General features: G+C 63.9%; 109 protein-coding genes, 1 tRNA gene and 1 pseudogene (2 of these 111 running past the window's edge). 52 read left to right on the top strand and 59 right to left on the bottom strand.

Translation table 11 applies throughout. The features are described 5' to 3' along the window. Together RBH77_RS04285 and RBH77_RS04280 are read right to left on the bottom strand one after the other, a co-directional pair. Positions 1 to 87: pseudogene (locus RBH77_RS04285) on the bottom strand (hypothetical protein); its annotated part reaches 308 nt to the left of the window's first position; the annotation flags it as partial. 159 nt (positions 88 to 246) lie between these two features. Further along, on the bottom strand, positions 247 to 2,634 hold the full coding sequence (locus RBH77_RS04280) for a thiamine pyrophosphate-binding protein (RefSeq protein ID WP_311030911.1): 2,388 nt from the start codon (positions 2,632 to 2,634) through the stop codon (positions 247 to 249). A 135-nt stretch (positions 2,635 to 2,769) separates the two neighbouring features. Between RBH77_RS04280 and RBH77_RS04275 the strand changes: the two genes are divergently transcribed. Next, positions 2,770 to 3,225 carry an Lrp/AsnC family transcriptional regulator gene (locus RBH77_RS04275; RefSeq protein WP_311030910.1) on the top strand — a complete coding sequence of 152 codons (456 nt, stop codon included), beginning with the start codon at positions 2,770 to 2,772 and terminating at the stop codon, positions 3,223 to 3,225. Positions 3,226 to 3,778: 553 nt separating this feature from the next. On the opposite strand, the gene RBH77_RS04270 is transcribed toward RBH77_RS04275, so the two are convergent. From RBH77_RS04270 to RBH77_RS04260, 3 genes are all read right to left on the bottom strand, one after another. After that, entirely contained in the window at positions 3,779 to 4,099 is a 321-nt protein-coding gene (locus RBH77_RS04270) for a helix-turn-helix domain-containing protein (RefSeq protein WP_371832866.1), read from the bottom strand. After that, positions 4,089 to 4,379, bottom strand: a complete 291-nt coding sequence (locus RBH77_RS04265; protein WP_311030908.1) for a type II toxin-antitoxin system RelE/ParE family toxin — start codon at positions 4,377 to 4,379, stop codon at positions 4,089 to 4,091. Before RBH77_RS04265 ends, RBH77_RS04270 begins: the two co-directional genes overlap by 11 nt. Before the next feature lie 145 nt (positions 4,380 to 4,524). Next, positions 4,525 to 5,814 (bottom strand): tyrosine-type recombinase/integrase, encoded by a 1,290-nt coding sequence (locus RBH77_RS04260; RefSeq protein WP_311030907.1) that lies wholly within the window; start codon positions 5,812 to 5,814, stop codon positions 4,525 to 4,527. Positions 5,815 to 6,409: 595 nt separating this feature from the next. Here RBH77_RS04260 and RBH77_RS04255 point away from each other — a divergent pair. Continuing rightward, positions 6,410 to 7,078 (top strand): response regulator, encoded by a 669-nt coding sequence (locus tag RBH77_RS04255; RefSeq protein WP_311030906.1) that lies wholly within the window; start codon positions 6,410 to 6,412, stop codon positions 7,076 to 7,078. A 7-nt stretch (positions 7,079 to 7,085) separates the two neighbouring features. Next, positions 7,086 to 8,477, top strand: a complete 1,392-nt coding sequence (locus tag RBH77_RS04250) for a sensor histidine kinase (protein ID WP_311032425.1) — start codon at positions 7,086 to 7,088, stop codon at positions 8,475 to 8,477. Here RBH77_RS04250 and RBH77_RS04245 read toward each other — a convergent pair whose 3' ends face one another. The 5 genes from RBH77_RS04245 to RBH77_RS04225 form a co-directional block, all read right to left on the bottom strand. Further along, positions 8,478 to 9,356, bottom strand: coding sequence for an ABC transporter permease (locus tag RBH77_RS04245; RefSeq protein ID WP_311030905.1), 879 nt, complete (start codon positions 9,354 to 9,356; stop codon positions 8,478 to 8,480). Between the two features lie 11 nt (positions 9,357 to 9,367). Continuing rightward, the gene (locus RBH77_RS04240) at positions 9,368 to 10,222 is read right to left on the bottom strand and encodes an ABC transporter ATP-binding protein (protein ID WP_311030904.1); all 855 of its coding nucleotides are present in this window, start codon (positions 10,220 to 10,222) and stop codon (positions 9,368 to 9,370) included. Positions 10,223 to 10,358: 136 nt separating this feature from the next. Further along, the gene (locus tag RBH77_RS04235) at positions 10,359 to 11,339 is read right to left on the bottom strand and encodes an ABC transporter substrate-binding protein (protein WP_311032424.1); all 981 of its coding nucleotides are present in this window, start codon (positions 11,337 to 11,339) and stop codon (positions 10,359 to 10,361) included. Positions 11,340 to 11,708: 369 nt separating this feature from the next. After that, positions 11,709 to 12,356 (bottom strand): LysE family translocator, encoded by a 648-nt coding sequence (locus tag RBH77_RS04230; RefSeq protein WP_311030903.1) that lies wholly within the window; start codon positions 12,354 to 12,356, stop codon positions 11,709 to 11,711. A gap of 77 nt (positions 12,357 to 12,433) precedes the next feature. After that, positions 12,434 to 13,702, bottom strand: a complete 1,269-nt coding sequence (locus RBH77_RS04225; protein WP_311030902.1) for a Glu/Leu/Phe/Val family dehydrogenase — start codon at positions 13,700 to 13,702, stop codon at positions 12,434 to 12,436. A 269-nt stretch (positions 13,703 to 13,971) separates the two neighbouring features. On the opposite strand from RBH77_RS04225, the gene RBH77_RS04220 reads away from it, so the two are divergent. The 4 genes from RBH77_RS04220 to RBH77_RS04205 are packed head-to-tail and all read left to right on the top strand — an operon-like array spanning position 13,972 to position 17,684. Beyond that, the gene (locus RBH77_RS04220) at positions 13,972 to 15,201 is read left to right on the top strand and encodes an argininosuccinate synthase (RefSeq protein WP_311030901.1); all 1,230 of its coding nucleotides are present in this window, start codon (positions 13,972 to 13,974) and stop codon (positions 15,199 to 15,201) included. Positions 15,202 to 15,210: 9 nt separating this feature from the next. Beyond that, positions 15,211 to 16,371 (top strand): hypothetical protein, encoded by a 1,161-nt coding sequence (locus RBH77_RS04215; RefSeq protein WP_311030900.1) that lies wholly within the window; start codon positions 15,211 to 15,213, stop codon positions 16,369 to 16,371. Next, positions 16,368 to 16,955 carry a protein-S-isoprenylcysteine O-methyltransferase gene (locus RBH77_RS04210; protein ID WP_311030899.1) on the top strand — a complete coding sequence of 196 codons (588 nt, stop codon included), beginning with the start codon at positions 16,368 to 16,370 and terminating at the stop codon, positions 16,953 to 16,955. The genes RBH77_RS04215 and RBH77_RS04210 overlap by 4 nt, the downstream gene beginning before the upstream one ends. Before the next feature lie 54 nt (positions 16,956 to 17,009). Then, entirely contained in the window at positions 17,010 to 17,684 is a 675-nt protein-coding gene (locus RBH77_RS04205) for a hypothetical protein (RefSeq protein ID WP_311030898.1), read from the top strand. Positions 17,685 to 18,441: 757 nt separating this feature from the next. Here the strand turns inward: RBH77_RS04205 and purH are convergent. The 4 genes from purH to htpX all read right to left on the bottom strand — a co-directional run bounded on the left by purH (position 18,442) and on the right by htpX (position 24,528). Beyond that, complete coding sequence (gene purH / locus RBH77_RS04200; protein ID WP_311030897.1) at positions 18,442 to 20,058, bottom strand: bifunctional phosphoribosylaminoimidazolecarboxamide formyltransferase/IMP cyclohydrolase; 1,617 nt, start codon at positions 20,056 to 20,058, stop codon at positions 18,442 to 18,444. A gap of 89 nt (positions 20,059 to 20,147) precedes the next feature. After that, the gene (locus tag RBH77_RS04195; protein ID WP_311030896.1) at positions 20,148 to 21,863 is read right to left on the bottom strand and encodes a heparinase II/III family protein; all 1,716 of its coding nucleotides are present in this window, start codon (positions 21,861 to 21,863) and stop codon (positions 20,148 to 20,150) included. A gap of 111 nt (positions 21,864 to 21,974) precedes the next feature. After that, complete coding sequence (locus tag RBH77_RS04190) at positions 21,975 to 23,360, bottom strand: RsmB/NOP family class I SAM-dependent RNA methyltransferase (protein WP_311030895.1); 1,386 nt, start codon at positions 23,358 to 23,360, stop codon at positions 21,975 to 21,977. A gap of 178 nt (positions 23,361 to 23,538) precedes the next feature. Then, entirely contained in the window at positions 23,539 to 24,528 is a 990-nt protein-coding gene (gene htpX / locus RBH77_RS04185; RefSeq protein WP_311030894.1) for a zinc metalloprotease HtpX, read from the bottom strand. 95 nt (positions 24,529 to 24,623) lie between these two features. Here htpX and RBH77_RS04180 point away from each other — a divergent pair, with 95 nt between their 5' ends. The 3 genes from RBH77_RS04180 to RBH77_RS04170 all read left to right on the top strand — a co-directional run bounded on the left by RBH77_RS04180 (position 24,624) and on the right by RBH77_RS04170 (position 27,133). Continuing rightward, the gene (locus RBH77_RS04180; RefSeq protein ID WP_311030893.1) at positions 24,624 to 24,866 is read left to right on the top strand and encodes a DUF1674 domain-containing protein; all 243 of its coding nucleotides are present in this window, start codon (positions 24,624 to 24,626) and stop codon (positions 24,864 to 24,866) included. A gap of 112 nt (positions 24,867 to 24,978) precedes the next feature. Further along, positions 24,979 to 25,377: a thermonuclease family protein gene (locus RBH77_RS04175; protein WP_311030892.1), complete on the top strand. Its 399-nt coding sequence runs from the start codon at positions 24,979 to 24,981 to the stop codon at positions 25,375 to 25,377. 277 nt (positions 25,378 to 25,654) lie between these two features. Beyond that, a complete protein-coding gene (locus tag RBH77_RS04170) occupies positions 25,655 to 27,133 on the top strand; it encodes a TadE/TadG family type IV pilus assembly protein (RefSeq protein ID WP_311030891.1) in 1,479 nt (492 codons plus the stop codon). Positions 27,134 to 27,448: 315 nt separating this feature from the next. Here the strand turns inward: RBH77_RS04170 and RBH77_RS04165 are convergent, their stop codons facing one another. From RBH77_RS04165 to RBH77_RS04155, 3 genes are all read right to left on the bottom strand, one after another. After that, positions 27,449 to 27,616 carry a hypothetical protein gene (locus RBH77_RS04165; protein ID WP_311030890.1) on the bottom strand — a complete coding sequence of 56 codons (168 nt, stop codon included), beginning with the start codon at positions 27,614 to 27,616 and terminating at the stop codon, positions 27,449 to 27,451. 120 nt (positions 27,617 to 27,736) lie between these two features. After that, positions 27,737 to 28,201, bottom strand: a complete 465-nt coding sequence (locus tag RBH77_RS04160; RefSeq protein ID WP_311030889.1) for a hypothetical protein — start codon at positions 28,199 to 28,201, stop codon at positions 27,737 to 27,739. A gap of 6 nt (positions 28,202 to 28,207) precedes the next feature. Then, a complete protein-coding gene (locus RBH77_RS04155; protein ID WP_311030888.1) occupies positions 28,208 to 28,543 on the bottom strand; it encodes an ElaB/YgaM/YqjD family protein in 336 nt (111 codons plus the stop codon). 137 nt (positions 28,544 to 28,680) lie between these two features. On the opposite strand from RBH77_RS04155, the gene RBH77_RS04150 reads away from it, so the two are divergent. After that, positions 28,681 to 29,775, top strand: coding sequence for an AI-2E family transporter (locus RBH77_RS04150; RefSeq protein WP_311030887.1), 1,095 nt, complete (start codon positions 28,681 to 28,683; stop codon positions 29,773 to 29,775). Between the two features lie 16 nt (positions 29,776 to 29,791). Here RBH77_RS04150 and RBH77_RS04145 read toward each other — a convergent pair whose 3' ends face one another. Beyond that, the gene (locus RBH77_RS04145) at positions 29,792 to 30,547 is read right to left on the bottom strand and encodes a Crp/Fnr family transcriptional regulator (RefSeq protein WP_311030886.1); all 756 of its coding nucleotides are present in this window, start codon (positions 30,545 to 30,547) and stop codon (positions 29,792 to 29,794) included. Positions 30,548 to 30,696: 149 nt separating this feature from the next. Between RBH77_RS04145 and RBH77_RS04140 the strand changes: the two genes are divergently transcribed. Next, positions 30,697 to 31,101, top strand: a complete 405-nt coding sequence (locus RBH77_RS04140; RefSeq protein WP_311030885.1) for a response regulator — start codon at positions 30,697 to 30,699, stop codon at positions 31,099 to 31,101. Here the strand turns inward: RBH77_RS04140 and RBH77_RS04135 are convergent. Continuing rightward, positions 31,074 to 31,622 (bottom strand): RNA polymerase sigma factor, encoded by a 549-nt coding sequence (locus RBH77_RS04135; protein WP_311030884.1) that lies wholly within the window; start codon positions 31,620 to 31,622, stop codon positions 31,074 to 31,076. The genes RBH77_RS04140 and RBH77_RS04135 overlap by 28 nt on opposite strands. Positions 31,623 to 31,625: 3 nt before the next feature. After that, the gene (locus RBH77_RS04130; RefSeq protein ID WP_311030883.1) at positions 31,626 to 31,802 is read right to left on the bottom strand and encodes a NepR family anti-sigma factor; all 177 of its coding nucleotides are present in this window, start codon (positions 31,800 to 31,802) and stop codon (positions 31,626 to 31,628) included. A 231-nt stretch (positions 31,803 to 32,033) separates the two neighbouring features. On the opposite strand from RBH77_RS04130, the gene RBH77_RS04125 reads away from it, so the two are divergent. The 5 genes from RBH77_RS04125 to RBH77_RS04105 all read left to right on the top strand — a co-directional run bounded on the left by RBH77_RS04125 (position 32,034) and on the right by RBH77_RS04105 (position 35,131). Beyond that, positions 32,034 to 32,828, top strand: coding sequence for a response regulator (locus tag RBH77_RS04125; protein ID WP_311030882.1), 795 nt, complete (start codon positions 32,034 to 32,036; stop codon positions 32,826 to 32,828). A gap of 180 nt (positions 32,829 to 33,008) precedes the next feature. Then, positions 33,009 to 33,176 carry a DUF1328 domain-containing protein gene (locus RBH77_RS04120; RefSeq protein WP_311030881.1) on the top strand — a complete coding sequence of 56 codons (168 nt, stop codon included), beginning with the start codon at positions 33,009 to 33,011 and terminating at the stop codon, positions 33,174 to 33,176. Between the two features lie 172 nt (positions 33,177 to 33,348). Continuing rightward, on the top strand, positions 33,349 to 34,362 hold the full coding sequence (locus RBH77_RS04115) for a sensor histidine kinase (RefSeq protein WP_311030880.1): 1,014 nt from the start codon (positions 33,349 to 33,351) through the stop codon (positions 34,360 to 34,362). 215 nt (positions 34,363 to 34,577) lie between these two features. Continuing rightward, the gene (locus tag RBH77_RS04110; RefSeq protein ID WP_311030879.1) at positions 34,578 to 34,847 is read left to right on the top strand and encodes a YMGG-like glycine zipper-containing protein; all 270 of its coding nucleotides are present in this window, start codon (positions 34,578 to 34,580) and stop codon (positions 34,845 to 34,847) included. A 119-nt stretch (positions 34,848 to 34,966) separates the two neighbouring features. After that, on the top strand, positions 34,967 to 35,131 hold the full coding sequence (locus RBH77_RS04105) for a DUF1328 family protein (RefSeq protein ID WP_311030878.1): 165 nt from the start codon (positions 34,967 to 34,969) through the stop codon (positions 35,129 to 35,131). A 13-nt stretch (positions 35,132 to 35,144) separates the two neighbouring features. Here RBH77_RS04105 and RBH77_RS04100 read toward each other — a convergent pair whose 3' ends face one another. The 3 genes from RBH77_RS04100 to xylF form a co-directional block, all read right to left on the bottom strand. Then, entirely contained in the window at positions 35,145 to 35,936 is a 792-nt protein-coding gene (locus RBH77_RS04100) for an ATP-binding cassette domain-containing protein (RefSeq protein ID WP_311030877.1), read from the bottom strand. A gap of 7 nt (positions 35,937 to 35,943) precedes the next feature. Beyond that, a complete protein-coding gene (locus tag RBH77_RS04095; RefSeq protein ID WP_311030876.1) occupies positions 35,944 to 37,251 on the bottom strand; it encodes a sugar ABC transporter permease in 1,308 nt (435 codons plus the stop codon). A gap of 109 nt (positions 37,252 to 37,360) precedes the next feature. Further along, positions 37,361 to 38,404 carry a D-xylose ABC transporter substrate-binding protein gene (xylF, locus tag RBH77_RS04090; RefSeq protein ID WP_311030875.1) on the bottom strand — a complete coding sequence of 348 codons (1,044 nt, stop codon included), beginning with the start codon at positions 38,402 to 38,404 and terminating at the stop codon, positions 37,361 to 37,363. 188 nt (positions 38,405 to 38,592) lie between these two features. On the opposite strand from xylF, the gene RBH77_RS04085 reads away from it, so the two are divergent. Further along, the gene (locus RBH77_RS04085) at positions 38,593 to 39,837 is read left to right on the top strand and encodes an ROK family protein (protein ID WP_311030874.1); all 1,245 of its coding nucleotides are present in this window, start codon (positions 38,593 to 38,595) and stop codon (positions 39,835 to 39,837) included. A gap of 16 nt (positions 39,838 to 39,853) precedes the next feature. Here RBH77_RS04085 and phoB read toward each other — a convergent pair whose 3' ends face one another. The 7 genes from phoB to RBH77_RS04050 form a co-directional block, all read right to left on the bottom strand. Then, positions 39,854 to 40,543: a phosphate regulon transcriptional regulator PhoB gene (phoB, locus tag RBH77_RS04080; RefSeq protein WP_371832865.1), complete on the bottom strand. Its 690-nt coding sequence runs from the start codon at positions 40,541 to 40,543 to the stop codon at positions 39,854 to 39,856. Between the two features lie 17 nt (positions 40,544 to 40,560). Next, complete coding sequence (gene phoU / locus RBH77_RS04075) at positions 40,561 to 41,265, bottom strand: phosphate signaling complex protein PhoU (protein WP_311030873.1); 705 nt, start codon at positions 41,263 to 41,265, stop codon at positions 40,561 to 40,563. Between the two features lie 24 nt (positions 41,266 to 41,289). Beyond that, on the bottom strand, positions 41,290 to 42,096 hold the full coding sequence (gene pstB / locus RBH77_RS04070) for a phosphate ABC transporter ATP-binding protein PstB (RefSeq protein ID WP_311030872.1): 807 nt from the start codon (positions 42,094 to 42,096) through the stop codon (positions 41,290 to 41,292). Further along, a complete protein-coding gene (gene pstA, locus RBH77_RS04065; RefSeq protein ID WP_311030871.1) occupies positions 42,093 to 42,944 on the bottom strand; it encodes a phosphate ABC transporter permease PstA in 852 nt (283 codons plus the stop codon). The genes pstB and pstA overlap by 4 nt, the downstream gene beginning before the upstream one ends. A gap of 17 nt (positions 42,945 to 42,961) precedes the next feature. Then, complete coding sequence (gene pstC, locus RBH77_RS04060; RefSeq protein ID WP_311030870.1) at positions 42,962 to 43,954, bottom strand: phosphate ABC transporter permease subunit PstC; 993 nt, start codon at positions 43,952 to 43,954, stop codon at positions 42,962 to 42,964. 73 nt (positions 43,955 to 44,027) lie between these two features. After that, positions 44,028 to 45,080, bottom strand: a complete 1,053-nt coding sequence (gene pstS / locus RBH77_RS04055; protein ID WP_311030869.1) for a phosphate ABC transporter substrate-binding protein PstS — start codon at positions 45,078 to 45,080, stop codon at positions 44,028 to 44,030. 251 nt (positions 45,081 to 45,331) lie between these two features. Further along, positions 45,332 to 49,954 (bottom strand): PAS-domain containing protein, encoded by a 4,623-nt coding sequence (locus RBH77_RS04050; protein ID WP_311030868.1) that lies wholly within the window; start codon positions 49,952 to 49,954, stop codon positions 45,332 to 45,334. 279 nt (positions 49,955 to 50,233) lie between these two features. On the opposite strand from RBH77_RS04050, the gene RBH77_RS04045 reads away from it, so the two are divergent. From RBH77_RS04045 to RBH77_RS03990, 12 genes are all read left to right on the top strand, one after another. Beyond that, positions 50,234 to 51,292: a YeiH family protein gene (locus RBH77_RS04045; RefSeq protein ID WP_371832834.1), complete on the top strand. Its 1,059-nt coding sequence runs from the start codon at positions 50,234 to 50,236 to the stop codon at positions 51,290 to 51,292. Positions 51,293 to 51,353: 61 nt separating this feature from the next. Continuing rightward, on the top strand, positions 51,354 to 52,247 hold the full coding sequence (locus tag RBH77_RS04040; protein WP_311030867.1) for a LysR family transcriptional regulator: 894 nt from the start codon (positions 51,354 to 51,356) through the stop codon (positions 52,245 to 52,247). Between the two features lie 183 nt (positions 52,248 to 52,430). Next, entirely contained in the window at positions 52,431 to 53,453 is a 1,023-nt protein-coding gene (locus RBH77_RS04035) for an NAD-dependent epimerase/dehydratase family protein (RefSeq protein WP_311030866.1), read from the top strand. Between the two features lie 30 nt (positions 53,454 to 53,483). Beyond that, the gene (locus RBH77_RS04030; protein ID WP_311030865.1) at positions 53,484 to 54,536 is read left to right on the top strand and encodes a dihydrodipicolinate synthase family protein; all 1,053 of its coding nucleotides are present in this window, start codon (positions 53,484 to 53,486) and stop codon (positions 54,534 to 54,536) included. A gap of 41 nt (positions 54,537 to 54,577) precedes the next feature. Continuing rightward, a complete protein-coding gene (locus RBH77_RS04025) occupies positions 54,578 to 55,588 on the top strand; it encodes a Bug family tripartite tricarboxylate transporter substrate binding protein (RefSeq protein WP_311030864.1) in 1,011 nt (336 codons plus the stop codon). A gap of 7 nt (positions 55,589 to 55,595) precedes the next feature. Further along, positions 55,596 to 56,171 (top strand): tripartite tricarboxylate transporter TctB family protein, encoded by a 576-nt coding sequence (locus RBH77_RS04020; protein WP_311030863.1) that lies wholly within the window; start codon positions 55,596 to 55,598, stop codon positions 56,169 to 56,171. Between the two features lie 33 nt (positions 56,172 to 56,204). Next, positions 56,205 to 57,743: a tripartite tricarboxylate transporter permease gene (locus tag RBH77_RS04015; RefSeq protein ID WP_311030862.1), complete on the top strand. Its 1,539-nt coding sequence runs from the start codon at positions 56,205 to 56,207 to the stop codon at positions 57,741 to 57,743. A 16-nt stretch (positions 57,744 to 57,759) separates the two neighbouring features. After that, positions 57,760 to 58,611 carry a sugar phosphate isomerase/epimerase family protein gene (locus tag RBH77_RS04010; protein ID WP_311030861.1) on the top strand — a complete coding sequence of 284 codons (852 nt, stop codon included), beginning with the start codon at positions 57,760 to 57,762 and terminating at the stop codon, positions 58,609 to 58,611. Continuing rightward, the gene (locus RBH77_RS04005; protein ID WP_311030860.1) at positions 58,601 to 60,031 is read left to right on the top strand and encodes an enolase-like domain-containing protein; all 1,431 of its coding nucleotides are present in this window, start codon (positions 58,601 to 58,603) and stop codon (positions 60,029 to 60,031) included. The genes RBH77_RS04010 and RBH77_RS04005 overlap by 11 nt, the downstream gene beginning before the upstream one ends. Before the next feature lie 74 nt (positions 60,032 to 60,105). Beyond that, entirely contained in the window at positions 60,106 to 61,269 is a 1,164-nt protein-coding gene (locus RBH77_RS04000) for a Gfo/Idh/MocA family protein (RefSeq protein WP_311030859.1), read from the top strand. Positions 61,270 to 61,279: 10 nt separating this feature from the next. Then, entirely contained in the window at positions 61,280 to 62,470 is a 1,191-nt protein-coding gene (locus RBH77_RS03995) for a dihydrodipicolinate synthase family protein (protein WP_311030858.1), read from the top strand. Between the two features lie 48 nt (positions 62,471 to 62,518). Continuing rightward, positions 62,519 to 63,397, top strand: a complete 879-nt coding sequence (locus tag RBH77_RS03990; RefSeq protein WP_311030857.1) for a sugar phosphate isomerase/epimerase family protein — start codon at positions 62,519 to 62,521, stop codon at positions 63,395 to 63,397. 99 nt (positions 63,398 to 63,496) lie between these two features. On the opposite strand, the gene RBH77_RS03985 is transcribed toward RBH77_RS03990, so the two are convergent. Continuing rightward, a tRNA-Glu gene (locus RBH77_RS03985) sits at positions 63,497 to 63,571 on the bottom strand. Positions 63,572 to 63,683: 112 nt separating this feature from the next. Next, positions 63,684 to 64,067, bottom strand: a complete 384-nt coding sequence (locus RBH77_RS03980) for a fimbrial protein (protein ID WP_311030856.1) — start codon at positions 64,065 to 64,067, stop codon at positions 63,684 to 63,686. A 24-nt stretch (positions 64,068 to 64,091) separates the two neighbouring features. Here RBH77_RS03980 and RBH77_RS03975 point away from each other — a divergent pair, with 24 nt between their 5' ends. Then, positions 64,092 to 65,126: an RluA family pseudouridine synthase gene (locus RBH77_RS03975; protein WP_311030855.1), complete on the top strand. Its 1,035-nt coding sequence runs from the start codon at positions 64,092 to 64,094 to the stop codon at positions 65,124 to 65,126. A 167-nt stretch (positions 65,127 to 65,293) separates the two neighbouring features. Then, entirely contained in the window at positions 65,294 to 66,205 is a 912-nt protein-coding gene (gene rpoH / locus RBH77_RS03965) for an RNA polymerase sigma factor RpoH (RefSeq protein WP_371832833.1), read from the top strand. Between the two features lie 95 nt (positions 66,206 to 66,300). On the opposite strand, the gene RBH77_RS03960 is transcribed toward rpoH, so the two are convergent. Continuing rightward, a complete protein-coding gene (locus tag RBH77_RS03960; RefSeq protein WP_311030854.1) occupies positions 66,301 to 67,971 on the bottom strand; it encodes a hypothetical protein in 1,671 nt (556 codons plus the stop codon). A 62-nt stretch (positions 67,972 to 68,033) separates the two neighbouring features. After that, positions 68,034 to 69,332 (bottom strand): adenylosuccinate synthase, encoded by a 1,299-nt coding sequence (locus RBH77_RS03955; RefSeq protein WP_311030853.1) that lies wholly within the window; start codon positions 69,330 to 69,332, stop codon positions 68,034 to 68,036. Between the two features lie 229 nt (positions 69,333 to 69,561). Here RBH77_RS03955 and RBH77_RS03950 point away from each other — a divergent pair, with 229 nt between their 5' ends. Further along, positions 69,562 to 70,464, top strand: a complete 903-nt coding sequence (locus tag RBH77_RS03950; protein ID WP_311030852.1) for a DMT family transporter — start codon at positions 69,562 to 69,564, stop codon at positions 70,462 to 70,464. A gap of 20 nt (positions 70,465 to 70,484) precedes the next feature. Here the strand turns inward: RBH77_RS03950 and RBH77_RS03945 are convergent, their stop codons facing one another. The 7 genes from RBH77_RS03945 to glmM form a co-directional block, all read right to left on the bottom strand. Further along, positions 70,485 to 70,679 carry a type II toxin-antitoxin system HicA family toxin gene (locus tag RBH77_RS03945; RefSeq protein WP_311030851.1) on the bottom strand — a complete coding sequence of 65 codons (195 nt, stop codon included), beginning with the start codon at positions 70,677 to 70,679 and terminating at the stop codon, positions 70,485 to 70,487. Between the two features lie 9 nt (positions 70,680 to 70,688). Beyond that, positions 70,689 to 70,901 (bottom strand): DUF1902 domain-containing protein, encoded by a 213-nt coding sequence (locus RBH77_RS03940; protein ID WP_311030850.1) that lies wholly within the window; start codon positions 70,899 to 70,901, stop codon positions 70,689 to 70,691. A gap of 81 nt (positions 70,902 to 70,982) precedes the next feature. Then, positions 70,983 to 72,581, bottom strand: a complete 1,599-nt coding sequence (gene serA / locus RBH77_RS03935) for a phosphoglycerate dehydrogenase (RefSeq protein ID WP_311030849.1) — start codon at positions 72,579 to 72,581, stop codon at positions 70,983 to 70,985. Between the two features lie 160 nt (positions 72,582 to 72,741). Continuing rightward, positions 72,742 to 73,917: a phosphoserine transaminase gene (locus RBH77_RS03930; RefSeq protein ID WP_311030848.1), complete on the bottom strand. Its 1,176-nt coding sequence runs from the start codon at positions 73,915 to 73,917 to the stop codon at positions 72,742 to 72,744. Between the two features lie 186 nt (positions 73,918 to 74,103). Further along, the gene (locus RBH77_RS03925; RefSeq protein ID WP_311030847.1) at positions 74,104 to 74,841 is read right to left on the bottom strand and encodes an outer membrane protein; all 738 of its coding nucleotides are present in this window, start codon (positions 74,839 to 74,841) and stop codon (positions 74,104 to 74,106) included. A gap of 157 nt (positions 74,842 to 74,998) precedes the next feature. Further along, complete coding sequence (locus RBH77_RS03920; protein WP_311030846.1) at positions 74,999 to 75,859, bottom strand: outer membrane protein; 861 nt, start codon at positions 75,857 to 75,859, stop codon at positions 74,999 to 75,001. Positions 75,860 to 76,048: 189 nt separating this feature from the next. Continuing rightward, the gene (gene glmM / locus RBH77_RS03915; protein ID WP_311030845.1) at positions 76,049 to 77,401 is read right to left on the bottom strand and encodes a phosphoglucosamine mutase; all 1,353 of its coding nucleotides are present in this window, start codon (positions 77,399 to 77,401) and stop codon (positions 76,049 to 76,051) included. Between the two features lie 287 nt (positions 77,402 to 77,688). Between glmM and RBH77_RS03910 the strand changes: the two genes are divergently transcribed. The 4 genes from RBH77_RS03910 (at position 77,689) to RBH77_RS03895 (ending at position 84,279) form a co-directional block, all read left to right on the top strand. Next, the gene (locus RBH77_RS03910) at positions 77,689 to 78,699 is read left to right on the top strand and encodes an ImuA family protein (protein ID WP_311030844.1); all 1,011 of its coding nucleotides are present in this window, start codon (positions 77,689 to 77,691) and stop codon (positions 78,697 to 78,699) included. Then, positions 78,635 to 80,326, top strand: a complete 1,692-nt coding sequence (locus RBH77_RS03905; RefSeq protein ID WP_311030843.1) for a Y-family DNA polymerase — start codon at positions 78,635 to 78,637, stop codon at positions 80,324 to 80,326. Before RBH77_RS03910 ends, RBH77_RS03905 begins: the two co-directional genes overlap by 65 nt. Beyond that, positions 80,323 to 83,724: an error-prone DNA polymerase gene (locus RBH77_RS03900; protein WP_311030842.1), complete on the top strand. Its 3,402-nt coding sequence runs from the start codon at positions 80,323 to 80,325 to the stop codon at positions 83,722 to 83,724. The genes RBH77_RS03905 and RBH77_RS03900 overlap by 4 nt, the downstream gene beginning before the upstream one ends. 120 nt (positions 83,725 to 83,844) lie before the next feature. Further along, positions 83,845 to 84,279, top strand: coding sequence for a metallopeptidase family protein (locus RBH77_RS03895; protein WP_311032418.1), 435 nt, complete (start codon positions 83,845 to 83,847; stop codon positions 84,277 to 84,279). A gap of 18 nt (positions 84,280 to 84,297) precedes the next feature. Here the strand turns inward: RBH77_RS03895 and RBH77_RS03890 are convergent, their stop codons facing one another. Together RBH77_RS03890 and RBH77_RS03885 are read right to left on the bottom strand one after the other, a co-directional pair. Next, positions 84,298 to 84,504 (bottom strand): DUF1737 domain-containing protein, encoded by a 207-nt coding sequence (locus RBH77_RS03890; RefSeq protein ID WP_311030841.1) that lies wholly within the window; start codon positions 84,502 to 84,504, stop codon positions 84,298 to 84,300. After that, entirely contained in the window at positions 84,501 to 85,388 is an 888-nt protein-coding gene (locus RBH77_RS03885) for an HpcH/HpaI aldolase/citrate lyase family protein (RefSeq protein WP_311030840.1), read from the bottom strand. Before RBH77_RS03885 ends, RBH77_RS03890 begins: the two co-directional genes overlap by 4 nt. A gap of 98 nt (positions 85,389 to 85,486) precedes the next feature. On the opposite strand from RBH77_RS03885, the gene RBH77_RS03880 reads away from it, so the two are divergent. Further along, positions 85,487 to 86,656 (top strand): NAD(P)/FAD-dependent oxidoreductase, encoded by a 1,170-nt coding sequence (locus RBH77_RS03880; RefSeq protein WP_311032417.1) that lies wholly within the window; start codon positions 85,487 to 85,489, stop codon positions 86,654 to 86,656. Positions 86,657 to 86,683: 27 nt separating this feature from the next. On the opposite strand, the gene RBH77_RS03875 is transcribed toward RBH77_RS03880, so the two are convergent. After that, positions 86,684 to 86,926, bottom strand: coding sequence for a TFIIB-type zinc ribbon-containing protein (locus RBH77_RS03875; RefSeq protein WP_311030839.1), 243 nt, complete (start codon positions 86,924 to 86,926; stop codon positions 86,684 to 86,686). 1,276 nt (positions 86,927 to 88,202) lie between these two features. On the opposite strand from RBH77_RS03875, the gene RBH77_RS03870 reads away from it, so the two are divergent. The 3 genes from RBH77_RS03870 to RBH77_RS03860 all read left to right on the top strand — a co-directional run bounded on the left by RBH77_RS03870 (position 88,203) and on the right by RBH77_RS03860 (position 90,559). Continuing rightward, positions 88,203 to 89,459 carry a low temperature requirement protein A gene (locus tag RBH77_RS03870; RefSeq protein ID WP_311030838.1) on the top strand — a complete coding sequence of 419 codons (1,257 nt, stop codon included), beginning with the start codon at positions 88,203 to 88,205 and terminating at the stop codon, positions 89,457 to 89,459. Between the two features lie 84 nt (positions 89,460 to 89,543). Continuing rightward, a complete protein-coding gene (gene leuD / locus RBH77_RS03865) occupies positions 89,544 to 90,149 on the top strand; it encodes a 3-isopropylmalate dehydratase small subunit (RefSeq protein WP_311030837.1) in 606 nt (201 codons plus the stop codon). Between the two features lie 20 nt (positions 90,150 to 90,169). Beyond that, positions 90,170 to 90,559 carry a RidA family protein gene (locus RBH77_RS03860; protein ID WP_311030836.1) on the top strand — a complete coding sequence of 130 codons (390 nt, stop codon included), beginning with the start codon at positions 90,170 to 90,172 and terminating at the stop codon, positions 90,557 to 90,559. A gap of 28 nt (positions 90,560 to 90,587) precedes the next feature. Here RBH77_RS03860 and vapC read toward each other — a convergent pair whose 3' ends face one another. Together vapC and RBH77_RS03850 are read right to left on the bottom strand one after the other, a co-directional pair. After that, the gene (vapC, locus tag RBH77_RS03855; RefSeq protein WP_311030835.1) at positions 90,588 to 90,977 is read right to left on the bottom strand and encodes a type II toxin-antitoxin system VapC family toxin; all 390 of its coding nucleotides are present in this window, start codon (positions 90,975 to 90,977) and stop codon (positions 90,588 to 90,590) included. Then, positions 90,974 to 91,342: a type II toxin-antitoxin system VapB family antitoxin gene (locus tag RBH77_RS03850; protein WP_311030834.1), complete on the bottom strand. Its 369-nt coding sequence runs from the start codon at positions 91,340 to 91,342 to the stop codon at positions 90,974 to 90,976. The genes vapC and RBH77_RS03850 overlap by 4 nt, the downstream gene beginning before the upstream one ends. Positions 91,343 to 91,357: 15 nt before the next feature. Between RBH77_RS03850 and leuB the strand changes: the two genes are divergently transcribed. Then, positions 91,358 to 92,470 carry a 3-isopropylmalate dehydrogenase gene (gene leuB, locus RBH77_RS03845; RefSeq protein WP_311030833.1) on the top strand — a complete coding sequence of 371 codons (1,113 nt, stop codon included), beginning with the start codon at positions 91,358 to 91,360 and terminating at the stop codon, positions 92,468 to 92,470. Between the two features lie 35 nt (positions 92,471 to 92,505). Here leuB and RBH77_RS03840 read toward each other — a convergent pair whose 3' ends face one another. From RBH77_RS03840 to RBH77_RS03820, 5 genes are all read right to left on the bottom strand, one after another. Further along, complete coding sequence (locus RBH77_RS03840; protein ID WP_311030832.1) at positions 92,506 to 93,141, bottom strand: DUF805 domain-containing protein; 636 nt, start codon at positions 93,139 to 93,141, stop codon at positions 92,506 to 92,508. A gap of 230 nt (positions 93,142 to 93,371) precedes the next feature. Then, entirely contained in the window at positions 93,372 to 93,566 is a 195-nt protein-coding gene (locus tag RBH77_RS03835; RefSeq protein WP_311030831.1) for a hypothetical protein, read from the bottom strand. A gap of 94 nt (positions 93,567 to 93,660) precedes the next feature. Further along, entirely contained in the window at positions 93,661 to 94,812 is a 1,152-nt protein-coding gene (locus RBH77_RS03830; protein ID WP_311030830.1) for an acyltransferase family protein, read from the bottom strand. A gap of 68 nt (positions 94,813 to 94,880) precedes the next feature. Further along, positions 94,881 to 95,171 carry a DUF982 domain-containing protein gene (locus RBH77_RS03825; RefSeq protein ID WP_311030829.1) on the bottom strand — a complete coding sequence of 97 codons (291 nt, stop codon included), beginning with the start codon at positions 95,169 to 95,171 and terminating at the stop codon, positions 94,881 to 94,883. Positions 95,172 to 95,367: 196 nt separating this feature from the next. Next, positions 95,368 to 95,511, bottom strand: a complete 144-nt coding sequence (locus tag RBH77_RS03820; RefSeq protein WP_311030828.1) for a hypothetical protein — start codon at positions 95,509 to 95,511, stop codon at positions 95,368 to 95,370. A gap of 75 nt (positions 95,512 to 95,586) precedes the next feature. Here RBH77_RS03820 and RBH77_RS03815 point away from each other — a divergent pair, with 75 nt between their 5' ends. The 4 genes from RBH77_RS03815 to RBH77_RS03800 all read left to right on the top strand — a co-directional run bounded on the left by RBH77_RS03815 (position 95,587) and on the right by RBH77_RS03800 (position 99,315). Continuing rightward, complete coding sequence (locus RBH77_RS03815; RefSeq protein ID WP_311030827.1) at positions 95,587 to 96,405, top strand: chromate resistance protein ChrB domain-containing protein; 819 nt, start codon at positions 95,587 to 95,589, stop codon at positions 96,403 to 96,405. 2 nt (positions 96,406 to 96,407) lie between these two features. Further along, on the top strand, positions 96,408 to 97,820 hold the full coding sequence (gene chrA / locus RBH77_RS03810; protein WP_311030826.1) for a chromate efflux transporter: 1,413 nt from the start codon (positions 96,408 to 96,410) through the stop codon (positions 97,818 to 97,820). A gap of 216 nt (positions 97,821 to 98,036) precedes the next feature. Further along, positions 98,037 to 98,168, top strand: coding sequence for a hypothetical protein (locus RBH77_RS03805; protein ID WP_311030825.1), 132 nt, complete (start codon positions 98,037 to 98,039; stop codon positions 98,166 to 98,168). Between the two features lie 112 nt (positions 98,169 to 98,280). Continuing rightward, a complete protein-coding gene (locus RBH77_RS03800; RefSeq protein WP_311030824.1) occupies positions 98,281 to 99,315 on the top strand; it encodes an aspartate-semialdehyde dehydrogenase in 1,035 nt (344 codons plus the stop codon). Between the two features lie 254 nt (positions 99,316 to 99,569). Here RBH77_RS03800 and RBH77_RS03795 read toward each other — a convergent pair whose 3' ends face one another. The 5 genes from RBH77_RS03795 to tsaD are packed head-to-tail and all read right to left on the bottom strand — an operon-like array spanning position 99,570 to position 103,095. Continuing rightward, complete coding sequence (locus RBH77_RS03795) at positions 99,570 to 100,223, bottom strand: class I SAM-dependent methyltransferase (RefSeq protein WP_311030823.1); 654 nt, start codon at positions 100,221 to 100,223, stop codon at positions 99,570 to 99,572. Positions 100,224 to 100,229: 6 nt separating this feature from the next. Next, on the bottom strand, positions 100,230 to 100,655 hold the full coding sequence (locus RBH77_RS03790) for an EVE domain-containing protein (RefSeq protein ID WP_311030822.1): 426 nt from the start codon (positions 100,653 to 100,655) through the stop codon (positions 100,230 to 100,232). Between the two features lie 11 nt (positions 100,656 to 100,666). Continuing rightward, positions 100,667 to 100,963, bottom strand: a complete 297-nt coding sequence (locus RBH77_RS03785) for a YciI-like protein (protein ID WP_311030821.1) — start codon at positions 100,961 to 100,963, stop codon at positions 100,667 to 100,669. Between the two features lie 46 nt (positions 100,964 to 101,009). Then, positions 101,010 to 101,996, bottom strand: a complete 987-nt coding sequence (locus tag RBH77_RS03780; protein ID WP_311030820.1) for an NAD(P)H-dependent glycerol-3-phosphate dehydrogenase — start codon at positions 101,994 to 101,996, stop codon at positions 101,010 to 101,012. A gap of 13 nt (positions 101,997 to 102,009) precedes the next feature. Further along, positions 102,010 to 103,095, bottom strand: coding sequence for a tRNA (adenosine(37)-N6)-threonylcarbamoyltransferase complex transferase subunit TsaD (gene tsaD / locus RBH77_RS03775; protein ID WP_311032415.1), 1,086 nt, complete (start codon positions 103,093 to 103,095; stop codon positions 102,010 to 102,012). Between the two features lie 87 nt (positions 103,096 to 103,182). Between tsaD and hemC the strand changes: the two genes are divergently transcribed. From hemC to RBH77_RS03750, 5 genes are all read left to right on the top strand, one after another. Next, the gene (gene hemC / locus RBH77_RS03770; RefSeq protein WP_311030819.1) at positions 103,183 to 104,112 is read left to right on the top strand and encodes a hydroxymethylbilane synthase; all 930 of its coding nucleotides are present in this window, start codon (positions 103,183 to 103,185) and stop codon (positions 104,110 to 104,112) included. A gap of 18 nt (positions 104,113 to 104,130) precedes the next feature. Beyond that, the gene (locus RBH77_RS03765) at positions 104,131 to 104,829 is read left to right on the top strand and encodes a uroporphyrinogen-III synthase (RefSeq protein WP_311030818.1); all 699 of its coding nucleotides are present in this window, start codon (positions 104,131 to 104,133) and stop codon (positions 104,827 to 104,829) included. Positions 104,830 to 104,963: 134 nt separating this feature from the next. After that, complete coding sequence (locus RBH77_RS03760; protein WP_311030817.1) at positions 104,964 to 106,340, top strand: COG4223 family protein; 1,377 nt, start codon at positions 104,964 to 104,966, stop codon at positions 106,338 to 106,340. A gap of 7 nt (positions 106,341 to 106,347) precedes the next feature. Beyond that, on the top strand, positions 106,348 to 108,030 hold the full coding sequence (locus RBH77_RS03755) for a heme biosynthesis protein HemY (RefSeq protein ID WP_311030816.1): 1,683 nt from the start codon (positions 106,348 to 106,350) through the stop codon (positions 108,028 to 108,030). Positions 108,031 to 108,151: 121 nt separating this feature from the next. Next, on the top strand, positions 108,152 to 108,637 hold the full coding sequence (locus RBH77_RS03750) for a tellurite resistance TerB family protein (RefSeq protein ID WP_311030815.1): 486 nt from the start codon (positions 108,152 to 108,154) through the stop codon (positions 108,635 to 108,637). 18 nt (positions 108,638 to 108,655) lie between these two features. Here RBH77_RS03750 and RBH77_RS03745 read toward each other — a convergent pair whose 3' ends face one another. After that, positions 108,656 to 109,897 carry an MFS transporter gene (locus tag RBH77_RS03745; RefSeq protein ID WP_311030814.1) on the bottom strand — a complete coding sequence of 414 codons (1,242 nt, stop codon included), beginning with the start codon at positions 109,895 to 109,897 and terminating at the stop codon, positions 108,656 to 108,658. Positions 109,898 to 110,235: 338 nt separating this feature from the next. Here RBH77_RS03745 and RBH77_RS03740 point away from each other — a divergent pair, with 338 nt between their 5' ends. Beyond that, the gene (locus RBH77_RS03740) at positions 110,236 to 110,484 is read left to right on the top strand and encodes a hypothetical protein (RefSeq protein ID WP_371832864.1); all 249 of its coding nucleotides are present in this window, start codon (positions 110,236 to 110,238) and stop codon (positions 110,482 to 110,484) included. A 27-nt stretch (positions 110,485 to 110,511) separates the two neighbouring features. Here the strand turns inward: RBH77_RS03740 and RBH77_RS03735 are convergent, their stop codons facing one another. Both RBH77_RS03735 and RBH77_RS03730 read right to left on the bottom strand, forming a co-directional pair. Then, positions 110,512 to 110,898, bottom strand: a complete 387-nt coding sequence (locus tag RBH77_RS03735; protein WP_311032414.1) for a DUF2794 domain-containing protein — start codon at positions 110,896 to 110,898, stop codon at positions 110,512 to 110,514. 365 nt (positions 110,899 to 111,263) lie between these two features. Then, positions 111,264 to 112,051, bottom strand: the 3' portion of a protein-coding gene (locus tag RBH77_RS03730) for an amidohydrolase family protein (RefSeq protein ID WP_311030812.1). Its footprint extends 409 nt past the window's final position; the window shows 788 of its 1,197 coding nt (coding positions 410–1,197); the start codon falls outside the window, past its right edge — the gene reads right to left on this strand; its stop codon occupies positions 111,264 to 111,266.

Raw genomic sequence — 112,051 nt, 5'->3', positions numbered from 1 at the left:
GTGGGCGGAGCCGACCTAGGCACCGATGATGCGCTGCAGGTGAATCTGCATCGCCCGCTCGCCGAGGCCTTCATCGAGCGCGTCTGCCAGTCTGCTTCTGGCCCCCGGTTACCTCGGCGGTTGGATGCGCCAAGAACGGCGGCTTCTGGAGAGCCATCAGTGATCTAGGAACGATCGAGATGGGGTCGAAAGTGGTCTTACTGAGCGCTTTGCGACTACGTCTTCAATCTGTTCGACCTGGATACGCTACATCGCCCGGAGGTGGCGGATGGGTCGGCCGGGCGTGAGCGTCTGTGCCGCTTTGGCGATCCCCTGCGCGTCGATGCCGAAATGGCGGTAGAGGTTGGCGAGCGTGCCGGTCTGGCCGAAATGCTCGATACCCAGCGACCGCATGCGATGGCCGTGGACGGATCCCAGCCAGGCGAGCGTCGCCGGATGGCCGTCGATGACGCTGACGATGCCGCAATTGGAAGGCATGTCCGACATCAGCCGTTCGATATGGCTGCTGGCGTGGGACAGGCCGGCCTCGCGGGCGCGCTGAGCCGCCGTCCAACCGGCATTCAGCCGGTCGGCAGAGGTGATGGCCAGCAGACCGACGTCGCGTCGATCCTCGCCCATCAGCCCGACCGCCTCGATCGCTTCCGGTGCCATCACCCCGGTGTAGGCGACGACGATCTGCGCGTTCGGCCCCGGTTTACGCATCCAGTAGGCGCCGTTGATGATGTCCTGCCTGAGCGTGGTCGTCATCTCCCGACGCGGCTGCTCGATCGAGCGCGTTGACAGCCGCAGATAGACCGAGCCGCCCGTGGCGTCGCGCAACCAAGTCGTCTCGTCCGGTTCCTGCTCGCCTGAGCGCTGCATGTATTCGAAGGCCCAGCGCATCATGACCGCGAGTTCGTCTACGAATGCTGGCTCGAAGCTCGCCAGCCCGTCTTGTGCGATGCCGATCAGGGGCGTCGCGATCGACTGGTGGGCTCCGCCCTCCGACGCCAGCGAGATGCCCGACGGCGTGGCGGCCAGCATGAAGCGCGCATCCTGATAGCAGGCGTAGTTGAGCGCATCGAGGCCGCGCTCGATGAAGGGATCGTAGAGCGTGCCGACCGGCAGCAGGCGCTCGCCAAAGATCGAGTGCGACAGGCCGAGCGCCGACAGCATTATGAACAGGTTCATCTCGGCGATGCCGAGCTCCATATGCTGGCCGTCGGGCGAGAAGGTCCAGTTGTAAGTCGAGGGGATCTTTTCAGCCCGGAAAAGGTCGGCCATCTGCTCCTTGGCGAACAGGCCCCGGCGGTTGACCCATGCGCCCAGATTGGTGGAGACGGTGACGTCGGGAGAAGTCGTCACGATGCGGGACGCGAGCTCATTGTCCGATTTGCCGATCTCATGCATCAGCAGCCCGAAGCCCTGCTGCGTGGACATTGATGGCTGCGCGCCAAAGGCGAGTTCTCCAGGAACCTCGATCGTCGGTGCCGCGTAGCGTCGGGTGCCCTTCTGCACGAATGGCACTGCCGAGAGAAAGCCGCGCAATTCGGATTCCGGGATGCCCAACCCCTCGAAGGGCTCCCATTCCCGGCCCTCGCGGACCTGCATCGTCTCGCGCACCGCAGCCACCTGCGACGGCGTCATCAGGCCGGCGTGATTGTCCTTATGACCGGCAAGCGGCAAGCCAAAGCCCTTGATCGTATAAGCGATGAAGCAGACTGGGCGGTCATGTTCGCGCGCCTGCCGGAATGCGTCGAGGATGGATGGCAGATCGTGTCCGCCGAGATTTCCCATGAGCTGGGCGAGTTCTGCGTCGCTGCGCATCTCGATCAGGCGTGAAACCGGTCCCTGGTCGCCGAGATCATCCATCAGGCGCTTGCGCCATGCGGCCCCGCCCTGAAAGGTGAGCGCGGAATAGAGCTGGTTGGGGCAGCTGTCGATCCAGTCGCGCAGCCGCTCGCCGCCCGGTTCCGCGAAGGCGGCCTTCTGCAGGCTGCCGTACTTCAGCACCACGACGTCCCAGCCGAAATTACGGAAGATCGTCTCGAAGCGCTCCCACAGTCCCTCGCGGATCACCGCGTCCAGGCTTTGCCGGTTGTAGTCAACCACCCACCAGGTGTTGCGCAGACCATGCTTCCAGCCTTCCATCAAGGCTTCAAAGATGTTGCCTTCGTCCATTTCTGCGTCACCGATCAGTGCCACCATCTTGCCCTCCGGCAGATCGGCGGCCCAGCCCTTGGCATGGACGTAGTCCTGCACGAGCGACGAGAACAGCGTCTGAGCTACGCCCAGGCCCACTGAGCCAGTGGAGAAATCGACGTCGTCGATGTCCTTGGTGCGTGACGGATAGGACTGGACGCCTTTGTATCCGCGAAAGTTCTTCATCTTCTCCAGCGACTGGTTGCCCAGAAGATACTGGATCGAATGGAAGATCGGGCTGGCGTGAGGCTTCACCGCGACGCGGTCCTCGGGTCGCAGAACGGAGAAATAAAGCGCCGTCATAATGGTCGCGAGCGATGCCGACGATGCCTGATGGCCGCCGACCTTCAGACCATCCTCGCTGTCGCGCAGATGGTTGGCGTTGTGAATCATCCAGGTCGCCAGCCAGAGAACCTTCTTCTCCAGCGCGCCCAGAATCTTGTCGTTGCCCATCGGACCCTCCTTGCTCGTCCGAGGCTATGATTTTTCCCGAGATGAAACCGATCAAAGTTCGATTGCTTCTCATGAAAATTTGGCTGAAATTGCCAAAATCTTATTGCTCCGATGCAGAACGAGCCAAGTCTTGACATGGATCCTATCGACAAGAAGATTCTCCAGGCGCTTCAGATTGACGGGAAGATGACGGTCGCCGACTTGGCTGATCGAGTTGGCCTGTCGCAATCGCCTTGCGCGCGGCGCACGCGCAATCTGGAGCGCGACGGTATCATCAAGGGCTACACGGCCGTCGTGGACCAGACCAAGGTTGGCCTGCCGATCAGCGCCTTCGCCTCCATCAAGCTGGAACGCCAGCGCGAGGAGGATCTCGACCGCTTCGCCGAGGCTGTGGCGCGATGGCCGGAAGTCGTCGACTGCTACCTCATGACGGGTCAGCGCGACTATCTGATGCGTATCGTCGCGCGTGATCTCGAAGCCTATGAGCACTTCCTCAAGCAGAAGCTCTCCCGTCTCGACGGTGTCGCTTCTATCGAGACCAGCTTCTCCCTTGGCCAAGTCAAACGGTCGGAAGTGCTGCCGCTGGAGTGACCGATCGAGGTCGCACGGGCAGCCTCCATCGTTCGGTACGGTCCGGGCAGCGCCTTCCCCCGTCAATACTCACGGCGGTGGCGAGGTGATATTCGTTCTTGATGGAATCTTCCAGGCGAGGCCGGCAGCTACTTCCGCAATCCGCGCGGCACGTTCCCGCTTCGCGATGGATGCACCCTCTTCGTTCGCCTCTGGCAGTTCCGCGAGGGCGACGTCAAGCGGGCGGGGGACGTAAGGCTATCCTGCGGGCAGGTGCCGCTTCGGCAACCATTCTATTCAAAGATGCCCGTGAGGAGGTCCGCTTCCAGGAATGGACAGCCGGCGAGCGCGTGACGGTTGAGAACGATCGCGGCCTCGAGTTTTTTGGTCCTCGCGGGGAGCTTCGTGTCGGTGACGAAGCGCGACGCCGACCAGGATCGTCCGCCAGCCCGGCGAAGTCGCGGTGGGCTCCTGTGCAAAGGCGCGATCGCCGCGCTCACTCTGTTCGATGACGGAGCCAAGCGGTTGACTGGCGGACAGACGCCACCTTCACCGCCAGCAACGGAAGATGCGGTCACGCAATTGATTGAAGGCCCTTGGCCTTGACCAAATTCAGCAGTTTGAGTGAGGGGCCGTCCGGGCGCTTCTCGCCGCGTTCCCATTTGCTAATGGCATCCTTCCGTACATTCAGATAGTGCGCGAAAACGGGCTGCGAGACCTGCTCGCGCTCGCGCAGCGTACGGATCTCGTCCGGACTGAGTGGCTGGACCGGCGTAAGGCATATGGCATCGAACTCGCGCATCGTCGCCTTGTCGACCAAGCCGGCCTTATGTAGGCCGGCAGCTGTCTTGTGAACGGAGGCAAGGATGCCGCTGTCAGCCTTCTTATTCTTCATCATCTGTCACTACCTCGACCAGTTCACCAGTTCCTTGCGCCCTGCAAAGCTCCTCGTCTGAAAACCCGAGTAGCACACCAGCTAGTTGCTTAAGCGCCTTCAATTCTTTCGCCCACACATTCGCCTTGTCACTCTTGGCAAAGCCGTGAACGAAGAAGCCATGGTCACCGATCCTGAACACGACAATCGTGCGAAAGCCACCCGATTTGCCACCGCCTTCGCGTGCGACTCGCTGCTTGAACACACCTCCGCCGAGATCAGCATCGTATCGACCATCCATCACCTCCGCCGTCGCTTGAAGCAGCCTATCGGCGGAGAGACGGGGACCTGCGCGCGAACCGGGCAAACTCCTTCGTGACGAACACGGTCATGCCGAACGGTGCTCGCGTCCGTTTACATCTCTATAGTCCTTGGAACTATACTTTTCAAGTGGCGGAGGCATGAGTAGCGTCCTGACGAGCCGAGCGACGGGACCGCCGTCCGCGCCCCGACTGGTCCAGAATGGAAGTGATCTCGTCCGCCACCTTGTCGGCCGCAAGCTGCAGCGCTTCGTCTATGTGGATGTAGCGCTGCGTCACGCCACGCGCGGCATGGCCGAGAAGTGCGGCGATCGTCAATTCCGAGAAGCCGAGATCGGCGGCGACACTGGCGAAAGTATGCCGAAGCGTATGCAGGGTCACGTCTTCGAGGCCCACGCGCGCGCAGACGCGATCGAACACGCGGACCAGGCCGATGAAGTGCCCGTCTCCCCAATCCGCAGGAAAGAAAAAGGGAGATTTCGTCTTGGGCTGCGCCAGGAGCAAGTCGACCGCAGACTGGCCGATAACACGGATTTGTGCGCCGCTCTTGGTGTCGGGAAAGCGGATCGCACCCTCTTCCTCGTCGAGCCAGGCGCGCTCCAATCCGAGCCCTTCCATGCGGCGGAAGCCGGTCAGCAGTAGGAAGCGGATGGCGGCAAGGCCGGTGGGGTGCTCGCCGTCCTTCTCGGCCGCAAGCATCGCCCTGCCGAGATATTCGATCTCGGCGCGGTTGAGCCGCCGGTCGCGCGGTGTGCTGGCGATCTTGCGAACGCCTCTGGCTGGATTGCCCTCGATCTTTCCGAGCCGGACTGCGTGCTCGAGGATGGCATGGAGCGTCGACATAGTTCGACTAGCGACGCCTTCTCCACCGGTGGTGACGCCGCCGCGAGAACCCGTTCGTGGTTTCGACGTCTTTCCTGCCACTATATCGGCCTGTGCGCCTTCGATGTCGCCGAGGTTGAGGGTGCTGACGATGCGCCTGCCGAGCAACGGCTTGATGTGGGCCTCGATGCGACTCTTGTCCATCCTCAGCGAGGATGCCTTGATCGGGCGTCTGCGCCGGCCAAGGAGGCGGCCCGCCTCCGCTTCGCTGAGATACCAGTCGCACAGGGCGGCGACTGTCAAGGGCTCGGTATCGCCCTCATCGTCAATCTCGGCCGGGTCCTCCCCGGCCGCGATGGCGCCGAGTTTGATCTTGGCTTCGCCGCGCGCGAGTTCGAGCGTCATGATGCCGTGGCGCCCGATATTGATGCGACGGCTTTTGCCGGATGCGTTCCGGTACTGGAGGATGAAGGTCTTGGCTCCGGCCTTGGTGACCCGGACGCCGAAGCCCTTCAATTCGCCGTCCCACAGGAATGCCTGTCCCGATGCCGGGGGCCGGAGAGCGTCCACTGCCTTGATTGTGAGCTTGCCCATTTCGCTGTCCTGCTTACATATTGCTTACACGGGCTGATTCTAGCACGCGTGTAAGCACTGTGTAAGCACATTTCGGGAAAATCTCGGCCATTCCAGAGAGGGAAAGCGAAGGTCGATCCTGGATCATCGTTGTATCGCAGTAAGTTAGAGAAACACCGGTTATTGTGGCGAAGACGCTCGGGGAAGTTGCCAAGGTTGGGGTCGAGCGTTCGAATCGCTTCACCCGCTCCAGATTTCCCAACGTCGAAAAGCCGCGGAATTCCGCGGCTTTCGTGTTTTCCGGGCGGTTGAAATCGCAGGGCACGGAAGCGGCTCAAGAGGTCGCGGTTACACGCGGGTTACCACTTTGGAAAATCCACGGAGCGTGAAATCGCGGGGTCGCGAGAGTGCGCCGAAGTATATTAAAATCCACGAAATCGATCCGAAAAAGACGCTGTCTCGAGGCCGAGGCCGACGAACACGATGGCGCTCCGGACGGCCTGATCTCAGCCTCAGACCAGAGGAGGGGCCGGTCCCGAGCGGCAAAAGCTTGGCGAAAGGCGCAAAATCGTTCATTGAAAAGCAGCCGGCCTTTCCGGTCGCAAAGGAAGGATCCATGCGGCTGCTATTGGTGGAGGACAATCGCGAGCTTGCCGCCTGGCTGGGCAAAACATTACGGCAGGCCAACTACGCCGTGGACATTGCCCATGACGGGGAAGAAGCCGAGCATGCGCTGGCGGTAGGCGAATATGCGCTTGTCATCCTCGACCTTTCATTGCCGAGACGGGGCGGGCTGGAGGTGCTGCGTGACCTGCGCGCCGCGGGCAATCGCGTGCCCATCATCGTCCTGACCGCCAATGCCAGCCTGGACGGTCGTGTCAGGGGGTTGAACGAAGGCGCCGACGACTATCTGGCCAAGCCTTTCCAGATTGAAGAACTGGAGGCGCGCATTCGCGTGCAGTTGCGTCGCGCGAGCGATCGTTCCGCTCCCGTGGTGACCTGCGGGACGCTGGCATTCGACACCAATACGCGGCTGTTTACCCTGGCCGGCGAACCGCTGGCGCTCACGCCGCGCGAGCATGCCGTGCTGGAACAGCTCATGCTCAAGGCGGGCCGCACCATCAGCAAGGCCGCGCTTTCGGCCGCAGTCTATGATTTCGACGCCGACGCCGACCCCAGTGCGATCGAGATCTATGTCCATCGCGTGCGCAAGAAGCTGGAGGGCGCGCAGGTCAACATCGTCACGCTGCGCGGGCTCGGCTACCTTCTGCGCCATGAAGCGTAAGTCGGGCATGCCCGGGGCGCGGCAACCCGGAAGCCTTCGCTTGCTGCTACTGGCGTGGGTGGTATTGCCGATGGCCGGGCTTGCCACCGTCAATCTTTGGACCAGCCACAGCAATGCGGTGGCCACGGCCGATCTGGTGACCGACCGCATGCTGGTCGGCTCCGCACGCGCGATCGCCGAGCAGGTGGCGGTGATCGACGGCGTGCTGGACGCCACTGTCCCGCCTGCCGCCATCGAGATGTTCGATACCGGCGACCACGACAGCGTCTACTATCAAGTGGTGACGGCGCAAGGACGGCTGCTGACGGGATATCCCGACATGCCGACGGCGCCAAGGAACGTGCGTACCGGCATCGGGGCCGATTATCGGAATGAGAGGCTGCGGCTGCTGTCGCTCACCCATCCCATTGTCGGAGCAGGCGCGGATTCGCCGATTACGGTGACACTCGGCGTAACGCTGGCCGGCCATGCCTCGATGGTGCGGCGGCTATGGGCAACGGCTTTCGCCCAGCAATTTGCCCTCGTCGCGCTCGCCGCCATTTTCGTATTGATCGGCCTTCATCGCGGCCTGCGGCCGCTGCTTGCGCTGCGCAATGCGGTGCGGTTTCGCGACAAGGCCGATCTCGAGCCGATCTCGGTGGCCGGCGCACAGAGTGAAATTCGGCCGCTGATCGAGGCGCTTAACGCCTACATGGAACGCGTGCGGGCGCAAATGGCCGCGCAACGCCGCTTCATCGCCAACGCGGCCCACCAGTTGCGCACGCCGCTGGCGCTGCTTTCGACACAAGCCGCGTTTGCGCTGCGCGAGACCGGAACGCAGGCGCGCGAGGAAGCACTCATCGCGTTGCAGGCGAGTGCCGGACGCCTTGCAAGGCTGGCCGGACAGTTGCTCACCCTGTCGCGAGCCGAACCGGGCAGCCGGCGGCCGCGCGCCGATCGTGTCGATCTCGCGGACGACGCGCGCCGCGTGCTGGAAGAATGCGCGCCGATGGCGCTCGATCGGCGCATCGACCTCGGGCTGGAGGCTCCCGGTGCCGCGCCGGTGATCGGCGACGGAACGATGCTGCGCGAGATGATCGTCAACCTCGTCGATAATGCGCTGCGCTACACGCCGGCCGGCGGCAACGTCACCGTGGAAGTGCGCGCCGTCGGCGACGCCGCGGTGCTGGCGGTCTCCGACGACGGGCCGGGCATTCCGGCTGAAAAGCGCGAACAGGTGTTCGAACGCTTCTATCGCATCGATGGAACGCAGGGTGACGGCAGCGGGCTGGGATTGGCGATCGTGCGCGAGGTGGCCGAAAACACCGGCGGCCGCGTTGCCCTTTCGGACAGCGTGGCCGGCGGATTGCTGGTCGAAGTCCACCTGCCGCTCGCGCAGGACAGGCAAAGATCAGACTGATCAGGTTCCCTGTTCGTTGAAGGATGGCGGCCGCCATTTCGCCAGGCGGTTTTCGATCTGCGTGATCACGAACTCGACGACCAGCGCCATCACCGCCAGGATGATCATGGCGGAGAAGACGCCGTTGGCGTTGAAGGCGCCCTGCGCCGTCGAGATCAGCAGCCCCATGCCCTTCTTGGCGCCGAGGAACTCGCCGACGACGGCGCCGACTAGAGCGAAGCCGAAGGAGACATGCAGGCTCGCCAGAATCCAGCTCATCGCCGAGGGGATGATGACGGTGCGCGTGATCTGGTAGGGCGAAGCGCCGAGGATCTGCGCATTGGCGATCATGGCGCGGTCGGCCTCGCGTACGCCCTGGAAGGCATTGGCGAAGACGACGAAGAACACCATCACGAAGGCCAGCGCCACTTTCGAGGCCATGCCGAGGCCGAGCGCGATGATGAAGACGGAACCGAGAACGACGCGGGGCACCGAATTGGCGATCTTGATGTAGATCGAGAAGACGTCGGCGAGCAGCCGGTTACGGCCGAGAATGATGCCGGCGATCACACCGCAGACGGCACCGATGAAGAAGCCGATGAACGTCTCTTCCAGCGTCACGTAGATCTGCTCCCAGAGCGGACCCTGCGACGTTCCCTCCGTGATCCAGGACCATATCTGCTTCCCGATCCCGGAAGGACTGGAGAAGAAGAAGGGATCGATGACGCCGCTATCGGCGCCCAGTTCCCAGAGGCCCAGGAAAACGATCAGCAGCGCCAGCCGAAGCGTGATGACGAGCGCATAGCGCCGGCGGGCACGCGCCCTGACGCTCAGCTCCGCTGACGCGATCGCCGCGTCGCGTGCCGAACCGGCGGTTTCGGTAGGAGAAACTAAAGCCATGAGATGCCTCCTCAATGACCCGACGCGAGCGTGCGGCTCTGGCCGATCTGGACTTCTTCGCGCAGATCGTTCCAGATGATCCGGGCGATTTCGACGAACTGGGCATCGTAACGGATATCGGCCATGACACGCGGGCGCGGCAGGTCGATCTGATAGACGCTCTTGACGGTTCCCGGGCCGGCGGTCAGCACGTAGACCTTGTCGGCAAGCGCGATCGCTTCTTCGAGATCGTGCGTCACGAAGACGACCGACGATTTGAGATCCGTCCACAATTTCAGCAATTCGTCCTGCATCAGCGCGCGCGTCTGCACGTCGAGCGCACTGAAGGGCTCGTCCATCAAGAGGATCTTCGGTTGGTTTATGAACGTTTGCGCCAGGGCAACGCGCTTCCTCATGCCGCCCGAAAGCTGGTGCGGATAATGCGTTTCGAAGCGGGCAAGGCCGACGCGCGCGATCCAGTCGCGCGCTCGCCGATAGGCCTCGCTCCTGGGCACGCCACGATAGATCGGTCCCACCGCGACATTGTCGATGACGTTTCGCCAGGGGAAGAGCGCGTCCGCCTGGAAAACGAAGCCGATATCGGGGCTGATACCCTCGACGGGCTCACCCATGACACGGACTGTGCCCGTGGTGGGCTTCAGAAGGCTGGTGACGAGGTTAAGCGTCGTCGACTTGCCGCATCCCGTCGGGCCCACGACACAGGCGAACTCCCCCCGGGCCACCGTCATGGTGAAATCGCGGAGCGCCGTCATCATGTGGCCATCCGGCGTGGTGAAGCGCAAGGTCACGTCGTCGATCGCGATCGCCGCATCCTTGGCCGAAGCATCCGGCGTCACTTTCCGTGTAGCAACGGTCTGTACGTTCATGATTCTCTCCGGTGATTTGGCGTGGAAATAACCTCCGCCGGGGCGCAGGCCATTTGCCTGCCCACATTCAACGGGCTCCACCTATATCCATGCTCCGGGGACCCCGGCGACGTTGCCGGGCTCCCCGGGAAGCTCTTTAGTTCGAGCTCAGCTTCTTGTTCGCGGCGTCCACGAACGCGGTCGTATAGGTCTTGGAGAGATCGATCTGCTTGCCCTTTACGGTCTTGTTGAAGGTGGCCTGCACCTTCAGCACCGTTTCGGGGCCGTTGGCCGGCATGCGGCCGTCCGGTGTGAACATGGCCTTGCCTCCGGCGAGGCCCTTCACGTAAAGCGCCTTGTCGCCGGCGTAATAGTCCTTCGGCATTTTGTCGGCGATCTCCTCGGCCGAATGCGTGGCGATGTAGTGCATCGTCTTGACCATGGCGTCAGCGAGTTTCTGGAGCTCCTCCTTGTGGCTGGTCGCCCAGTTCGACTGAACGTAGAAGGAAGCGGCCGGATAAGGTCCGCCGAGCGCGGCCGTCGTCTTTTCGGGCGTGCGCATATCGACGAGAACCTCGGCCTCGCCGGTTTTCAGGAGGCGACTGATCGTCGGTTCGGTCGTCATGCCCGCCTGGATCTGGTTTTGGGTGATCGCGGCAATGAAGGTATTGCCTGCGCCGACCGGCAGGAGCGAGTAGTCCCCGGGCTTGAGGTTCGCGCGCACCGCCAGATACTGGGTGAGGAAATCGGTCGAGGAGCCGAGCCCGGTGACGCCGAGCGTCTTCCCTTTGAAGTCGGCCGGCGACTTGACCTCCGGATGTTTCGAGGAGACGAGTTCGACCTCGCCCGGAGCCTGGCTGAACTGAACGATCGATTCGATGTACTTGCCCTTCGACTGCAGGTCGATCGTATGGTCGTAGAAGCCGACGACCCCCTGGACCGCGCCTGCGAGAAGCTCGTTCTCGGCCTCGACGCCGGCTCGCGTGTTGAGCAGTTCGACATCCAGCCCCTCGTCCTTGAAATAGCCGAGCTGCTGGGTGAGGACGACCGGCAGGTAGATCTGCTTTTCGATGCCGCCGACGATAATGGTGATCTTGTCTGCGGCGGAAGCCGTTGTTGCGCCTATGGCGGCGCCCATGGCGAGCGCAATGGTGGTTGCGCGCAAAATATTTTTCGAAATGAAACGGGTCACTTGGTTTCCTCCTTTAGGGCGGCGTGCCTGAGTATCGCCGCATCTCCTCCTGCCGGTATCGCCGGCGTACGGCTTGCAGCCGTGAAGACATTGATACGCCGGCAAGCTTTCAACTCGCTTTCAGCGGCGGCGGCCTGAACAGGAGCGGTCCAAAATCGTCCGACTTGCGTCGGCACCAGAATTCCCATGGTCACTGCGATATGGCGATCGCGACTGCCTGCGACGAGCCGAGTGTGCCAGTCCGATCTGGACCGAGACCGATGAACTCGATCCGATGACCGGGCCTTTTTGTCTGCCGCCATGGCGGCGTTGCGTTCACGACCGGGCGTGGGCGGAAAGTATTTTCAGCGCGAAAGCCGAGAAGACACCGGCGAAGAGATAATCGGTCATGCGCGTGACGCGCGGACTTTTCTTGAGGAGCGAGGCGAAGCCGTCCGCCGCCAGCACCATCGGGATAGTGATCGGCACCGACAGCACGATGAACAGCAACCCCAGGAAGAACAGCTTGCCGGGCGCGTGCGGATCGTGGGCCGACACGAATTGCGGCAGGAAGGTCATGAAGAACAGGATGATCTTCGGGTTGAGCAGGTTGATCCCGACGCCTTTCGCCCAGTTGCGGAAGAGCGAATGGGACGAGCCGCCGGCCTCTTTCTCGGGCTTGAACGCCGAACCGTGCCGGATCGCATTGAAGGCAAGCCAGATCAGATAGCCGGCGCCGCAGACCTTCAGCACCAGGAAAGCTTCCGGCGAAGCCACGATCAGTGCCGAGAGACCGACTGCCACCATCGTCGTGTGGATGACGCAGCCACTCAGCGCCCCGGCCATGCACGCCAACCCCGCGGCACGGCCCTCCGAAAGCGCGCGGCCGACGAAGAGCGTCATGTCCGGCCCCGGCGTGATCGCCAGGATGAACGTCGCCACGGCGAACTGGATCAGCACCGAAAGATCGGGAACGAAGGACATGAAAACGATCCGGCCTTTCTTTCACGAAGGCGCCGCCGGCGCGGCGCCTCCACGCGGAAATCTTCTAGCAGGCCGCTTCAGCTATCGAAATAGCTTTGCGTTCCATGCGCCTCGATGGCTTCGGCAAGCCGGCTGAGCGCGTGGACATAGGCGGCGGTGCGCATGGTGATCCCGCGCTTGGCGGCAAGTTCCCATATCCCGCGACCCTCGCGCTCCATGATGGTGCGCAGCCTGTCGTGGATTTCCTGCAATTCCCAGTAATAGCCCTGCTTGTTCTGGACCCACTCGAAATAGGAGACGGTGACGCCGCCCGCATTGGCCAGGATGTCCGGCAGCACGACGATATCGCGCTTGGCGAGAATATCGTCGGCGTCATGGGTGACGGGCCCGTTGGCGAGCTCGAGCACGACGCGGGCCTTGACCGTGTCGGCATTGTCCGCGTCGATCATGTTCTCGAGCGCCGCGGGAACCAGGATGTCGCATTCGACCCCCACCAGCCGGTCGGCGCTCAGCGCCTCGTGCCCGTTCTTGCCGATGGTGGCGATGACGGAATTGTTAGCCTGCTTGGCCGCCAGCAAGGCGTCGAGCGAAAGGCCGTTCGCCGACTGTACCGCGCCACCCGAATCCGATACCGCGACGATGCTGTGGCCATCCGCCTCGAACAGGGACGCGATATACTGGCCGGCATTGCCGAAGCCCTGAATGGCGACGCGCAGCTTTCCCCGCAGGCCGAGTTCCTCGGCCAGATGGCGCACCAGGTAATAACCGCCGCGCGCGGTGGCGTCGCCGCGGCCGACCGAACCGCCGAGCGCCAGCGGCTTGCCGGTGATGACCGCCGGCGAGGCGCTGCCCACGATCTGGCTGTATTCATCCGCCATCCAGCCCATGATCATGGCGTTGGTATAGACGTCGGGGGCCGGGATATCCCGGTCGGGCCCGATAATGCGGGAAAAGGCCTGGATGTAAGCGCGCGACAGGCGTTCCAATTCCGCCTTGGAAAGCTTGCGCGGGTCGACCTGTACGGCGCCCTTGCCGCCCCCATAGGGAAGATTCATCACGGCGCATTTGAACGTCATCCAGAACGCCAGCATCTCCACCTCGTCGGCCGTCGTGCTGGGGTGGAAACGGATGCCGCCCTTGGTCGGCCCGCGCGTATCGTCATAACGGCACCGCCAGGCGAGGAACGATTTCCGCGAGCCGTCGTCCATGCGGATCATCAGCCGCGCCTTGGTCGTTTCGCGCGGATATTTCAGCTTCTCGATCACATCGGCATCGACATTGATGTGGCGCGCGGCTTCGTCGAGACGAACGAGCGCGCTGTCGAGAAGGCTGCTGTCTTCGGTCATGATATGTCCCTGTAATGATGTTCCTGTACGGCTTTGCATGGCTTGCACGGCCGGATGGCCGCGGTCTCCATTGCACAGAATGAGGCGAGTGCCCATTGAAACTTTGGTTGCCCGGCCATGCAATTTCCGCTTCATGCGACCAATCGTCCGGGCCATGAGGATGACGGGCGATTCATCGGGCGATCCGCCCCGCTTGTCCGGCTGCGCTTTCCTGCTATGAGTGCGCCCATAGTCCGCCCTGTCGCGCCAACCGAAATACCGGAAACACCATGTCTACGCTGAAAGACGTCAAGAAGGTCGTGCTCGCCTATTCTGGGGGGCTCGATACATCGATCATCCTGAAATGGCTGCAGACGGAGCTTGGCGCCGAAGTCGTCACCTTCACCGCCGACCTCGGCCAGGGCGGCGAACTGGAGCCGGCGCGCCGGAAAGCGGAGATGCTCGGCATCAAGGACATCCGCGTCATGGATCTGCGCGAGGAATTCGTGAAGGACTTCGTCTTTCCGATGTTCCGCGCCAACGCGCTTTACGAGGGCGTCTACCTGCTCGGCACGTCGATCGCGCGGCCGCTGATCTCCAAGCATCTGGTCGAGATCGCGAAGGAGACGGGCGCCGACGCGATTGCCCATGGAGCAACCGGCAAGGGCAACGACCAGGTCCGCTTCGAACTGTCGGCCTACGCGCTCAATCCCGACATCAAGGTGATCGCTCCATGGCGCGACTGGTCCTTCAAGTCGCGCACCGATCTCCTGAATTTCGCCGAGGCGCACCAGATTCCGGTGCCGAAGGACAAGAAGGGCGAGGCGCCGTTCTCGGTGGACGCCAACCTGCTGCACTCTTCTTCCGAAGGCAAAGTGCTCGAGGATCCGTGGAGTGAACCACCTGAATTCGTCCATCAGCGTACCGTCTCGCCGATGGATGCGCCCGACAAGGTCACCGAGATCACCGTCGAGTTCAAGCGCGGCGACGCGGTGGCGCTGAACGGCAAGGCCATGTCGCCGGCTACCCTTCTCGCTGCGCTTAACGATCTCGGCCGCGACAACGGCATCGGCCGCCTTGACCTCGTCGAAAACCGCTTCGTCGGCATGAAGTCGCGCGGCGTCTACGAGACGCCGGGCGGCACCATCCTGATCGCCGCCCATCGCGCCATCGAATCGATCACCCTCGACCGCGGCGCGGCGCACCTCAAGGACGAGCTGATGCCGCGCTACGCGGAGATGATCTACAATGGTTTCTGGTTCTCGCCCGAGCGCGAGATGCTGCAGGCCCTGATCGACAAGAGCCAGGAAGAGGTCGAAGGAACGGTGCGTCTCAAGCTCTACAAGGGCAACGTCATAGTCACCGGCCGCAAGTCGCCGAAATCGCTCTATTCCGACGCGCTCGTCACCTTCGAGGACGATCGCGGCGCCTATGACCAGAAGGACGCGGCAGGCTTCATCCGCCTGAACGCGCTGAGGTTGAGGACGCTCGCCGCGCGCAATCGCCGGGGTGATCGCTAAAAGGCAGACATGACCGTCGCCCGCCGCCTCGCCCTGGTCTTTCCCGGCTTCGAGCCGATCCCGGTCGAGGCGCATTGTGCCCGCTTCGTTCGCGAGGCGAAGAAGAACGCGCCGGTGTTCGACATGAAAGTCGAGACGAGCGAACCCGCCTTCGCAAGAGAGGGCGTCAGCACCGCCGGATTCACCGTCCATGCCTCCGGTGAAGACTGGCGGACCGACACTGAAATCGTTCTCTATGGCCTCGACGACCTGAATGACGCCTATGCCGAGCGCGGCGGCGTGCTGCGTACGCTCGCCGGGCTTGCCGCGCTCGCCGATTTCGTGGTTACCGGCACCTTCTTCCGTTTCGTTCGGACGAGCTGGCGCTACGGACTGTTCTTCCTCTATCCGGTGGCGCTTCTCCTCGCCGCTTTGCTGATCGGCGTCCTGGTCGCTCGTTTCCTGCCGGGAGATCGGGAATTCCGCTGGGTCGCCGGACTGATCGCCTTCGTTCTGGCGCTGTGGCTGGCCTCGTTGAAAATGCATTTCCTCCTGATGATGGACGACTGGGCCTGCGCCCGCGACATCGCGCGCGGCGGAAGCTCCGACATCGGCGAACGTATCGGTCTCATAGCCGCGGATATAAGGCAGCGAATCGAGGCGACCGACGCGGACGAGATCCTGCTCGCCGCGCACAGTTTCGGCGCGATCACCGCCATACTGGCCCTGGAATCGGCCCTCAGGCACAGCCGGCCCCAGGCGGAGATCGGCCTTCTGACGACCGGGTCGAGCCTGCTCAAGGTGGCGCTGCATCCGGCCGCCACGAAGCTCCGGGAAGCGGTGGCGGCCATCGTCGCCAGCCCCGTCACCTGGATCGACGTGCAGTCGCTGACCGACCCGATCAACTTCTACGGCAGCGACCCGAAGAAGGCGCTCGGCATCGTCGCCGGAAACGGCCCCCGCATCCTTCACGTGCGCTTCCGAAGCCAACTCGGCGAAAGCACATATCGCGCGATCAAGTACAATTTCTTCCGGGTGCACCGCCAGTTCGTCTATGCGTCGGAGAAGCGCACGGGTTATTCCTTCCATGCGATCCTCTGTGGGCCCCAGCCCCTTTCCGAGATCGCGGCTCACGGCGGACTGGCGGCTCATTGGCCCGCACACGGAGCGCCCGAAAGGCTGGGATTGTGAGCCTCGTCGTCGCCGGCAAGGCACTCTGGGCGGTGCTCGTGGTGACGTGGTATGTGCTGCGCGTCCCCTTCGCACGGCGCTCGAAGCGCACCAGGATCAGCCGTAATGCCAAGGGCATGGCGGAGCGGCTGAGGCTTGCCATATCGACGATCGGGCTCGGCATCGTGCCCTTCATCTATGTCGCGACGGGATGGCCGCGTTTCGCCTCCTATCGGCTCGAGCCGATCCCGTTTCTCCTCGGTGTACTGGCAGCGGTGGGCGCGGTCGTCCTTTTCCGCCTCACCCACAAGGCGCTCGGCAGGATGTGGTCGGTTTCGCTGCAATTGCGGGAAGGCCACAGGCTTGTCACAAGCGGGGTCTATCGGACGCTGCGCCACCCGATGTATTCGGCGTTCTGGCTGATGGCATTGGCACAGGCGCTGCTCCTGCCGAACTGGGTGGCGGGGCCGGCGGGGCTTGTCGGTTTCGGCCTGCTCTTCGCGTCGCGCATCGGGCCGGAGGAACGAATGATGGAAGAAGCGTTCGGTGACGAGTACCGTGCCTATCGCGACCGTAGCTGGCGGATCATTCCTTACATCTATTGACGATTGCCACGATCTTAGGTTGATAGGCGCGGCTAATTTTCCTCGAGGGCTATCGTGCGTTCCGTTTTCAGATTCCTGCTTGCGGCGTTGACCGCCGCATCTCTTGCCGGCTGCCAGTCGGTGGCGTCGGTCGACAGCGCCACGGCTCCCGTCGATGCGTCCGTGAAGACGGCGGGCACGACGCCGGTCGAATTCCCGCAGCTCACCTGCGCAAAATACGGCAAGCCGCTCGGCCTCGACGCCAAGCTGACCGCAAGCCGCGTGCGCAAGGGCGACCCCTATTACATCGAGTTCCGCTACCGCAAATCCTACGCCATCATCTCCGGGCATATGTACGACGTCTTCGGGCGGCTGGATAAGGACGGCAACGTCCTTACGCGGCAATATATCGGCCTGTTCCCGTCGGGCAGCGTGCTTGGCCTTTACGGCGGCGCCATCGTGCCGGTGCCGGGCGAACTCCTGCCGAGCAGCCGCGATTGCGATTACACGCCAGGCGCCGCCTACCGCGTCTCGCTGACGGCGGACCAGTATCAGAAGCTTCTGGTCAAGGTGCGGCAGGCGCTCGCCCATCCGCCGCTCTGGCACATGGAGTTCTATAACTGCAACCATTTCGCCGCGGGGCTCGGCTCCGTGGCCGGACTGAGGCCGGCGGATGCGCACCTGCTGCCCTCCTTCGCTTACATCCACGCCTTCATCAAGGCGAACGGCGACAAGGAGGTTTCGGGGTAAGAGCGTTTCTCCTTTCGCTCACGCCCGCACCGCCGCTTTCGCGGCTAGGCTCCGCGGGGGCGCGGCCCATGCCGCGACGCCCGGTCGGGCTTTGGGGTATGCCTCTCGTTTGAAGTTTATCGTTTGTAAAAATACTCCCCATCCTCCACCCGGGCAGGAGACTATCGCGTCTGTGATCGCACACGCTCCATCCTCGCCACGCCCGGTTTCTCCACCGTCTGGCCATTGATCATTCGGGAAAGACGGGCGGCCGAAAGCCCGCTCATCTAGTAAATTATGTGCGACCTTGCGGCCGCCCGTCCGGCGATTTCTGTTCCCGCCTGTTCCGCTGCTCCCGAAGCGCTCTTCTGTCTCGGGTCTGTGTGCCTCTTTCCGACACGCAGGGGTCATAGTGCCCCCAGGGGAACCTCCCGGCAGGACCTCCCCGGCCATGATGCCACGTCAGCATCACAGCGGAGGCGCCGGCTCCTCCCCACGCAATCACCGTCATGATCGGTGTTCCCGATGGGAGGAACTGACGGGGAGTATGGAGGAAGGGAAAAGGGCGTGGATAAAGGGAGAGAAGAAAAATGCGGGAAGCGCGGAGATCAGCGGTTTCCGGAGGCCGGCAGGCGCGATCCTATCCACGTTCTGGCGGGAGGCCACCCACACTTCGTCATTCCTGGCCCTTCCGACAATCGTCGAGGATGGGGAGCCCGGCGAGGCAACGCCGAACCGTTGGGCGAAACTTGGCGATAGGTGATCGCTCGACCCGCCATCAATGCCGGAAATGGCGCATGCCGGTCAGCACCATGGCCAGCCCATGTTCGTCGGCGGCGGCGATGACATCCTCGTCACGCATCGAGCCGCCGGGCTGGATGACGGCCGTGGCACCGGCTTCCGCTGCCGCGAGCAACCCGTCCGCGAAAGGGAAGAAAGCGTCGGAGGCGACGACGCTTCCCTTCGTCCCGGGCTCGCTCCGGCCGGCTTCACGCGCCGCGTCGAGCGCCTTGGTAGCGGCGATCCTGGAGGAATCCACCCGGCTCATCTGCCCGGCGCCGATGCCGACCGTCGCCAGATCCTTCGCATAGACGATCGCGTTCGACTTGACGTGCTTGGCGACGCGGAAGGCGAATTTGAGATCGGCCATCTCCCGGTCGCTCGGGGCGCGCTTCGTTACGACCTTGAGATCCAGATCATCGACATTGCCATTGTCGCGCGACTGGACGAGCAACCCGCCGGCGACCGTCTTCGCGGTGATGCCGGGCGCGCGCGGGTCGGGCAGGTCGCCGGCAAGGAGCAGGCGCAGATTCTTCTTGGCCGCGACGATCGCCCGCGCTTCCTCGGTGGCGTCGGGCGCGATGATGACTTCGGTGAAGAGCTTGACGATCTCGGCGGCGGCTTCCGCGTCGAGCATCCGGTTCAACGCCACGATGCCGCCGAAGGCGGATACCGGATCGCAGGAAAGCGCGTTGCGGTAGGCTTCGACCACGCTTCCCGCCTCGGCGACGCCGCACGGATTGGCATGCTTGATGATGGCGACGGCGGCGCTGCGCTTCGGATCGAACTCGGCGACCAGTTCGAAGGCGGCATCGGTGTCGTTGATGTTGTTGTAGGAAAGCTGCTTGCCCTGCACCTGCCGCGCTGTCGCCACGCCCGGGCGCTTTTCTCCGGTGACATAGAAGCCGGCCTGCTGGTGCGGGTTCTCGCCATAGCGCATGACGTTCTCCAGCCGCCCGCCGAAGGCGCGCCAGGCGGGATGCTCGATATCGAGCGCGTCGGCGAACCAGTTGGAGATCGCCGCGTCATAGGCGGCCGTCCGCGCGAAAGCCTTTGCCGCCAGCCTCTGCCGGAACTCGTAGGAAAGGCTGCCGGAATTCAGTTCCAGCGCGTTCAGCACCGCGTCGTAGTCGGTAGCGTCCGTCACCACCGCCACATAGGCATGGTTCTTCGCCGCCGCGCGGACCATCGCCGGTCCGCCGATATCGATGTTCTCGACCGTCGCGGCATAGCCGGCGCCCGACCAGCGCACTTCCTCGAAGGGGTAGAGGTTGATGACGACGAGGTCGATCGGCTTGATGCCGTGCGTCTCCATCGCCGATGCATGTTCGGGGTCATCGCGAACGCCGAGCAGCCCGCCATGGACCATGGGATGCAGCGTCTTGACGCGGCCGTCCATGATCTCGGGGAAGCGGGTGAGATCGGACACGTCCCGGACCGCCACGCCGGCCTCGGCGATGGCCTTCGCCGTGCCGCCCGTCGAAACCAGCTCGACACCGGCATGGGCGAGCTTGCGGGCGAAATCGGCAAGGCCTGTCTTGTCGGAGACGGAAAGAAGGGCGCGGCGCACCGGCACCAGGTCGGGCGCCGGGATGTTCTTCGAGGCAACGGCCATGATCGCGAAATCTCCGGGAAAGGATGCGCGCGAACTAGCACGATGCCGGGCGGAATCAAACCGTCAGGGTATGTCCGCCTCGTCCACCCTTAGCCGGGCAGGACCGCCCGCGTTCGCGTCAGCCGCCACGCGATTTCCGGGATTTCCGATGCGCGGAAGCTGAGCAGGATCTGGCGGCTCCGCTGCGGCCCGGCGAGACCGGCGAAGAAGATCGAGTCCTCCACCTCCGGCTCGACGCCGCTGCAGGAAAACGCCCACTCGCCGCCGCGTGCCGCTGCGATGAGCATGCGCCCCTCCTCGTCGCGGTGAAGCCGCGTATCCGGATGCAGGTGGAAGCGAAGGGCGATGAAGTCGGCCGCGCGGCCGGATGCCGGCCGACCGTCGGCGGTGAAAAAGCGGTCGGCGCCGTTTAGCGTACCGCCGTCGTCTGAGAGCATGAGTTGGCGTTCGTGGATCAGCCCGAACCGGGAGAGATAGCCGTCATGGCGGGCGACGAAGCCCTGGTGACCGCCATGCTCGATGCGCTCGCATTCGACGCGGCGCGGCCCGTCCACCATCGCCGTGCCCACGACCTGTTCGAGACGCGGCGAGAGGTTGAAACGGCAGGACGAAGCGTCGTTGATCGTCGCGGTCGAATGCGCGGCGGTGGCGCGCGACAGCGGGCGGAAATCGCGCGCACCGAAGGAATCGACGCCCGCATTGACGATGAACAACTGACGGCCGGAGGAAAGTTCGAAGGAGAGGCACCCGGCCTGCGCGTTGCGCGACACTTCCGGCGGCGGCGGCGGGCCGGTATCGGCGATGATTGTGGTGCCGCCCGCGACCATTCGTTCGTAGCCGGAATGCGGGGCATGCATGAGCGGCGCGCCGATCGTATCGTCGTGGCGCAGCACAGCCGCGATACGGTTGTGGATGGTGACGCCGACGCCGTTGAAATGCGCCAGCGTACCGTCCTGGTGGCGAAAGAAGCGAAGCGCCGGCAGCATGCGGTCGACGGCGCCCATGAGGGCGGGCGGCAGCGCCTCCGCCTGGTTGGCGAAGGTCTGGCGCAGCGGCAGGAGATCGGCGAGCAGTTCGAGGATGGCGGCTGGGTTGCGCGAGATGTGTCCGCCATCGGGCAATATCTGCCGTTCCAGTTCATCGGAAAGATGACGAACGGCACTGCGGAGCACCGACGCCGATGCCGGCAGCGACAGCGCGGCAAAGGCAAGCGCGATGCGGGCGCGCAACCGCTCCTCGCCATCGGGTATTTCCGGCGCCATGACGCGCAGATAGCGTATCTGCACGGCCAGAAGTCTCAGGAAGGAGCGGTAGAACGGGTATTCGGCGCCGTGGAGGACGATGGCCGAATGCTGCAGCCAGGCGATAACGCGCCGAGAGGTGACGGCCGGATCCCAGGCCAGGCCGGAGATGCGGCCGCCATGGGCGGCGATCCATTCCGCGACGAGCGCACGCGCATTCGCCGCCGCAAGGTCGGTGCCGGCCTCGCGCATATGGCGCAGCCAGCGGAAGCTGTTCAAATTCTCAAGCCAGGCGGGATTGTTCACCTCGAGTTGGAAGGGCGACTGTCCGCTCGCCTCGACGACATGGCCGGCGAAGGGAAAACGGCCGTGATAGATATCGGCGGCGGTCTGCGGGTCGGCGAGCCTGAGATCGGGAGGCGCGACCAGGATGCGCTCTGGCGTGCGCCCGGCGTAGCGCCAGCGATAGGCGGGGCCGGCGCGCAAACGCCGGCGGGCGCGCCGGTACAGCGCGTGTCCCACGAGCGCCCACAGGCGCGGGGCATACCCCCTCGCTTCCCTCAATGCCGCGCCTTCCTCGTCCAGCCTCGCCCTAAGCCAGTGGGGATTCTAAAGGAGTCGCTCCGATATGCGAAGGCGCAAATTGCTTTTGCGCGGTAACCCCCTATGCCAGCCCTATGGCAGGCGAAAGAGGCGCGCGGCGAAGAAGCCGTCCATGCCGGAAAGGGCAGGCGTTCCGAGGTCGAGTTCGGCGGGCGTGGTCCTGAGCGTCCCGCGTGCCGTGATGAAGGGATCGATGCCTGCGGCCTCGCCGAGCCGGATCGGGTCCAGCCTGACACCTTCCGTTCCGGCAAGGAACCGTTCGAGAAGCACCTCGCCCTCCGCCGGATCGAGCGAGCAATTGGAGAAGACCACCCGTCCGCCGGGGCGGACCAACTCCACCGCGCGGCCAAGCAGGCGGAACTGCACCTCGGCAAGCTTCTCGATATCAGCCGGCGTCTTCGTCCAGGGCACGTCCGGATGGCGGCGTACTGTGCCAGTCGAGGAGCAAGGCGCATCGAGCAGCACCGCGTCGAAGGGCCGTGCCGGCTCGTACTTCATGAGATCGGCCGTGACGATTTGGGCTTCCAGCCCAAGCCTGCCGAGATTGACGGCAAGGCGCTTCAACCGGCTCGATGATATGTCCACCGCCGTCACCCGCGCGCCGGCCGATACAAGCTGCGCCGTCTTGCCGCCGGGGGCAGCGCATAGATCGGCAACACGCGCTCCAGAGACATCGCCGAGAAGACGCGCCGGCAGGCTGGCCGCCGCATCCTGCACCCACCAGGCGCCATCGCCATAACCGGGTAATTCGGGAACGGGAGCGGCAAGCCGTTCCACGCGCACCGTGCCGGTGGGCAGCACGATGCCGCCGATCCGCCTCGCCCATTTTTCCGGATCGGCGCGAACCGTGAAATCGGTCGGCGCCTCGACCCTATGCGCGGCCAGTATGGCCGCGGCATTTTCCTCGCCATAAGCCGCGACGAGCCGCTCGCGGAACCAGTCCGGAGCGTCCTCCGTCGCCGCCAGCATCTCGGGCAGCGCCTTGTCCTTCGACCGCGCCAGCGCGCGCAGCACCCCGTTCACGAGACCGCCGAAGCGCGCCGTGCGCGGATCGCCCTTGGCATGGCTGACGGCGAGGTCCACCGCCGCGCTGTCGGGAATGTCGAGGAAGAGTATCTGGGCGGCGGCGACATGGAGGATATGCGAGAGCGCGTGCGCGTTCCCCGGCAGGGGCCGGTCAAGTTCGCGCTCGATCAGCTTCTCGATCGTGACGCGGAAGCGCAGTGCGGTCGTGAGGACCGCCCTGACCAGCGCCCGGTCGCGAACGTCCAGCGCGCGATATTGCGGATGGCCGCCCGCCGCATCGGTCAGCCCGTCGAGCGATGTATGCGCATCGATGATCGCCGAGAGGAGCCGCGCCGCCGTCTTGCGCACGGCAAGGCCGGGGCGTTGCTCCCCGCTCTCTTTAGGCTTTCCCGATTGTGGCTTGCGGGAATGAAGATGTAGGTCGGGTCTCATGACCCAGGACTACTACCGCATACGGCGAAGTATCCCCCACTCCGTCCGCTTCGCGGCCACCTCTCCCCCACCTTCGTGGGGGCGAGGAAAAGTGCCAAGCCTTGCGGCCGGCGCTTCCTCTCCCCCGTCGAGCGGGGGAGAGGTGGTTTGCGAAGCAAATCGGAGTGGGGGTCGAACTTCATATGCGATCGCCTCGCCGCGCACGCGGTCCGGTCGGGCTGCGGCGCCATGGATTGTCCAGCGTTTCGCTTTCTGTCGCGCGGCCCCACGGACCGGACGGGATGTCGGGATCGCTCGGACGCGCCGCCGGTGCGCTACCTTCCATCCCGCCGCCCGCCATGGCTTCGAGCGCCGCGATACGATTCTCGGTGTCCGGGTGGGTCGAGAAGAGGTTGTCCATGCGCGTCCCGGAAAGCGGATTGATGATGAACAGATGCGCGGTGGCCGGATTGCGCTCCGCCGTGGGATTGACGACATGGTGGGCGGCGGTAGCGATCTTGCGCAAGGCCGAGGCGAGCCAGAGCGGGTTGCCGCAGATCTCGGCGCCACGCCGGTCGGCGGAATATTCGCGCGTGCGGCTGATCGCCATCTGCACCAGCATCGCGGCGAGCGGCGCGACGATCATCGCCACCAGCACGCCGACGAAGCCGAACGGGTTGTTGTTCTCGCGCGAGCCGCCGAAGAAGAAGGCGAAATTGCCGAGCATCGAAATCGCGCCGGCAAGCGTCGCGGTGATCGTCATGGTCAGCGTGTCGCGATGCTCGACATGCGAAAGCTCATGCGCCATCACGCCCGAGAGTTCCTCCGGCGTAAGCTGGCTGAGCAGGCCCGTTGTGGCCGCGACCGCCGCGTTCTGAGGGTTGCGGCCGGTGGCGAAGGCGTTCGGCTGGTCGTTTTCGATGAGATAGACCTTCGGCATCGGCAGGTTGGCGCGGTGCGCGAGGTCGCGGACGATGCGGTAATATTCGGGCGCCGTGCGCTCGTCGATCTCGACTGCGTGGTGCATGGAGAGCACCATCCTGTCGGCGTTCCAGTAGCTGAAGAGGTTCATGCCGGCGGCGATCACGAAAGCGATAACCGTGCCGGCAGGGCCGCCGATCAGGTAGCCCACCCCCATAAAAAGAGCCGTCATTACGGCCAGCAGCATGCCGGTGCGAATGGCGTTCATTTTCTTCTCCGCAAGGCGGTGCGCCGATCGCCCGAACGGGCTCGATCGCACCGGATCAACCGCCTATATGATGGGAAACCAACGAACCCGTTTCAATGTCGAAAGAATACGAAATGACGGATGACGAACGGCACGGAAAGACAACCGAAAACGTTGCCGAACCGCCCGCGGCAAAGCGGTCGCCCGCGGCACGGCGCGCGTTGGCCGAGGCCGAAGCGCGACGCGCCGAATATCTGGCGAAAGAAGCCGGGGCACCTGCCGAGCATGGCGGGCGCGGCGGCAAAGACCCGGCACGTTACGGCGACTGGGAGGTGAAAGGCAAGGCGGTCGATTTCTGAACCGCGCGACATTGCCATAGGCCCATACTAGGAATATATTCCCTATATGGGTCGATTTCCCTTCTCCCGGCGGGCTGGACCGGTTCCGGTTGTTTTCGCGTGCGCGGCGACGTTGCTCGCCGCCATCCCCGCCGTCGATGCGCGCGACGAGATCAGCGGTCCCGTCACCGCCACCGTCGTGCGGGTGATCGACGGGGATACGTTCGTCGCCGAGGCGCATGTCTGGCCGGGCGAGACGGTGCGGGTCAGTGTGCGCATCCGTGGCATCGACGCGCCGGAATTGCATAGCCGCTGCCCACGCGAACGGTTCGCGGCAGCCGAAGCGCGCAATGCGCTCGCCGCGCTGCTCGGCAGTCAGAAGGTGAAGATCACCAATATAGGCGGCGGCAAATATTACGGCCGCGTGCTCGCCGACGTAGAGACGGAAGACGGCGAGGTGGCGCCTGTCCTGCTCTCCCGAGCACTGGTCCGATACTATTCCGGCGGCCGGCGCCAGCCCTATTGCGGCTGACCCGAAGCGGGACAAGCGTCGAAGGCGGCGTACCGATCCGGGACACCTCTTTCCCACAGGCGATGCCTTGCGGGCCTGCTACGGTTGACGACCGGTAAAGGATTTGCGCGCTGGCGCTTTTCCTTTACCAACGATTAACCGTTGCAAAGACGATACGTAATTAGAATCAACAGCTTATCCGGGTACTCGCGGCCATCCGCCGATGCTCCGGGAGATCGGCAAGCTTCCTGCACTTGTCCGTTCAGCGGCTGGATGCCGCCAAATGGAGGCAGGAAAGATGCGGCGTGGTTTTGGGGGTGCGGGCAGGCAGCTTGCCCGGTTCATCGAGGACAGGAGCGGCAATTTCGCCGTCATTACGGCGGCGATCCTGACGACGATCCTGCTTTCGGTCGGGTTTGGCATCAATACGGCACAGATGGTGCTGACGCGGTCCAATCTGCTCAACGCGCTCGATTCGGCCGTCACCTCGACGGCCCGCGACCTGACGACCGGCGCCATTCCGGAAGACGACGCCGAAAAGACGGTCAAGGCTTTCCTATTCACTAATGGCGGTACCGGTTTCGCGTCGGCCGACAAGATCAGCCTCGATTCGCTCATCGTCGACCACACCGCGAAGACCGTCACCGCGACGGCGAGCGTCAACATTAGCCTGCTCTTCCCGCTTTTCGGTGCGGCCGACAGCCAGAAGATCTCGGTGACATCGGCGGCGCTCTATTCCGACAAGCAGGTCGAGGTCGCCATGATGCTCGACCTCACCGGCTCCATGGCCAAGACCAAGTACACCGACAAGATCGGGGATCTCCGGCTTGCCGCCACGAACGCGGTCAAGACGATGCTCGGTAACCAGAACACCAACAATCCGAGAGTACGCGTCGCGCTGGTGCCCTATGCGTCAGGCGTCAATGTCGGCGCGCTCGTCAATAACGTCTATGCCGAGACTTCGTCTTCGTCCGACCTGCCGCCGGTGGCAGGCAGTAAGCTTCTCGTATCGAAGACGGGCAGCAAGGCGCTGCCTCTCTTCGCCACCTACAAATCCATCGTCGCTTCCGCCTATCCGCATTCGGACAATTGTGCGACGGAGCGGAAGGATCGCTACGGAAACGCCGATTTCAGTGCCGACGGCCCCGACACCATCCGCACCGACAAGAACGGCCAGCCTTATTACGCGCTGGTCAACCGCGATAACCATCTTTCCGGATCCTCGATGAACAAGTGCCCCGATGCGAAGGTCATCCCGCTTACGACCGACGAGGATGCGCTGCTCGATTCGATCGATGACTTCGAGGCCAATGGCTACACGGCGGGCGCCATCGCGGTCCAATGGACCTATTACATGCTCTCCTCGCAATGGCGCTCGGCCATCAAGGACGCCGGTCTGGGCGACGGGCCGGCGAACACGAACCCGAACAAATTATCGAAGGTTGCGATCCTGATGACGGACGGGCAGTTCAACACAGCCTATGCCGGCGTGAGCAATGACTACAACGACCAGGGCGACGTCGCGCGCGGCAATGCCGAAAGCATTTGCTCCAACATGAAGGCCGACGGGATCGAGGTCTACACGATCGGCTTCGACCTCGACGACAAAAGCATGAGCGCCACGGAAAGGGCGGAGGCGAAAAGCGTGCTCAAGAACTGCTCCTCGCCCGACAAGCCCGGCAGGCAGCACTTTTTCGACGCGTCGACGGGGACGGAACTCGATGGAGCCTTCCAGAAGATCATCGCGGACATCGAAGGACTGGTGCTGACGCAATAACCGCATCCGGAACGGAAACGAAAAGGGCCGCCCTCGTCGAGGACGGCCCTTCCGTGTTTTGGTGCGTGGCGCGGCCCTTGCCATTTGTGGCCTGCAGGTTGTGGGCCTGGAGGCCACCGGCCGCCGATCGCGCCTAGCGGGAAGACTGCTCCCCGCAAAGGCGATCCGTCGGGACCACGCTCAGGCACAAATCACTCGACATCGGATCACCTCCTTTCGATTGGTTGGACACGGCCCCAATGTGGAGTCCGATCTCCATCGATGCAAGAGCCCATTCGGCCGATACCGAAAGACACCACTAGATCCGAATGCTCGCTAGCCGTTGAGGTGCACGGCAGCCGGTTCGTTTGCGAGATGTTCGCCGTAGATCTCAAGACCGAACCAGACGATCCCCGCCAGGATCAGCGCGCAGATGAGGACGATGAGGATTTGCATGCCCCATCGGCCCTGCCGGGCTTTTTCCGCGGGAATTTTCTTTTCCACGCCATCGCTCCTTTGGTCGGCAATACCGCCCGCCCTCGCCAAGTTCCCGCTTTCGGGAAGCAATGGGTGGGTGGGGAGATGGTTCCGTCTTTGGTCGGAATGCCTGCAATTGGAAGCGGATCAGGCGTCGTCGTCTTCGCGATCGGTGCGCTCCGGCCTGCGCGACCGGTTCTCCTTGTAGACCTCGTAGGCCGCGATGGCGGCAAAGGGCGCCAGCACCTCCAGAACACCCAACCGCGAACGAAGCAGCGAGGGCAGCGCGGCGAGCGCCGCGGCGCCCAGCACACCGGAAAGCTCGGCTTTTCGTGCCTTCTTCCGGCGCCGCGCCCGTGTCCGAGCTTCCACCACGGCATAGATGGCCACGAGGAGGATGGCGATCACGATGAAGCCGATCCCGAAGTAGATCGCAGCCGGGATGGCACCGAACCGGTGAACGGCCGCCACGAAGCCCGCCGCCACTAGGAAGCCGATACCGCATATGGCCGCGACCGCCGCCAGCGCATAGACGATTGCGGCGCGCCGGAAACGGCCAAAAATATCGGAGACTTCACCGCTCGCCAGCGAGCGAATGATCGAGGCCAGCATGCGCGGCTACCGTCTCGCCATCACGGCCAGAAGGAAGCCGACCGCAGCCGCGATCGCAAGCGAGGTGGCCGGTTTTTCGCGCACGGCCGCATAGACCTGACCCTCGATATCGCGGGCGTTCGCGCGCAACCCGTCATAAGCCGCTTCACCTTGCGATTTAAGCTGGTCCACGCCCGCAGCGGCCGCTTTTTTCATCGCCCGGACCGAAATCTCGCCGGAGCTTTCAAGCTGCTCGGAAAGCTTCGCCACCTCGGCGCGCAGGATTTCGATCTGGGCCTCCAACTCCGCGGCGCTGCGCCTCGAGCCGTTGGGCGATTTTCCGGTACCGGCTTGTGTTGCCATTTGAGAAGCTCCCTCTTTCGTCAAACCACCCAACGTTCGGCGCCGCGGTAAGTTCCTTGTCCCGAAGCGGAACGGGCGAGGACTTCCGGAACGGAACAGGGCGACGGCGCGTTAAAGCGGCCAATCCGGAATTCCATATGAACGTCAACGTCCGCAAAAAGCCGCCGATCGTCCGGCTGCCGCCAAAATCCAATCTTGAATTGCTGCTCTCGAACGGGGCGCGGGCCTCGATGCTTCTTGTCGGGATCATCGCGTTCGTCTTCGCGCTTCATGCCGGCCGACTTATCCTCGAGCCCGTCGCGCTCGGTATCGTCATTGGCCTGATGCTCGGCCCGGTCGCCTCGAAGATCGAGGAAAGGGGCGTATCGCCGGCCCTTTCGTCCCTCCTGGTCGTCCTGGTTTTCCTGCTGTGCCTGTGCGCCCTTGCCGCTGCGCTCGCCACGCCGCTGGCATTCTGGTTCAGCCGGCTGCCGGAAATCTGGCGCGAGTTGCAGATTCACCTGTCGCAGTTCAGGGAACCGCTCGATTCGATCGCACATATGCGCGAGCAATTACGCAACATCACCGGGGGATCGAAGGTCACCGTATCGGTGGACAGCGGTTCGCCGGTCGAGAGTGTCGCCGTGCTGGCGCCGGCGGTGATCGCGCAGATCATCCTGTTTTTCGCCGGCATGTATTTCTTCCTCGCAACCCGGCACCGGACCCGCATCGCCATATTGCGACTGTGCCTCGACCGCCGCCTGCGCTGGCGTGTCGCCCACATCTTCCGCGACGTGGAGTATCTGGTTTCGCGCTATCTTCTTTCGATCACGGTCATCAATATCGGACAGGGCATAGCCGTGACACTCGCCCTGTGGGCCATCGGCGTGCCTTCCCCGGCGATCTGGGGCGCGCTCGCAGCGCTTCTCAATTTCGTCATCTATATCGGCCCCGCCGTGATGGCGGCCGTGCTGCTCGGCGTCGGCGTCATCAGCTTCGACACGCTCGGCGCGACGCTTCTCCCCACGATCGTCTTCCTTGCCCTCCATCTGGCCGAATCGCAGTTCGTGACACCGACCGTGCTCGGGCGGACGCTGACGCTCAATCCATTCGTGATTTTCCTGGCGCTCGCCTTCTGGATATGGATATGGGGGCCGATCGGCGGGTTCATCGCCGTGCCGGCGCTGCTTATCGTCTACGCGATCGGCGGGAACATACTGCCCGGCATGGAATGGTCCACTGAAAGCGATTGAGGATCGCCTGGACGGATCACAAAAGCGGCCGCACCGTCTCGCTCATCCCTTCCCAACCCGCGACATCCAGCAGACCGTCGATGTCGCGAACCACGCACCCCCTTTCCTGCCAGGAGATGAGGCGGCGCTGGACCAGCTTGCGCAGCGTCTTGTTGGTGTGCACGAGCGAGAGGCCGAGCGTGTCGGCGACGTGCTGTTGCGTGATCGGGATCTCCAGTGGATGCGAACTGTCGAGGCCGACAGCCGACGCACGCCCGGCGATGAAGGCGATCAGATAGGCGGCCCGTTCGAGCGCCGTGCGCCGGCCGACGCTCAGAAGATTCTCGTCCAGCATCTGTTCCTCGCGAGAGGCGAGCCAGGTGATATCGTAGGCGAGCCCCGGATGCTTGCGGTAAAGCTCGTATAGCTGATCGCGTTCGAATACGCACAGAAGCATGGGCGAGAGCGCCTCTACGGAATGGCTCATCTCCTCCATCAGGCTGCCCTGAAGTCCGATCAGGTCGCCGGGCATCGCATAGTTCAGGATTTGCCGGCGGCCGTCCGGCAGGAGCTTGTAGCGGAACCCCCAGCCGGAAAGCACCGTATAGAGATGGGCGCTGTTGGCGCCTTCCACGAGGACGGTAGCACCGCGATCCACCGAGAGTTCGCCGGTCTTGAACCGGCTGATGAAAGCAAGTTCCTCCGGCTCGAACGGCCGGAAGACCGGGCGTTTTCGCAATGGACATTTTTCGCAGGGAACGCGTTTTCCGGAATTTTCCGCAGGAAGGGTCAAGCGCGGGCTCCAATGCGACGGGCCGGTTTCCAGCCATATCGTAGTATCGCCGAGGGTTTTGCGAAATGAATTTCGATCATGTCTTTTTTAAATGACAGCCCGGTTGTCCTACTGCATGAAGGCCTGCCGTGAAGCATGGAGAAAACCGCGTGGCCGCGCTGCCTCTCGCCGGATTCCGCATCCTGATACTCGAGGATGAATACCTCATCGCGATGGATGTCGAGCAGCTATGCCGCGACCATGGCGCCGAGGATGCCATCCTCATCGGCAGTCTCGACGCGATCGAGACCGAACTGGCCGGCCAACGCTTCGACGTTGCCGTGATCGACGCCATGCTGGGCGGCCGGTCCACGCTGGATTTCGCCCGCAGGCTCGCAGAGCAGGGCATCCCGTTCGTTTTCGCGACGGGCTATGACGGCACGGCGGGAAGGTTCGCGGATTTCCCCGGCGTCCCCGTGGTCGGCAAGCCGTATGGCGGGCAGGAGCTGATCGAGGCGATCGCATCGGTCGTCGGGCGCGGCACGGCTCAGGCGACGTTGGAGCCCAATACCTGAGCGGCGATCGAATCGGGACCGTAATCGGCTTCGCCGGATATCTGCAGCAATTCCTGAAGTCGTGTCCTGCCGCGGCTGACCCGGCTCTTTATCGTGCCGACGGCGCAGCCGCAGATTTCCGCGGCTTCCTCATATGAAAAACCGGAGGCGCCGATGAGGATGATCGCCTCGCGCTGGTCTTCCGGTAGCTGCTTGAGCGCCCGACGGAAATCCTGCAGGTCGAGCGCACCGTCCTGGCTCGGATGGACGGCCAGCCTTCCGGTCATGGTGCCGTCGCTGTCCTGCACCTCGCGGCCCCGCTTGCGCATCTGCGAATAGAACTCGTTGCGCAGGATGGTGAAGAGCCAGGCCTTGAGGTTCGTGCCGGGCTGGAAGCTTTTCTGCTTGTCCCACGCCTTCACCAGCGTCTCCTGCACGAGATCGTCGGCCTTGTCGGCGTTCTGTGCGAGAGAGACGGCAAATGCGCGAAGGCTGGGAATGGCCGCCAGCAAATCGCTGTGGAAGCCCGTGGCGGACGCCATGCGTTATTCCTTGCCCGTGGATGTTTCAGCCTGCTCCAGCCGGCTCAGGAGCTGGGTGAAGCGGTCCGGCACTTCGTCGGAAGCGATCTCGTCATAATACTGGCGGAGTTTTCGACCGATCTCTGAATTCGGTCCCAGAATTTCCGGTCCACTCGCCCTGCGGCCCGCATTGCTTTTCATTCGCCCGGTCTTTGTTCCTGAAGTCATACCCAACCTTGTTTCCCCCAAGCGTCCCGTATCTCGTAAGGCCCCGTGTCTCTCGCAAGGCTACGCAACGCGCCCTTGTCGCCGCCCCGATCTGCGCATAAACGCTTTATCTTAAAATGGGTTCCCTGATATGGAACTTTTTCGGCGCGGCATCGTTTTTGTACCGTTTTGTGCGTCGAAATATTTTGAGGGAGCCGGAAACGAATGAGCCTATCTGCGTCGATTGCACCGCAATTGCCCTATCTGCGGCGGTTTTCCAGAGCAGTTTCCGGGTCGCAGACGAGCGGCGACGCCCTGGTCGCGGCCGTGCTCGAAGCCATCATCGCCGATGTAACCATCTTTCCCGACGCCTCCAGCACCCGCGTCGCGCTCTATAAGGCCTTCGCGAAGCTCTACGGCACGATCGCCGTCCGCGTCCCGCAGGTGAGCCCGGCGTCGGGGTGGGAAAAACGCGCCGCCGCGAACCTTTCCGCTCTCGCGCCGCGCGCCAGGCAGGCCTTCCTGCTGGTCGCGGTCGAAGGCTTCACCGACGATGAGGCGGCGGAGATCCTCGATGTCGACGAGGACGAGTTCTCCTCGCTCCTGCAGGAAGCGAGCGTGGAGATATCCAGGCAGGTCGCGACCGACATCCTCGTCATCGAGGACGAGCCGCTGATCGCGATGGACATCGAGGAAATGGTCGAAAGCCTCGGTCACCGGGTCGTTGGAACCGCCCGCACGCGCAGCGAGGCGGGGGAGATCTTCAAGCGGACAAATCCGAAGATGGTGCTTGCCGACATCCAGCTCGCTGACGGAAGCTCGGGTATCGACGCCGTCAACGATATCCTGGCCACCTCGCCCATTCCGGTCATCTTCATCACGGCCTTCCCCGAGCGCCTGCTTACCGGCGAAAGACCTGAACCGGCCTTTCTGGTAACGAAACCTTTCAATCCTGAAATGGTTAAAGCGCTTATCAGCCAGGCTCTTTTCTTCGATAACCAAGCCAAGGCCGCCGCCTGAATTTATTTCGGCATCGAGGGACGGCCTGTCTATTTGCCGTCATTTCGCCGTTATTTGATTCCTATTGGCGCGCGCTGCTGCTGCCGTAAGGGCAGCTGCCTCCCGACATGGAACCAATCGCGACGGGGTTCGTTGACCCTGTCGACGGCTGGCGGCGCTCGGGATTTCAGGAGATCGGACATGCTTTATTGGGGACTGGTATTCTTTATCGTCGCTGTCATGGCGGCCGCATTCGGCCTCGGCGGCCTTGCGGCATCGTCGGCGGGCGTGGCCCAGCTGCTCGCCTTCATGCTGACGGCGTTCTTCGCCATGTCGCTTCTTGCAGCCTTCTATCGCCGCGTGCGCTAGATCGAGAGCACGACAACAGGTTCCCCAGGCTGGGAGCCGCCCCCTCAAACGGCTTCCATGCGCCGCCGGGTGAATGCGTTCCGCACAGACGCACACCCGGCGGAACATCGTTTGGGTGGAACTTCTTGAAGGCCTTGCCCGTTTTGCGTTGACACGCGGATACGTGGCGTAAATGAGCACAGAAAAAGGCACCAGTGACGGGCGTAGGCCAGCAAGTGCGGGGGTCGGTGCGAATCTCGCCCGGGCGCTCGAAAACTGCGATATCTCCGTCATTTATCAGGATCCGGGCGGCAGCGTCGTGTGGACGCGGGGCGTCTCGCCGGCATGGAACAGCGGCGGCGTTGCCGCCGGTTCCCGCGATGGGGATTTTCTCCCGGAAGACGAGGCCGAACGCCTTTGGAAATTGAAAGAGACCGTCCTTGCCGACGGCGTGTCGCGGACGGCCCAGATTTCGGTGCCTGACGCGAGCGGAGCCAGATGGTTCAACATATGGGTGGACGCGGACTGCACGGATAGCGGCGCGATCCGCGGACTGCTCACCACCGCTGTCGAAACGACCGAACAACGGCGAAGGGAACAGACCCTGCGCACGCTCCTGCGCGAAGTCAGTCACCGCTCCAAGAACCTGCTCTCCATCATTCAGAGCATCGCCACCCAGACAGGCCGGTATTCGGGCGGCATCGATTCCTTTCTCGTGCGCTTTCGCGGACGCATCCAGTCGCTCGCGTCCTCGCAGGATCTGGTGACGTCTTCCAACTGGCGCGGCGCCAGGCTGCAGGAACTCGTTGCCGGACAGGTGGCCCGTTACTGCGCCGACCCGCAGCGCAATATCCGCCTGGAGGGCGAGAACCCGTATTTCAATCCCAACGCGGCGCTCCATATAGGGCTCGCGCTGCATGAGCTTGCCGTCAACTCCGTCAGCTACGGTGTACTTGCCGCCGGCGACGGCTCGGTGACGATATCGACCGAACGGGATAGCGGCGGACAAGGAATGTCCGACCTGGTACTGATCTGGTCCGAAGCGAGCGCCAGCGATCCGGACGTGCTGAAGGAAAAGCGGTTCGGCAGCGTCGCCCTGGAACGCGTGGTCCCGGCCTCGCTCGGCGGCAGCGCCAGCCTCGCCTTCGGCCCGGTGGAGTTGGGATACCGGCTGACCATTCCCGCCCACAATTTCGAGAGCGATTAGGCCACCGCCCCGCGCTCGTTCTTTTTATGGAACGATATGCCTCGATTTCCGTTTTCCTGCGGAATTGGAGGAAAGTCGATCCCGGTAAAGACTGGTTAGCCACAAATAGAAATCGTGACGGGTGGCCGTAAAGAAGCCGCGAACGCCGTTATCGAATGGAATGTAGCCGGCCCCAAAAGGTTTGGCACGAAGGGGCATATTCAAGGAGAAGGTTGATGAAAAAGCTTATCTTGGTGATGGTGGCCGCCGCTCCACTTGCATTGGTGGGGTGTACGACTGCCGAACAGACCGGCGTCGGCGGTGCTGCGGTAGGCGCGGCCGTGGGCGGCCTGGCGACCGGCACGACGGGTGGCGCGCTTGGCGGCGCGCTGATCGGCGGCACCGCCGGTTATCTGCTCGGCAGGTCCGCCGATCGCCAGGGCTATTGCCGCTATCGTGGCCACGACCGCTACGGCCGTCGCGTGATCTACGAACGCCGCTGCTGATACCGATCTTCGCGGGAGGCTGTCGCGAGGCGGCCTCCCCACCTCTTTTCCAACGACTTAAACTTCCGCGCAACGACGTGCCGCCAAGCCGATTCCATCGGGCTTGAAGGAGGATTTTTATGCTTCGCTGGATCATCATCCTTGTCATCATCGCCGGCGTGGCAAGCCTGCTCGGCTTTCCCGGCATCGCCGGCGTGGCCGGCGGCCTCGCCCGCATCCTGATCATCATCGTGCTGATCGTGCTGGTACTGCTTCTTATCTTCGGCGGCGCGATACTCGGCTGAGCCGGCTGACGGCTTATGCCGCCGCGGCCTGCATGGCCCCGGGTCCCGGCACCGCGCCCGGCGGGCACTTGCCGAGGATGATCATTCCCAGCACCTCGTCCTTGGTGACGTCTCCCGTGCGCGCGGTTCCCACGACCTGACCGTTCTTCATGACGCAGACGCGGTCCGCGAGATCGAATACGTCGTGGATGTCGTGGCTGATGAGGAAGATGCCGATGCCGTCGGCCTTGAGCTGCTTGATCAGTTCGCCCACCTGCGCGGTTTCCTGCGGGCCGAGCGCCGCCGTCGGCTCGTCCATGATAAGGATGCGCGCATTGAAGAGGATGGCGCGAGCGATCGCCACCGACTGGCGCTGGCCGCCCGACAGCGACTTGACCGGCTCTTTGAATCGCTGGAAGCGCGGGTTGAGCCGCCCCATGACCTTGCGCGCCTGGTTCTCCATCGCAACATCGTCGAGCGTGCCCCATGCCGTACGAAGTTCCCGGCCGAGGAACAGGTTCGCCGCCGCATCGACATTGTCGGCCAGAGCGAGCGTCTGGTAGATCGTCTCGATGCCGTATTTCTTGGCGTCGCGCGGGTTGTTGATGGTCGCTTCCTCGCCGCGGATGAAGATCTCGCCCGTATCCCGCTTGTAGGCGCCGGAGAGGATCTTGATCAGCGTCGACTTGCCGGCGCCGTTATGGCCGAGAAGCGCCATCACCTCGCCTTCATGCAGATCGACCGAGGCCTCGTCGACGGCATGCACGCCGCCGAAGGAGATCGAGATGTTCCTCAGATCGACGAGTGGGGGTCTCTGGGCGTCCATGTCGGCCTCACTGGATCCTGCGGCGGTAGAGCGTGTCGAGCCAGACGGCGACGACCAGCACCGCTCCGACGACGATGTTCTGCAAGGGGGTGTCCAGTCCGAGCAGCACCATGCCCGATTGCAGCGATTGCATCAGCACCGCGCCGAGCATGGCACCCGCGACCGTGCCGACGCCGCCGGCGAGCGACGTGCCGCCGATGACGGACGCCGCGATCACCAGAAGCTCGTCCAGCGTGCCCTGCGCGTTGGTCGCCGCGTTCAGCCGCGCGATCGAGATGGCGCCGCTCACCGCCGTCAGCATGCCCATCAGCATGAAGACCTTCACCGTCACCCAGCGCGTGTTGATGCCGGCAAGTTCGGCCGCCTCCGGATTGCCGCCGATGGCGAACACGTAGCGGCCGAAACGCGTGCGCGTCGCGAGGAAGGTCATGACCGCGCCGGCCGCAATCGCGATCAGCACCGGTATGGCGATACCGTGCGCGATGAACAGCCCGCCGTCGGGGATGGTGATGTTATGCGCTTGGGCATAGCGGCGCACGATGCCGATCGGCCACGGATAGGAATTGGCGACACCGACCGCCGCCAGGATGGCGATGCAGGTCACGCCGCCCAGGAAGAATTCCGCCCAGACGGGGCGTTGCGGAAAGCGGAAGCGGCTGCGCTGCACTCGCCCGTTGATGAGGGCGAGGACGACGAGGAGGCAGGCCACGATCCCCACCACCCAGCTCCATGTGGCGCCGATCGACCCCTGCGGCCCGCCTCCCATGAGCTTGAACGTCTCGTCCATGGGCGCCACGGTACGGCCGCTCGTCACCCACCACGCGGCGCCGCGCCAGACCAGAAGGCCGCCAAGCGTCACGATGAAGGACGGGATTTCCAGATAGGCGATAAGAAAGCCCTGGAAGGCGCCGAGGACCAGACCGAGGACCAGACCGACCGCGAGCGCGATGATCCAGATCGTCGGATGCTCGTAGCCGAGCAGTTTGGGAAGGAACTCGGTCTGCGTCACCCCCATGATCATGCCGATGAAGCCGAGCATGGAGCCGACGGACAGGTCGATGTTGCGCGTCACGATGACCAGCACCATGCCCGTCGCCATGACGGCGATCGAGGCAGACTGGACCGAAAGGTTCCAGAGGTTGCGCGGCGTCAAGAACAGCCCGCCCGTCAGGATATGGAAAACGATCCAGATAAGGGCCAGCGCCCCCACCATCCCGAGCATGCGGGTGTCGATTTCGGTCGCCCTGAGGAACGATTTCAGGGGACTGAGTTCCGCCGCCCGGGCGCGGTCGAGCGGCGCGGTCGAATCGGACATGGCTTCCTCCCCGCGCGGCAAAGCGAGCCACCGCGTCTGCCGCGCTAACTGCCATATTACGTGGCCGCCGCGGTTCTGGTCAAACCGCGGCGGCGCGATCTGTCGAAGCTCAGCCGCAGACCTTGACGGTTCCGGCCTTCACGCCCTGGCAGACTTCGTCCTTCTTGATCCAGCCGGCATCGATCACCACGTCGAGATTGTCCTTGGTGATCGGGAGCGGCTTCAGGAAGATCGAGTTCATCTCGACATGCTTCGGCCCGCCGTCGAATTTCTGGACGCCCGGTATCTCGGTCATCTTCTTGCCGTCGGCGAGCATGGAAGCGATTTCGGCCGCTTTCTTGCCGAGTTCGCGCGCATCCTTCCACACCGACACGGTCTGGGTACCGAGAGCGATACGGTTCAGCGCCGCATGGTCGCCGTCCTGTCCCGAAACCGGCACGGAGCCGGCAAGGCCCTGCGCGGCAAGTGCCGCGATCGCACCGCCGGCCGTGCCGTCATTGGAAGCGACCACCGCGTCGACCTTGTTGTTGTTGGTCGTCAGGAACTGCTCCATGTTCTTCTGGGCGTTCGCCGGCAGCCAGCCGTCTGTATAGGCCTCGCCGACATTCTTGATCTTGCCGGCATCCATGGCAGCCTTCAGCACTTCCATCTGGCCGGAAAACAGGAAATCCGCGTTCGGGTCGGCCGACGAGCCCTTGATGAAGACGTAATTGCCTTCCGGCTTCACGGCGAAGACCGCCTGCGCCTGCATGCGGCCGACTTCCTTGTTGTCGAAGGTGAGATAGAACGCTTCCGGATTCTCGATCAGCCGGTCATACCCGACTACCGGAATGCCTTCGTCCGTCGCTTTCTGGATGGCCGGGCCGATCGCCGAGGAGTCCTGGGCCAGCACGATGAGCGCGTTGGCGCCCTGCGAGATCAGGCTCTCGATGTCGCTCAACTGCTTTTCCGCAGAGGATTGGGCGTCAGCGGAAATATATTTATCGCCATCGGCCTCGAGCTGCTTCTTGATCGCGGCCTCGTCCGTCTTCCAGCGCTCTTCCTGGAAGTTCGACCAGGACACGCCGATGATCTTGTCCTTCGCCTGAGCAAACGTCGAGAACGAAAGCGTGATCGCGGCACCCGCCAGCAAGGCGGCCGTAAACTTTCCCATGATTTCCTCCCTGCGCCGAACCGGCGCGATGAATAGACCGTCGGTCTCTGGGAAGCTCTTTATTTCGAGCTTCGAAAAAAAGAATGACTCACTCTTTTATCCATGTCAATATACTTCACGCGCTGTCATGCGGCTCCGATCGGCCCCGGCTGGATCCGACGCCCGACGGCACGGGAGGAATTGTGTAAATGACGGTCGGAATCCGCCACGACGATCTCAGGCGGCGCAATCGTGCCATGATCATCTCCGCCGTCCGCCGCGCCCGGCAACCCTCGCGTACGGAGATCGCCGGAATTACGGGGCTCAGCCATTCCACCATTTCGGCGATTTCGGCCGACCTGATCGAGGAAGGCATTCTCACCGAGGTGAAGGGCGGGACGGCGGTGTCGAAACGCGGCCGGCCGCAGGTGGCTCTCGGCCTCAATCCCGAAACGAGTTCGGTCGTCACGATGCTGCTGGCGCTGAACACGCTTTCCGCGACGCTCCTCGACTATGCCGGGAATATCGTGGCGGCCGAGCAGTGCAGGCTGTCGACGATGACGCTTGCGCGGGACGAGCTGATCGCGGAGGCGGTCGGGATTGTCGGCCGCCTCGTCTCCAGAAGCGCCGCCGCCGGATCGAGGGTGATGCGCATTTCCTTTGCCGTGCAGGGCGTCGCCGATTCAGGCGGAGCGGCGATGCTCTGGTCGCCGATCACGCCGCACCGGAATATCCGCTTCGGGGATGCGCTGGAGAAGGCGTTCGGCCTTCCGGTCACGGTGGAGAACGATTGCAACATGACGGCGGTGGCGCTGCGCTGGCGCGACCCGGAGCGCTATCGCGACAATTTCGTCTCCGTGCTCCTGTCGAACGGTATCGGCATGGGCCTCTTCCTGAACGGCGAACTCTTCACAGGCACGCGCTCTTCCGGCGGCGAGTTCGGCCACATGATCCATATCCCGGACGGCGATCTCTGCCGCTGCGGACGGCGCGGCTGCATCGAGGCCTATGCCGGCAATTATGCGATCTGGCGCAACGCCCACGCCCTGCCCGACCGCGACCATTTCATCGCCGATATCGAGGACCGGGATATGCTGGCGCTCGCCGAGGCGGCGCGTACGCATGACGGACCGGAGCGGAGAGCCTACGCGCAAGCCGGGGAGGCGATCGGCCTTGGCCTCGGCAGCCTGTTCGCGCTGATCGATCCGGCGCCCGTCGCGATGGTCGGTATCGGCGCGCGCGCCTTCGACCTGATCGAGGGACCGATGCGCGCCGCGATCGCGAGGACCGTCGGCGGCCAGCACGAGGAAGCGATATCGTTCGCCACCGAGCCGGACCAGCTTTCACTTATCCGCGAAGGCTGCGCCATGCGCGCGCTGACCTTCCTCGACCAGGAGGTTTTCGCCGCCGGAAACCCGCCCTCCGTGGCCGCACGCGGGAGGGCGGTTGCCTGAAGCCGCAGGACGCTGGTCAGCTCTCCTGAATGGAATAGCCGGCGCCGCGGATCGTGCGGATGACGTCCGGCAAGCGGCCGTCATTGACCGCCTTGCGCAGGCGCCCGACATGGACGTCGACCGTGCGCTCGTCGATATAGATGGTTTCGCCCCACACATTGTCGAGCAACTGGCCGCGCGAGAAGACGCGGCCGGGGCTGCGCATAAGGAATTCGAGCAGGCGGAATTCGGTCGGGCCGAGCCTGATCTCGGCCTCCCCGCGATAGACGCGATGCGTCTCGCGATCGAGTACGATGTCGCCGACCTTGAGCACGTTTGAAAGTGTCTCGGGTTTCGCCCGCCGCAGGAGCGCCCGCACGCGTGCCACGAATTCGGGCATGGAGAACGGCTTGACGAGATAGTCGTCGGCGCCGGTCGAGAGCCCGCGCACCCGGTCGCTTTCCTCGCCGCGCGCCGTCAGCATGATCACCGGCAGGCGTTCGGTCTCGGGTCTTATGCGGAGCCGGCGGCAAAGCTCGATGCCGGAGATGCTTGGCAGCATCCAGTCGAGCACGAGAAGGTCCGGCACGTTCTCCCTCAGCCTGATCTCGGCTTCGTCGCCGCGCATGACCGTTTCGACCTGGTAGCCTTCGGACTCCAGATTGTAGCGCAGGAGCACGGAGAGCGGCTCTTCGTCCTCCACCACCAGGATTTTCGGTGCGATCATCGGCATCGGCCTGTCTGCTATTCCGCCAGTACGTTCGCCGTTTCGTCCTGCTTCGGCCGGTCGGGCGAAAGTTGCCGGCCCGTGACGATATAATAGCCGTTTTCCGCGATATTGGTCACATGGTCCCCGATCCGCTCGAGGTTCTTGGCGCAGAACAGGAGATGCGTGCAGGCAGTGATGTTGCGCGGGTCCTCCATCATATAGGTCAGAAGTTCGCGGAAGACCGCCGTATACTGGATGTCGATCTTCTCGTCGTCGCTGCGCAATCCGCTCAACCCCTCCGCATCGCGCTCCTCGTATTTGCGCACGACCCCCTCGACCTGCCCGAGGACGAGATCGGTCATGGCGTCGATGCCATGGGCGAACCGGCGCGGCGGCACCGCCTCGCCCACCGCGCCGACGCGCTTGGCGATGTTCTTGGCCAGATCGCCGATCCGCTCCAGGTCGGCTGCCATGCGGATGGCGCCCACCACCGAACGCAGATCGCCCGCCACCGGCTGGCGGCGTGCGATCAGCGTGATCGCCCGCTCGTCGAGATCGCGCTGCATGGCGTCCATCACCGCGTCCTGCGACACGACGTGGTGGGCGAGCGGGTTGTCGAGGTCGAGCAGCGCGCGGGTCGCCGATCCGACCATCGCGGCGGCGAGGTCGCCCATCTCGTGGATCAGCCGGTCGACGGCCTTCAGATCCTCGTCGAAAGCGGTGACGGTATGCTCTCTCATGATCCGGTCCCTGTGAAGGCGGGGCTAGCCGAAGCGGCCCGTGATGTAGTCCTGGGTGCGCTTGTCATGCGGCGAGGTGAAGATCTGCTCGGTGTCGCCGAATTCGATGAGTTCACCGAGATACATGAAGGCCGTGCGGGCCGACACGCGGGCGGCCTGCTGCATGTTGTGGGTGACGATGACGATCGTGTAGTCGGCCTGCAATTCGTCGATCAACTCCTCGATCTTCGCGGTCGAGAGCGGGTCGAGCGCGGAGGCCGGTTCATCGAGCAGGATCACCTCCGGCTTCACCGCGACCGTGCGCGCGATGCAGAGCCGCTGCTGCTGGCCGCCGGAGAGGCTGAGTCCGCTGGCGTTGAGCTTGTCCTTCACCTCGGTCCAGAGCGCGGCGCGCTTCAGCGCTTCCTCGACCCTACCGTCGATTTCGGACCTCGGCAGTTTCTCGTAGAGCCGGATGCCGAAGGCGATGTTTTCGTAGATGGTCATCGGAAAGGGCGTCGGCTTCTGGAAGACCATGCCGACCTGGGCGCGAAGCAGGTTCAGGTCCTGCCCTTTGTCGAGGATGTTGCGGCCGTCGAGGAGCACCTCGCCTTCGGCCCGCTGCTTCGGATAGAGTTCGTAGATGCGGTTGAAGACGCGCAGAAGCGTCGATTTCCCGCAGCCGGAAGGCCCGATGAAGGCGGTCACGCTCTTCGCCGGCAGCGACAGCGATATATCCTTCAGCGCCCGCGTCCGGTCGTAGAAGAAATTGAGGTTGCTCACCTCGAGCTTCACCTCTTCGGCGGCCGGCCGGCTGGCGGCGATGGATGTCGGCGACAGCATTTGTGTCATCTGTCCTCTCTCCGGACGGTAAGGGCGCGTGCGACGATGCTCAACATCAGCACGGCGAAGGTGATGATCAGCGCGCCGGTCCATGCCAATTGCTGCCATTCCTCATAGGGGCTGAGCGCAAACTGGAAGATGGTCACCGGCAGGCTGGCCATCGGCGCGTTGACGTTGCTCGACCAGAACTGGTTGTTGAGCGCGGTGAACAGGAGCGGCGCCGTCTCGCCCGAAATGCGCGCGATCGCCAGCAACACGCCGGTGACGATGCCCGACAGCGCGGCACGGTAGGCAACAGATCGGATGACGATCCAGCGCGGCGCGCCGATGGCCGTGCCCGCTTCGCGCAGCGCGTTCGGCACGAGGTTCAGCATGTCTTCCGTCGTGCGCACCACCACCGGCATCACCAGTATGGCGAGCGCGAAGGCGCCGGCGAGCGCCGAGAAATGCCCCAACGGCCGCACCATGATCTCGTAGATGAACAGGCCGACGACGATGGAAGGGGCGGAAAGCAGGATATCGTTGATGAAGCGCACCACGACGGTGAGCTTCGAGAAACGGCCGTATTCGGCCATGTAGGTGCCGGCGAGGATGCCGACCGGCGTGCCGACCGCGATGGCGATCGCGGTCATGACGACGCTGCCGGCGATGGCGTTGAGGAGCCCTCCCGCTTCGCCCGGCGGCGGCGTCATCTCGGTGAACACGGCAAACGACAGGCCGGCAGTCCCCTTCCAGACCAGCGCACCCAGAATGAGCGCCAGCCAGGCGAGCCCTATTGCCGCCGCGACCATGCTCAGCCCCATCATCAGGGCGTTGCGGGCCTTGCGGCGATTGTGGCGCGAAGATGCGGCTGCCATCGTTCGAACGCTCCCTCTCAGCTTCCGGCGCGACGCTCGATCCGCATCAGCATGAAGCGGGACGCGGCGAGGATCAGGAAGGTGATGACAAACAGGATGAGACCGAGCGCGATCAACGAGGATGTGTAGAGCTCGCCGTCGGCCTCGGTGAATTCATTGGCGATCGAGGCCGAGATGGTGGTGCCCGGCGCGAACAGCGAAGCCGAGATGCGGTGCGCGTTGCCGATGACGAAGGTGACCGCCATGGTCTCTCCGAGTGCGCGGCCGAGCCCCAGCATCACGCCGCCCATGATGCCGACGCGTGTGTATGGAATGACGACCCGGCGCGTCACCTCCCAGGTCGTGCAGCCGATCCCGTAGGCGGATTCCTTCAACACCGCCGGCACGGTGTCGAACACGTCCTTGGTGATGGACGTGATGAAGGGCAGCACCATGATCGCCAGGATCAGCCCCGATGTCATCAGCCCGATGCCATAGGGCGGACCGGAAAACAGGCTGGAGAGCCCCGGGACGCCATGGAACAGCTTGATGACGAAAGGCTGCAGATGGACCTGCAGGAACGGCGCGAAGACGAACAGACCCCATATGCCGTAGATGATCGAGGGAATGCCTGCCAGAAGTTCGACCGCGATACCGATCGGCCGCCGCAACGAACGTGGGCAGAGTTCCGTGAGGAACATCGCAATGCCGATACCGATCGGCACGGCGATCACGATGGCGATAAGCGAGGTGACGAGTGTGCCGTAGATCGGTGCAAGCGCGCCGAATTTCTCTGTCACCGGATTCCAGGATTCGGTGACCAGGAAGGACCAGCCGAAAGTTGAAAGCGCCGGCCATGCCCCGGCGACCAGCGAGACCGCGACGCCGCCGAGGATCACCAGGACAAGGGCGGCGGACAGGCGCGTCAGTATGTGGAACAGGGAATCGGTGAAGGCGAAGCGCCGCACAGCAGCCGCGCGGATGTTCGCGGCCGAACTCGAGGAATACGCGGTTTCTGCGGTGATGCTCATGCGGCCCTCGTGCTGAAGAAGACGGGAAGGCAACGATGTGCTTTCCCGTCCTCGACCTTTTACAATTCCGTCGTCACTCGGCGTAGAGTGGCTTGCCTGCGGAGCCGACGATATCCTTGGACCACATCTCCTCGACGCTCTTGACCACATTGTCCGGCATCGGCACGTAGTCCAGTGCTCCGGCCATGTCGTCGCCCTTGGCGTAGGACCACGCGAAGAATTTCAGCGCGTCGGCAGTGGCGTCCGGATTGTCCGGCTTCTTGTAGACGAGGATCCAGGTCGCGGCCGTCATCGGCCAGGATTCCGCGCCCGGCTGGTTGGCGAGGATGACGCCGTAGCCCGGCTGGGAAGACCAGTCGGCATTGGCTGCGGCGGCCGAGAAGGCGGCGGCAGTCGGCTCGACCTTGTTGCCGTCCTTGTTGATCATGTCGGCATAGGTCAGCTTGTTCTGCTTGGCGTAGGCATATTCGACATAGCCGATGGCACCGCTGGTCTGGGCGACGTTGTTGGCGACACCCTCATTGCCCTTGGCGCCGAGGCCGACCGGCCATTCCAGCGCCGTGGCGACACCGACCTTTTCCTTCCAGTCAGCATTCACGTCAGCCAGATAATAGGAGAAGTTGAAGGTCGTGCCCGAACCGTCGGAGCGGTGGATGACGGCGATGGCCTGATCCGGCAGCTTGGCGTCGGGATTGAGCTTCTGGATGGCCTCGTCGTTCCAGTTGGCGATCTTGCCGAGGAAGATGTCGGCAAGGGTCGGGCCGTCCAGCACCAGGTCGCCGGGCTTGATACCTTCGAGATTGACGACCGGCACGATGCCGCCCATCACCATCGGGAATTGCGCAAGGCCGGTCGAATCGAGGTCCTCGCCCTTGAGCGGCGCGTCGGAGGCGCCGAAGATCACGGTCTTCGCCTTGATCTGCTTGATGCCGCCGCCCGAGCCGATCGACTGGTAGTTGAGACCGATTCCGGTCTCCTGCTTGTAGGCATCGGCCCACTTCGCATAGATCGGATAGGGGAAGGTGGCGCCTGCGCCGGTGATGTCGGCGGCATCGGCGGGAACCGTTGTGATCGACAGGGCGACGGCCATAGCCGCCAGCGCGGTCGAACGGATGAGAGTGATCATGGAGCCTGCTCCTGTTGGGACATTCGCGTGGCGTCTTTGCGCCGCGAGTGCCCATAGCGGCCGCATGTAACAGTTGGATGACAGTTTCATGTCGCCTGCATGACCCATTCGCAGGCGCCTTGCAGGCCGATGTGATGCACGCGATTGCAGCAGGCCGGATGGGCCGAAAATCGTCTAAGGAAACAGACATTTGGAGAATCCCGCGCGCAAACGGCCTCTTTCGAGGCCGCGCGCGGAATTTTTTGCTGATCTCAGCTAGCGCTGAGCAGTACGGCGGGTTTCTCGCCGGACCAGCGCGCCACCTTTTCGAGCAGGGCCTTGGGGCTGATCGGTTTGGATAGATAGTCGTCCATGCCGGCGTCGATGCAGCGCTCGCGGTCACCTTTGAGCGCATGTGCCGTGACGCCGATGATCGGCACATGGGTTCCGCTTTCGGCTTCCAGATTGCGGATCGCCGCTGTCGCCTCCAGACCGCTCATCTTCGGCATGGAGACATCCATGAGGATCATGCGCGGCTGCATTTCGCGGTAGGCCGCGAGCGCAAGTTCGCCGTTGCCGACGATCTCGAAGCTCATGGCGGTCTCCGCCAGAATCTGGGTGAAGACCAGTTGGTTTACCTCATTGTCCTCGGCGACCAGGATGTCGAGCCGATGCTCTACCGACGCCGCGATCGCCGGTGTTCCGGTCTGTCTTGCCGATGGCGCGGGCGCCGTCCCTCCGGCTGCGCGGGAAACCGGCGAGGACGCGCCGCCGGATGAGAGAGCCGCACCCGCATGATCGGCGTCCGCCATGATGGTCGACAGGTCGGGCGCGCGATGCTTCTGCACCGCCGAGACGATCGTCTCCAGAAGGTGCGAGGAGCGGGCCGGCTTGATGAGTTGGGCGTCGATGCCAAGATCGCGATGCTGCGCGCTGGAGAGCGACTGATCGACCGAGGTCAAGAGGATGATCGGCGTATTGGCGATCCCCTTGGTCGAGCGGATGATGCGGCTGACCTCCGCCCCGGTCATTCCCGGCATCTGGTAGTCGAGCACAACGCAGTCGACGCTGATGCCGTGCTGCGCGGCCGCGTGCAGCACTTTCAGCCCTTCCTCGCCCGATTCAGCCGCGCAGGCATCGAACGACCATGAGGCCATCTGCTCGGAGAGGATGGCGCGGTTGACTGCGTTGTCGTCAACGATGAGGATGCGGGAGCCGGTGACGTCGATCGGCATAGGCTTGCGCCTGGCCGTCACCTCGCCGGTCGGCAATTCCAGGGTGAACCAGAAGGTCGAGCCCTTGCCGAACTCGCTCTCCACGCCGATCTCGCCGCCCATCATCGCGACCAGTTTGGAAGTGATGGCAAGGCCGAGGCCCGTACCTTCGTGCCGCCTGGTCGAGGATGCGTCGACCTGGCTGAACTTGTCGAACACGAGGTCGACCTTGTCCTTCGGGATGCCGATGCCGGTGTCGGTGACGTTGATGCGCAGTTTCCCGGCGCCGTTTTCTATCACGCCGTTGACGTCGACCAGCACATGGCCGGTGTCGGTGAACTTGACCGCGTTGCCCATCAGATTAGTGATGATCTGGCGGATGCGGCCGACATCGCCGACGAACATTTCGGGCAGGTCTGGATCGACCCGCACGATCAGTTCCAGATCCTTCTCCTTGGCGCGCGTGGAGACGAGCGTCGCCACATCCTCGATCGCCTCGACGAGATTGAAGGGTGCCGGATCGAGCACGAGTTGGCCGGCATCGATCTTGGAGAAGTCGAGGATGTCGTTGATGATCGTCAAAAGCGCGTTACCCGACTTCACGATGATGTCGGTGAATGTCTTCTGCTTCGGATCGAGGTCCGATTTCGCTAGAAGCTCGGCCATGCCGAGCACGCCGTTCATCGGCGTACGGATCTCGTGGCTCATATTGGCGAGGAATTCCGACTTGGCGCGGTCTGCGAGCACGGCGTTCTGCTGTGCCTCGCGCAACTCGCGCTCGCGTTCCTTCATTTCGCTGACGTCGGTGGTGGAGCCGATCAGGTAGAGCGAGCCGTCGGAAGCGGCCATGACGCTCTTGCGCGCTTCCTGATAGCGGGTCGTCCCGTCCGCGCGCGTCGCCGTCTCCTCGAAGATCTGCGGCTTGCGCGAGCGCAATACGGCGCGGTCGTCGCGCATGAAGGCTTCGCCGTCCGGGCCGAATATATCGGCATCGGTCTTGCCGACTGCCTCGCCGCACTCGACGCCGGTCAGTTTGCACCAGCCCTTGTTGACATAAGTGAGCTTGAGGTCCGTCTGCTTGGCGTAGATGGCGACCGGTACGTTGTCGATGATGGAACGGAAAAGCTCGTTCTCGCGCGAGCTTTCGCGCAGCGCTTCCTCGCGCTCCTTCAGTTCGGTGATGTCGACACGCACGCCCACGAACGATCCCTCTGGCGTGCGCGTATCGTAGACCTGATACCAGCGCCCGTCGGGATTGCGGCGCTGATAGACCGCGTGAGGCAGGTGGTATTTGTCGATCTTGCCCCTCACCCACGCCTCGAGATCGGTGTCGTAGAGCGCGTCGAGCTCGGGATCGTCGCTATGGCGGAAATAACCCGCTTCATGCGCGATCCGCATGGCATGTTCGAGCGACTGGCCCTCGACCCAGGTCGCTTCCATCCCGTGCAGCATGTCCTGCACGTTGCGGTTGGCCAGGACGAATTTGTCGTCGCGGTCGTAGATGATGACACCGGCCGGAAGCAGTTCGAGCACATTCACCAGATGCTGGCGCGCTTCCTGCGCCTCTATTTCGCGGCGGCGCATGTCGGTGATGTCGAAGATGGTGCAGGCGACGTAATCCTTGCCGCTTTCCGTGCGCACGCGGTTCTTGCGCACGACCCGCGAGCGCGGTGCGCCGTCCAGCTCGAAATCCTCCTCGCTCTCGTGGAGTTCGCCGGTTGCGAAGACCTGCCGTTCGTTTTCCTCGAATTCCCGGGCCTCGGCCGCAGGCACAACGTCGATTGCCTTCCCGCCGACGATATCGCGCGGCTTCTTGCCGAATATCGAGGCAAAGGCGTTGTTGGCGAGAACGAAATTGAGGTCCCTGTCCTTGACGAAGATCGGATTGGGCACGCTGTCGATGACCGCTTCGGCGAGCTTCGCCTTTTCGAGCGCTTCGGCGAGCGCCGCTTCGCGGTCCTTCATCTCGGTGATGTCGAAATAGGAGACCAGCCGCTTGCCGCCCGACAGTGCCGTGACGGAATAGATGAGGGTACGCCCGTCGGCGCGCTTGAACTCGCGCGGCGACACGTCGCCGGCGCGGATCTCACCCACGCGCGAGGCGACATAGTCTTCCCACCGTTCGTCCGGCAGATCGTAGATGCCGTTGTGGCGATTGATATCCATGAGCGCGCGGAAATGACTGCCGATCCCGGCCTGCTCCGGGGTCATCTTCCACTGCTCGTAGAAGGCCGGGTTGATGATCTCGGCGCACATGTCGGCATCGACCACGACGACGCCCATGTCCATCGCCTCGACGGTCCGCGTCAGGTCGAACAGGAGTTCCTCGGCCTGCCGGCTTGCCTCGGCGAGTTCCTCCTCGCGTTTCTTCATCTCCGTCACGTCGGTGCGGATGCCCATGATCCCGCCTTCCGGCGTGCGCACCTCGCGCCGCATCACCCAGCGCCCGTCGGAGAAATGCAGCATCATCTCGGCGCTCGGGCCTTCCTTGCGCCGCTTCATGGCCTCTGCGACATAGGCGTCGATATCGGTCGTGCCGATCTCCACCATGCCGAACTGGATGGCCGCACGCAGCACCGCCTCGAAGGTCATGCCCGGCCGGATATGCTCTTCCATGCCCACATGCATCTTCACATAGGCGGGATTGAACAGCACGAGCCGGTCGTCGGCGTCGTAGAGCGCGAAGCCGTCTTCCATGAGATCGAGCGCGGAGCGCAGGACTTCGGTATGCCTGGCCTGGTCGAGCGCATCCTCCAATGCCTGCTCGCGCTCCTTGATGGCGGTGATGTCGGTCCTGAGCCCGATGAACATGCCGTTGTCGAGGCGGCGATTGCGCAGATGCACCCATCTTCCGTCGTCGAGCTTCTGCTCGCGCTCGGTATAGGGCTCCCAATATTCCCCGAGGCGCTCCTTCAGCCAGCCGCCCCGCTCGTTCGTCCGCGCGGCGCTCTCGGCGCCGGGGGCATCGATGAACTGGCCGGAATCGTAGGCGCTCGCGAGCAGATCGCGAAGCGCCATGCCGGGCTCGGCGATATTGCCGATATGGGGGTAGAGTTCCGCCATGCGGGTATTGGAGAGCAGGAGGCGGTCGTCCTGGTCGTAGACCACGATGCCGGCATCGAGCGCTTCGAAGACCGCCGTCAGCAGATCCTGCGACTGTTTGAGCCGGCCGCGCATCTCATCCAGCGCATCCTGAGTGGCAAAGAGGTTCGTGACGTTCCGGCCCGTACCCTCGTAGCCGGCGAACATCCCCTTCGCGTCGAAGACCGGATAGCCGGAGACCGACAGCCAACGGCAATGGACCGGCGCGTTTGCGACCTCGTAGACGAACTCGCGAAAGGGGCGATGCGCTTTCAAATCGTCGAGATGGGCCTGATATTCCTTGTTCAGGCGGGCGGTCATCGGAAGGAAATCGAACCAGGTCCTGCCGAGCGCCTTCTTCGGCTTCATCCCGGTGGCTGCTTCAACCCCGTCGGAAAGATGGACGAAAATATGCGCCGCATCCGTCCGCCATGTCCAATCGGCACTGATCTCCAGAAGCCGATGGAAATCGGTTCCCGCCGCATCGCTTCCCGCTCGACCGGCGCCAATCCGCGTCCCCGGTTTCGATGAATCGTCTTTCCTGCCCGTACCGGCATTCGAAAGACCGTGTTCTTCTTCTTTTTCGTCCTCGAATTCCACCGGACGCGCCCCCGCGACAAACCCCGTTGTCACGGCAATGTGGACGACAAGGCTTAATGTTTGACTAACCTTAACGGACCGTGATTTCCCGCCGATCCCGGGCACTTCATCCTGTTGTTGACCCCCTATCCGGTATGGCCGGCACCGCGATCGGGCATGAGCGCAACGCGATGACAGAAACGCGCAATCGATTAAAAAACACGATCGAAGTAACCAGACCAATCTGTTGGATCGATGGAAGCGTTGCCGCCAGAAGGGTGGCGAACGATGGAGTCTCCAATGTCCGACGCAACGATCGCCGCCCTTCCCCCGAAAGAACGCACCAGCCGCGCAGCTGTCGCGGATATGGCCTACGGGCTCGCCCCCGGCCTGCTGCTCACCGTGGCGATCGCGTCACTGGCTTACGGCCTGCGGGAAATCCCCGGTGCCGACACGTTCAGCCCGATGATCCTCGCCATCCTGCTCGGCATCCTCTTTCACAACATCGTCGGCACGCCGGCGCGCGCCAGAGGCGGGGTCGCCTTCAGCCTGCGCCGCATACTTAGGCTCGCGATCATCCTGCTCGGCCTGCAACTGACGGCAAGCCAGGTCGTCGCGGTAGGCGGCACCGGCATCGGAATCATCATGGTGACGCTTGTCGCAACCTTCACGCTCACCAAGGCGATGGGCCGTGTCCTCGGCGTCGAGCGCAAGCTTGCCGAACTGATCGCTGCCGGTACGTCGGTCTGCGGCGCCTCGGCGGTGATCGCCACCAGTACCGTCACCGAAGGCTCCGACGAAGACGTCGCCTATGCGGTCGCCTGCGTCACTGTGTTCGGCACGCTTTCCATGTTCCTCTACCCGGTGCTCGGCACGCTGCTTCACCTCGACATGCACCATTACGGACTGTGGGCCGGAAGCTCGATCCATGAGATCGCACAGGTCGTCGCCGCCGCTTTCCAGCACGGCAAGGAGGCCGGCGATTTCGGCACCATCGCCAAGTTGAGCCGCGTGATGCTTCTGGCGCCGCTGGTCATCACGCTCGGCGTCATCGCTGTCCGGCGCGGCACCCACGGCGGCTTGGGCGCGAAGACTGATAGGAAGGCGCCGATGCCGTGGTTCGTGCTCGGCTTCATCGCCATGATCGGCATCAACAGTATGGACATCATTCCCGGTGCGGCGACGCATGCGGTGACGCCGGTGACGACTTTCCTTCTCACCATGGCGCTCGCCGCCATGGGTCTGGAGACCGACATCCGCAAGCTCAAGGCGAAGGGCGTGCGCCCGCTGGCGCTCGGCGCGCTGTCCTGGGTCTTCATCTCCACCTTCAGCCTTGCCCTCATCCTCGCGATCGGCTGATATCGCTTGCTCGATACCTGGGAAGCAGGAAGAGGCAGGGCGTGATCGCGAGTCGGCGGAAATGACCTTCGAGCAGCTTCGCGTCTTCATCGCCGTGGCGGAGCGGCTGCATGTCACGCAGGCCGCGAGCGCGCTTCACATGACGCAGTCGGCGGCGAGCGCCGCCGTGCAGGCCCTCGAAAACGGGCTCGGCACGAAGCTCTTCAACCGCGTCGGCCGTCGTATCGAACTCACCGAGGCGGGCCGCGTCTTCCTGCCCGAGGCGCGCGCCGTGCTGAAGCGGCTGGCGCAGGCCGAGCAGACGCTTGCCGAACTCGACGGGCTGGAGCGCGGCAGGCTGGCGCTGTGGGCGAGCCAGACGATTTCCGGTTATTTCCTGCCCCGGTTCATCGCCCGCTTCCACGAGGCGCGCCCGAAGATCGAGTTGTCGCTGGTCATCGACAATACGGCGGGCGTGGCGCGCGCGGTCGCGGCGGGCGACGCCGATATCGGTTTCGTCGAAGGGGACGTCGAGGATCCGCTTCTGGTCCGCATCGATGTCGGGGCGGACCAACTCGTGCTCGTCGTCGGCGCCGACCATCCCTTCGCCGCGAAGAGGACAGTGAAGCCTGAAGATCTGACGACCCTCAAATGGACGCTGCGTGAGCGCGGCTCCGGCACGAGGCAGATATTCGAGGACGCCGTCCGCGCCTACGGCATCGACCCCGATGCGCTCGACGTGACCCTTGAACTCCCGTCCAACGAGGCGGTCAGGAGCGCGGTGGAAGCCGGCGCCGGCGCGACGGTCATCTCGCGTCTGGTCGCCGAGGCGAAGCTGTCGACCGGCCACCTGGCCATGCTTCCGCTTGCCTTCCCCGAGCGTCGTTTCACCGCTCTTCGCCACGGCGATCGCTCGCGCTCACGCGTGGAAGCGGCGTTTCTCGATTTCGTGCGCGCCGACCTAGTCTCGATATGAGCAGCCGCGCTGCCAGCAGTCCGTTCGCCGCGGGTCCGATAGAGATGTGGACATCTTGCTGAGAAGCCGAACGGTTTGAGCTGTTAGGGTTTTGACGAGCGGCGTTGGTAGGGTAAGGGATTTCCCGGTTGTCGTCATTCACCAGACGGCCAAACCAGCAAGAAACCATTCGCGGACCAAGCCATGCCCTTACCCGATCATTTTCGCGATGTTGAACAGCTTGAGGACGTGCTGTCCCAACCATCCGAGGCGCTGATCAAGGATATCAAGAAGGCGCCCGGCACCATTATGGTGCTGGGTGTGGGGGGCAAGATGGGCCCTACCCTGGCGCGGATGGCCAAGCGGGCCGACCCGGATCGGCGCGTGATCGGGGTGGCGCGCTTTTCCGAGCCCGGCCTGCGCGAGCAATTGGAGGCACATGGCATCGGGTGCATAGCGGCCGATCTGCTTGACCAGAAGGCGCTGGCCGGCTTGCCCGACGCGCCCAACATCGTATTCATGGCCGGGCGCAAATTCGGCTCTACCGGCAATGAAGCGCTCACCTGGGCCATGAACGGTCATGTGCCGGCGCTGGTCGCACAGCGCTTCGCGCGTTCGCGCATAGTGGTTTTTTCCACGGCCTGCGTCTATCCGTTCGTCGAGACCAGCGGACCCGGCGCGCCTGAATCGTTCTCGCCGCTGTCGCCCATCGGCGAATATGCCAATTCCTGCGTGGCACGCGAGCGGATGTTCGAGTATTTTTCGCAAGCGCAACAGACGCCGGGCCGCCTGCTGCGGCTCTCCTATGCGATCGACATGCGCTACGGCGTATTGCACGACGTGGCTGAAAAAGTGCAGCGGCGCGAACCGATAGACATCAGCATGGGCTACGCGAACGTGATCTGGCAAGGCGAGGCCAATGAGCGGGCGTTGCGCGCGCTGGCACATTGCGAGACGCCGATGTCGCCGCTCAACCTGAGCAGCCCCAAAGTGTCCATCCGGGAGATCGCCGTCGGCCTCGGCCGTCGCCTGGGGGCGGAGCCCGAGTTCACCGGCTCCGAAGCGCCGAGCGCACTGCTTGTGGACTGCAGCGAGGCCGATCGGATCTTCGGCGCGCCTGAAGTCGGTCTGGAGACCATGCTGGACTGGACGGCCGACTGGATCAAGCGCGGCGGCGCCAGCCTGGACAAGCCGACCCACTACGAGGCGCGCGATGGCAAGTATTGAGGCGAGCCCCTGATGGCACACTGGAGCGACATGCCGGCCGATACGCTTGCGCTGCTGCGGCGCGGCACCGTGATCCCGGCGCATCTTCTGGCATTGGATGCCGCGCGCCAACTCGACACACGGCGTCAGCGCGCCCTGACGCGCTACTATCTTGATGCGGGCGTTGGCGGCGTGGCAGTCGGCGTGCACTCCACGCAATTCGCGATCCGCGAGACCGGGCTTTACAAGCCGGTGCTCGAACTGGCCATGCGTACCGCGGAGGAATGGACGCCGCTCGGCGGGCGCCGGCCCCTATGCATGGTCGCCGGCCTGGCGGGGCCGACCGCACAGGCGGTTGAAGAAGCCAGGATTGCCGGCGGTCTCGGATATCACTCCGCGCTGCTCAGTCTTGCGGCGCTCAAGGGCGCCAGCGAGGATGAGTTGGTGGCACATTGCCGGTCGGTGGCTGAAATGATGCCGCTGATCGGCTTTTACCTGCAGCCGGCGGTGGGCGGGCTGCTGTTGTCCGAATCCTTCTGGCGGCGTTTCGCGGCCATCGACAATGTGGTGGCGATCAAGATGGCGCCGTTCAACCGCTATCGCACGCTGGACGTGATCCGCGGCGTCGTTGCCGCACGCGCCGAGGATCGCGTCACGCTCTACACCGGCAATGATGATCACATCGTGCTCGACCTCCTGGCCCCCTTCACGTTCATGCGCAACGGCAAGCCCGTCACCGTGCGCGTGCGTGGCGGGTTGCTCGGTCACTGGAGCGTGTGGACGCAAGCCGCCGTCCAATTGTTCGAACGTATCCACAAGGCCGTCGCAGCCGGTTCCGTCGAGCCGTCCCTGCTGGCGCTGGATGCCCAGATAACCGATTGCAACGCGGCGCTTTTCGACGTCGCCAACGATTTCCACGGCTGCATCGCCGGCTGCCATGAAATCCTGCGTCGCCAGGGGCTCCTGGAAGGCATCTGGTGCCTGGATCCGGACGAAGGCCTGAGCCCGGGGCAGGCCGAGGCGCTGACGCGCATACAGAAGGATTACCCGCACTTGATGGATGATGGCTTCGTTGCTAAGAACCGCGAACGTTGGCTGTCATAAACATAATTCGCAAGCTGGTTTGCGAAGGGGGAGGAGAACCAATGCATAGACGTACATTTCTTCAGGCCACGGTAGGTGCCGCGGCGATGGCGGTGGCCCGTCCCGCAGCGGCGGAAGATGACTGGAAGCCGGAACGGCCCATCAATCTCATCGTGCCGTGGGCGGCCGGGGGATCGACGGACCAGGTGACGCGCGTCACCGCCGCCGAACTTGAAAAAATCCTCGGCCAGACCATCGTCATCGTCAACCAGCCGGGCGCCTCAGGCTCCATCGGTACGCGTAGTGCGTGGACCGCGGCCAAGGACGGCTACACCTGGACGGCCGGAGCGGCGCAGGACCTGGGCACGTACCAGACGCTGGGCTCGCTGGACGCCGGCATCAAGGACTGGAACCTGTTCCTGAACGTGGCCAACGTTTCACTGCTGGGCGTCAATGCCGATCGGCCGTGGAAGACGGCCAAGGAACTGATCGACGACATGAAGGCGCGCCCCGGCGAGATCAGCGTGGCGACCGCCGGCGTCACCTCGGCCGGGCACGCCGCCATGGACCGCATCATCAACGCCACCGGCATCAAGTACAAGGAAGTCGCCTATGACGGCGGAGCTCCCGCCGTCCTTTCTACGGTGGCAGGCGAAACCGATCTCACCACGCAGCTGGCCGTCGAGCAGGCCGACATGATCCGCGGCAAGCGCATCCGGCCGCTCGCGACCGTCGGCGCCAAGCCTCTTACCCTGGAAGGCTTCGGAGACATCCCGGCACTTTCCGACACCATTCCCAATCTGGAGGCGCCGCTCAATTATTTCGGCATCTTCGTTCCCAAGGGGGTTCCGGACAACGTGATCAAGACGTTGGAGAAGATCTGGAAGGAGAAGATACCAAGCAACGAGGCGCTGAAGAAATATGCGGCCTCGCGCGGGGCCGTCTTCGATCCGCTCTTCGGCGAGGAAGCGCAAAAGGCGGTGTTCCCGGCCATCCAGTTGAACGCATGGAGCATCTTCAACCGGGGCATGGCCAAGGTTTCTCCGGATACCGTCGGCATTCCCAAGCCTTGAGACCATCATGAACAGTGCGGAACCGACGCACGCAACCGAAATGGCCGAGCCGCAGCACGACGGGGATTCCGAAGCTGCGGCTTCGCCACGCGCCGATCTCTACGACGCCATAGGCTGGGTTATCCTCGGCGTAGTGGTCGTCGTCCTCTCGCTGCAGATGGATCGGCTTCAGGACCGGCACATCAACCCGCTGACCGTTCCCGGCCTGGTTCCGGGGCTCCTGGGCGTCGGCATGGTCATTGTCGGAGCCATACTCGGTCTGCGCAGTTGGGCGCGGGGCGCGCTGCATCAGGCACTCCCGGCCGTAGCGGAAAACGAGCGCAAACGGCGCCTGCGCGTACTGCTGGCGGTGATCCTGTGCTGCGGCTATAGTGTGGTGCTGCTCGGTCACGGATTGCCGTTCTGGGTGGCGTCCTCGATTTACGTGACCTGTTCCATCCTTGCGTTCGACCGCATGAGCTCCGATCCGGTAAAGCGCCGGATCGGCTTGCTTGCCGTCGCCAAGGCACTGCTTATCGGGGTGCTTTCTTCCGTAGCGGTCTGGCTGGTGTTCGAACGACTGTTTCTGGTGCGCCTGCCGTAGCAATTTCGCGGCGCGTTGTTTTGGGACTCCCTCATGCTGCAAGGATTGCAAGACCTGGGCTCCGCCTATCTCAGCTTCATGACACCCATGACGCTGCTTTACGGGCTGGGCGGCGCGTTCGTGGGGCTGGTCATGGGCATCCTGCCCGGCCTCTCCGCGACGCTTGCCATCGCCTTGCTGACCACCATGACGATGAGCCTGGACGGCAACGTCGCCATTCTGGTGCTGATATGTTCCTATGTCGGCGCGCTTTACGGCGGGTCGCGCACGGCCATCCTGCTCAACATCCCGGGCACCGCGGCGAATGCCGCTTCATGCGCCGATGGCTACGCGCTGGCGCAGCAGGGTCAGGCCGGCCGCGCCATCGGCATCGCGACTTCCGGCGCCGTCACCAGTACCTTGCTCGGCGTCGTTTTTCTGGCGACGCTTACGCCCCTTCTGGCAAATGTGGCGCTGAAGTTCGGCGCATTCGAATTTTTCTGGCTGGCGCTGTTCGGCGTCACCTTGTCCGGCAGCATCGTCGGCGGCGATCCTCTGAAGGGTTGGATGATGGGGCTGGTCGGGCTGCTTCTGGCCCAGGTCGGCGAGGAAAGCCTTTATGCCTATCAACGCTTCACCTTCGGGTCAGAGGCGCTGGCGGGCGGCATCGGCCTCATCCCGGCGCTGGTGGGGGCATTCGGCCTGGCCGAAGTGCTGATGGCGCTGTCCGACCCGATCGAGCGCAAGATCCACGACCTCACCGATTCCGTGCTGCCGCGCTGGCGTGACCTGATCCAGTACCGCTGGACCGTGCTGCGCTCGGGCCTGATCGGCGTGTTCACAGGCCTGCTGCCCGGAGTGGGCGAAGACGCGGGCGCCTGGGTGTCCTATGCCGCGGCCAAGGCCGTGAGCAAGGAAAGAGAGAAATTCGGCAAGGGTTCGATTGACGGGCTGATGGCCGCCGAGACCGGCGATATGTCGTCCGTGCCGGGGCACCTCGTCCCCGTGCTGTCGCTCGGCGTGCCCGGGTCGGCGCCGTCGGCGGTGTTGATGGCCGCCATGATCATTCATGGCGTGCAGCCGGGACCGATGTTGATCGTGGAGCACCCGCAATTCATCTATCACGTGGTCGCCATGACGACGCTGGCGTCGTTCGCCATCCTGCTTTTCGGCCTGTTCGGCGTGCGCCCCATGCTGCAGGTGCTGAAGGTCCCGCGCAACATCCTGATGCCGATCGTCTTCCTGCTGTGCGCGGTGGGCGCGTTTGCCGTCGCGTCGCGCCTGTTCGATATCTACGTGATGGTCGCCATCGGCATCGGCGCCTATTTTCTGCGCCGGCGCGGTTACGAGATGGCGCCGCTGGTGCTCGGGCTGGTGTTGGGTCCGTTGCTGGACAAGAGCCTTCGCCGCGGTCTGGTACTTTCCGACGGAAGCCTGGTGCCGTTTTTCACGCGGCCGATCTCGCTCGTCCTCGCGACCATCACGATTTTCATGTTCCTGCTTTACGTGCCGCAGTTCCGCAGCGCTGTCGGCCGGATAGGGAAAACCATCGCTCGCGGGGCGCGAAGCGCTTTGGGCAGGTCCAGCATTTGAGGCGCAGTTCGTTTGAATGAAGATTGCGCTTTGCAATGAGGTCCTGCGGCCAATGTCCTTCGAAGAGCAGTGCAGCCTGGCTGCGCGGCTCGGCTATGACGCGCTCGAGGTCGCGCCCTTCACCCTCAAGGACGATCCGCTGCAGATCAGCGATGCCGAAGCGAAAGAGTATGCGCGCGTCGCGCACGACCATGGCCTGACCGTTTCCGGTCTGCACTGGCTGCTGGTCGCGCCGGAGGGGCTTTCCATCGTCAGCACCGACAGGGCACAGCGCGAACGTACGGTTCGTGTCATGGAACGCATGGTGGAACTGTGCGCCGTGCTCGGCGGCCGTTACCTGGTGCATGGCTCGCCGAAGCAGCGGTCGGTGCCGGAAGGTTCGAGCGCGGCCGAGGCCTGGGAGCGCGCACGCGACTGTCTGGCGCAGGCGGCGAAGCGGGCCGAGGCCTGCCGGCTGGTCTATTGCCTCGAGCCCCTGTCGCCGCGCGAGACCGATTTCGTCAATACCGTCGAGGACGCGGTTCGCATGGTGACAGAGATCGGTTCGCCCGGCCTCAAAACAATGATCGATTGCAGCGCCGCCGGACAGGCCGAGCATGTTTCCGCGCCCGACCTGATCGAGCGCTGGGTTCCCACCGGCCATATCGCGCATGTCCAGGTGAACGATCCGAACCGGCGTGGACCCGGACAAGGAGAGATGCGGTTCGGCCCGATCCTGCGCAGCCTGCTCACGATGCAGCGTGAGGGCCGTTACAAAGGCATTATAGCTGTCGAGCCTTTCGATTACGCGCCGGACGGGCCGGGCTGCGCGGCGTATTCCATCGGCCACCTGCGCGGTATCCTGCAGGAGATCGAAAGTGACGAATGATGCGCCGCGCTTGATCGTCGAAGCCATCGAACTTTATGAGCAGCCGGTGCGATTGCGCCTGCCGTTTCGTTTTGGCGTAGTGACGCTGACGGAGTGCCCGCAGGCATTCGCGCGTGTCCGGGTGGCGCGAACGGACGGCCGCACGGCCTGGGGCGCAGCTGCCGAGCTGATGGCGCCCAAATGGTTCGACAAGAATCTCGACCTGTCCAACGAAGACAATTTCCGGCAATTGCGCACCGTGCTCCGGATGGCGCGAGCCGCCTATCTGTCCGACGCCACGCCGGCGACGGCCTTTGACCATTTCGCGCGCCATCACGATGCGCATGAAGCGGCATCCGCCGCACGAGGGTTCAATCCGCTGCTCGCCAATTACGGTCCGGCGCTGATCGATCGCGCGGTGCTCGACGCGCTCTGCCGGCTGGATGGCGTCTCGTTCTATGCGGCGATGCAAGCCAATCTGGCCGGCATTAGCGACGTGCAAAGGGAATTTTCCGGCCTCGATATCCCCGCATTCCTGCAAGGCCTGAAGCCTGTGGAAACGATTGAGGCGCGCCATACCATCGGTCTGCTCGACGCCATCACCGCGGCCGATTTGCAGCAGCGGGTCGGCGACGGCCTGCCTGAAACACTGGAGGAAGTGATCGCGGCCTATAACCACCGCTGGTTCAAGCTCAAGGTCAGCGGGAAGCAGAACGCCGACATAGAGCGACTTGGCACCATCGCGTCCGTACTCGATCGTCTCGACCACCCCTATTTCGTTTCTCTTGACGGCAACGAGCAATATGAATCCGCCGAGGCGCTGGCCGAACTGGTGGCTGCGATCCAGGCAACCCCGCAGCTGGCGCGCCTGTGGTCGTCGGTGGCCTTCATCGAGCAGCCCATCACGCGGCGGCATGCGCTCGAGGTCGACCTGCGCGGGACCGATCTCGGCAAGCCCGTGATCATCGATGAATCCGACGGCGTGCTCGATGCTTTCGTGGAGGCGCGTGCGCGCGGCTATGCCGGCGTGTCGTCCAAGACCTGCAAAGGCATTTATCGGTCGTTGCTCAACGCCATGCGCTGTTCTGTCTGGAATAGAGAGCAGGACGGCACGCACTATTTCATGTCGGGCGAGGACCTGACGACACAGGCCGGGCTTGCCGTGCAGCAGGATCTGGCGCTCGTCAACCTGCTCGGCATCACGCATGTCGAACGCAACGGGCATCATTACGTCAACGGCATGGCAGCGCAATCCGAGGCAGAACAAAACGCCTTTCTGGAGGCGCATCCCGATCTCTATGAGCGCAGCCACGGCGCCGTGCGTCTGGCGATCCATGCGGGCCGCATCCACTGCGCGTCGCTTGCCTCTCCCGGTTACGCGAGCGGTGCCGAGCCGGATTTTGCGGCCATGCGGGCGCTCGGCGAGGGGGCAGGCGCGTGACATCCATCGGCAATCCGGTTCTCGGCCACATCCCCTGCGGATGAGGCCCTAATCCTATCAGAGGGAATTTCACCATGGCCACGCAAAATCTCGGGATCATCATGCACGGCGTCACCGGCCGCATGGGGATGAACCAGCACCTGATCCGCTCCATCGTCGCCATTCGCAATGAAGGTGGGGTGTTGCTCTCGGACGGCACGCGCATCATGCCCGAGCCTATCCTGGTCGGCCGCAACGCCGAGAAGATCGAGGCGCTGGCGCGCCAATACGGGATCGCGCGCTGGAGCACCGATCTGGATGCCGCGCTTGCCAATCCCGACGACACCGTCTTCTTCGATGCCGGCAGCACGCAGATGCGGCCGGCGCTGCTGGACAAGGCGCTGAAGGCGGGCAAGCACATCTATTGCGAGAAGCCGATCGCCACGACCCTTGAGGAAGCGCTGAAGATCGCGCAGACGGCTCAAGCATCCGGCCGCAAGCACGGCGTGGTCCAGGACAAGCTGTTCCTGCCCGGCCTGCGCAAGCTGGACCTCTTGCGCCGCTCCGGCTTCTTCGGTCGCATGCTCAGCGTGCGGCTGGAATTCGGCTACTGGGTATTCGAGGGCGATCTGCAGCCCATCCAGCGGCCGAGCTGGAACTACCGGGCCGAGGATGGCGGCGGCATGATCCTCGACATGATGTGCCACTGGCGCTACGTGCTCGACAATCTGTTCGGCGAGGTGCAGTCCATCTCCTGCATGGGCGCCACCCATATCCCCGAGCGCTGGGACGAAAACGGCAAGCCCTACAAGGCGACGGCCGACGACGCAGCCTATGCGACGGCCACGCTGACGGGACATGGCGGCGAGCCCGTTATCGCGCAGTTGAACATGTCCTGGGTGACGCGGGTGCGCCGCGATGATCTGGTGACGTTCCATGTCGATGGCACGCACGGCTCGGCGGTTGCCGGCCTGCAGGACTGCTACATACAGGATCGGATGGCGACGCCCAGGCCCGTCTGGAATCCCGACGTCAAGCAGAACATGAATTTCTTCGACCAGTGGCAGAAGGTTCCGGATACCGAAAGCTTCGACAACGGCTTCAAGATCCAGTGGGAGCATTTCATCCGCCACGTGGCCGAAGACGCTCCGTATCGCTGGACCCTCGGTGAAGGCGCCAAGGGACTGCAACTCGTCGATCTGGCGATCCAGTCGTGGCGTGAGCGGCGCTGGATCGACGTGCCGGCGCTGCCGCTTTGAGGGACCGGCCATGACATCGACACTCGACCTCCCCAGGCTGGACGGTACGCTTGCACCCTATACCCTGCGCGGCAACGCGCCAGTGGACGCGGCGAAGGCGTTGGGCCGGAATTTCAACCGCATCGCCTATTCGGCCGCCCATGTCGTGGCCGATCCGCTCGCGGCGGTCGATCCCTGGCTGGAGGCCGCCATCGACTGGGACGCCACCATCGGCTACCGGCGGCACCTCTGGTCGCTCGGTCTCGGCGTGGCCGAGGCCATGGATACGGCACAACGCGGCATGGGCCTCGACTGGCCGACCTCGCTGGAGCTTATCCGGCGCTCACTGGAAGCGGCGAAGGACATGCCGGGGGCGCTGATCGCATCCGGCTGCGGCACCGATCACCTGGCGCCGGAGGCGGCGCGCTCGATCGACGACGTGATCCGCGCCTACGAAGAGCAGATGGAAGCTATAGAAGCGCTCGGCGGCGGCCTGATCATAATGGCCAGCCGGGCATTGGCGCGCATGGCCAAGGGACCGGAGGATTATCGGAAGGTCTACGGTCGCATCCTCGAACAGGCCAGGCAGCCGGTCATTCTTCATTGGCTGGGCGAGATGTTCGACCCGGCTCTTGCCGGCTATTGGGGCACATCGGATATCGACGCCGCGATGGACACGGCGCTGGCAGTGATCGAGGCGCATGCCTCGAAGGTCGACGGCATCAAGATCTCGCTGCTCGACAAGGACAAGGAAATCGCCATGCGCCGGCGCCTACCCGAAGGCGTGCGCATGTATACCGGCGACGATTTCAACTATGCCGAACTCATCGCCGGCGACGGCGTGGGACAATTGCCGACTCACGGACACAGCGACGCCCTGCTCGGCATTTTCGATCCGATCGCCGCGGCGGCGAGCGCCGCGCTGGCCGAACTGGCCGCGGGCAATGTCGAGCGGTTCCATGCCATTCTGGGGCCGACCGTGCCGCTGTCGCGCCACATCTTCCAGGCGCCCACACGCTTCTACAAGACCGGCGTGGTGTTCATGGCCTGGCTGAACGGCCAGCAGTCGCATTTCACCATGGTCGGCGGCCAGCAAAGTGCCAGAAGCCTGGTCCATTTCGCCGAACTGTTCCGGCTTGCCGACGCCGCCGACCTGCTTCAGCGGCCGGAATTGGCGATGCATCGCATGCGCACGCTGCTTGCGCTCCACGGCGTCGAGTAAGCGCTTCGACAATAGAGGCTCGCTGCAATCAAACCGGGGTAGATGAAAATGCGTGACTTCAGCGGCGACCATCGATGGCTGTCCATTAACACCGCCACGGTGCGTTTCAGCCAAGGGCGGGCGGTATCTTTAGACGCCATCCTGGATGCGTACGCCAAGCGGGGTATTCGCGCCATATCGCCATGGCGCGATCAGGTCGCAGCCGCCGGCCTGACGGCAATCTCGCGTCAGGTGCGCGCCCTTGGCTTCGAACTCTCGGGCTACTGCCGGGGCGGCATGTTTCCGGCGGCGGACGAAGCGGGGCGGCAGGCGGCGGATGACGACAACAGGCGCGCGGTCGACGAAGCATGCGAATTGGGCGCGGCCTGCCTGGTTCTGGTGGTCGGCGGCCTGCCCGGCGCATTGGAGGGCCATGCGGCGCACAAGGACATCGGCCTGTCGCGGCGGCAGGTGGAAGACGGCATAGGCCGCTTGCTGGAGTATGCACGTTCGGCCGGCATGCCTCTCGCCATAGAGCCGCTGCACCCCATGTACGCGGCCGACCGGGCCTGCATCAACACGATGGAACAGGCATTGGACGTGTGCGATGCGCTCGACCCCGAAAGCACAGGCGCGCTCGGGGTCGCCTGCGACGTCTACCATGTCTGGTGGGACCCCAAGCTGGAGGCCCAGATCGCGCGGGCTGGGCAGCAGCGATTGCTCGCCTTCCACGTCTGCGACTGGCTGACGCCGACACGCGATCTCCTGAACGATCGCGGCATGATGGGCGACGGCGTGATCGACATTCCGCGCATTCGCGGCTGGGTCGAGGGGCAGGGATTCGCCGGCTACAGCGAGGTCGAGATTTTCTCGACCGGGAACTGGTGGAAGCGTGATATCGCCGAGACGCTCGATACCTGCATCGCGCGGCATAAGAGTGCCGTATAGGGATCACGTCATCGGGATTGCCGGCGATAAGACCCGGCCCGAACAGGCCGCCACGGCAATGGTTCTGCCGTGCTTGATGTTCGCAGTTTTGCAGGAAGTTGGTACGCCCAAGGGGAATCGAACCCCTGTTTGCGCCGTGAGAGGGCGCCGTCCTGACCGCTAGACGATGGGCGCAGCCGAAACCGCCATATACGTTGGAAGCGCAGCGAATGCAACCGTTGCCGTCAGCTTGCTGGAGTGCATTTTGCCCGCCCATGGAAGCAGGCGCGGGCAATCCGCGCCGGCATCATTCAGCCTTCACGGCATAGGTGCCGAGCGTGCGTCCCGCGCCCAGATCGTAGAACAGGAACGAACGGCTTCCATCGGCCAGTTCGAGGCCGAGCAGGACCTCCTTGCCGGACAGCGTCTGGGAAACGATGCGCGCGCCGGCCGGTATGGCGATCGTGCCGCTGACCGCATCCGCGCCTGAAGGCGGCCTGATCTGCGCTTCTTGCCCCGCCGCCCTTTTGGAGGCATGGCTACTCTTGTAGATGAACCCGCCGATCACCGCCGCGAAGGCGACGAACAGGATGGCGAGATTGACGATCATGAAGCGCAGCAACTTCCGCCGCACGCGCTCGACTTCGGGATCGAGAGGTTTTTCGTCGTCGTTCGATTGCGGTACGGCCATGTCTAGCTATCCGGGCGCTGGCGTATGAACGATCCTGATAGCCAAGCCGGCGGCGCAAGGAAAGTGCTTGAGGTCGAAGAGGACGCCGCCGGCACGCGGCTCGACCAATGGCTGGCGAAGCAGCTGGCGCCCGAATTATCGCGCAGCCGTATCCAGACGCTCATCCGGGAAGGAGCGGTGTCGATCGGCGGCTCGCCTGTTCTGGAAGCCAGGGCGAAGGTCGCGGCCGGCTTCGTTGTCGAGGTCAACGTGCCGCCGCCGGAACCGGCGGAGCCGGAAGGCGAGGCGATCCCGCTCGACATCCTCTTCGAGGACGACGAGCTGGTCGTCGTCAACAAGCCGGCCGGCCTGGTTGTCCATCCCGGCGCCGGCAACTGGAGCGGCACGCTGGTCAACGCGCTGATCGCCCATTGCGGGCCGAGCCTTTCGGGCATCGGCGGGGTCAGGCGGCCCGGCATCGTGCACCGGCTGGACAAGGACACGAGTGGTGTGCTTGTCGTCGCCAAGACCGACCATGCCCATCGCGAGCTTACGGCTGCCTTCGCCGACCATGGCCGTTCGGGCGATCTGGAGCGTGCCTATCAGGCGCTCGTCTGGGGAACGCCGCCGCGCCCGACAGGGACGATCGACACATTGCTCGGACGCTCCGGCCGCGACCGCACCCGCCAGGCCGTGGTGTCCGAAAGCCAGCCGGATGCGCGCCATGCGGTGACGCATTACACGATACGGGAGCGCTTCGGCGAGGAGCCGGACGCCACGGCGCTCGCCTCGCTGGTCGAATGCCGGCTCGAGACCGGCCGCACGCACCAGATCAGGGTGCACATGGCCCATATCGGCCATCCGCTGGTCGGCGACCGCGACTACGGCGCGGCTTTTCTCAGCAAGGCGAACCGGCTTTCCGAGCCGCTGAAAGGCCTGGTTTCCGGCTTCGGGCGGCAGGCGCTGCATGCCTGGCTCCTTGCATTCCGCCACCCGACCACCCATATGTTGCTTCGATTTGAGGCACCCATGCCCGAAGATATGGCGCGACTTCTGGCCGCTTTCCGTGCGATGGAATGAGCGCCAGCCATGCACTCCGGTACGATCCGATATGTCGTTCGGGGGATGGTGTAATTTCGCCTGATTCCTACTTATATATGGAGTAGTCGGCTGCGCCGCGAAGGCGGGCAGCCTGCATGAAGCCTGCCCGTTCGGGAGGCGTACAGCTAATGAAGGGAGGGTGCTTTATGGCCCAGAATTTACCCAGTATCGTTTCCGGCGAAGGCGGTCTGTCGCGGTATCTCGAGGAGATACGCCGCTTTCCCATGCTGCAGCCGCAGGAAGAGTACATGCTCGCCAAGCGCTACAGCGAACATGCCGACACCAATGCCGCGCACAAGCTCGTGACCAGCCATCTGCGCCTCGTGGCGAAGATCGCGATGGGCTATCGCGGTTATGGCCTGCCGATCGGCGAGGTCATTTCCGAAGGAAATGTCGGTCTCATGCAGGCCGTGAAGAAGTTCGAGCCGGAGCGCGGCTTCCGGCTGGCGACTTACGCCATGTGGTGGATCAAGGCCTCGATCCAGGAATATATCCTGCGTTCCTGGAGCCTCGTGAAGATGGGAACCACGGCCAACCAGAAGCGGCTGTTCTTCAACCTGCGCAAGGTGAAAGGCAAGATCCAGGCGCTCGACGACGGCGACCTGAAGCCGGACCAGATCAGCGAGATCGCGACGAGGCTGAACGTCAGCGAGGACGAGGTGGTTTCCATGAACCGCCGCCTCTCGGGCGACGCCTCCCTCAACGCGCCGATCCGCGCGAGCGAGGGCGAATCCGGCGAATGGCAGGACTGGCTGGTCGACGACCGCGAAAGCCAGGAGGACATGCTGGTCGAGCAGGACGAGCTTGAAAACCGGCGCGGCATGCTCGGCGAGGCCCTGACCGTGCTGAACGACCGCGAGCGCCGCATCTTCGAGGCCCGCCGTCTTTCCGACGAGCCGATGACGCTGGAGGAGCTTTCCGGTGAGTTCGGCATCAGCCGCGAGCGCGTCCGCCAGATCGAGGTCCGTGCGTTCGAGAAGGTGCAGGATGCGGTGAAGGCGGCCGCCAAGCGGCAGGCGCAATCGCTTCGCACCATCGAGGCCGAAGCACGCCCGTAACGGAAAAGGGCCGTCGACACGGCCCTCTTGCTCTTACGGTCTTCCTTCCAGATAGCGCGCCTACAGGCGCGCTATTTTTTGTACCGTAACCGGCCTCAGCCGCTGGAGCCGTTGGCGGGGGCCGGCTTGTTCGCGTCCCCTGCGCCATTGTCATCTGCCGGCGCCGGCGTCTCTTCCTGGCCGATCGGCGTCTGCTCCCAGGCGTTCAGCACGTCGTCGAAGACCTTGTCGCCGGGAATGCCTTTTTCGAGCGTCATCAGCGCCCGGCGGCCGGATTTGTAGACGACCGGTATGTCGATCCAGCTTTCGCGGCGGAGCAGCGTCGTGTTCGTCTCGATTTCCGCCTTGCCGTCGTTCAACGCCAGCAGGAAATAACCGTCCGCGATCTTGGCGGGGATACCGATGACCGGGCTTCCGGGCGCCTGCTCGGTATCCTTCATGGCCATCCTCAGCACGCTGTCGATGCCGCCGCCCTCGAAATTGTCAGGCGTCAGGAAGATCAGTTCCACGATATGGCTGGCCGGCAGCGTCTTGTCGCCGTTGCGGCGGATGGTGATGCGCAATTGCAGGTTCTTGGCGGGGATGGTCGCTTCGCCGCGGATGGCCGGTTCGGCCGGCAGGTCGCCGCCCGGCGATTCCTTCACCAGCGACCAGACGATGGTTCCCGTATTCGCCGATCCCTCCTCGGTATTCGTCCGTTCCTCGTAGAAGATCGCGCGTTGGGCTACCGGAACCGGTGCCTTGTCGGCACCGGGCGCCGGAGCGGCCGGTGCATTCTGCCCGGCCGGCGGGTTGGCTTCGCCAGGTGTCGCGGCCGCGACCGATGTACCCTCGCCGATCTTTGTTTCGCCGGTTGCCGGTCCCGGATTGGATTCCGTGCCGTCGGCTGCCAGCCTCTGAGTGAATTTGGTGACGGCAGCCGGCGGGGCGCCCGCATCGGCCTGCTTGTCGTCCTTCGCACCGCCTTCGGCGGGAGGTGTCGTCGTCGGCTTCTGGTCGGCCTTCTTCGCGGCGGCCGTTTCTTTCGCCGGGGCGGGTTCAGTGGTGGCGACCTTTTTCGGCGCCTGCTGGACCGTACGCGCGAATTCCGGAAGCTGCACGCCCAGCGCAGAGGCGATGTCCGCACGCTTGAACCAGGCGCCATAGGCGGCGCCGGCGATGACGATCAGCGCCAGGAGCGTGATAAGCAGGCCAGCGCCCCTGCGCCGCCTCGGGGCGGGAGGGGCGATCTCACCGGAGAAAGTGTCCTCGTCCGGCTCCAGGAAGAAAGAATTGGGATCGGCTGGTTGCTTCTGAGGCGTTTCGACGGATGCCGCAATCGCTGCGGGCGCGGGTTTAGACAATGGCGACGCCGGCTTCTGCGCCCCCGACAAGGCCGAGGGCATGGTGACGGCGGGATGTTCCGGCGGCCGGTTTGCAAGGGCGGCCGGCTCCGGCATCGCCGGTTTTGGCGCCACCGGTTCGGGCGGCTTCGGCGCAGTCCTGGGCTTCGGATCGCTGAGGCTGGCAAAGATCGCCTCGAGATCGTCCGAGGGCTCCTCGCCCTTGGCTTCGGCGGCGCTGTATTCCGCCTCGACCGTCCGGATCGCGTCTTCCAATGCCTTCTTCTGCCGCTCCGCGACGGCAACCGGCGGAGGCGGATTTATCTGGCTGAGCTTGGCCGCGATGGTCGTCCGGGCCTTGTCATAGACCTTGCGGCGAACGTCCGGATTCGCTTCGTCGAGACCGTCGATGGTCTTTTTCAGAACCGCGACAAAATCTGCCATTCGTTCAGATACTTTCCATTTGCGTCGGCTCCCGCGCGAAGCAACGGGGGCGATATTCGAAACTAATCGTGAAACGGATCGGTCACAAGGATTGTGTCATCCCGCTCCGGGCTTGTCGAAAGAAGCGCAACCGGCGCGCCGATAAGCTCTTCTATATAGCGAACATACTTTACCGCCTGAGCGGGAAGTTCGCTCCAGCTCCGCGCGCCGCGGGTCGTCTCCTGCCAGCCCTCCAGCGTTTCGTAGATCGGCTCGACCCTCGCTTGTGCGCCCTGGCTCGCCGGCAGATAGTCTATTGTTTCGCCGTCCAGCCGGTATCCGGTGCAGACCTTTATCTCGGCAAGGCCGTCGAGCACGTCGAGTTTGGTCAGCGCGATCCCGTTGATGCCGTTGACCGAGACGGCCTGCCGCACGAGCACGGCGTCGAACCAGCCGCAGCGGCGCTTGCGGCCCGTGACGACGCCGAACTCATGACCGCGCGTGCCGAGGAACTCGCCGATCTCGCCCGTATCCTCGGTCGGGAACGGCCCTTCGCCGACGCGGGTCGTGTAGGCCTTGGTGATGCCGAGCACGTAGCCGATGGCGCCGGGGCCGAGGCCGGAGCCGGAAGCCGCCTGCCCCGCGACCGTATTGGAGGAGGTCACGAACGGATAGGTGCCGTGATCGATGTCGAGCAGCGTGCCCTGCGCGCCCTCGAAAAGGATGCGCTCGCCGGCACGGCGGCGCTCGTCGAGGATCTTCCAGGTCCTGTCGGCGAAGGGCAGGATACGGTCGGCCACCGAACTCAACTCGTTGAGGATCGCATCCCCGCCGACTTCCGGATGGCCGAGGCCGCGGCGCAGCGCGTTATGATGCGTGAGCAGGCGGTCGATCTTGGCCGGAAGCGTATCCAAATTCGCCAAATCCATTACCCGGATCGCACGGCGGCCGACCTTGTCTTCGTAGGCGGGACCGATGCCCCGGCGCGTCGTGCCGATCTTCGTGCCGGAATTCGAGGCGGCGTCCTCGCGGTAACCGTCCAGTTCCCTGTGAAGAGAAAGGATTAGCGCGGTGTTTTCGGCAATTTTCAGGCAGTCCGGCGTAACGCGCACGCCGAGTTCCTCCAGCCGCGCGAGTTCGGCCACAAACGCATGCGGGTCGAAGACGACGCCGTTTCCGATCACGGAAAGCTTGCCCGGGCGCACCACGCCGGAAGGAAGGAGCGACAGCTTGTAGCTGACACCGTCGATGACCAGCGTATGGCCGGCATTGTGGCCGCCCTGGAAGCGCACCACCACGTCGGCGCGTTCCGACAGCCAGTCGACAATCTTGCCCTTGCCCTCGTCGCCCCATTGCGAGCCGACGACAACCACATTTGCCATGATCGATCCTTGCGCGTGCCGGCCTTCCGGCTTCCGTTGAAAAAATACACGCCTCTATAACCGCAACGGCCGGCATGCGCGACTTTTCTTTCAGGCGAAGCGAAGTGCCGGTTTCACACCGCATGTTCCAGTGAAGGCCAAGAATTCTGGACGCTGGTACATTTACGCCCGGGGATATTGCCCCTATTGCGGACCGTCCGATTCGCCGTCTCGCCCCAAAGGCCGTCCGATGCAGAACCGCGCCTATCTCTACCTGTTGCTGACGATGTTCCTCTGGGCCGGCAACTCGGTAGCCGGGAAGCTCGCTGTCGGCCACATATCGCCGATGATCCTGGTGACGCTGCGCTGGGTGCTGGCGTTCGGCGTGCTCGGTGCTATCGGCTGGAAACAGTTCCTTGCCGACTGGCCAAGGGTGCGCCGCCACCTGCTTCTGCTTTTTCTCCTCGGCACTTGCGGCTTCACCTTCTTCAACGCGCTATTCTATACGGCGCTCATCCACACCACCGCGATCAACGTATCGATCGAACAGGCGGGCATGCCTATGCTCGTTATCCTCATCAATTTCCTTCTTTTCCGCCTGCGTGCGACCTGGCTGCAGCTTGTCGGCGCGGTCGTGACGATCGCGGGCGTCGCCATCACCGCCTGCCATGGCGATCCGCGTCAACTGCTGGCGCTCGGCCTCAATGTCGGCGACGGCATGATGCTGATCGCGGTAGTGCTCTACAGCGGCTACACGGTGTTCCTGCGCTTCAAGCCGGACATACACTGGAAGAGCCTGATGCTGGCGCTCTCCTTCTTCTCCTTCGTCACCGCGCTGCCCTTCGCCTGGTGGGAGATCGGCACAGGACGGGCGATATACCCCGACCTCACCGGATGGACCATCGCCTTCTACGTCGCGCTGTTCCCGTCAGCGATCGCGCAGATATTGTACATTCGCGGCAATGAGCTGATAGGGTCGAACCGCGCGTCGCTATTCATCAACCTCGTGCCGATCTTCGGCACGCTGCTTGCGGTCGTGCTCGTCGGTGAAAAGTTCCAGTCCTATCATGCACTGGCGATGGTGCTCGTGCTGGGCGGCATCTGGCTGGCCGAGAATTCCGGACGCAAGCACGCGGCAAGAACCTCGGCCTGAACAAGCGAAGAAGACACGGATCAGAAAGCTTTCGGCAACCCGGCGAATTTCAAGATCGCATTCGCGGTGTGCCGGGACTTAATCGAACTATCGACCGTGACTTTCCGACCTGTCGTGGGATCGTGCCAAATCTCGTGATCCCCCTTGCCTTGCCGGAGAAGTTGCCATCCCGCCTTCGCAAGAAGCTTCCTCGTTAACGGTGCGAAATTATTCACTTCGCGGTTCTATGCGGCAATGGTCTGAAGGCTTCGAGCAACAAGCTCGATTTCAAATGGACCGTCATGGTCTTCAGCCAAAAGTTCGGGCACCATGGCAGCCAGCTTGCGCTGAAGATTTTCGATCGTCTCAGCCTCGGTAAAAAGACCGATATTACCGGCGGCGGAAGCGGTCCAGACGCCCGCTTCTTCATCCCAGAGCGCTTCGACGAGAATTTTCATTTACAGGCTCCTTACGCGCTGTTTTACCTCATATGCCCGCAAAGGAGAAGGCGGGAAGCGATTAGCGCTTCCCTTCGATCTTCACATCATCGACACGTCGAACCTCAGCGGCTTGGCCGAATCGATCGTCTCGTGCGCGCGCACCTTGGCGAGCACCTGTTCGGGGAACGGCGCATCGAGATAGAGGAGCGCGATTGCATCGCCGCCGGGCCGATTGCGGCCGAGCGCAAAATTGGCGATGTTGACGCCGTTTTGGCCGCAGACGGTGCCGAGCAGCCCGATGATGCCCGGCGCATCGGCGTTGGTCGTGTAGAGCATGTGCTCGCCGACCTCGGCGTCGAGATTGATCCCCTTGATCTGGATGAAACGCGGCTTGCCGTCGGAGAAGCAGGTGCCGGCGATGGCGCGGGTCTGATTGGCCGTCTTCACCGTCAGGCGGATATAGCCGTCGAAGACGCCGGACTTGTCGCGCTTCACTTCCGCGACGATGATGCCACGCTCCTTCACCATGATCGGCGCGGAGACCATGTTGACATCGGCGACCTGCGGCCGGATCAGGCCGGCGAGCGCCGCGCTGATCAGCGCGCGCGTGTTCATCGCCGCCGTCGAGCCGTCGAACAGGATCTCGACTTCGCGGATGGGCTCCTCGGTGACCTGACCGACGAAGGAGCCAAGCACTTCTGCGAGCTTGATGAAGGGTTTGAGGAGCGGCGCCTCCTCGGCCGTGATCGAGGGCATGTTGATGGCGTTGGAGACCGCGCCCTTGATGAGGTAGTCCGACATCTGCTCGGCAATCTGCAGCGCGACATTCTCCTGCGCCTCCGTCGTCGCGGCACCCAGATGCGGCGTGCACACGACATTGGGCAGCGAGAACAGCGCGTTGTCGGTGGCCGGCTCGGTCTCGAACACGTCGATGCCGGCGCCGGCGACCTTGCCCGACTTCAACGCTTCGACCAGATCGGCCTCCACGATCAGCCCGCCGCGCGCGCAGTTGATGATGCGCACGCCGTTCTTCATCTTCGCGATCGCCGCCTTGTCGATGATGTGCCGGGTCTTGTCGGTGAGCGGCGTGTGCAGCGTGATGAAATCCGCGCGGGCGAAGAGATCATCCAGCTCCAGCTTCTCGACACCGAGCTGCGAGGCCCGCTCTTCCGACAGGAAGGGATCGTACGCGACGACGTGCATCTTGAGCCCGATGCCGCGCATGGCGACGATCGAGCCGATATTGCCACAGCCGACCACGCCGAGCGTCTTGCCGGTGATCTCCACGCCCATGAAGCGGTTCTTCTCCCACTTGCCGGCGCGGGTGGAAGTGTCGGCCTCGGGAAGCTGGCGTGCCACCGCGAACATCATCGCGACGGCGTGTTCGGCGGTTGTGATCGAATTGCCGAAAGGCGTATTCATCACGATGATGCCCTTGCGGGAGGCAGCCGGTATGTCGACATTGTCGACGCCGATGCCGGCGCGGCCGATCACCTTCAGATTCGTCGCGGAGGCGATCAACTTCTCGGTCACCTTGGTGGCCGAGCGGATGGCGAGCCCGTCATATTTGTCGATGACGGCAAGAAGCTTCTCCTTGTCCTTGCCGAGATCGGGTTCGTAGTCGACCTCCACGCCGCGATCCTTGAAGATCTGCACGGCGGTCGGCGAAAGCTGGTCTGAAACGAGTACACGGGGCATTTTTCAAATCCTGTCAGTTTGCTGACCTCTCATCCGTCGCCTTCGGCAACACCTTCTCCCACAAGGGGAGAAGGGAGGTGCCCTCCTTCTTTCATTGTGGAGAAGGCAGCCGGGCGGAGCGAGGTCGAATGAGGATGTTCAAGAGAACACCGCAGGGAGATCAGGCGGCTGCCTTGAGCGACGCCTTCTGGTTGGCGTAGGCCCAGTCGAGCCAGGGCATCAGCGCTTCCAGATCGGCCGTCTCGACGGTCGCTCCGCACCAGATCCTGAGGCCGGGCGGTGCGTCGCGATAAGAACCGATGTCGTAGGCAACGCCTTCCTTGTCGAGTGCGGCGACCATGCCCTTGGCGAAGGCCGCCTGCGCCTCCTTGTCGAGCATCGCAACGTCCGGATCGACGACCGAGAGGCAGACCGACGTGTTGGAGCGCGTCTCGGCCCTGACCGCGAGATGGCCGAGCCAGCCGGATTTTTCCACGAATCGGTCGATGACGGCGAAATTGGCATCCGCGCGGGCGATGAGGCCATCCAGCCCACCGATCGATTTCGCCCAATCGAGCGTATCGAGATAATCCTCCACGCACAGCATGGAGGGCGTGTTGATGGTCTCGCCCTTGAAGATGCCCTCGATCAGCTTGCCGCCTTTGGTCAGGCGGAAGATCTTCGGCAGCGGCCATGCCGGCGTGTAGCTCTCCAGCCGCTCGACGGCGCGCGGCGACAGGATCAGCATCCCGTGCGCGGCCTCGCCGCCCAAAGCCTTCTGCCAGGAGAAGGTGACGACATCGAGCTTGGCGAAGTCGAGACGCTGGGCGAAGGCGGCCGAGGTCGCGTCGCAGATCGTCAGCCCCTTGCGATCGGCGGGTATGAAATCGGCGTTCGGGACGCGGACGCCGGAGGTGGTGCCGTTCCAGGTGAAGACCACGTCACGGTCGAAATCGACTTTGGAGAGGTCGGGCAGCTCGCCGTAGGCCGCCTCGATGATACGCGCGTCGGTAAGCTTTAGCTGCTTGACCGTATCCGTAACCCAGCCGGCGCCAAAGCTTTCCCAGGCGACCATGTCGACGCCGCGGGCGCCGAGCAGCGACCAGAGCGCCATCTCGACCGCGCCGGTGTCGGACGCCGGGACGATGCCGATCCGGTAGCTGGCGGGCACCTGAAGGATTTCGCGGGTTAGCTCGATCGCCCGTTCGAGCTTGGTCTTGCCGAGCTTGGCGCGGTGCGAGCGGCCGAGCGCAGCGTCACGCAAGGCTTCGACCGTCCAGCCGGGACGTTTGGCGCAGGGACCGGATGAAAAATGGGGATTGGCCGGACGGAGTCCGGGCTTCGCATCTGTCGTCATTTACCTATCCTTCCAGATAGCACGCCCCTCGTTGGGGAGGGGTGGCCCACGGACGGCGATAAGGACGGACGGGCGCGGCGTCAAGAGAAAAGTTTACGTCGCGGAGAGGATATCGGAGATCGGTCTGGTCCAAAACAAGGCGGCGGACCTTGGCCCGCCGCTTGAAAATCCTCATCGATCGGGAGCTTACCAAAGATCGTATCGAAGGCCGAGCCGAATTTGGTGATAGTTGATACCCTTGTGGGTCGAGTAGGTGGAAGGGCTTTCGAGCCTCACCCACTCCGCATCTGGCGCGGAAAGATACTGGTAGCCGAGATCGACGGACAGATCGCTCGACACCGCGTAGCTCAGGCCCGCATTCAGTGTGTAAGCGAAGGAATAGTTCGGCGAGCTGTCGTGGAAATCGACGGTAGTTGCGGCGTCGTAATAGTGTCCGCTTACCCGGGGGTTGCTGCGGATGAGGCCGGCGCCGGCGCCGATATAGGGCGTGATCCCAACATAGGTGCCGAGATCGGCATAGACATTAGCCATGCCGTACCACGCGTTGTTCGTGACCTTGGCGGCCGCATCTATGACGCCGTCGTCGTAGCTGCCCGAAACCTTGTTTCCCGGCAGATAGCCGAGATTGAGATCTGCCCGGAGCCAGTCGGTGAAGTGATAGCCGAAGCCGATGCTTCCGGAAAACGTGGTCTCGTCCTCGCTGTAGCGGACGGGCGTGGCGGCGAAATCGACATTCTTGAAGGAATGGTTGGCGCCGTAGGCGATGTCGCCGCGCAGGTACCAGCCGGTTCCCACCTCGACCGGCACGAACTGGTCGGGCGGGCTGACTACCACCGGAGGTTCGTAATCCGCGGCAAGAGCGGGCGCGAGCGGCGTGAGCGCCAGCGCGGCTGCCGACAGTATGATCTTCGAAAAGCGGGACATGGCAAAAGCTCCCCAGCCTGTTTGTGAGGAGCATCATTAACGATAGTGGTTAAGTCGCGGTTAAGGATAACATCCCGTAAAGAATTGATTTTATTGCCTCAAAGAAAACCGCCCGGCATGTGCCGGGCGGTTGGATGTCGGGAGAATTGCGGGTTGATTACTTGTAGACGGGCGCCGGCTCGGGCGGCACATAGGCCATCTGTTCGCCGCAGCCATCACGATTGCTGCCGCCGAAATTGTAGCGCAGGCCAGCGCGGACCTCATGCACGTTCATGCCGTCGTCGTAGCCCGGTCCTACATTCGACGAGGCAGTGTACTTGAATATCTTGCCACCTTGGATATGCGTGAACCGATAGCCGATATCGAGGTCGAGATTATGCGTCAGGCAGTAGGAAGCGCCGGCCATGAGCGCATAGGCGAACCGCCAGTCCGAAGCGCCGTCTTCAACAGAGGTCGCTCCGCTCGAATCCGTACCCTTAAAATCATCCCATTTGACGTGCGCACCGCCGATGCCCGCGCCGAGATAAGGCGTGACGCCGTGCCAGGTACCCAGATCGACATAGGCGTTGGCAAGCAGCAGTAGCGCGCTCATCGACGATTTATCGACCGAACTGCACGGCCCGGCACCGCCACCGCATGGACCGGCGCTACTCGATTTGCCGGTGAAGTCGGACTTGAACCAGTAGTCGGCGGTCAGGTCTGTACGCAGATAGGAATTGATGTTGTAGCCGGCACCAATACCGAGAGACCATGACCCGTCGAGTTTGGTCGAATCGAAATCATTGCCAGGCGTACAGCCCCCGCAAGGGGCACCGCCATAAGTGATGTAGTTCGCGCCGCGCAGCTTCGACCAGTGATAGTCGACATCGCCGCGAATGTACCAGCCGCCTGTCTCGACGGGCTGATAGACCGGCGCCGGAACCACCGGCGGCTCATAAAGATCGGCGGCGGCGGCTGGCGCCGAGATGCCGGCCAGAAACAGAATTCCGAGCAAGGCCGACTTCGACTTTGCAAACATGACACATCCCCTTGACGCCGGCTGAAAGGCGTACCCTCGGTTGAACGTGAAAGGGATAATGCAGCCTATTTAGTTAAATTCGGCTTAACCCTAATCTTTAACCACGATCCTCCCGCGCGAAAGCGGCGCGAAGGACCCTCGCCGACGGGTCCGACGGTGAAAAGACGGCGTTCCCGGTAGGGTTTGGTCTCAGGCGGCGCTGCGCGTATCCGAGATGATCCCGACGATATCGTCGACGACGGCTTCGACGAGCGAGCGGTCGTCGGCCTCCGCCATGACGCGGATGAGCGGCTCGGTTCCCGATGCGCGGATGACCAGCCGGCCGCTATCGCCCAGCCGGTTGCGCGCGTCCTCGATGACGGCCTTCACCGGCGCGCTTTCCAGCGGCTTGTCGCCGGAGAAGCGGACATTCTTCAGCATCTGCGGCACCGGCTCGAACTTGCGGCAGACCTCGCTCGCCGGCCGGCCGGTGCGCTTGATGCAGGCGAGCACCTGCAGCGCCGAGACAAGTCCGTCGCCGGTCGTGGAGAAATCGGAGAGGATGATGTGGCCGGACTGCTCGCCACCGACATTCAGCCCGTGCTGGCGCATGTGTTCGACGACATAGCGGTCGCCGACCTGGGTGCGCAGCAGCGTCAGCCCCGCGTCGTTCAGGAAGCGCTCCAGGCCGAGATTGGACATGACGGTGGCGACGATGCCGCCGCCGGCAAGCCTGCCGCTCTCGTTCCAGGATTCGGCGATCAGCGCCATCACCTGGTCGCCGTCGATCACCGTGCCGTTCTCGTCGACGATCACCATGCGGTCGGCATCGCCGTCGAGCGCGATGCCGATATCGGCGCGCACCTCATGCACCTTCTTGCACAGGCTGAGCGGATTGGTGGAGCCACAATCCTTGTTGATGTTGAAGCCGTTTGGCTCGCCATTGATGGTGATGACCTCGGCGCCGAGTTCCCAAAGTGCGGCCGGCGCCACCTTGTAGGCCGCGCCGTTGGCGCAATCGACGACCACCCGCATGCCCGACAGCGACATGGAGCGCGGCAAGGTGCGCTTGGCGAATTCGATATAGCGGTCATGCACGCCGTCGACGCGCTTGGCGCGGCCGAGGCTGTCGGCGTCAGCGACGCTGATCTCATCTTCGTTCTCGAGGAGATGCTCGATGCGCTCCTCGATCTCGTCGGAAAGCTTGTAGCCATCGGGACCGAACAGCTTGATGCCGTTGTCCTGGTAGGGATTGTGGGAGGCCGAGATCATGACGCCGATATCGGCTCTCAGCGAGCGCGACAGCATGGCGACGGCGGGCGTGGGAATAGGGCCGAGCAAAAACACGTCCATGCCGGCGGAGCAGAAACCGGCCACCAGCGCATTCTCGATCATGTAGCCGGAAAGGCGTGTGTCCTTGCCGATGACGACGCGGTGGCGGTGCGTCCCGCGCTGGAAGGACATGCCGGCCGCCATGCCGACCCGCATGGCGATCGCCGGCGTCATCGGAAAGGAATTGGCGTGTCCGCGGATGCCATCCGTTCCGAAATAGCGCTTTGACATCGGTCTCGAATCCCCAGAATTCATCAGGCTTTCGGCATCATCTGCCACGGAGCGGCCGGGATGCGTTTATCAATTTATATGAGGGCATGTTACGCTTTGCTAGCGTGCGCCCCCTTCCTTGGAGAAAGGTAAACGGGTTCTTTAAGGAATTCCATAAAGCGAACATATCGGCACGGACAGGAATAAATTCTTTTCTCCTGCGGAAGGAAGACGCTTGACTCTTCGGGAGAGCTCTGGAATCCATAAGAACATAGCATGAACAAATTGTCGGAAGAGCGGATACCGTCATGGCCAGCCACGCCATGGCGCGGGAGACCATTTCTGCCCTGCGCCGGGAAATCGCAAAGATCGAGGGCGTCCTTGCCGACAGGCTGGTCGAGCCGTCCGGCGCGCCTGAGGATGCAGGCGGCATCCTCAGGCGCCGCGACGGTCAGGCCGCCGGCATGGGACGCTCGTCCCTGTTGCGGACAGGTGCGGAATCCCTTGATGCTGCTCTCGGCGGTGGTCTGCCGCGAGCCGGCCTCATCGAGATCCACGGTGCGGAGGCACGCGACGCCGGAGCGGTGGCAGGCTTTGCGCTTGCGCTGGCAAGCCTTCTCCTGAAGGAGGAGGTGATCGGGCCGCTCTTGTGGATCGGTACGGCGGACATCTTCAAGGAGACGGGTACCCCCTACCTTCCGGGTCTTTGCGCGCGTTTCGGCCTCGGGCCGGGCGCTGTCCTCTTCTCCGCCCCCCGCCGGCTCCGGGACGCTCTCTGGATCGCCGAGGAGGCGGCGCGGCTGAAAGCCCTTTCGGCGACATTCCTCGAAACCGGAGGCAATCCGCGCCGGCTCGACCTCACCGCGACAAGACGCCTGCACCGGCGTGCGCTCCAGGCCGGCCGGCCTCTCTTCCTGTTGCGTGAGGCGGGTTTTGCCGAGCCGACCGCAGCGCCGCTCCGGCTTGTCGTTGCGCCGGCGCGCGCCCGGCCCCGATCGACGCTTGCCGGCCCGCTTGCCCACTCCATCGGCCCGCCTTCCTTCACCGTCGGCATCGGCAAGAGCCGGAACGCCGCGTCCGGAGAATTCATCCTCGAATGGGATGCCGCCGAGCGCGGCTTCCGCGAAAGACGGCAGGAAGACCATGGGACAGAGAATATTGGCATTGTGGTTTCCGCATCTTCCGACCGACCGCATCCTGCGCCAGCGGCACGGACGCTCCTGGCGTTCCCGGATGGCGGCCCGGTCGGCACAGATGAAACGAACGCCCCTCATCGTCAGCCGCCACGAGAACAATACGAGACGCATCGCAGCGCTTGATGAACAGGCCGAGGCGCTCGGCTTGAAGCGCGGCGTGGGGATCGCGGATGCGTGTGCCATGCACCCCGGGATCGAGATCGCCGAGACCGATCCGGTGGCGGACAGGCGTCTGCTCGAAAGCCTCGCCGACTGGTGCGACCGCTACACGCCGCTGGTGGCGCTGGAAGGCGAGGACGGCCTTTTCCTCGACATAACCGGCTGCGCCCATCTCTTCGGCGGCGAAAAGGCGATGCTCGACGATATCCTTGCCCGCTTCTTCCATCAGGGATTCGATCTTCGTGCGAGCATCGCCTCGACGCCGGGAGCGGCATGGGCCGCGGCGCGTTTTTCCCTCTCGGCAATCGAAGAGGGAGACGAGGCGGAGGCGCTGGCGCCGCTGCCCTTGCCGGCGCTTCGGCTTGACGCGGCGGTGCGCGGCGGGCTGGAAAGCGTTGGCCTGAGGACCGTGGGCGCGGTCATGCAGACGCCGCGCGCGCCGCTTGCCCGGCGCTTCGGCAAGCTCCTTTTCCTACGCATCGACCAGGCGCTCGGCCAGGTGGAGGAGCCGATATCGCCGCGCCTGCCGGCACCGCCGCTCGCGGTGGAGCGCCGGCTCGTCGAGCCGATCGTGACGATGGAGGCGATCGAGCGGCTGGTCGGATTGCTCGCCGCTACGCTGAAGGCGGACCTCGAGCGGCGTGGAGAAGGCGCGCGATCCCTGCAACTGGCGCTTTTCCGGGTCGACGGCGCCGTCAGCCGGATCGCGGTCGGCACCGCGCGGCCGCTACGCGACCCGGACAGGATCGGCCTCCTTTTCCATGAAAAGCTCGCTGCGCTTGAAGACCGGATCGACGCGGGCTTCGGTTTCGATCTGGTAAGGCTTTCAGCCCTTTCCCTTGCCCGCTTCGAGGCATGGCAGGCCGATTTTTCCGGAGAGGATGCATCGGAGGAGGAAAGGCTGGTCCTGTTCTCCGACCGCATCCGGGCGCGCCTTGGCGACCATGCCGTGCTGAAGGCCATCCCCGTCGAAAGCCATCTGCCCGAACGTGCGGCCGCAGCCGTACCCTTTGCCGGAAGGACCGCCGCATATGAAATCACCTCCTCCCCACAAGGGGCAGAACTATCGCATATGACCAAATATCCCCCACTCCGTCGCGCTTCGCGCGCCACCTCTCCCCCACTTTCGTGGGGGCGAGGAAAGGAGCCTAGCCTAGCGGCCGGCACTTCCTCTCCCCCGTCGAGCGGGGGAGAGGTGGTTTGCGAAGCAAATCGGAGTGGGGGTCGAACTTCATATGCGATTGCCTCCCCCTTGTGGGGAGGGGGCAGGGGTGGGGGTACCGCCCCGCATCTCCCCGAACGCCCGATCCGTCTATTCTCCTCTCCCGAGCCGATCGAAGCGATCGCGGCGGAGGTTCCGGAAGGCGCGCCCGCCTCCTTCCGCTGGCGCCGCGTATTCCATCGTGTCGCGGCATCCGAGGGGCCGGAACGCATCGCGCCGGAATGGTGGCGCGGGGACGGAAGCGAAGGGACACGCGACTATTTCCGCGTCGAGGACGAGGAGGGCCGGCGCTTCTGGCTCTACCGGCAGGGCCTCTACGGCGAGGCCCCGCAAGGCCCGCGCTGGTTCATGCACGGCATCTTCGCATGAACGTTTCCTCTCTCATGGCGCAACCGCCCTATATCGAGTTCGGCGTCCAGTCGAATTTCTCCTTCCTGCGCGGCGCTTCGAGACCCGAGGAACTGGTGAAGACCGCCTGTCTCCTCGGCCATGCGGGAATGGGCCTTGCCGACCGCAACAGCGTCGCCGGCGTGGTGCGCGCCTGGAGCCAGTCGAGATACATCAAGCTTTCCGAGGATACGGAAGCGGTCCAGCTTCCCTACCACCCCGGCTGCCGGTTGGTCTTCGAGCACGGAACGCCCGATATTCTCGCCTATTCACAAGACCGCAAAGGCTGGGGGCATCTCTGCCGCATGCTGACCCAGGCCAATCTGCGCGAGGAGACCGAAAAGGGTGCTACCCTCTTGAGGCGCGACGACCTCCTCGAATGGGGCGACCGGCTGTCGCTTGCTGTGCTACCGGATTTGTCGGTGCCAGCGGAGGACAATCTGGCGTTGGTCCGGCAATTCAAGGATCGCTTCGGCCGTAATCTGTGGCTAGCCGTCGCGCCGGATTATCACGGTGACGACCGGTTCAGACTGGAGCAAGCGGCGGCAATGGCGGAAGCCGCAGGCGTTCCGCTGATGGCGACCAACGATGTTCTTTATCACTCCACGGAAAGGCGGCCGCTGCAGGACGTGCTCACCGCAATCCGCCTCAATGTGCCTATAGCCGAAGCCGGCCTGGCACTTGCCGCCAATGCCGAACGCCATCTGAAAACACCCGGCGAAATGGCACGCCTCTTCCGCCGCTACCCGCAAGCGCTGTCGGAGACGCTACGCTTCGCGGAGACCCTCACTTTCAGCCTGGACGAGCTGAAGCACAATTATCCGGAGGAAACGACCGAAGAGGGCGTCGATCCGCAGACCGAATTGGAACGGCTGACCTGGGAGGGCGCGGAAAGACGCTACCCCGAAGGCGTGCCGGAAAAGGTGCAGGCTCTGATCCGGCACGAACTCGGCATCGTCGCGGGGAAGAAATATGCGCGCTACTTCCTCACAGTCCACGACATCGTGCGCTTCGCGCGATCGGACGGGGTGGGGATTCTCTGCCAGGGACGCGGCTCGGCCGCCAATTCCGTCATCTGCTTCTGCCTTCATATAACGGAGGTCGATCCGGCCCTCACCGACGTGCTGTTCGAGCGCTTCGTCTCCACGGAGCGCGACGAGCCGCCGGACATCGACGTCGATTTCGAACACGAGCGGCGCGAGGAAATCATCCAGTACATCTATTCCAAGTATTCGGAGAAGCGGACAGCGCTCGCCGCTGCCGTCACCAGCTATCGCGGCCGCTCGGCGCTGCGCGAGGTGGCGAAGGCGATGGGCCTGTCGGACGATGTTCGAAGCGCATTGTCGGGCACGATCTGGGGCTGGTCGACCTCCGGTGTCGGCGAGAAGGAGGCCAAAGCCGCCGGCATCGACCTCGCCGATCCGACGACCCGGCATGTCGTCGCCCGCGTCAACGAGATCATCGGGTTCCCCCGCCACCTGACGCAACATGTCGGCGGCTTCGTCATCACGAAGGATCGGCTCGACGAGATCGTCCCCATCGTCAAGACCGCGATGGAATCGCGCAGGATGGTGGAGTGGGACAAGGACGACCTCGACACAGTCCGTATTCTCAAGGTCGATGTGCTCGCGCTCGGCATGCTCTCCTGCCTGAAACGCGCCTTCAATCTGCTTGAGGATCACTACCGCGTGCGCGACAAATATGGCCGGCGCCTCACCTTAGCGACGGTCCCGCCAGAGGACGAAAAGGTCTACGACATGATCTGCCGCGCCGACACGCTTGGCGTCTTCCAGATCGAGAGCCGGGCGCAGATGTCCATGCTGCCGAGGCTGCGCCCAAGGAAATTCTACGACCTCGTCATCGAAGTGGCGATCGTCCGCCCCGGCCCGATCCAGGGCGACATGGTGCATCCCTATCTGCGCCGGCGGATGAAAAAGGAAAAAGTCGACTATCCGAGCCCTGCGCTGGAAGCCATCCTGGAACGAACGCTCGGTGTCCCGCTTTTCCAGGAACAGGCCATGAAGATCGCCATCGATGCCGGCGGCTTCACGCCCGGCGAGGCCGACCAGTTGCGACGCGCCATGGCGACCTTCCGGCGCAACGGCACGATTGAGCTATATGAAAAGCGGATGATCGAAGGCATGGTCGGCAATAACTATTCGGAAGAATTCGCCCAGCGCTGCTTCAACCAGATCAAGGGTTTCGGCGATTACGGCTTCCCCGAGAGCCACGCCGCCTCTTTCGCGCTCCTTGTCTATGCCTCCTCATGGTTCAAGGCGTTTTATCCCGACGTGTTCTGCGCCGCGATCCTGAATTCGCAGCCGATGGGTTTTTACCAACCTGCCCAGCTTGTCCGCGACGCGCGCGACCACGGCGTCGAAATCCGCGACGTCGACATCAACCATTCCGTCTGGGACTGCACGCTGGAAGAAGCCGATTTCGATCCGGGCCGCATCCATCCGCGCCACGCGGAAATGCGGGAAACCGTCCTGACGAAGAACACCGTCCGGCTCGGCTTCCGGCAGGTCAAGGGGCTTTCCGAGGATCGGATGGTCGCTTTTGTCGAGCGCCGCGGCGACGGCTACGATTCGGTGCGCGATGTCTGGCTTCGTTCCGGCCTCGATGTCGACGAGATCGAGAAACTTGCACAAGCCGATGCCTTCCGCTCCATCGGGCTTGGCCGGCGCGAGGCGCTGTGGGCGGTGAAGGCGCTGGACAGGAAGGCCGCCGCCGAATTCCTGCCGCTCTTCGACCGTCCGAACCTTGCCTTGCGCGACCATGAACCAAAGGCCGCCCTGCCCGCCATGCCGCCCGGCGAGCATGTCATCCATGACTACCGCATGCTCGGCCTCTCGCTGAAGGCACACCCCGTCTCCTTCCTACGTCAGCGTCTGGATACGGCCGGCATAACGCCCAGTGCACGGCTCCCTTCGGTGCCGGACGGCAGGCGCATATGGGTCGCCGGCCTCGTGCTCGTGCGTCAGCGGCCGGGCAACGGAAAGGCGATCTTCCTGACGCTCGAGGACGAGGGCGGCATCGCCAACATCATCATCTGGGAAAGGCGGTTCGCGCGCTACCGTTCGGTGGTCATGGGCTCCCGCTTCATCCGGGTCCACGGCCCCGTGCAGTCGGAATCGGGCGTCATCCACATCATCGCCGAACACATCGAGGATCTGACGCCATGGCTCAGCGAGTTGTCGGAAGGTTTCCGGGCGCTCGACGATCTATCCAGCGCCGACGAGGTCAAAAAGCCAACGAGCGACGGTCGTGACAGGCGCTACCGCCGGCTTGCCCGCGCGCTGCCAGCGCTCGAGCGCGACTACGAGGCGCTGGCGGATGGGCCGCGAAAGGTCATGCCGAAAGGACGCAACTTCCAATGACCGGCATTTTCCGCGCCGCCGCCGTTGGCGCCGCCGCCGTTCGGCCCTATCGTAACCTTGTTCCAAGGCGCGGCGTCCTTGCCTCTCGAAAGCCACGATGCGAACCGCTATATGGCGCGGATGGCAAGAATATACCAAACCCGCGCCTGGCAGGACCAGCTCTCGCCGTCCATCGACGAGATGGAACTCCTGGCACTCGAAGCATATGCCCATCTGCCGGAGGGATTCCGCCAGCTTACGGGCGAGATCGTCATCCAGGTCTCGGAATTCCCGACCGACGAGATCATGGACGATCTCGCGCTGGAGACGCCTTTCGACCTGCTCGGCCTGTTCGAGGGACGCGGGATCGCCGAACGCTGGAACCCGCACACCGGCGAGGGGCCGAACCGCATCACGCTCTACCGCCGCGCCGTCCTCGACTATTGGGCGGAGAACGAGGAGACGCTGGGCGATATCGTCACCCATGTCCTCATCCACGAGATCGGCCACCATTTCGGCCTCTCCGACGACGACATGGAGCGGATCGAGGAAGACGTCGAGCGCATCGCGCCCTGACGTCGTCCGCAACGCCTCTCAATAATCGGACAGCTTGACCGAAGGCTCGTATTCCTTGCCCTCGACGTCCTTCACGACGGCCTGGCCGCATTTCATGACCTTGCCCTCCGTATCGTAGGCGTAGGTCGGCGAGCCGTAGAGGTGCCAGCCCTTGTTGAGGGCCGCCGTCACCTTGTGGCAGAAGCTGGCATCGTCGGACCCGGTCAGAAAACGGTAAAGCTTCATCTTCCTCGCTCCTTCGTGGCGGCCGCCCTGGCAAGCACGCGGCTTGCCTGTTCCAGATGCAGCCTCTCGACCATCCGGCCGTTGACGGAAATCGCTCCCCTGCCCGCATTCTCCGGCTTGGCGAAGGCATCCGCAATCTCCTCCGCTCCCGCTATCTCCGCCTCGGAGGGCGAAAAGACGGCATTGGCCTGACCGATCTGCGCCGGGTGGATCAGCGTCTTGCCGTCGAAGCCCATGGCGCGCGCCTCGCCGCATTCGCGCGCGAAGGCCTCCGCGTCGCGGAAATCGTTGCTCACTCCGTCGAGTACATCGAGCCCGCCGGCGCGCGCGGCAAGCACCATCTGCATCAGCCACGGCATGAGGTAACGCCGGTCCGCCGTCGCCAGCACCCCGGTTTCCTTGACGAGATCGTTGGTGCCGGCAACGAAACATGCAAGCCGCGCGGAGGGATCGCGGCCGAGTTCGGCGATGGCGCCGAGATTGAGCATCGCCTTCGGCGTCTCCACCATGGCCCAAAGCTCCAGCGAGGACGCCGCGTCCATCTCGTCGAGCGCGTCGTTGGCGTCGAGCACGTCGCGCGGCGTATCGACCTTCGGCAGCAGGATCGCGTCGGGCCTACATGCGCGTGCTGCGAGCAAATCCTCAGCCCCCCATTCGCCGGAAAGCGCGTTGATGCGGATCACCGTCATCTTCCCGCCGCCCTCGCCCCGGTTAAAAAAGCCGCGCATGCGCTCGCGCGCCTCATCCTTTCTTTCCGGGGCGACGGAATCCTCCAGATCGACGACCGCCACGTCGCAATCGAGCGAAGGCAGCTTAGCGAGCGCCTTTTCGTTCGTGGCGGGCACATAGAGCACCGAGCGGCGGAGGCGGGAAGTCGATGGCATATGCGCTTCATGGACGCTGGCGCAAAGCCTGGCAAGCCCCGCTCTTGCGGGCGAGCGGCGAAGCTGATTGTCTCGCGCCGAACGAGACGGGCGAGGACATGGCGTATACGGATATTGCGATCATCGGCGGGGCGATCGTCGGCAGTTCGATCACCTATTTCCTGCGCGAGGAGGGTTTTGCCGGGCGCATCGCGCTGATCGAGCGCGACCCGCAATTCGCGCATTCCGCGACGACGCTTTCCTGCGCCTCGATCCGCCAGCAATTCTCCATTGCCGAAAACATCCGCCTGTCGCGCTTCACGCTGGGCCTTTTCCGTGACCTCGAGGCGCGCTTCGGGGCGGGTGCCGATATCGGCTTCCACGAAAAGGGCTACCTTATTCTCGCCAGCCCTGCCGGCGAAGCGGTCCTGCGCGAGAACCACCGCGTACAGGCGGCCGAAGGCGCCGATATCGTGCTGGAGGACGCGGCCGCGCTTAAGCGACGCTTCCCCTGGCTCGCGGCGGAAGGCATCGCCGCCGGCGCCTATGGCCTGAGCGGCGAAGGCTGGTTCGACGCGCATGCGCTGCTCTCGCTCTTCCGCAAGGCGCTGAGGGACCGCGCCATCGATTTCGTCCAGGACAGCGTCGTCGGCATCCGCACGGCCGGAGGCAAGGCTGTCGGCGTGACACTCGCCGGCGGTGTGACGCTTGACGCCGGCATCGTCATCAATGCCGCCGGCCCGCAAGCGGGCGGGATCGCCGCGCTTGCGGGCCTTGCGCTGCCGGTCGAGCCGCGCAAGCGCTCGGTCTTCGTCTTCGAGGCGCGCGACCGGTTCGACGACATGCCGCTGCTCGTCGATCCGTCCGGCATCTATGTCCGCCCGGAAGGGTCGGTCTACATCACCGGCGGTGCCGAGCCGTATGAGACCGATTCCGCCGCCGATCCGGCCGACTTCGAACCGGAATGGCATTATTTCGAGGAAGTGATCTGGCCGGTGCTGGCCGCCCGCGTCCCCGCCTTCGAGGCGATCAAGGCGACGCGTGCCTGGGCCGGCCATTACGACTACAACACGCTCGACCAGAACGCCGTCATCGGCCCGCATCCGGAGATGCCGAACTTCCTCTTCTGCAACGGCTTTTCCGGTCACGGCTTGCAGCAGGCGCCGGCCGCCGGCCGGGCGATCGCCGAACTCGTGGTCCATGGCGCCTACCGCACCATCGACTGCTCCGCCTTCGGCTATGAGCGCATTGCCGAAGGGCGGCCTTTCCGCGAACTCAACGTGATCTGATCGCGTTGACCCGGCCGGTTGCCGCATTCAGAAGTCAAAAATCTCGCCCAGGATCGATTTTTTCTTCTTGTAAGGGCGCCGCTCGTCCCTGTCCCGATAACGGTCGCCGTCGTCCTGATGAGTGCGAGGCGCACGCTGTTCGGAGCGCTCAATGATCTTGTCGAGTTCGCCGCGATCCAGCCATACGCCGCGGCATTTCGGGCAATAATCGATCTCGATGCCCTGGCGTTCGGCGATCACCAGTTCGACGTCGTCAATCGGACATTTCATCGTTTTTCTCCTTGGTGGCCGCATCGAGATAGGAAGGGTACCATGGGGTTCAACCGCGAACCCCGCAGAAAGTAGCCCGACCCCGCAAGGTGGAACGTTCGGCCGCAGTTTCCTTCGCTCGGTGATTTCTTCTCGCTCACGCCCGAACCGCCGCTTGCGCGGCCGGGCTCCGCGGGGACGCGGCACATGCTGCGACGCCCGGTCAGGCGTTTGGGGGTGCCCCTCGTTTGAGGTTCATTGTTTGTGGGTATCCTTTCCTGTCCACCGCCCCTTCGCACCCCCCTCTGTCCTGCCGGACATCTCCCCCTCAAGGGGGGAGATCGGCTGGCATCGCGGTCTCCGCCAATCTCCAAAACTACAGAAAGGGGTGCGGCGGCGCGGCCGGCGTAATCTCCCCCTTTGAGGGGGAGATGTCCGGCAGGACAGAGGGGGGTGTGAAGGAGCAGAGGATTATCCGCATTTGCCTTCCAAATATGCTTCATCCTCACCACGCCCCGTTTCCGGTCTGGCCATTGTTCACTCGGGAAAGACGGGCGGCCGCAGGCTCGCTCATCTAGTAAATTACGTGCGTCCTTTCGGCCGCCCGTCCGGCGATTTCTGTTCCCACCTGTTCCGCTGCTCCCGAAGCGCTCTTCTGCCTCGGGTCTGTGTACCTTCTACCGGCACGCAGGGGTCATAGTGCCCCCAGGGGAACCTCCAGACGGGACCTCCCCGGCCATGATGCCACGTCGGCATCGCGGCGGAGGCGCCGGCTCCTCCCCACGCAATCACCGTCATGACCGGTGTTCCCGATGGGAGGAGCTGACGGGGATTATGGAGGAAGGGAAAAGGGCGTGGAGAGAAAGGGCGCAAAAAATTGCGAGAAGCGCGGAGATCAGCCGCTTCCGGAGGCGGGCAGGCGTAAATCTATCCACGTTTGGCGGTCGGCCCCTCCCGCCGTCATTCCCGACCTCGTGAGCGACTGAAAGGAGCGGAGAGTGTCGGGAATGACGGCGTGTCATTGGCCCTTCCGACAATCGCCGAAGACGGGAAGCCGCCACGTTTCCACACTTCTACGGAATAGGTCCAGGACAACCGGCACGGTGCCTTGCGCCGCCCCGATTTACGGGATGACGGTTCGTGGTGGTTGTCGCTGCGCGGGTTCAGGCCATTCTTTGAGCCGCCTATAAACCGCAGCGACGGGTGAAGCAGGCCGGATCGGCAGCATTCACCGCTCGTCTTGACGCCAAACATCCTTCCTTTCTATCGTCGGTGACGCCACAGACGAAGGCCATGCATGACGATCACGCCGCCTGGCTCCGAAATCCTCCACCATCATGCCCGGCAGATGGGCGGGCGCGATCCGCATGAGGCGCACCGTGTCGCAACGCCGCTCGAGCTGCTCTTCGACCTCACCTTCGTGATGGCCTTCGGTCAGGCCGCCTCGCAGTTCGCCCATGCGCTGTCGGAAGGCCACTACATGGCGGCGCTTCTCGGCTTCGGCTTCGCCTCCTTCGCCATCTGCTGGGCCTGGATCAACTTCTCCTGGTTTTCTTCCGCCTTCGATACGGATGACTGGATATACCGGCTCGTCACCATGGTGCAGATGATCGGCGTGCTGGTGCTCGCCGTCGGCTTGCCGCGCCTGTTCGCGTCGATCGAGCATGGCGCGCATCTGGACAATTCGGTCATGGTGCTGGGCTATGTCATCATGCGCGTCGCCCTTCTGTCGCAATGGCTGCGCGCCGCCCGACAGGACCCTGCCCGGCGCAAAGCCTGCCTCACCTATGTGATCGCCGTATCGATCGCGCAGATCGGCTGGATCGCGCAGATCCTCGTCGATTTCTCGCTACCCGTTTCCTTCGCCCTCGGCGTTGTCCTCCTCCTCATCGAACTGGCGGGGCCGATGATCGCGGAACGCACGGAGGGCGGCACGCCCTGGCACCCTCACCATATCGCCGAGCGCTACAGCCTGTTCGCCATCATCGCGCTCGGCGAAGGGGTGGTCGGCACGGTCGCGACGCTGTCGGCCGCAGTCGAGGAAGAGGGCTGGAGCATGGACGCCGCACTGGTCGCGATCGCCGGCATGGGCCTCACCTTCGGCATGTGGTGGGTCTATTACATGCTGCCCTCGGGACGGGTGCTCCATGCGCACCGCGAACGGTCCTTCGTCTGGGGCTACGGCCAGATGGTGACCATCGCCTCGATCGTCGCCACCGGCGCCGGCCTGCACGTCGCCGCCTATTTCATCGAGCACAAGGCCCATATCGGCCCGCTTGCCACCGTGCTTTGCCTCGCCGTACCCGTCGGCGTGTTTCTCGGTTCGATCTATGCGCTCTATTATTATCTGGTCCGCCGCTTCGACCCGTTCCACATCTGGCTGCTGATCGCGACGATCGCGGTCGTGGCGCTCGCCGTCATCGCGGCACTTTCCGGCGTCGGGATGGCCGTCTGCCTCGTGATTCTCATGCTCGCGCCGGCCGTCACCGTTATCGGCTACGAGATACACGGGCATCGCCATCAGGCGGAAGCGCTGGCGGAAGACGGTTCATAGCGCGCACCGGCTTCGGCCTCAAAAGCCTTTTCCCCGCCTTCCGTTTCCTGTAAAGCACGGCTTGAATTTACAGGAATCCGGACCATGGAAAAATTCACGAAGATCACAGGCGTCGCGGCCCCCATGCCAATCGTCAATGTCGATACCGACATGATCATCCCCAAGGATTATCTGAAGACGATCAAGCGCACCGGGCTCGGCAAGGGCCTGTTCGCGGAGATGCGCTATCTCGACGACGGCGCGGAGAACCCGGATTTCGTGCTCAACAAGCCGGCCTATCGCAAGGCGCAGATCCTGGTCGCAGGCGATAATTTCGGCTGCGGTTCGAGCCGCGAGCACGCGCCCTGGGCGCTGCTCGATTTCGGCATCCATTGTGTGATCTCGACCAGCTTCGCCGACATTTTCTACAACAACTGCTTCAAGAACGGCATCCTGCCGGTCGTAGTCAGCCCGGAAGACCTGGAAAAGCTCATGGACGACGCCTCGCGCGGCGCCAACGCGACGCTGACCGTCGATCTCGAGGCAATGGAGATCCGTGGGCCGGACGGCGGCGTGGTCAAGTTCGACCTCGACGAATTCCGCCGGCACTGCCTCTTGAACGGGCTCGACGATATCGGCCTGACGCTGCAGAAATCGAAATCCATCGACAATTTCGAGAAGAGCTACGCCGAAAGCCGGCCCTGGGCCTGAGTTTAGGGCCTGATCTCGACATGGACGAACGTAGGCTGATCTCCACCGGTTCGCCCTTCGAGAAGGCGGCGGGCTATTCGCGCGCTGTCGTCCAGGGCGACTGGTGCTTCGTCGCCGGCACCACCGGCTACGATTACGCCACGATGACGATGCCCGACGATGTCGGGGAACAGGCGCAGAACTGCCTCGCGACGATCGGAAAGGCGCTCGCCGACGCCGGCTTCGCTATGGCGGATGTCGTGCGCGTGCATTACCTCGTGACCGATGCGGCCTTTGCCGACGCGGTCTTCGCAGTGACCGGCAAAATCTTCGGCAAGATACGGCCCGCCGCGACGATGACGATTTGCGGGCTCATCCGCCCCGAGATGAAGATCGAGATCGAGGTTACGGCGCTGAGAAGGGGCGTATGAGCGCCGGCCACAAGCCGTGCCGCGACTTTCAGGCGAGCCGCAGTCCCAGATATTCGGCCATCGGTAGGAAGTCGCGGTCGTCCTGAAGGAGTTCGTGGCCATACTCGATGCAGTATGTTGCGATGATCGTGTCGGCGAAGCCCCGTGTCGTAATGCCGTACGATCGCAATTTGCGATAATTCGATGCCGCTGCAATCGCGAGATCGACATCCATCATTGTCACCAAGGGAAGTCGCCGGAGATCGGCTTCGAGCCGGACAGCATGGCGCTCGTCGCGAGCGCCGCGCAGGATTTCGAGCAGTATGATATCGCCGAGCAGAATCCTCCCTCTTGCTGTTTCCAGTCGAAGCCGGACCGTGCTTGGCCGCAGCACGCCGCGCAGGGCGAATATCCAGACCGAGCTATCGACGACGATCACGGTTTGCCCGGCTTGTCCTGCAGACCCCAGTCGACGTCCGGCGTCCAGTCATTTCGCATCTCCTGAAGATCGCCCTCCCATCCCATTCCCCAAAGGTCATCCAGTGCGGCCACCTGATCGGAAATCTCGATGACTTTGCGCAAAGCCGCCTCCACAGCGGCCTTCTTCGTTTTCTGTCCTGTCGCCTTCATGGCCTGCTTCATGAGCCGGTCGTCGATGTCTATATTGGTGCGCATGGCAATATCCGATGTGTATGACTTGCCATGAATATACACATTGAGGCCCGCTGGCTCAAGCAAAGCCCGCAGCTCGGGCTTGCACGCGAAGCGGCCAGCGTTTAGCAAAGCCGCGATCCAGCTACTCAATTCAGGAAACGTCCCATGGCATCGCGCAAACTCTTCCTCCTCCCCGGCGACGGCATCGGCCCCGAGGCCATGGCCGAGGTGAAGAAGCTGATCGCGGCCATGAACGATCGTCTTGGCAGTGGCTTCACGACCGACGAGGGCCTTGTCGGTGGATGCGCCTATGACGCCCACGGCAAGGCGATCTCCGACGCCGACATGGAAAAGGCGATGCAAGCGGACGCCGTGCTGTTCGGCGCGGTTGGTGGGCCGAAATGGGACCCGGTGCCCTATGAGGTGCGCCCCGAGGCCGGGCTGCTGCGCCTGCGCAAGGACATGCAGCTTTTCGCCAATCTCCGCCCAGCCATCTGCTACCCCGCACTTGCCGCCTCCTCCTCGCTGAAGCCGGAAGTCGTCGAAGGGCTCGACATCCTGATCGTGCGCGAGCTGACTGGTGGCGTCTATTTCGGCGAGCCGAAGGAGATCATCGACCTCGGTAACGGCCAGAAGCGCGGCATCGACACGCAGGTCTACGATACATTCGAGATCGAGCGCATCTCGGGCGTCGCCTTCGAACTGGCGCGGACGCGAAAGAACCACGTCACCTCCATGGAAAAGCGCAACGTCATGAAGTCGGGCGTCCTGTGGAACGAGGTGGTGACGGCGACCCACAAGGCACGCTATTCGGACGTGAAGCTCGACCATATGCTGGCGGATGCCGGCGGCATGCAACTTGTCCGCTGGCCTAAGCAGTTCGACGTCATCGTCACCGACAACCTCTTCGGCGACATGCTTTCCGACGTCGCCGCCATGCTGACCGGCTCACTCGGCATGCTGCCTTCCGCTTCACTCGGCGCCCCCGACGCGAAGACCGGCAGCCGCAAGGCGCTTTACGAGCCGGTCCACGGCTCGGCGCCCGACATCGCCGGCAAGGGCATCGCCAATCCGATCGCCATGATCGCTTCCTTCGCCATGTGCCTGCGCTACTCTTTCGGCATGACGGCGGAAGCCGATCGGCTGGAGGCGGCAATCGCGGCGGTCCTCGACGACGGCCTGAGGACCGCCGACATCCATTCGGACGGCATGAAGAAGGTTGGCACGACCGAGATGGGCAATGCCATCACGGCAAAATTCCTGGCGCTTTCGAAGTAGCCGGAGCTGCGGCCGGAACGGACCGGCCGCTCTCGTCAGGAAACGGTATTCTCGGGCACCGGTCCCCATCTGTTGTCGCGCTTCTGGCTCGGGATGAGCGAGAAGGCGAGCAGGACGAGGCTGCCGAGCGACGGGATGAGCACGAGAAGCGAGTACCAGCCCGAAAGCCCGATATCATGCTGGCGGCGTACGGCGAGGCCAAGCCCCGGCAGAAGCGTCGCGAGCACGAAGACCACCGACAGCGTCACCGTCACCGCCGGCGCCTGCACGGCCGCGCGGAAATCGGTGAGGCCGCCGTCGAAGACGAGCCCGACGCCCATGACGAACGCCAGCGCGAGCAGCCAGAACAGCGCATAGCTCCAATATTCCGCGCGGTGCGCCCTACCCCGGAAATTGGCGTAGTTGCGCGTCAGCCCGTCGCGGAAATGGTGCCACAAGCCGGGCTTGCGCGAGCCTGTGGATTTCACCGTGCTGGCGGCACGCGCGTCGCCGCGGGCACGGGCGATGTTGCGGGCACGGCCGCGTTCCGCCCGAAATTCGACCCGCATGGCCTTTCCCAGGGGAACCCGCTCATACAGATCGCCGCGCGCGAAGGCATAGCGGCTGCCGTCGTCGCCATTGATGACACCCACGCCCTGGGTGCCGTCGAAATGAAGGATATCACCGCGCATATCGCGTTTCCCCCGATCTTTCCGTGCGCGTCCGCCTCTACCGGACGTTCCGCGCCGCGCCGAATCATCGGCAAATCACCTACCCTGACCGGAGTTTGTGCGGGGGCTCCCCCATGTCAAGAAGGCCGTTTTTCACGTTTCCTGTAACATGGCGGTCAACACGGCCATATTCCTGCTTTCGTCGAGAGGTGGTGCAGGAATTCAACAATATTGCCAATCGCAATCCACCCCTACGTCATATAGGCGAGGGCAAATACAACCACGACGGCGATGACAAGGCCGGCAATGAAGACAGCACGGCGCAGCGGCGTGTTGAGGACGATCCTGCCCTGACGCACCTTGCGCCCGGAAAATTCACGAGGGCTCGCATATTGACGGCGACCGAAATGCTCGGAGCGACCGGTATCGACGGGCCTGTACGGCATTGTTCTTCTCCTTCCCCAAGGAGAACCATGGGCGTCGCGAAACGTTCCCAGCCGGCGAAATCGACCTGCCGGTCAACTTTCGGCGCAAACGCGATCACGGCGCTGCGATCTCTTCGGCGCGCGTCTGTTTCGCTTTGGTGCGGCTTCCGATCGTGTATCTCAGGACGCTCTTTCCCAACCTCTGGCCAGGCAACTCCAGCGCATTATAGGTGACGAATGCGGTGAGATAGGTTGCAGGCACGACGATAGCGACGACAAGGCAGAACCGGGCAAAGTCTCCAATGCCGGCACCAAACCGATCGATCGCCCAGCCGGCGACGGGCTGCATGATCAGGAGATGGACAAGATAGACGCCAAAGGACAATTCGCCGAGCCAGTGGAAGAACTTGCCGCCGAGCAGGGAGGCGACAGGGCCGACCATCGCCAGTTTTCGCCCGTGGACCAGAAGAAAGAAGATCAGGACAAGCAGTTCACGCATGAAGAGGCGAACAAAGTCCTGATGACCGCCAATCGGGACCGCGGCAAGCAGGAACGCCAGACCCAACCGGGCCGCCAGCCAGGCGGCACCGAGGCGATGATCGGCCGCGATCAGCATCCCGCACAGAAAGATCTGGATCTTCAGCGGCAGGAAGGAAGGCATGGGGAATCCTATCCCCGACCACCTCATTACCCCGGCCACCATAATGCCGGCGGCGGCCACCAGAAGCACCATTGAGTACCAGCCCGCCTTGCGCGCAAGCAGGATGAGGAAGGGAAAGACGGCATAGAATTGCATCTCCAGGCCCAGACTCCAGTCGGGCAGGGGCGTCCGGTAGGCATAATGCGGAAACAGGCCGAAGGCGAAAGACAGATGCATGACGACGTTCTTGAGGCCTGAATCCAGATAGCGCGCCGGGTTCTGCGGAGTCCGGCCAAGAAAGGTGTCGATGAAGACGCGGTTCTCATAGATGAAGGGGCCGAGGATGAGGGCCGCGGCCAGCATCAGGTAGAAGAGCGGAGCTATACGGAAGAACCGCCTGGTCCAGAAAGCGACCCAGGTGTGAGGCGCCGCCCAATCCTCTGTTTCGCGGCGCAACTGGTACTGGAAAACCATCAGAAAGCCCGACAACAGGATGAACAGATCGACGCCGAGATCGGGATGGCCGACGATAGGCAGGGAAAAGCCGGTCAGGATCATCGCGTGGCCGAACAGTACCCAAAGCGCGGCAATGCCGCGCAGACCGTCTAGACATTCCACTCGCCGCACTGTGTCGTCCTCGTGCCGAGATCAAGCTGGACCCGATATCCGACCGAAATAGCGATCGGTGAGGACGGTCAGCGGACCAACCATTCCTCGGCAAGGGAGGAGGCGGCCCGGCCATACCCCATATCGGCAACGATGCCTCTGTTTCTTGCAAACCGTTGAAACGCCTTGCGCGCATCGTGACCTGTTCTGGCTCCGCTAAGGGCTTTGCGGCAGACTTCCATAGCCCCCCTCTGATCCAGGTCGGGAATGCCCTTCCATTCGAGCAGAAAATGGTACGCGTCGAGAACACTCTCGATCTCATGGGGAAATCCGAGACCCGTGAATATCGCGACAGGTCGGTCGAATTTGGGATTTGCCATTTCATTTTCCTCTGTTGCTGGCTCCTTCCAACATTGGAAATTGGCGCGATCAGGGTCGAGCTCCGTCACAAATAACGAAGGCGCGTGAGGGTTCGTGAGATGCTCGGGGTGAGGGGCGACGGAACGAGGTCTGGAGTTTCCGCGCTCACGGCGGTGTTTTTCGACAGCAACTCGTCAGGCTGCTGGAGGCGCGGCCTCACATCGTAACGGCCGTCACGAGGAGCACTCCGATCGTGGCTGGTGTCGTCTTGTGCTTGTCGCGCGGAAAGCATTCGTCTTGTCGTAACGCCCGGAAGAAGGCATTGACAGCGGCCCCGATCGGCGCGATGGAATCGCGCATGGGGATTGCGATCTCCCCACGAGGCTACGGCTCAAGAATCGCGTCCAGGAACCCGGCAAACGGAAAGGACGCGCCATGCCATCCCCCACTACGATTTCACCAGACAAGCTTGCCCGCCTGATCGGCACGCCGAACTGCCCGGCGCTGATCGACGTCCGCACCGACGAGGACTTCGCCTCGGACCCGCGGTTGATACCAAGCTCCGTCCGCCGCCCGCATACCCACGTACAGGAATGGGGCGGATCGATCCCGACCCCCACCGCCGTCGCAATCTGCCAAAGCGGAAAGAAACTCAGCGAAGGCGTCGCCGCATGGCTTCGCCAGATGGGAACGCCTGCGGAAGCCCTTGAAGGGGGGCATGACGCGTGGATCGCGTCGGGTCTGCCTAGCGTCCCTGTCACGAAAATCCCGGCTCCGGACGCGACCGGAAGAACGGTCTGGGTGACACGATCCCGCCCCAAGATCGACCGGATCGCCTGCCCGTGGCTGATCCGGCGCTTTGTCGACCCGCATGCCGCATTCCTGTTCGTCACGCCCCAGGAAGTGCAGGCGGTCGGGGAACGGTTTGCCGCGACCCCCTTCGATATCGAAAACGCGTTCTGGAGCCATCGCGGCGAACTCTGCACCTTCGACGTGATGGTGGAGGAATTCGGTCTGGCGACTGAACCGCTGCTCAGGCTTGCGACCATCGTCCGGGCGGCCGACACCGCGCGGCTCGATCTCGCGCCGGAGGCCGCAGGGCTTCTGGCCGCCTCGCTCGGGTTGTCCCGCATGTATTCCGACGACCTGGCGCAACTGGAAGCGGGCATGCTGCTCTACGATGCGTTCTACCGTTGGTGCCGGGACGCGACGGACGAGACGCACAACTGGCCGACCAACAAGCCGGGAGCGTGACCATGGCCACGCTCCTCCAAAAGGAGACGACACCGGAAACGGCTGCCGCCCCTGATCATGGCGTGCCCTTCCGTGAGGCGGTCGCGGTATGGGCCAAGGTGGCTGCTCTGAGCTTCGGCGGTCCCGCCGGGCAGATCGCGGTCATGCATCGCATTCTGGTCGAGGAAAAGCGCTGGATCGGCGAGAACCGATTCCTGCATGCCCTCAACTACTGCATGCTGCTGCCGGGGCCGGAAGCCCAGCAACTCGCGGTCTATGTTGGCTGGCTGCTCCACAAGACCAAGGGCGGCCTTGTTGCCGGGACATTGTTTGTGCTGCCGGGGTTCGTCTCGATCCTGGCGCTCAGCTACATCTATGCCGCGTTCGGTGATGTCACCGTCATCGAAGGCCTGTTTTTCGGCCTGAAGGCTGCGGTCCTGGCGATCGTCCTCCATGCGGTCGTACGCATCGGCAAGCGTGCTCTGAAGAACTACGCGATGATCGCCATCGCCGTCGCGGCCTTCGTCGCCATTTTCTTTTTCCATGTGCCGTTTCCGCTCATCATCCTCACGGCCGGCGTGATCGGCTTTGTCGGAGGTCGCGCGGAGTCGCCGCTGTTCCGGATAGGCGGCGGGCACGGAACGGCATCCGCCGCTGCCTTCGCGGACAAGGATTCCGCACTCGGAGAGGAGACCCCTGAGCACGCGCGGCCGAACAAACGGTGGTCTTTGTGGATATCGGCTGTGCTGCTCGCCTTGTGGCTTGGCCCCGTAGCGCTGCTCGTCATCGCCCTCGGACCAAACCACGTATTCAGCCAGATCGCGGTTTTCTTCAGCGAGATGGCCATGGTGACATTCGGCGGAGCCTACGCAGTCCTGTCCTATGTCGCACAGCAGGCCGTTCAACACTATGGATGGCTACGGCCGGGGGAGATGTTGGACGGCCTCGGCATGGCGGAGACGACACCCGGTCCCCTCATAATGGTCGTGCAGTTCGTGGGCTTCATGGCCGCCTATCGCAGCCCTGGCGCACTGGACCCGATGGTTGCCGCGACCCTTGGGGCCGTTCTCACTACGTGGGTGACGTTCGTGCCGTGCTTCCTCTGGATATTCCTCGGCGCACCGTTCATCGAAACCCTGCGGACCAACGTGGCGTTGACCGGCGCGATGTCGGCCATAACCGCCGCCGTCGTGGGCGTCATCATGAACCTGGCGATCTGGTTCGCCCTCCACGTCCTGTTTCGACAGGCGGCAATCTGGGAGGGCTACGGCATGAGGATCGACGTGCCTGTGGGGAGCGCGATCAACCTGCCGTCCCTCGGCCTGACGCTGGCCGCACTTTTCGCGATTTTCAGGCTGCAACTGCCGATGCTCGTCGTGCTGTTGGCGGCAGCGCTCACAGGCATTGCCGTAATTTTGCTCGGTGGCACCGGGTGAACGTCCGCAGTTTTCGTCGCGGAGCCGAAAGCCGCCTGTCTGCCCCCAGATCACGCCGACGGTTTGACGCGACAGAAACGGCGGCTTTCGGGAAACCGTCCGTGACCCTGGAACGACAGAGATGCGGGCGAAAGCCGAAATTCGGCCCGTGGTCCGCCTCAGCGAATTGACTATTTTGGCAAGGCGCGTAAAAGCACGCGCGATACGGAGTTTCCCATGCGCGGCCATATATCGGCTATCCAGACGCTTGCAGGTTCCGGCCTCACCGCCGGTCCTGACGGCGTGCGCATGCCCTCCGTCCTCTTCATGGCCAAAACGACGTCGAAAACGACCGCCAAAACGGTCTGACTTCCCCGGCCTGCTCGCCCTCTCTCCCCGGGCCCGGCCCTGGGGATAAGCCAAGACCCGCATCGGCCGGCGGGTTCGACAAACGAGCGGAGAGGAACAGGAGAATACCATCATGGGTTTCAAGATTGCGGTTGTGGGCGCCACCGGCAATGTGGGCCGCGAAATGCTCAATATCCTCGAGGAGCGCGGCTTTCCGGCGGACGAGGTCGTGGCGCTCGCCTCGCGCCGCTCGCAGGGCACGGAAGTGTCCTATGGCGACAGGACGCTGAAGGTCCGCGCGCTCGACAATTACGATTTCTCCGACACGGATATCTGCATCATGTCGGCGGGCGGCGCGGTGTCCAAGGACTGGGCGCCGAAGATCGGCCGCCAGGGCTGTATCGTCATCGATAATTCGTCGGCCTGGCGCTACGACCAGGATGTTCCGCTCGTCGTGCCGGAGGTCAACCCGGACGCGGTCGCGGGCTTTACCCGCAAGAACATCATCGCCAACCCGAACTGCTCGACGGCGCAGCTTGTCGTGGCGCTGAAGCCGCTGCACGACGCGGCGAGGATCAAGCGCGTGGTGGTGGCGACCTACCAGTCGGTCTCCGGCGCCGGCAAGGAAGGCATGGACGAACTCTTCGAGCAGACCCGCGCAGTGTTCGTCGCCGATCCGGTGACGGCGAAGAAGTTCACCAAGCGCATCGCCTTCAACGTCATTCCCCATATCGACGTCTTCATGGAGGACGGCTCGACCAAGGAAGAATGGAAGATGGTCGCCGAGACCAAGAAGATCCTCGACCCGAAGATCAAGCTGACGGCCACCTGCGTGCGCGTGCCCGTCTTCATCGGCCATTCCGAGGCGGTGAACCTCGAATTCGAGAAGCCGATCACCGCCGACGAGGCGCGCGAGATCCTGCGCGACGCGCCCGGCTGCCTCGTCGTCGACAAGCATGAGGACGGCGGCTACATCTCGCCGCTCGAATCGGCCGGCGAGGATGCCACCTATATCAGCCGCATCCGCGAGGACCCGACGGTCGAGAACGGGCTGAATCTCTGGGTCGTCTCGGACAATCTCAGGAAGGGCGCGGCGCTGAACACGGTGCAAATCGCCGAATTGCTGCTGGAACGTGGGCTCATTCAGCCGAAGAAGAAGGTGGCGTAGGTTTTCCTACCACCTCTTCATTTGCCTGGCAGGCATTGCGCAAGCACTTCGACCCCCACTCCGATCAGCTTCGCTGACCACCTCTCCCCCGATCGACGGGGGAGAGGAAACGCCGGCTGCAACGCCCGGCACCCTTCCTCTACCCCACGAAGGTGGGGGAGAGGTGGCGCGCGAAGCGCGACGGAGTGGGGGCAAAGAGCCTCGCAACCTCACGCTGTGTCCATATGCAACCCCCGGCCTGACGAGGAAACTCCTCACACAAACCGCCACACTGTCGTCCGCTTCACTTCCGAATCCTCAAGCGCCCGGCTGACCGGCACCTCATAGACCGCGAGCGCCTCGAGCCGGTCCTTCGGCAGGTAGGACCGGCCAGGATCGCCGACCAGCACTTCCGCGCCGCGCAGGCGAAGGGCCGAAAACCACGGCACCAGCCGGCCAGCCAGCTCGCGGTCGTAGAAGACGTCGCCGGCAAGGACCATGTCCCAGCCATCGTCGGTTCCGATCAGGTCTTCTCCGGTGAATGCGAAATCGACGCCGTTGGCGGCGGCATTCAGCGTGCAGGCCACGCGGCTGAACGGATCGACATCGGCCGCGATCACCGCGCCGGCGCCCGCCCTGCATGCCGCGATCGCCACCAGCCCGGAGCCGGTCGCAAAATCGAGGATGCGCTTTCCCGCAACCAGCGCCGAGTGATCGAGAACATGCCGGGCGAGCCCCTGCCCGCCCGCCCAAGCGAACGCCCAGAAAGGCGGCGGCAGGCCGATCTCGGCAAGTTCCTCCTCGGTCTTCTTCCAGAGTTCGTGCGCCTCGTCGGCGAGATGGAGGTGGATTTCCGGCACATGCGGCGAAGCGGCAAGCGCGGTATTGGCACGGATAAAGGTTTCCGCGCTTTCGGGGTTGAGGACCAATGATCGTTACGGGGCCGGATCGACCCCGCCCATGCGGCAAACCTCTTTCCACTCCGCCGCCGAAACCGGCTGCACGGAAAGGCGCGAATTGTTGACCAGCACCATGTCGGCGAGCTTCGGGTTGGCCTTGATGTCGTTCAGCGTGACCGGCTTCGGCACGTCCCGGACCGCGCTTATATCGACGCATTCCCAGCGCGGGTCGTCGGTCGTCGTATCGTGATGGACGAGCGCGCAGACTTCGACGATGCCCACGACATCGAGCCCATGGTTGGAATGGTAGAAGAAGCCGAGATCGCCGATCTCCATGGCCCGCATATTGTTGCGCGCCTGGTAGTTGCGCACGCCGTCCCATTGCTGGCCGGCCTTGCCCTTCGCCTTCTGCTGTTCCCAGGACCAGGAATCCGGTTCGGATTTGAAAAGCCAGTATTTCATCGCTTTCCCTCTCAACCTGCCGCCGGATTGTTGACGACCCAGTTCCACGCCCTGATCTCGACATTCGCGAAGAGCCCGGCCCTGGCATAGGGATCGGAGGCCGCGATCGCTTCCGCCGCCTTGCGATCGTCCGCCTCGATAACCGCGAGGGTGCCGTTGGGCTTGCCATCGGCATCGATGAAGGGGCCGGCGAATTTCAGCGCGTCCTTCGAATTGAGGTCCTGCAGATAGGCGAGGTGAGCGGGGCGCGTCTCGGTGCGGACGGCGAGATGGTCCAGCTTGTCGGTGCAGATAAAGGCGAAAAGCATCGAAAAACTCCTGTCGAATGGGATTGAAGCTTCAAGGCCCGGCGCGTCAAGCGTCTTCGCTCTTCAGCGGCCGCGAAAGCAGCGATTCCACTGCTTCCGGCACGGTGATACGCCCGGCGAGGAGGGCGGCGACGGCCTGGACGATCGGCGCGTCGATGCCGCGCTTTCGCGCCAGCTCGGCGGCGATCTTCGCGGTTGCGACGCCCTCGGCGAGCGGCCGACCCTCGACGCTTTCGCCGCGGCCGAGCGCCAGCCCGTAGGCGAAATTGCGCGAACGGGCCGAGCCGCAAGAAAGGATCAGGTCGCCGAGGCCGGATAGGCCCATCAGTGTTTCCGGCCGCGCCCCGAAAGCAGCGCCGATGCGGCGCAGTTCGACGAAACCGCGCGTGACAAGTGCTGCCTGCGCGCTGGCGCCAAGTTCCGCGCCCGACGCCGCCCCGGCGGCGATGGCCATGACGTTCTTCAGCGCGCCACCGATCTCGACGCCGGTGAGGTCGCTGCTCGAATAGCAGCGCAGATGCGGCGCCGAGAGGAGCGCGGCGAGGCGAACTGCGAGTTCTTCGTCGCGGGCCGCTACCGTGACGGCCGTGGGCAGGCCGCGCGACACGTCGGCGGCAAAGCCCGGACCGGAAAGGGCGGCGACCGGATTTTCCGGCAGCACCTCGCCGACGATTTCGGAAAGAAGCCGGCCGGTCGACGCCTCGATGCCTTTGGCGCAGATGACTGCCGGCGCGCCTCCCGGCATATGCGGCGCGCTTTCGCCACAAGCCGCGCGCAGGGCCTGCGCTGGCGTGACGAGCAGAACGCACTGCGCGCCGGCAAGCGCGGCGGCAAGGTCGGCTGTCGCCTTCAAGGCTTCGTCAAGCCGGACGCCGGGCAGGTAGCGCGGATTCTCGTGCAGGCGGTTGACGGCATCGACGGTATGAGCGTCGCGTGCCCAAAGGAGGGGCTCGTGCCCGGCATTGAGCATGGTGAGCGCCAGCGCCGTGCCCCACGCGCCGCCGCCGAGTACCGCAATCTTCGCCCCGCTCATACCATGGCTCCACTCATGCCTTGGCCCCCCTGCGACCCCCACCGAGCGCCGGTGCCGCATCCTCGTCGAGCGGCCAGCGCGAGCGCGGCGCCATGTCGAAGGCGTTTTCATCCGCCTTCCCGGCACGCAGCCGCTCCAGCCCGGCCCAGGCGATCATCACGGCGTTATCCGTGCAGAGTTCGAGCGGCGGAGCGACGAAGCGGAAATCTCTTTGCCGGCAAAGTGTCGTCAGCATCGAGCGTATTTCGCCATTTGCCGCCACCCCCCCGGCAACGACGAGCGCTGGTTCGGCAATGCTTGGGAACTCCCGGTGGAACCGCTCCAGGCTGCGGCCGACCCGGTCGGCCAGCGTTTCGGAGACGGCGCGTTGGAAGGAGGCGCAGATATCGTCGACATCGGTGTCCCTCAGCGGCTCCAGAGTCTTGGCCGCCTGCCGTACGGCGGTCTTCAGACCGGAAAAGGAGAAGTCGAGCCTCGCCTCGCCCTTCAGCGGACGCGGGAGGTCGAAACGGCCGGCGTCGCCCCGCACGGCCGCCTTCTCCACGCTCGGGCCGCCCGGATAGGGCAGCCCGAGAAGCTTCGCCGTCTTGTCGAAGGCCTCGCCCAGCGCATCGTCGATGGTGGTCGCCCAGCGCTCGTAGCTTCCGACGCCGCGAACCAGCACGATCTGCGTATGCCCGCCGGAGACGAGCAGCAGGAGATAGGGGAAGCCGAGCCCATCGGTCAGACGGGCGGTGAGTGCGTGGCCTTCGAGATGGTTGACGGCGATCAGCCTCTTGCCGCTGGCGGCGGCGAGCGCCTTCGCCGTCATCACGCCGACGATCAGCCCGCCGATCAGGCCGGGGCCGGCCGTGACGGCGATGGCGTCGACGCCGGCAAGGCCGAGCTTCGCATCGGCAAGCGCGGCCGCAACGACGCCGTCCAGCGCTTCCACATGCGCGCGCGCGGCGATCTCCGGCACGACCCCGCCAAAGGCCTCGTGCTCGGCGATCTGGCTGAGCACCACCGAGGAGAGCACTTCGCTCCGATCGCCTTCCAGCGAGACGATCGCCGCGGCAGTCTCGTCGCAGCTTGTCTCGATACCCAATACCCGCGTCACCGTATCCCGGTCTCCGTCATTGCCCGGCCTGCCATTCCCCGGTAGGAAACGGGCACGAACTATCACGCCCGTCACCCGGTGGGAACCATGCCGATGGAAGTGCTGAAGATCGGAACACGCGGCAGCGCGCTGGCGCTGGCGCAGGCCAACGAGACGCGGGCGCGGCTGATGGCGGCGCACGGCCTGCCGGAGGACGCCTTCGCCATCATGCCGATCTCCACCAGCGGCGACCGCATCCAGGACCGGCCACTGGCGGAGGTGGGCGGCAAGGGGCTGTTCACGAAGGAACTCGAGGACGCGCTCTTCGACGGCCGCATCGACATCGCGGTGCATTCCTCCAAGGACATGCCGACCTTCCTGCCCGACGGGCTGGCGCTCATCGCCTTCCTCGAACGCGCCGACCCGCGCGACGCCTTCATCGGGCGGGCAGCGCCGACGCTGGAGGGCTTGGCCAAAGGCGCGGTGGTCGGCTCTTCCTCACTGAGGCGGCAGGCGCTGATAAGGCGGCTCAGGCCCGATATCGAGATCATCAATTTTCGCGGCAATGTCCCGACCAGGTTGGCGAAGCTCGACGGCGGACAGGTGGACGCCACGCTTCTCGCGGCCGCTGGCTTGTCACGGTCCGGGCTTGCCGGACGCATCACCGAAATGCTCGACCCGCAGAAATTCCCGCCGGCGCCCGGGCAGGGCGCGATCTGCATCGAGGCGAGGATCGACAACCGGCGCATCGCCGAAATGATCGCGCCGATCCACGACCGCCCGACCGGGCAGGCGCTGGCCTGCGAACGCGGCTTCCTCGCCGTGCTCGACGGTTCCTGCCGTACGCCGATCGCGGGCCTCGCGCGGATCGACGGCGAACGGCTCGACTTCCACGGCATGGTGCTGACGCCGGACGGGCGCGAGTGCCACGAGATTTCGCGCACGGGAAGCACGGCCGATGCCGAGACGATTGGCCGTGAAGCGGGTGCGGCGATCCGCGGCAAGGCCGGCGCGCGCTTCTTCGACAGTTGGGTATAGTAATTGGTGGGCGGCAGGGTGCTGATAACGCGCCCGGAACCGGGCGCGGCGCAGACCGCGAAAAGGCTGGAAGTTCTGGGTTTCGAGCCGGTCTGCCTGCCGCTCACTGAAATCCGTCCGCTGCCGGCCGAATTGCCCGATGGGCACGATTTCAGTGCCGTCGCCGTTTCGAGTGCCAATGCGATTCGCCATGCCAACCCTTCGCTGTTGCGGGCGCTTGCCGGCCTGCCGGTCTTCGCGGTCGGCCGGCGCACCGCCGAGGCCGGCACTGGAGCCGGACTCGCGACCGCCACAGTCGGACCGGGCGATGGCCAGGGGCTGGCGTCGCTGATGGCGGGCCGTCTCGTGCGCGGCACGAGCGTCGCCTACCTCTGTGGGCGCGTGCGGACACGCGGTTTCGAGGAGACGCTTCGTGCCGCAGGTATCGAAGTGATCTCCCTCGAGACCTACGATACGGTCGTGATCGACTATACGGATGCGCAATTGAGAACGGCGCTCAAGGGTAAAGCATTCGACGTCGTTTTGCTCTATTCGCGTGTAGCGGCCCAGGCCTTTTCCAGACTGACCGATCGGTCGGTCATGTCGTCATTGCTTGGCCGATCGATCCTGATCTGCATGTCGATACGGGTTGCGGAGCCGTTGCTGGCATATAGCGGGCAGGTTCGCATCGCCGCCGAGCCGGACGAAGAGGCCATGCTGGCGCGGCTTTCGGGATAGTTTGACCCTGCGACCATGGCACTGCCCTTTTCCGTCAGAGGAATTGTGCTAGATCATTCGAGCGGCTTGTATCCGCGCCACGATATTCATCGCCACGACTAGATATCTGACCACAGGAGCGGAGCAGGCGGATGGTGAAAACGCCAAGAGCCCGGCATTCCAGCAAGAAGAAGGAGCCGGTGACGATCGAGCTTGGCGCCGATCAGGTATCGCGGCTTACCGATCCGGCTGAAGCGGCGGCGGAGACCACGGTCGAATCCGTCGCGTCGGGGAATGAAGCCGCGTCGACGGCAAGCACCGAGTCGCCGGACGAAGCCGTGACGGCAGAGGAAAATATCGACTCCGACACCTCCGCCGGCCGGACCGACTCTTCCGCCTTCACTTCCTACTATGGAGCCGATGGCGCGAGTTCTTCGGCCGCTGAAGCCGAAGCGACGGCGTCCGTGCCACGGCCGACCCCGTCAGACGGTTTTGGCCGGCCGCTTGCCGCCGGTATCGCGGGCGGCGTGATTGCGCTTCTCCTTGCCGGCGGCCTGCAATGGGCCGGATTCATCCCTGCTCTCGGCAATGGCGGCGACACGGCTGCGCTCCAGTCGCTGCGTGCGGATGTCGGCGCACTCGAGCAGAAGGTGGCTTCCTTTGATGCGGGCACCGTCGATGCGGAGACGATAAAGCAGGCGCTCGCCCCGTCTGACAAGCACATCGGCGAACTGGCAAGCGATCTCGATCAGGTAAAAAAGGATGTCGCGGCCGCCACATCGGCAACGGCCTCCGGCGGCTCGACGGATGCCGCTGCCCTGAAAGGTGTTCAGGATCGGCTCACGAGGCTGGAACAGAATGTAGCGGCGGCGAGCAAAGCCAGCCCCTCCACGCAGACGGTCGATGCCCTTGACCAGAAAATCGCTTCGCTTGGCCAGACGGCGGCCGCCAATGCCGATGCGCTCAAGAAGCTTGAACAGAACGTCGCGGTGTTGGGCGGCAAGGTCGCGGACCGGGCAAACGAGCCGCATGCGACGGCCGCGATCGCCGCCTCGGCGCTGAAATCGGCGATCGATCGCGGCGGCTCGTTTGCCGCCGAGCTCGACATGTTCGCCGCTGTCGCGCCCGACACCCCCGAACTCGGCGAGTTGCGCGCACTCGCCGTCAAGGGCGTGCCGACACGCGCTAGGCTCGCCGCCGAAGTGGGACCGGTGGCGGACAGGATGCTCGATGCGACCGAACAGGCCGCCTCTTCCGATGGTAGCGCCGTCGACCGGCTCATCGCCAGCGCGCGGTCGCTGGTTAGGGTGCGTCCTGTGGGCAAGGTCGAGGGCGATGGTGTCGCCGCCGATATCACGCGTTTCCGCAATGCGGTAGCCGGCGGTGATCTCGCCAAGGCCGCCGAGGAATACGCCGCGCTGCCGGAAAAGGTGAAGGCGGCCGGCGCTGATTTCATGGGCGGGCTGCAGGCGCGGCTGAAGGTCGACGCGCTGGCGCAAAAGGCGCTCGCTTCCGCGCTGAAGACGGGGTGAACGGCTGATGGTCCGGGTCTTTTTCTTCCTCCTCGTCGTTCTCGCGCTCGGCATCGGCTTTTCCTGGCTGGCCGACCGGCCGGGCGACCTCGTCGTTACCTTCGGCGGATATCAATACGAGGTGACGCTGATGGTCGCGGCGGTGGTCGTGGTCGCCATCGTTGCAGCGGTGATGATCCTCTGGTGGCTCCTGAAGAGTATTTGGAACAGCCCTTATGCGATGGCGCGGCATTTCCGGGCGCGGCGGCGTGACCGGGGCTACCAGTCGCTGTCGACCGGCATCATCGCGGCCGGCGCCGGCGATCTGTCGCGCGCCAGGCAGATGAACAAGCAGGCGGTGAAGCTGATCAGCGCCGATCAGAAGCCGCTCATCCATCTTCTGGAGGCGCAGACGCTGCTGCTTGAAGGCGATCATGCAGCGGCCCGCAAGAAATTCGAGGCGATGCTCGACGATCCCGAGCTTCGTCCGCTGGCGCTGCACGGACTTTACCGAGAGGCCGAACGTCTCGGCGACCGAAATGCCCAGCGCCATTATGCAGCCGAAGCCGTGTCGCTCGCGCCGCAGCTCATCTGGGCCGCCGAGGCTACGCTGGAGGAGAAGGCCGAGGAAGGCGATTGGGACGGCGCGCTGAAACTGCTCGATACGCAGCGCGCGGTCGGCCAGGTCGAGAAGAAGACGGCCAATCGCCGCCGCGCGGTGCTGTTGACGGCAAAGGCGATGTCGGTGCTCGACGCCGAGCCGACCGCCGCGAAGACTGCGGCGCTCGAAGCGCACCGGCTGGAGCCGGATTTCGTGCCGGCAGCGGTAACGGCGGCGAAAGCGCTGTTCCGGCAGGACGATTTGAGACGCGGCGCGAAGATCCTCGAAGCCGCGTGGAAGAAGACGGCGCATCCTCAGGTCGCGGACGTCTATGTGCAGGCGCGTCCGGGCGACTCGACCCGCGACCGGCTCGCGCGGGCGAAAAAACTCGCCTCGCTCAGGCAGAACAACCCCGAATCCTCGCTCACGATAGCGCGCGCGGCACTCGATGCCGGCGAATTCAGGCTGGCGCGCGAAGAGGCGGACGCTGCGATCAGGCAGCAGCCTCGTGAGGGCGCGTATCTGCTGCGTGCCGACATCGAGGAGGCGGAGACCGGCGACCAGGGCCGCGTCCGCGCCTGGCTGGCGCGCGCGGTGCGGGCGCCGCGCGACCCGGTGTGGGAAGCGGACGGCGTCGTGTCCGAACAATGGGCGCCGGTCTCGCCGGTGACCGGCAGGCTCGATGCCTTCGAATGGCGGGAGCCGCCCGAGCGTCTGGGTCAGGTCATCGAACCGGACCTGCTGGAGCCACCGGTACTCAATAAAGCAACCGAGCCGCCGTCGGCCATCGATGCGAAGGTCGTGGAAATCGGGACGATGGCGAAAGACGGAGAGGCGGAGCCGGAAGGCACCGCGAAGAGCATTCCGGCCGAGGAGGTCGCGTCTGCGCCTGGCGACGGCAAGGTGAAGACCAAGACACCTCCAGTCCATACGGAAAAGGCCGATACCGGCAAGGTCGATGCCGCTCCGGTGGATCGCCGCTCGCATCGCTCTTCCGCCGATCGCGAGGAGGAACGCGAGGCGCGCATCCCACCGCCGCCGGACGATCCGGGCGTGAAGGATGCGGAGGAGGAAGACGGGACGGCGCCGGGCAGATTCCGGCTGTTCTGATCCTCCGTCAGGCGGCAAGGTTCCATTCGGCCGAAAACCGCTCTAGATGTTCTCCCGACCCGCCAGCTTCATAAGGCAGCCTATCCGCCACGATCGATAAACCTACAGGTTCCTTTCCTGCATGTTCGACCGACTTCTCGAATTCCTTGGCGATCTCCCCGGCAACAAGCCCGGCCGGAAGACACTCACGGCCGACGACCCGAAGGTCGCGGCAGCCGCGCTGATGTTCCACGTCATGGACGCCGACGGCGACCGGCGGGAGGTGGAGAACACCAGGCTGAAGGCCCTTCTGGCGGAGGCCTATGGGCTTTCCGGCTCCAAACTCGACGAACTCGTGCGGGCCGGCGAGGAAGCCGACCGGGAGGCGATCGACCTCTATGCCTTCACCAGCGTCCTGAAGCGCAGCCTCACCCGCGAAGGCTGCGTGGAGTTCGTGAAGATCATGTGGGAAATCGTCTATGCGGATGGCGAGCTGCATGAACTGGAAGACAATATCGTCTGGCGCGTCGCGGAGCTGATCGGCGTCGACAGCCACGAGCGGATCGCGCTGCGCCAGCTTGTCCAGGACCGGCATCCGGGGACACGCGGCAAGGCCGGCGACGATTGAGAGACGCTTGAAAAACCGTCAGGCGCGCCCGTCGAGATGGCGTACTTTGCGCAACGCCGGGAAAAGGCCGGCCCACAGCCCGGCGACCGCGATCGCGCCGATGCCGCCGACCACTACCGCCGGAACCGTGCCGATCAAGGCCGCCATGGTGCCGGCCCGGAACTCGCCGACCTCGTTCGACGCTCCGACGAAGACCATGTTCACTGCGTTGACCCGGCCGCGCAGATGATCGGGCGTCCATAGCTGGATCAATGTCTCGCGGACATAGACGCTGACCATGTCGGCGGCGCCGATAAGCGCCAGCGTCGCAACCGACAGCCAGGTGATCGTGGACAGGCCGAATAGCGTGGTGAACAGGCCGAACAGCCCCACGCCGACGAACATGATGGCGCCGGCACGGTCGCGCACCGGATGGCCGGCGAGCCACACCGCAACCGCAAGCGAGCCGACGCCTGGAGCCGAGCGCAAGAGGCCGAGGCCCCATGGTCCGAGATCGAGGATGTCGCGGGCATAGACCGGCAGCAGGGCAACAGCGCCGCCGAGGAGAACGGCGAAGAGATCGAGCGAAATGGCGCCCAGCACGACCTTTTCGGCCCTGATATAGCGGAAACCGGCGAAGAGCATATCGAGCGAGGGCTTTTCCGCCTGGCTCTGCTGCGCGGGTTTCGGAATGGAAAGCGCAAGCAGGCCACCGGCCGCCATCATGCTCGCCGCGGTCGCGAAGGCGATGACAGGCGAGATGCCGTAGAGCAGACCGCCGGCGGTGGGTCCTGCGATGGTGGCGACCTGCCAGGCCGAGGAATTCCAGGCGACGGCGTTGGCGAAATCCTCCTCCGGCACGAGATTGGCGACCAGCGAGGCCGATGCCGGCGAGAAGAAGGCGCGGGCGACGCCGAACACGGCAAGAACGGCGAAGATCAGCGCCGCCGAGATCGCTCCGCTCCATGTCAAGAGCAGAAGCGCCGCCGCGCAGGCGGCCTCGAGAAGGCCGGCGAGGCCCATGATGATCCGGCGGCCGAAACGGTCGGCGACGATGCCCGTCACCAGGAAGAGTATGAGCGAAGGCAGGAACTGCACGATCCCGACCAGGCCGAGATCGAAGGGATCGCGCGTCAGATCGTACATCTGCCAGCCGACGGCGACCGAAACGACCTGCGTGGCGAATGTGGTGAGCAGCCGGGCCGTCCAGAATCGCAGATAGGCCCGGTGGCGGAACGCCGCGTATCGTTCGGCGCGCGATTGATGGAGGGGTCGGTCCATGAAATCTCAGAATACTGCTGATTCCGCCTACCGCAATGAATCGGAAAGCGCATCGGCTTTTATATCTGTTGCGGGCATGTCTTGTGCCAGCAGCCCGAAGCAAGCGCGAGGCAAACCAGTGCCATTCTTGATATCGTCAGCTTCGGTTCACTGCCTCCAATAAAAGCCCATGGCGTCGGCTACGACATTTTCCTGGCGGATGGTGTCATAACTGCCACTTGCCTGTGGCGCGGCGCGATGCTTTTGTGCGCCAGGCTCCTTTCGGAGGGACAGGCATGAGCGACGATGATCCGAATTATGAGTGGCCGAGCATCCCGAGCAACCCGCTCGGGGCGGGCATTGGCGGCGATCTTGACCGGTCGGCGATAGCGATAGCGATCGTCTTCGGCGCCGTCATCATTTGCGGCCTCATGGCGGCGAGCCTTGTCTACAGGCAGCGCGACGGCTTTCTCTTTGCGCTCGGAGCGGCCACGGCGGCCTGGTTCGCCGGACACGCCATGCTCTTCGACATGCCGAAGGTTTACGGCGTATTGATCGTTATCTCGGCCCTGATGGCGGGCGCCTCCACCATCGCACTGGTGAACTGAGCATCCCCCGTCCGGCAGCGAAGCCGTTCAGGCCTCGGCAAGTTTCAGCGTCCTGTCGAAAACGCCGAGCACGCGGGCGAGCTCGTGCCCGCGCTTCAGGATGATTCCGCCCGCCGCGATCACCGCGAAAGCGCCCTGGCGGCGTGCGAGTTTGGGCATCTTGGCGATCTGGAAGAGCGGCACCTCGCTCGTCCGCCGGAAAACGGAGAACACGGCGCGATCGGATAAATGGTCGATGGCGTAATCGCGCCATTCGCCGGCGGCCACCATGCGGCCATAGATGCGCAGGATCTGGTCAAGCTCCCGGCGGTCGAAGGTGACCGGCATTTCGAGACGCCGCCGCCGGGCTTCGGGGAACGGGATCAATATTGCGGAATCTTCCCCATCCTCCGTGGCGTCTCCCCGATCGACCATGTAGAATGCCTTCCGTTCAGCAGGTTTGTTCACGTTCGCGCGTTCATCCGGGAAAATCAACCCCGGCGGCAGGGTGCGGCTTGCGGTCACAAAGCGGAACAGCGTGTCGGAATTGGTGATGCGCCGCCACATTCCCGCCGTATATTATCCAAGCTGACGCCCCAATATCTGGCCACCATCCGCTTGTTGCCTGAGACGGTTCGGTCCGGCATTGGCTCCGTAAACCCCAAGCCCCCCGCCCACGGGGCCTTGGCCGGATCGAACCAGCCAGGTTTTTCAAAACCCGGCCTCAAGGCGGCAACCCAACAAATATGCCGGTGTCAGCAAGCTGACGCCGGTTTTTTCATGCCAATGGGCCGCCCCGATCAATTAACAGGGCCGGTCAGTTCTCCGCGACGGGCGACGATCCTGCCGCGCTTGATGACGGTACGGTCGGCAGGGCGCGATATCACCGCTTCGGCCACCGTCTCGCCCGGCACGAGAAGCAGGTCCGCCGCGCAGCCGACGGACAGCCCATAGTTCTCAAGACCCAGAGTCCTGGCGCCGCCATAGGTGCAGACGTCGAGCGCAAGTTCGATATCCTCATCGCGGCGGAAGCCGTTGCGCAGCCCCACCAGCATCGCGCGTTCGAGCATGTCGCCATTGCCGTAGGGTGTCCAACTGTCGCGTACTCCGTCCGATCCGGCCGAGACCACGACGCCGGCGTCGAGGCATTTCCTGACCGGCGGCGCCGGAGAAGCGGACGGGCCAGTGGTCATGATTGCGATACCTTCCTTCGCAAGAGCGGCGATCAGCCTGTCGACCTGCGCGGTATCGGGCATGCCCAGGCAGAAGGCGTGGCTCACCGTGACTTTGCCCTGCATGCCGAGCGCATGTGTACGTTCGATGATCAGGTCCAGCGAGAAGGCGCCCATCTCACCGGGCTCATGCAGATGAATGTCGATCGGGCGTCCATGCTTCCCGGCCAGGCCGAAGACGGCATCGAGATGGCCCTTGGGATCGCGGTCGATCGCACAGGGATCCAGGCCGCCGACCACTTCCGCGCCCAGTTCCAGAGCCCGGTCGACCAATTCGAGAGTGCCCGGCCGAACCAGCAAACCGGACTGGGGAAAGGCAACGATCTCCACGTCGATAATCGCTTTGAGGCGTTCGC

The organism is Mesorhizobium koreense (assembly GCF_031656215.1).
GTDB lineage: Bacteria > Pseudomonadota > Alphaproteobacteria > Rhizobiales > Rhizobiaceae > Mesorhizobium_L > Mesorhizobium_L koreense.
The sequence above is the reverse complement of the archived record's forward strand: the minus strand, read 5'-3'. Positions and strand labels throughout refer to the sequence as shown.

Bases quoted from the DNA above. Each gene is read 5' to 3' on its own strand.
- RBH77_RS03825 (WP_311030829.1), bottom strand. From the start codon at position 95,171: ATGGCAAATCCCAAATTCGACCGACCTGTCGCGATATTCACGGGTCTC.
- RBH77_RS03980 (WP_311030856.1), bottom strand. From the start codon at position 64,067: ATGGCCGTACCGCAATCGAACGACGACGAAAAACCTCTCGATCCCGAA.
- RBH77_RS04115 (WP_311030880.1), top strand. From the start codon at position 33,349: ATGAGCACAGAAAAAGGCACCAGTGACGGGCGTAGGCCAGCAAGTGCG.
- RBH77_RS03900 (WP_311030842.1), top strand. From the start codon at position 80,323: ATGAACGTTTCCTCTCTCATGGCGCAACCGCCCTATATCGAGTTCGGC.
- RBH77_RS03815 (WP_311030827.1), top strand. From the start codon at position 95,587: ATGCCATCCCCCACTACGATTTCACCAGACAAGCTTGCCCGCCTGATC.
- rpoH (WP_371832833.1), top strand. From the start codon at position 65,294: ATGGCCCAGAATTTACCCAGTATCGTTTCCGGCGAAGGCGGTCTGTCG.
- RBH77_RS03820 (WP_311030828.1), bottom strand. From the start codon at position 95,511: ATGCGCGATTCCATCGCGCCGATCGGGGCCGCTGTCAATGCCTTCTTC.
- RBH77_RS03800 (WP_311030824.1), top strand. From the start codon at position 98,281: ATGGGTTTCAAGATTGCGGTTGTGGGCGCCACCGGCAATGTGGGCCGC.
- RBH77_RS04270 (WP_371832866.1), bottom strand. From the start codon at position 4,099: ATGAAGAATAAGAAGGCTGACAGCGGCATCCTTGCCTCCGTTCACAAG.
- RBH77_RS04030 (WP_311030865.1), top strand. From the start codon at position 53,484: ATGCCGGCCGATACGCTTGCGCTGCTGCGGCGCGGCACCGTGATCCCG.
- RBH77_RS04225 (WP_311030902.1), bottom strand. From the start codon at position 13,702: ATGACCGAAGACAGCAGCCTTCTCGACAGCGCGCTCGTTCGTCTCGAC.
- RBH77_RS03805 (WP_311030825.1), top strand. From the start codon at position 98,037: ATGCGCGGCCATATATCGGCTATCCAGACGCTTGCAGGTTCCGGCCTC.
- RBH77_RS03925 (WP_311030847.1), bottom strand. From the start codon at position 74,841: ATGTCCCGCTTTTCGAAGATCATACTGTCGGCAGCCGCGCTGGCGCTC.
- purH (WP_311030897.1), bottom strand. From the start codon at position 20,058: ATGGCCGTTGCCTCGAAGAACATCCCGGCGCCCGACCTGGTGCCGGTG.
- phoU (WP_311030873.1), bottom strand. From the start codon at position 41,265: ATGAGAGAGCATACCGTCACCGCTTTCGACGAGGATCTGAAGGCCGTC.
- RBH77_RS04125 (WP_311030882.1), top strand. From the start codon at position 32,034: ATGAGCCTATCTGCGTCGATTGCACCGCAATTGCCCTATCTGCGGCGG.
- RBH77_RS03840 (WP_311030832.1), bottom strand. From the start codon at position 93,141: ATGCGCGGTGATATCCTTCATTTCGACGGCACCCAGGGCGTGGGTGTC.
- leuB (WP_311030833.1), top strand. From the start codon at position 91,358: ATGGCATCGCGCAAACTCTTCCTCCTCCCCGGCGACGGCATCGGCCCC.
- RBH77_RS03735 (WP_311032414.1), bottom strand. From the start codon at position 110,898: ATGGTCGATCGGGGAGACGCCACGGAGGATGGGGAAGATTCCGCAATA.
- RBH77_RS04000 (WP_311030859.1), top strand. From the start codon at position 60,106: ATGGCCACGCAAAATCTCGGGATCATCATGCACGGCGTCACCGGCCGC.
- RBH77_RS03780 (WP_311030820.1), bottom strand. From the start codon at position 101,996: ATGAGCGGGGCGAAGATTGCGGTACTCGGCGGCGGCGCGTGGGGCACG.
- RBH77_RS03835 (WP_311030831.1), bottom strand. From the start codon at position 93,566: ATGCCGTACAGGCCCGTCGATACCGGTCGCTCCGAGCATTTCGGTCGC.
- RBH77_RS03750 (WP_311030815.1), top strand. From the start codon at position 108,152: ATGTTCGACCGACTTCTCGAATTCCTTGGCGATCTCCCCGGCAACAAG.
- hemC (WP_311030819.1), top strand. From the start codon at position 103,183: ATGCCGATGGAAGTGCTGAAGATCGGAACACGCGGCAGCGCGCTGGCG.
- RBH77_RS04255 (WP_311030906.1), top strand. From the start codon at position 6,410: ATGCGGCTGCTATTGGTGGAGGACAATCGCGAGCTTGCCGCCTGGCTG.
- phoB (WP_371832865.1), bottom strand. From the start codon at position 40,543: ATGATCGCACCGAAAATCCTGGTGGTGGAGGACGAAGAGCCGCTCTCC.
- RBH77_RS04275 (WP_311030910.1), top strand. From the start codon at position 2,770: ATGGATCCTATCGACAAGAAGATTCTCCAGGCGCTTCAGATTGACGGG.
- RBH77_RS04230 (WP_311030903.1), bottom strand. From the start codon at position 12,356: ATGTCCTTCGTTCCCGATCTTTCGGTGCTGATCCAGTTCGCCGTGGCG.
- RBH77_RS04105 (WP_311030878.1), top strand. From the start codon at position 34,967: ATGCTTCGCTGGATCATCATCCTTGTCATCATCGCCGGCGTGGCAAGC.
- RBH77_RS04260 (WP_311030907.1), bottom strand. From the start codon at position 5,814: ATGGGCAAGCTCACAATCAAGGCAGTGGACGCTCTCCGGCCCCCGGCA.
- serA (WP_311030849.1), bottom strand. From the start codon at position 72,581: ATGCCCCGTGTACTCGTTTCAGACCAGCTTTCGCCGACCGCCGTGCAG.
- RBH77_RS03890 (WP_311030841.1), bottom strand. From the start codon at position 84,504: ATGAAGCTTTACCGTTTTCTGACCGGGTCCGACGATGCCAGCTTCTGC.
- xylF (WP_311030875.1), bottom strand. From the start codon at position 38,404: ATGGGAAAGTTTACGGCCGCCTTGCTGGCGGGTGCCGCGATCACGCTT.
- glmM (WP_311030845.1), bottom strand. From the start codon at position 77,401: ATGTCAAAGCGCTATTTCGGAACGGATGGCATCCGCGGACACGCCAAT.
- RBH77_RS04085 (WP_311030874.1), top strand. From the start codon at position 38,593: ATGACGGTCGGAATCCGCCACGACGATCTCAGGCGGCGCAATCGTGCC.
- RBH77_RS03880 (WP_311032417.1), top strand. From the start codon at position 85,487: ATGGCGTATACGGATATTGCGATCATCGGCGGGGCGATCGTCGGCAGT.
- RBH77_RS04190 (WP_311030895.1), bottom strand. From the start codon at position 23,360: ATGAGACCCGACCTACATCTTCATTCCCGCAAGCCACAATCGGGAAAG.
- RBH77_RS04010 (WP_311030861.1), top strand. From the start codon at position 57,760: ATGAAGATTGCGCTTTGCAATGAGGTCCTGCGGCCAATGTCCTTCGAA.
- RBH77_RS04240 (WP_311030904.1), bottom strand. From the start codon at position 10,222: ATGAACGTACAGACCGTTGCTACACGGAAAGTGACGCCGGATGCTTCG.
- pstS (WP_311030869.1), bottom strand. From the start codon at position 45,080: ATGATCACTCTCATCCGTTCGACCGCGCTGGCGGCTATGGCCGTCGCC.
- RBH77_RS04170 (WP_311030891.1), top strand. From the start codon at position 25,655: ATGCGGCGTGGTTTTGGGGGTGCGGGCAGGCAGCTTGCCCGGTTCATC.
- RBH77_RS04245 (WP_311030905.1), bottom strand. From the start codon at position 9,356: ATGGCTTTAGTTTCTCCTACCGAAACCGCCGGTTCGGCACGCGACGCG.
- RBH77_RS04220 (WP_311030901.1), top strand. From the start codon at position 13,972: ATGTCTACGCTGAAAGACGTCAAGAAGGTCGTGCTCGCCTATTCTGGG.
- RBH77_RS03905 (WP_311030843.1), top strand. From the start codon at position 78,635: ATGAAACGAACGCCCCTCATCGTCAGCCGCCACGAGAACAATACGAGA.
- pstC (WP_311030870.1), bottom strand. From the start codon at position 43,954: ATGAGCATCACCGCAGAAACCGCGTATTCCTCGAGTTCGGCCGCGAAC.
- RBH77_RS03860 (WP_311030836.1), top strand. From the start codon at position 90,170: ATGGACGAACGTAGGCTGATCTCCACCGGTTCGCCCTTCGAGAAGGCG.
- RBH77_RS04015 (WP_311030862.1), top strand. From the start codon at position 56,205: ATGCTGCAAGGATTGCAAGACCTGGGCTCCGCCTATCTCAGCTTCATG.
- RBH77_RS04135 (WP_311030884.1), bottom strand. From the start codon at position 31,622: ATGGCGTCCGCCACGGGCTTCCACAGCGATTTGCTGGCGGCCATTCCC.
- htpX (WP_311030894.1), bottom strand. From the start codon at position 24,528: ATGAACGCCATTCGCACCGGCATGCTGCTGGCCGTAATGACGGCTCTT.
- RBH77_RS04250 (WP_311032425.1), top strand. From the start codon at position 7,086: ATGCCCGGGGCGCGGCAACCCGGAAGCCTTCGCTTGCTGCTACTGGCG.
- RBH77_RS03930 (WP_311030848.1), bottom strand. From the start codon at position 73,917: ATGACGACAGATGCGAAGCCCGGACTCCGTCCGGCCAATCCCCATTTT.
- RBH77_RS04035 (WP_311030866.1), top strand. From the start codon at position 52,431: ATGCCCTTACCCGATCATTTTCGCGATGTTGAACAGCTTGAGGACGTG.
- RBH77_RS04025 (WP_311030864.1), top strand. From the start codon at position 54,578: ATGCATAGACGTACATTTCTTCAGGCCACGGTAGGTGCCGCGGCGATG.
- RBH77_RS04095 (WP_311030876.1), bottom strand. From the start codon at position 37,251: ATGTCCGATTCGACCGCGCCGCTCGACCGCGCCCGGGCGGCGGAACTC.
- RBH77_RS04045 (WP_371832834.1), top strand. From the start codon at position 50,234: ATGTCCGACGCAACGATCGCCGCCCTTCCCCCGAAAGAACGCACCAGC.
- RBH77_RS03975 (WP_311030855.1), top strand. From the start codon at position 64,092: ATGAACGATCCTGATAGCCAAGCCGGCGGCGCAAGGAAAGTGCTTGAG.
- RBH77_RS03920 (WP_311030846.1), bottom strand. From the start codon at position 75,859: ATGTTTGCAAAGTCGAAGTCGGCCTTGCTCGGAATTCTGTTTCTGGCC.
- RBH77_RS03910 (WP_311030844.1), top strand. From the start codon at position 77,689: ATGGCCAGCCACGCCATGGCGCGGGAGACCATTTCTGCCCTGCGCCGG.
- RBH77_RS04040 (WP_311030867.1), top strand. From the start codon at position 51,354: ATGACCTTCGAGCAGCTTCGCGTCTTCATCGCCGTGGCGGAGCGGCTG.
- RBH77_RS04160 (WP_311030889.1), bottom strand. From the start codon at position 28,201: ATGCTGGCCTCGATCATTCGCTCGCTGGCGAGCGGTGAAGTCTCCGAT.
- pstB (WP_311030872.1), bottom strand. From the start codon at position 42,096: ATGACACAAATGCTGTCGCCGACATCCATCGCCGCCAGCCGGCCGGCC.
- RBH77_RS03745 (WP_311030814.1), bottom strand. From the start codon at position 109,897: ATGGACCGACCCCTCCATCAATCGCGCGCCGAACGATACGCGGCGTTC.
- chrA (WP_311030826.1), top strand. From the start codon at position 96,408: ATGGCCACGCTCCTCCAAAAGGAGACGACACCGGAAACGGCTGCCGCC.
- RBH77_RS03940 (WP_311030850.1), bottom strand. From the start codon at position 70,901: ATGAAAATTCTCGTCGAAGCGCTCTGGGATGAAGAAGCGGGCGTCTGG.
- RBH77_RS03885 (WP_311030840.1), bottom strand. From the start codon at position 85,388: ATGCCATCGACTTCCCGCCTCCGCCGCTCGGTGCTCTATGTGCCCGCC.
- RBH77_RS04180 (WP_311030893.1), top strand. From the start codon at position 24,624: ATGTCGAAAGAATACGAAATGACGGATGACGAACGGCACGGAAAGACA.
- RBH77_RS03995 (WP_311030858.1), top strand. From the start codon at position 61,280: ATGACATCGACACTCGACCTCCCCAGGCTGGACGGTACGCTTGCACCC.
- RBH77_RS03990 (WP_311030857.1), top strand. From the start codon at position 62,519: ATGCGTGACTTCAGCGGCGACCATCGATGGCTGTCCATTAACACCGCC.
- RBH77_RS04265 (WP_311030908.1), bottom strand. From the start codon at position 4,379: ATGGATGGTCGATACGATGCTGATCTCGGCGGAGGTGTGTTCAAGCAG.
- RBH77_RS04150 (WP_311030887.1), top strand. From the start codon at position 28,681: ATGAACGTCAACGTCCGCAAAAAGCCGCCGATCGTCCGGCTGCCGCCA.
- RBH77_RS04020 (WP_311030863.1), top strand. From the start codon at position 55,596: ATGAACAGTGCGGAACCGACGCACGCAACCGAAATGGCCGAGCCGCAG.
- RBH77_RS03955 (WP_311030853.1), bottom strand. From the start codon at position 69,332: ATGGCAAATGTGGTTGTCGTCGGCTCGCAATGGGGCGACGAGGGCAAG.
- RBH77_RS03895 (WP_311032418.1), top strand. From the start codon at position 83,845: ATGGCAAGAATATACCAAACCCGCGCCTGGCAGGACCAGCTCTCGCCG.
- RBH77_RS03960 (WP_311030854.1), bottom strand. From the start codon at position 67,971: ATGGCAGATTTTGTCGCGGTTCTGAAAAAGACCATCGACGGTCTCGAC.
- pstA (WP_311030871.1), bottom strand. From the start codon at position 42,944: ATGGCAGCCGCATCTTCGCGCCACAATCGCCGCAAGGCCCGCAACGCC.
- RBH77_RS03785 (WP_311030821.1), bottom strand. From the start codon at position 100,963: ATGCTTTTCGCCTTTATCTGCACCGACAAGCTGGACCATCTCGCCGTC.
- RBH77_RS04130 (WP_311030883.1), bottom strand. From the start codon at position 31,802: ATGAAAAGCAATGCGGGCCGCAGGGCGAGTGGACCGGAAATTCTGGGA.
- RBH77_RS04100 (WP_311030877.1), bottom strand. From the start codon at position 35,936: ATGGACGCCCAGAGACCCCCACTCGTCGATCTGAGGAACATCTCGATC.
- RBH77_RS04120 (WP_311030881.1), top strand. From the start codon at position 33,009: ATGCTTTATTGGGGACTGGTATTCTTTATCGTCGCTGTCATGGCGGCC.
- RBH77_RS03790 (WP_311030822.1), bottom strand. From the start codon at position 100,655: ATGAAATACTGGCTTTTCAAATCCGAACCGGATTCCTGGTCCTGGGAA.
- RBH77_RS03755 (WP_311030816.1), top strand. From the start codon at position 106,348: ATGGTCCGGGTCTTTTTCTTCCTCCTCGTCGTTCTCGCGCTCGGCATC.
- RBH77_RS04215 (WP_311030900.1), top strand. From the start codon at position 15,211: ATGACCGTCGCCCGCCGCCTCGCCCTGGTCTTTCCCGGCTTCGAGCCG.
- RBH77_RS04280 (WP_311030911.1), bottom strand. From the start codon at position 2,634: ATGGGCAACGACAAGATTCTGGGCGCGCTGGAGAAGAAGGTTCTCTGG.
- RBH77_RS04155 (WP_311030888.1), bottom strand. From the start codon at position 28,543: ATGGCAACACAAGCCGGTACCGGAAAATCGCCCAACGGCTCGAGGCGC.
- RBH77_RS04110 (WP_311030879.1), top strand. From the start codon at position 34,578: ATGAAAAAGCTTATCTTGGTGATGGTGGCCGCCGCTCCACTTGCATTG.
- RBH77_RS03875 (WP_311030839.1), bottom strand. From the start codon at position 86,926: ATGAAATGTCCGATTGACGACGTCGAACTGGTGATCGCCGAACGCCAG.
- RBH77_RS03870 (WP_311030838.1), top strand. From the start codon at position 88,203: ATGACGATCACGCCGCCTGGCTCCGAAATCCTCCACCATCATGCCCGG.
- RBH77_RS04235 (WP_311032424.1), bottom strand. From the start codon at position 11,339: ATGGGCGCCGCCATAGGCGCAACAACGGCTTCCGCCGCAGACAAGATC.
- leuD (WP_311030837.1), top strand. From the start codon at position 89,544: ATGGAAAAATTCACGAAGATCACAGGCGTCGCGGCCCCCATGCCAATC.
- RBH77_RS03950 (WP_311030852.1), top strand. From the start codon at position 69,562: ATGCAGAACCGCGCCTATCTCTACCTGTTGCTGACGATGTTCCTCTGG.